Origin of the sequence: Pseudochrobactrum saccharolyticum, from assembly GCF_008801715.1 — a bacterium.
GTDB lineage: Bacteria > Pseudomonadota > Alphaproteobacteria > Rhizobiales > Rhizobiaceae > Pseudochrobactrum > Pseudochrobactrum saccharolyticum.
Window position 1 is genome coordinate 170,734 of the sequence record NZ_VZPG01000001.1, and the last position, 115,343, is coordinate 286,076.

The 115,343-nt window shown below is 51.6% G+C and carries 104 protein-coding genes and 1 tRNA gene (2 of these 105 only partly in view); 35 read left to right on the plus strand and 70 right to left on the minus strand.

Translation table 11 applies throughout. The features are described 5' to 3' along the window. The 7 genes from cydB to rpoZ all read right to left on the minus strand — a co-directional run. A protein-coding gene (gene cydB / locus F7P81_RS00935) for a cytochrome d ubiquinol oxidase subunit II (protein WP_183956660.1) crosses the window boundary here: on the minus strand, positions 1-1,064 show its 5' portion. 85 nt of this gene lie to the left of the window's left edge; only the first 1,064 of its 1,149 coding nucleotides appear in the window; it begins with the start codon at positions 1,062-1,064; its stop codon lies off the left edge, out of view. A 21-nt stretch (positions 1,065-1,085) separates the two neighbouring features. Next, complete coding sequence (locus F7P81_RS00940; protein ID WP_151158096.1) at positions 1,086-2,666, minus strand: cytochrome ubiquinol oxidase subunit I; 1,581 nt, start codon at positions 2,664-2,666, stop codon at positions 1,086-1,088. Positions 2,667-2,866: 200 nt separating this feature from the next. Next, positions 2,867-4,444 carry a peptide ABC transporter substrate-binding protein gene (locus F7P81_RS00945; protein ID WP_151158098.1) on the minus strand — a complete coding sequence of 526 codons (1,578 nt, stop codon included), beginning with the start codon at positions 4,442-4,444 and terminating at the stop codon, positions 2,867-2,869. Between the two features lie 153 nt (positions 4,445-4,597). Beyond that, a complete protein-coding gene (locus F7P81_RS00950) occupies positions 4,598-5,320 on the minus strand; it encodes a helix-turn-helix domain-containing protein (protein ID WP_028233878.1) in 723 nt (240 codons plus the stop codon). A gap of 367 nt (positions 5,321-5,687) precedes the next feature. Then, a complete protein-coding gene (pyrE, locus tag F7P81_RS00955; protein ID WP_022711962.1) occupies positions 5,688-6,266 on the minus strand; it encodes an orotate phosphoribosyltransferase in 579 nt (192 codons plus the stop codon). Between the two features lie 17 nt (positions 6,267-6,283). Continuing rightward, a complete protein-coding gene (locus tag F7P81_RS00960) occupies positions 6,284-8,518 on the minus strand; it encodes a RelA/SpoT family protein (protein WP_022711961.1) in 2,235 nt (744 codons plus the stop codon). Positions 8,519-8,932: 414 nt separating this feature from the next. Next, entirely contained in the window at positions 8,933-9,334 is a 402-nt protein-coding gene (gene rpoZ / locus F7P81_RS00965) for a DNA-directed RNA polymerase subunit omega (RefSeq protein ID WP_022711960.1), read from the minus strand. 486 nt (positions 9,335-9,820) lie between these two features. Between rpoZ and F7P81_RS00970 the strand changes: the two genes are divergently transcribed. Both F7P81_RS00970 and F7P81_RS00975 read left to right on the plus strand, forming a co-directional pair. Further along, positions 9,821-10,393, plus strand: a complete 573-nt coding sequence (locus tag F7P81_RS00970) for a LabA-like NYN domain-containing protein (protein ID WP_022711959.1) — start codon at positions 9,821-9,823, stop codon at positions 10,391-10,393. Positions 10,394-10,409: 16 nt separating this feature from the next. Continuing rightward, complete coding sequence (locus F7P81_RS00975) at positions 10,410-11,114, plus strand: uracil-DNA glycosylase (protein ID WP_151158100.1); 705 nt, start codon at positions 10,410-10,412, stop codon at positions 11,112-11,114. Positions 11,115-11,162: 48 nt separating this feature from the next. On the opposite strand, the gene smpB is transcribed toward F7P81_RS00975, so the two are convergent. Further along, positions 11,163-11,639, minus strand: a complete 477-nt coding sequence (gene smpB / locus F7P81_RS00980; RefSeq protein WP_121992884.1) for an SsrA-binding protein SmpB — start codon at positions 11,637-11,639, stop codon at positions 11,163-11,165. A gap of 234 nt (positions 11,640-11,873) precedes the next feature. Next, positions 11,874-12,758 carry a 4-hydroxy-tetrahydrodipicolinate synthase gene (gene dapA, locus F7P81_RS00985; protein ID WP_022711956.1) on the minus strand — a complete coding sequence of 295 codons (885 nt, stop codon included), beginning with the start codon at positions 12,756-12,758 and terminating at the stop codon, positions 11,874-11,876. Between the two features lie 937 nt (positions 12,759-13,695). Here dapA and F7P81_RS00990 point away from each other — a divergent pair. Beyond that, complete coding sequence (locus F7P81_RS00990) at positions 13,696-15,744, plus strand: lytic transglycosylase domain-containing protein (protein WP_151158102.1); 2,049 nt, start codon at positions 13,696-13,698, stop codon at positions 15,742-15,744. A gap of 134 nt (positions 15,745-15,878) precedes the next feature. On the opposite strand, the gene F7P81_RS00995 is transcribed toward F7P81_RS00990, so the two are convergent. Beyond that, positions 15,879-16,238, minus strand: coding sequence for a DUF423 domain-containing protein (locus F7P81_RS00995; RefSeq protein WP_245293560.1), 360 nt, complete (start codon positions 16,236-16,238; stop codon positions 15,879-15,881). A gap of 303 nt (positions 16,239-16,541) precedes the next feature. Then, entirely contained in the window at positions 16,542-17,468 is a 927-nt protein-coding gene (locus F7P81_RS01000; RefSeq protein ID WP_028233875.1) for a tyrosine-type recombinase/integrase, read from the minus strand. Between the two features lie 361 nt (positions 17,469-17,829). Here F7P81_RS01000 and F7P81_RS17310 point away from each other — a divergent pair, with 361 nt between their 5' ends. Both F7P81_RS17310 and F7P81_RS17315 read left to right on the plus strand, forming a co-directional pair. Then, positions 17,830-18,018, plus strand: a complete 189-nt coding sequence (locus tag F7P81_RS17310; RefSeq protein WP_445482791.1) for a hypothetical protein — start codon at positions 17,830-17,832, stop codon at positions 18,016-18,018. Positions 18,019-18,291: 273 nt separating this feature from the next. Next, complete coding sequence (locus F7P81_RS17315) at positions 18,292-18,912, plus strand: hypothetical protein (RefSeq protein WP_484573183.1); 621 nt, start codon at positions 18,292-18,294, stop codon at positions 18,910-18,912. A 193-nt stretch (positions 18,913-19,105) separates the two neighbouring features. On the opposite strand, the gene F7P81_RS01010 is transcribed toward F7P81_RS17315, so the two are convergent. Further along, positions 19,106-19,195 (minus strand) — tRNA-Ser (locus tag F7P81_RS01010). A gap of 638 nt (positions 19,196-19,833) precedes the next feature. Between F7P81_RS01010 and F7P81_RS01015 the strand changes: the two genes are divergently transcribed. Both F7P81_RS01015 and F7P81_RS01020 read left to right on the plus strand, forming a co-directional pair. Continuing rightward, positions 19,834-20,904 carry a porin gene (locus tag F7P81_RS01015; RefSeq protein ID WP_151158106.1) on the plus strand — a complete coding sequence of 357 codons (1,071 nt, stop codon included), beginning with the start codon at positions 19,834-19,836 and terminating at the stop codon, positions 20,902-20,904. Positions 20,905-21,258: 354 nt separating this feature from the next. Continuing rightward, the gene (locus F7P81_RS01020; RefSeq protein WP_151158108.1) at positions 21,259-22,002 is read left to right on the plus strand and encodes a hypothetical protein; all 744 of its coding nucleotides are present in this window, start codon (positions 21,259-21,261) and stop codon (positions 22,000-22,002) included. Positions 22,003-22,117: 115 nt separating this feature from the next. Here F7P81_RS01020 and F7P81_RS01025 read toward each other — a convergent pair whose 3' ends face one another. Continuing rightward, on the minus strand, positions 22,118-22,780 hold the full coding sequence (locus F7P81_RS01025) for an antifreeze protein (protein WP_151158110.1): 663 nt from the start codon (positions 22,778-22,780) through the stop codon (positions 22,118-22,120). A 519-nt stretch (positions 22,781-23,299) separates the two neighbouring features. On the opposite strand from F7P81_RS01025, the gene F7P81_RS01030 reads away from it, so the two are divergent. Next, positions 23,300-23,950, plus strand: a complete 651-nt coding sequence (locus F7P81_RS01030) for a YitT family protein (protein WP_151158112.1) — start codon at positions 23,300-23,302, stop codon at positions 23,948-23,950. A gap of 20 nt (positions 23,951-23,970) precedes the next feature. Here F7P81_RS01030 and F7P81_RS01035 read toward each other — a convergent pair whose 3' ends face one another. After that, positions 23,971-24,231, minus strand: a complete 261-nt coding sequence (locus F7P81_RS01035; RefSeq protein ID WP_022712257.1) for an SEL1-like repeat protein — start codon at positions 24,229-24,231, stop codon at positions 23,971-23,973. 400 nt (positions 24,232-24,631) lie between these two features. On the opposite strand from F7P81_RS01035, the gene F7P81_RS01040 reads away from it, so the two are divergent. After that, entirely contained in the window at positions 24,632-24,976 is a 345-nt protein-coding gene (locus F7P81_RS01040) for a DUF2147 domain-containing protein (protein WP_022712258.1), read from the plus strand. Positions 24,977-25,028: 52 nt separating this feature from the next. On the opposite strand, the gene F7P81_RS01045 is transcribed toward F7P81_RS01040, so the two are convergent. After that, positions 25,029-25,748: a glutathione S-transferase family protein gene (locus tag F7P81_RS01045; protein ID WP_151158114.1), complete on the minus strand. Its 720-nt coding sequence runs from the start codon at positions 25,746-25,748 to the stop codon at positions 25,029-25,031. A 407-nt stretch (positions 25,749-26,155) separates the two neighbouring features. Between F7P81_RS01045 and F7P81_RS01050 the strand changes: the two genes are divergently transcribed. The 4 genes from F7P81_RS01050 to F7P81_RS01060 all read left to right on the plus strand — a co-directional run bounded on the left by F7P81_RS01050 (position 26,156) and on the right by F7P81_RS01060 (position 29,299). Then, the gene (locus tag F7P81_RS01050; protein ID WP_151158116.1) at positions 26,156-26,359 is read left to right on the plus strand and encodes a hypothetical protein; all 204 of its coding nucleotides are present in this window, start codon (positions 26,156-26,158) and stop codon (positions 26,357-26,359) included. Continuing rightward, positions 26,356-26,532, plus strand: a complete 177-nt coding sequence (locus F7P81_RS17000; RefSeq protein WP_170265200.1) for a hypothetical protein — start codon at positions 26,356-26,358, stop codon at positions 26,530-26,532. The genes F7P81_RS01050 and F7P81_RS17000 overlap by 4 nt, the downstream gene beginning before the upstream one ends. An 85-nt stretch (positions 26,533-26,617) precedes the next feature. After that, positions 26,618-28,144, plus strand: a complete 1,527-nt coding sequence (locus F7P81_RS01055) for an AMP nucleosidase (protein WP_151158118.1) — start codon at positions 26,618-26,620, stop codon at positions 28,142-28,144. A 114-nt stretch (positions 28,145-28,258) separates the two neighbouring features. Next, the gene (locus tag F7P81_RS01060; protein WP_151158120.1) at positions 28,259-29,299 is read left to right on the plus strand and encodes an endonuclease/exonuclease/phosphatase family protein; all 1,041 of its coding nucleotides are present in this window, start codon (positions 28,259-28,261) and stop codon (positions 29,297-29,299) included. Positions 29,300-29,433: 134 nt separating this feature from the next. Here the strand turns inward: F7P81_RS01060 and F7P81_RS01065 are convergent, their stop codons facing one another. After that, complete coding sequence (locus F7P81_RS01065; RefSeq protein ID WP_151158122.1) at positions 29,434-31,098, minus strand: electron transfer flavoprotein-ubiquinone oxidoreductase; 1,665 nt, start codon at positions 31,096-31,098, stop codon at positions 29,434-29,436. A 358-nt stretch (positions 31,099-31,456) separates the two neighbouring features. Between F7P81_RS01065 and F7P81_RS01070 the strand changes: the two genes are divergently transcribed. Together F7P81_RS01070 and F7P81_RS01075 are read left to right on the plus strand one after the other, a co-directional pair. Further along, entirely contained in the window at positions 31,457-32,362 is a 906-nt protein-coding gene (locus F7P81_RS01070) for a uracil-DNA glycosylase (RefSeq protein WP_151158124.1), read from the plus strand. A 374-nt stretch (positions 32,363-32,736) separates the two neighbouring features. Further along, complete coding sequence (locus F7P81_RS01075; protein ID WP_151158126.1) at positions 32,737-34,035, plus strand: MFS transporter; 1,299 nt, start codon at positions 32,737-32,739, stop codon at positions 34,033-34,035. 108 nt (positions 34,036-34,143) lie between these two features. Here F7P81_RS01075 and F7P81_RS01080 read toward each other — a convergent pair whose 3' ends face one another. Next, complete coding sequence (locus F7P81_RS01080; protein WP_075654813.1) at positions 34,144-35,073, minus strand: DMT family transporter; 930 nt, start codon at positions 35,071-35,073, stop codon at positions 34,144-34,146. A 312-nt stretch (positions 35,074-35,385) separates the two neighbouring features. Here F7P81_RS01080 and pepN point away from each other — a divergent pair, with 312 nt between their 5' ends. Together pepN and F7P81_RS01090 are read left to right on the plus strand one after the other, a co-directional pair. Then, positions 35,386-38,025 carry an aminopeptidase N gene (gene pepN / locus F7P81_RS01085; RefSeq protein WP_151158129.1) on the plus strand — a complete coding sequence of 880 codons (2,640 nt, stop codon included), beginning with the start codon at positions 35,386-35,388 and terminating at the stop codon, positions 38,023-38,025. Positions 38,026-38,343: 318 nt separating this feature from the next. After that, complete coding sequence (locus F7P81_RS01090; protein WP_151158131.1) at positions 38,344-40,728, plus strand: PAS domain-containing sensor histidine kinase; 2,385 nt, start codon at positions 38,344-38,346, stop codon at positions 40,726-40,728. A gap of 2 nt (positions 40,729-40,730) precedes the next feature. On the opposite strand, the gene F7P81_RS01095 is transcribed toward F7P81_RS01090, so the two are convergent. The 30 genes from F7P81_RS01095 to F7P81_RS01235 form a co-directional block, all read right to left on the minus strand. Beyond that, positions 40,731-43,661, minus strand: a complete 2,931-nt coding sequence (locus F7P81_RS01095) for a bifunctional [glutamine synthetase] adenylyltransferase/[glutamine synthetase]-adenylyl-L-tyrosine phosphorylase (RefSeq protein ID WP_151158133.1) — start codon at positions 43,659-43,661, stop codon at positions 40,731-40,733. A 186-nt stretch (positions 43,662-43,847) separates the two neighbouring features. After that, positions 43,848-45,266 (minus strand): sensor histidine kinase, encoded by a 1,419-nt coding sequence (locus tag F7P81_RS01100; RefSeq protein WP_183956619.1) that lies wholly within the window; start codon positions 45,264-45,266, stop codon positions 43,848-43,850. Continuing rightward, positions 45,263-45,973 (minus strand): response regulator transcription factor, encoded by a 711-nt coding sequence (locus tag F7P81_RS01105; RefSeq protein WP_022709997.1) that lies wholly within the window; start codon positions 45,971-45,973, stop codon positions 45,263-45,265. The genes F7P81_RS01100 and F7P81_RS01105 overlap by 4 nt, the downstream gene beginning before the upstream one ends. Before the next feature lie 87 nt (positions 45,974-46,060). Continuing rightward, positions 46,061-47,593: a Do family serine endopeptidase gene (locus F7P81_RS01110; protein WP_151158135.1), complete on the minus strand. Its 1,533-nt coding sequence runs from the start codon at positions 47,591-47,593 to the stop codon at positions 46,061-46,063. A 127-nt stretch (positions 47,594-47,720) separates the two neighbouring features. Next, positions 47,721-48,233, minus strand: a complete 513-nt coding sequence (locus tag F7P81_RS01115; protein WP_246176009.1) for a cytochrome c-type biogenesis protein — start codon at positions 48,231-48,233, stop codon at positions 47,721-47,723. Beyond that, entirely contained in the window at positions 48,230-50,218 is a 1,989-nt protein-coding gene (locus F7P81_RS01120) for a heme lyase CcmF/NrfE family subunit (protein WP_151158137.1), read from the minus strand. The genes F7P81_RS01115 and F7P81_RS01120 overlap by 4 nt, the downstream gene beginning before the upstream one ends. 94 nt (positions 50,219-50,312) lie before the next feature. Further along, positions 50,313-50,750: a cytochrome c maturation protein CcmE gene (gene ccmE / locus F7P81_RS01125; protein ID WP_116089257.1), complete on the minus strand. Its 438-nt coding sequence runs from the start codon at positions 50,748-50,750 to the stop codon at positions 50,313-50,315. 62 nt (positions 50,751-50,812) lie between these two features. After that, the gene (gene ccmI / locus F7P81_RS01130) at positions 50,813-52,021 is read right to left on the minus strand and encodes a c-type cytochrome biogenesis protein CcmI (protein WP_151158139.1); all 1,209 of its coding nucleotides are present in this window, start codon (positions 52,019-52,021) and stop codon (positions 50,813-50,815) included. 143 nt (positions 52,022-52,164) lie between these two features. Further along, positions 52,165-52,611 (minus strand): hypothetical protein, encoded by a 447-nt coding sequence (locus tag F7P81_RS01135; RefSeq protein ID WP_116089259.1) that lies wholly within the window; start codon positions 52,609-52,611, stop codon positions 52,165-52,167. A gap of 157 nt (positions 52,612-52,768) precedes the next feature. Next, the gene (locus F7P81_RS01140; RefSeq protein ID WP_151158930.1) at positions 52,769-54,097 is read right to left on the minus strand and encodes an ATP-binding protein; all 1,329 of its coding nucleotides are present in this window, start codon (positions 54,095-54,097) and stop codon (positions 52,769-52,771) included. A gap of 88 nt (positions 54,098-54,185) precedes the next feature. Beyond that, complete coding sequence (locus F7P81_RS01145) at positions 54,186-54,866, minus strand: response regulator transcription factor (protein ID WP_022710005.1); 681 nt, start codon at positions 54,864-54,866, stop codon at positions 54,186-54,188. A gap of 154 nt (positions 54,867-55,020) precedes the next feature. Next, positions 55,021-55,356 carry a hypothetical protein gene (locus F7P81_RS17245; RefSeq protein WP_306401681.1) on the minus strand — a complete coding sequence of 112 codons (336 nt, stop codon included), beginning with the start codon at positions 55,354-55,356 and terminating at the stop codon, positions 55,021-55,023. 322 nt (positions 55,357-55,678) lie between these two features. Next, entirely contained in the window at positions 55,679-59,473 is a 3,795-nt protein-coding gene (locus F7P81_RS01155; RefSeq protein ID WP_151158141.1) for a baseplate multidomain protein megatron, read from the minus strand. A gap of 18 nt (positions 59,474-59,491) precedes the next feature. Next, the gene (locus F7P81_RS01160) at positions 59,492-59,935 is read right to left on the minus strand and encodes an NlpC/P60 family protein (RefSeq protein ID WP_151158143.1); all 444 of its coding nucleotides are present in this window, start codon (positions 59,933-59,935) and stop codon (positions 59,492-59,494) included. Next, positions 59,932-60,819: a DUF2163 domain-containing protein gene (locus tag F7P81_RS01165; protein ID WP_151158145.1), complete on the minus strand. Its 888-nt coding sequence runs from the start codon at positions 60,817-60,819 to the stop codon at positions 59,932-59,934. Before F7P81_RS01165 ends, F7P81_RS01160 begins: the two co-directional genes overlap by 4 nt. Beyond that, positions 60,819-61,451 (minus strand): DUF2460 domain-containing protein, encoded by a 633-nt coding sequence (locus tag F7P81_RS01170; protein ID WP_151158147.1) that lies wholly within the window; start codon positions 61,449-61,451, stop codon positions 60,819-60,821. The genes F7P81_RS01165 and F7P81_RS01170 overlap by 1 nt, the downstream gene beginning before the upstream one ends. Before the next feature lie 11 nt (positions 61,452-61,462). Continuing rightward, complete coding sequence (locus F7P81_RS01175; protein WP_075654560.1) at positions 61,463-62,032, minus strand: phage tail tape measure protein; 570 nt, start codon at positions 62,030-62,032, stop codon at positions 61,463-61,465. Continuing rightward, a complete protein-coding gene (locus F7P81_RS01180) occupies positions 62,029-62,217 on the minus strand; it encodes a phage tail assembly chaperone (RefSeq protein WP_075654559.1) in 189 nt (62 codons plus the stop codon). Before F7P81_RS01180 ends, F7P81_RS01175 begins: the two co-directional genes overlap by 4 nt. 17 nt (positions 62,218-62,234) lie before the next feature. Then, complete coding sequence (locus F7P81_RS01185) at positions 62,235-62,585, minus strand: gene transfer agent family protein (protein WP_246176010.1); 351 nt, start codon at positions 62,583-62,585, stop codon at positions 62,235-62,237. Then, the gene (locus F7P81_RS01190) at positions 62,582-62,995 is read right to left on the minus strand and encodes a phage major tail protein, TP901-1 family (protein ID WP_151158149.1); all 414 of its coding nucleotides are present in this window, start codon (positions 62,993-62,995) and stop codon (positions 62,582-62,584) included. The genes F7P81_RS01185 and F7P81_RS01190 overlap by 4 nt, the downstream gene beginning before the upstream one ends. A gap of 3 nt (positions 62,996-62,998) precedes the next feature. Then, on the minus strand, positions 62,999-63,430 hold the full coding sequence (locus tag F7P81_RS01195; RefSeq protein ID WP_151158151.1) for a DUF3168 domain-containing protein: 432 nt from the start codon (positions 63,428-63,430) through the stop codon (positions 62,999-63,001). Continuing rightward, positions 63,427-63,594, minus strand: coding sequence for a hypothetical protein (locus F7P81_RS17005; RefSeq protein WP_022710016.1), 168 nt, complete (start codon positions 63,592-63,594; stop codon positions 63,427-63,429). Before F7P81_RS17005 ends, F7P81_RS01195 begins: the two co-directional genes overlap by 4 nt. An 87-nt stretch (positions 63,595-63,681) precedes the next feature. Beyond that, complete coding sequence (locus tag F7P81_RS01200; RefSeq protein ID WP_151158153.1) at positions 63,682-64,029, minus strand: phage head closure protein; 348 nt, start codon at positions 64,027-64,029, stop codon at positions 63,682-63,684. After that, positions 64,026-64,589: a head-tail connector protein gene (locus tag F7P81_RS01205; protein ID WP_151158154.1), complete on the minus strand. Its 564-nt coding sequence runs from the start codon at positions 64,587-64,589 to the stop codon at positions 64,026-64,028. Before F7P81_RS01205 ends, F7P81_RS01200 begins: the two co-directional genes overlap by 4 nt. Before the next feature lie 105 nt (positions 64,590-64,694). Next, positions 64,695-65,966, minus strand: a complete 1,272-nt coding sequence (locus F7P81_RS01210; protein ID WP_151158932.1) for a phage major capsid protein — start codon at positions 65,964-65,966, stop codon at positions 64,695-64,697. A 63-nt stretch (positions 65,967-66,029) separates the two neighbouring features. Further along, a complete protein-coding gene (locus F7P81_RS01215) occupies positions 66,030-66,533 on the minus strand; it encodes an HK97 family phage prohead protease (RefSeq protein WP_151158156.1) in 504 nt (167 codons plus the stop codon). Then, entirely contained in the window at positions 66,523-66,894 is a 372-nt protein-coding gene (locus F7P81_RS01220; protein ID WP_151158158.1) for a DUF6107 family protein, read from the minus strand. The genes F7P81_RS01215 and F7P81_RS01220 overlap by 11 nt, the downstream gene beginning before the upstream one ends. Further along, positions 66,891-68,114 (minus strand): phage portal protein, encoded by a 1,224-nt coding sequence (locus tag F7P81_RS01225; protein WP_151158160.1) that lies wholly within the window; start codon positions 68,112-68,114, stop codon positions 66,891-66,893. The genes F7P81_RS01220 and F7P81_RS01225 overlap by 4 nt, the downstream gene beginning before the upstream one ends. A gap of 27 nt (positions 68,115-68,141) precedes the next feature. After that, positions 68,142-69,479, minus strand: coding sequence for a DNA-packaging protein (locus F7P81_RS01230; RefSeq protein WP_151158162.1), 1,338 nt, complete (start codon positions 69,477-69,479; stop codon positions 68,142-68,144). Continuing rightward, a complete protein-coding gene (locus F7P81_RS01235) occupies positions 69,421-69,885 on the minus strand; it encodes a hypothetical protein (RefSeq protein ID WP_151158164.1) in 465 nt (154 codons plus the stop codon). The genes F7P81_RS01230 and F7P81_RS01235 overlap by 59 nt, the downstream gene beginning before the upstream one ends. 435 nt (positions 69,886-70,320) lie before the next feature. On the opposite strand from F7P81_RS01235, the gene F7P81_RS01240 reads away from it, so the two are divergent. The 4 genes from F7P81_RS01240 to F7P81_RS01255 all read left to right on the plus strand — a co-directional run bounded on the left by F7P81_RS01240 (position 70,321) and on the right by F7P81_RS01255 (position 74,916). Beyond that, positions 70,321-72,423: a transglycosylase domain-containing protein gene (locus F7P81_RS01240; protein WP_370627123.1), complete on the plus strand. Its 2,103-nt coding sequence runs from the start codon at positions 70,321-70,323 to the stop codon at positions 72,421-72,423. Between the two features lie 82 nt (positions 72,424-72,505). Further along, entirely contained in the window at positions 72,506-73,111 is a 606-nt protein-coding gene (locus F7P81_RS01245) for a DUF1214 domain-containing protein (protein WP_151158166.1), read from the plus strand. Beyond that, positions 73,108-73,656 carry a DUF1254 domain-containing protein gene (locus F7P81_RS01250; RefSeq protein WP_151158168.1) on the plus strand — a complete coding sequence of 183 codons (549 nt, stop codon included), beginning with the start codon at positions 73,108-73,110 and terminating at the stop codon, positions 73,654-73,656. Before F7P81_RS01245 ends, F7P81_RS01250 begins: the two co-directional genes overlap by 4 nt. Positions 73,657-73,842: 186 nt before the next feature. Then, positions 73,843-74,916: a DUF2336 domain-containing protein gene (locus F7P81_RS01255; RefSeq protein ID WP_151158170.1), complete on the plus strand. Its 1,074-nt coding sequence runs from the start codon at positions 73,843-73,845 to the stop codon at positions 74,914-74,916. Positions 74,917-74,925: 9 nt separating this feature from the next. On the opposite strand, the gene F7P81_RS01260 is transcribed toward F7P81_RS01255, so the two are convergent. From F7P81_RS01260 to F7P81_RS01270, 3 genes are read right to left on the minus strand one after another with little or no spacing between them, the layout of a single operon-like run. Further along, positions 74,926-75,267, minus strand: coding sequence for a DUF1491 family protein (locus tag F7P81_RS01260; RefSeq protein WP_151158172.1), 342 nt, complete (start codon positions 75,265-75,267; stop codon positions 74,926-74,928). 31 nt (positions 75,268-75,298) lie between these two features. Beyond that, positions 75,299-76,333, minus strand: a complete 1,035-nt coding sequence (locus F7P81_RS01265; RefSeq protein ID WP_151158174.1) for a peptidoglycan-binding domain-containing protein — start codon at positions 76,331-76,333, stop codon at positions 75,299-75,301. Further along, complete coding sequence (locus tag F7P81_RS01270) at positions 76,308-78,365, minus strand: sensor histidine kinase (protein ID WP_151158176.1); 2,058 nt, start codon at positions 78,363-78,365, stop codon at positions 76,308-76,310. Before F7P81_RS01270 ends, F7P81_RS01265 begins: the two co-directional genes overlap by 26 nt. Before the next feature lie 428 nt (positions 78,366-78,793). Between F7P81_RS01270 and F7P81_RS01275 the strand changes: the two genes are divergently transcribed. Beyond that, entirely contained in the window at positions 78,794-79,210 is a 417-nt protein-coding gene (locus F7P81_RS01275) for a DUF5330 domain-containing protein (RefSeq protein WP_151158178.1), read from the plus strand. 143 nt (positions 79,211-79,353) lie between these two features. After that, a complete protein-coding gene (locus F7P81_RS01280) occupies positions 79,354-79,785 on the plus strand; it encodes a SufE family protein (RefSeq protein WP_151158180.1) in 432 nt (143 codons plus the stop codon). A gap of 81 nt (positions 79,786-79,866) precedes the next feature. On the opposite strand, the gene F7P81_RS01285 is transcribed toward F7P81_RS01280, so the two are convergent. Beyond that, entirely contained in the window at positions 79,867-80,673 is an 807-nt protein-coding gene (locus F7P81_RS01285; RefSeq protein WP_151158182.1) for a DUF6456 domain-containing protein, read from the minus strand. Then, positions 80,670-81,101 (minus strand): helix-turn-helix domain-containing protein, encoded by a 432-nt coding sequence (locus F7P81_RS01290; protein ID WP_028233416.1) that lies wholly within the window; start codon positions 81,099-81,101, stop codon positions 80,670-80,672. The genes F7P81_RS01285 and F7P81_RS01290 overlap by 4 nt, the downstream gene beginning before the upstream one ends. 398 nt (positions 81,102-81,499) lie before the next feature. On the opposite strand from F7P81_RS01290, the gene F7P81_RS01295 reads away from it, so the two are divergent. Next, the gene (locus tag F7P81_RS01295) at positions 81,500-81,778 is read left to right on the plus strand and encodes a cytoplasmic protein (RefSeq protein WP_246176011.1); all 279 of its coding nucleotides are present in this window, start codon (positions 81,500-81,502) and stop codon (positions 81,776-81,778) included. Between the two features lie 76 nt (positions 81,779-81,854). On the opposite strand, the gene F7P81_RS01300 is transcribed toward F7P81_RS01295, so the two are convergent. Then, the gene (locus F7P81_RS01300) at positions 81,855-82,283 is read right to left on the minus strand and encodes a Ros/MucR family transcriptional regulator (RefSeq protein WP_022710037.1); all 429 of its coding nucleotides are present in this window, start codon (positions 82,281-82,283) and stop codon (positions 81,855-81,857) included. A gap of 803 nt (positions 82,284-83,086) precedes the next feature. On the opposite strand from F7P81_RS01300, the gene msrB reads away from it, so the two are divergent. The 4 genes from msrB to F7P81_RS01320 all read left to right on the plus strand — a co-directional run bounded on the left by msrB (position 83,087) and on the right by F7P81_RS01320 (position 87,193). Continuing rightward, the gene (gene msrB, locus F7P81_RS01305) at positions 83,087-83,506 is read left to right on the plus strand and encodes a peptide-methionine (R)-S-oxide reductase MsrB (protein ID WP_022710039.1); all 420 of its coding nucleotides are present in this window, start codon (positions 83,087-83,089) and stop codon (positions 83,504-83,506) included. Between the two features lie 47 nt (positions 83,507-83,553). After that, complete coding sequence (locus tag F7P81_RS01310) at positions 83,554-85,650, plus strand: S9 family peptidase (RefSeq protein ID WP_151158184.1); 2,097 nt, start codon at positions 83,554-83,556, stop codon at positions 85,648-85,650. Between the two features lie 79 nt (positions 85,651-85,729). Beyond that, positions 85,730-86,083 (plus strand): hypothetical protein, encoded by a 354-nt coding sequence (locus F7P81_RS01315; RefSeq protein ID WP_225687327.1) that lies wholly within the window; start codon positions 85,730-85,732, stop codon positions 86,081-86,083. Positions 86,084-86,278: 195 nt separating this feature from the next. Next, the gene (locus F7P81_RS01320; protein WP_151158186.1) at positions 86,279-87,193 is read left to right on the plus strand and encodes an MBL fold metallo-hydrolase; all 915 of its coding nucleotides are present in this window, start codon (positions 86,279-86,281) and stop codon (positions 87,191-87,193) included. 76 nt (positions 87,194-87,269) lie between these two features. Here F7P81_RS01320 and F7P81_RS01325 read toward each other — a convergent pair whose 3' ends face one another. From F7P81_RS01325 to F7P81_RS01340, 4 genes are all read right to left on the minus strand, one after another. After that, positions 87,270-88,598, minus strand: coding sequence for an acetamidase/formamidase family protein (locus tag F7P81_RS01325; protein ID WP_151158188.1), 1,329 nt, complete (start codon positions 88,596-88,598; stop codon positions 87,270-87,272). A 173-nt stretch (positions 88,599-88,771) separates the two neighbouring features. Beyond that, complete coding sequence (locus F7P81_RS01330; RefSeq protein WP_151158190.1) at positions 88,772-89,710, minus strand: cytochrome c; 939 nt, start codon at positions 89,708-89,710, stop codon at positions 88,772-88,774. A 147-nt stretch (positions 89,711-89,857) separates the two neighbouring features. After that, positions 89,858-90,292 (minus strand): c-type cytochrome, encoded by a 435-nt coding sequence (locus F7P81_RS01335; protein WP_022710045.1) that lies wholly within the window; start codon positions 90,290-90,292, stop codon positions 89,858-89,860. Positions 90,293-90,469: 177 nt separating this feature from the next. After that, complete coding sequence (locus F7P81_RS01340; RefSeq protein ID WP_151158192.1) at positions 90,470-91,066, minus strand: superoxide dismutase; 597 nt, start codon at positions 91,064-91,066, stop codon at positions 90,470-90,472. A gap of 626 nt (positions 91,067-91,692) precedes the next feature. On the opposite strand from F7P81_RS01340, the gene F7P81_RS01345 reads away from it, so the two are divergent. After that, positions 91,693-92,403, plus strand: a complete 711-nt coding sequence (locus tag F7P81_RS01345; protein ID WP_116089284.1) for a L,D-transpeptidase — start codon at positions 91,693-91,695, stop codon at positions 92,401-92,403. Positions 92,404-92,460: 57 nt separating this feature from the next. Here F7P81_RS01345 and F7P81_RS01350 read toward each other — a convergent pair whose 3' ends face one another. Continuing rightward, a complete protein-coding gene (locus F7P81_RS01350) occupies positions 92,461-94,026 on the minus strand; it encodes a helicase HerA-like C-terminal domain-containing protein (RefSeq protein WP_419776023.1) in 1,566 nt (521 codons plus the stop codon). Positions 94,027-94,192: 166 nt separating this feature from the next. Between F7P81_RS01350 and F7P81_RS01355 the strand changes: the two genes are divergently transcribed. Beyond that, positions 94,193-94,555, plus strand: a complete 363-nt coding sequence (locus tag F7P81_RS01355; RefSeq protein WP_022710049.1) for a hypothetical protein — start codon at positions 94,193-94,195, stop codon at positions 94,553-94,555. 46 nt (positions 94,556-94,601) lie between these two features. On the opposite strand, the gene F7P81_RS01360 is transcribed toward F7P81_RS01355, so the two are convergent. Continuing rightward, complete coding sequence (locus F7P81_RS01360) at positions 94,602-95,888, minus strand: CynX/NimT family MFS transporter (protein ID WP_225687319.1); 1,287 nt, start codon at positions 95,886-95,888, stop codon at positions 94,602-94,604. Between the two features lie 278 nt (positions 95,889-96,166). Between F7P81_RS01360 and corA the strand changes: the two genes are divergently transcribed. Next, a complete protein-coding gene (corA, locus tag F7P81_RS01365; protein ID WP_022710051.1) occupies positions 96,167-97,165 on the plus strand; it encodes a magnesium/cobalt transporter CorA in 999 nt (332 codons plus the stop codon). Positions 97,166-97,183: 18 nt separating this feature from the next. Here the strand turns inward: corA and F7P81_RS01370 are convergent, their stop codons facing one another. Both F7P81_RS01370 and F7P81_RS01375 read right to left on the minus strand, forming a co-directional pair. Continuing rightward, positions 97,184-97,654: a GreA/GreB family elongation factor gene (locus F7P81_RS01370; RefSeq protein ID WP_151158194.1), complete on the minus strand. Its 471-nt coding sequence runs from the start codon at positions 97,652-97,654 to the stop codon at positions 97,184-97,186. A gap of 114 nt (positions 97,655-97,768) precedes the next feature. Next, positions 97,769-98,797 (minus strand): asparaginase, encoded by a 1,029-nt coding sequence (locus F7P81_RS01375; protein ID WP_246176012.1) that lies wholly within the window; start codon positions 98,795-98,797, stop codon positions 97,769-97,771. A gap of 203 nt (positions 98,798-99,000) precedes the next feature. Here F7P81_RS01375 and betI point away from each other — a divergent pair, with 203 nt between their 5' ends. From betI to betB, 3 genes are read left to right on the plus strand one after another with little or no spacing between them, the layout of a single operon-like run. Next, on the plus strand, positions 99,001-99,609 hold the full coding sequence (gene betI / locus F7P81_RS01380; RefSeq protein WP_151158197.1) for a transcriptional regulator BetI: 609 nt from the start codon (positions 99,001-99,003) through the stop codon (positions 99,607-99,609). Between the two features lie 10 nt (positions 99,610-99,619). Then, positions 99,620-101,269: a choline dehydrogenase gene (gene betA / locus F7P81_RS01385; protein ID WP_151158199.1), complete on the plus strand. Its 1,650-nt coding sequence runs from the start codon at positions 99,620-99,622 to the stop codon at positions 101,267-101,269. 35 nt (positions 101,270-101,304) lie between these two features. Further along, the gene (gene betB / locus F7P81_RS01390) at positions 101,305-102,768 is read left to right on the plus strand and encodes a betaine-aldehyde dehydrogenase (protein WP_151158201.1); all 1,464 of its coding nucleotides are present in this window, start codon (positions 101,305-101,307) and stop codon (positions 102,766-102,768) included. Between the two features lie 61 nt (positions 102,769-102,829). On the opposite strand, the gene F7P81_RS01395 is transcribed toward betB, so the two are convergent. Continuing rightward, complete coding sequence (locus F7P81_RS01395) at positions 102,830-105,196, minus strand: heavy metal translocating P-type ATPase (RefSeq protein ID WP_151158203.1); 2,367 nt, start codon at positions 105,194-105,196, stop codon at positions 102,830-102,832. Positions 105,197-105,254: 58 nt separating this feature from the next. After that, positions 105,255-106,919: an FGGY-family carbohydrate kinase gene (locus F7P81_RS01400; protein ID WP_151158205.1), complete on the minus strand. Its 1,665-nt coding sequence runs from the start codon at positions 106,917-106,919 to the stop codon at positions 105,255-105,257. Positions 106,920-107,012: 93 nt separating this feature from the next. Here F7P81_RS01400 and rpoN point away from each other — a divergent pair, with 93 nt between their 5' ends. Beyond that, positions 107,013-108,323, plus strand: a complete 1,311-nt coding sequence (gene rpoN / locus F7P81_RS01405) for an RNA polymerase factor sigma-54 (protein WP_151158207.1) — start codon at positions 107,013-107,015, stop codon at positions 108,321-108,323. A gap of 51 nt (positions 108,324-108,374) precedes the next feature. Here the strand turns inward: rpoN and ycaC are convergent, their stop codons facing one another. From ycaC to F7P81_RS01440, 7 genes are all read right to left on the minus strand, one after another. Beyond that, positions 108,375-109,001 (minus strand): isochorismate family cysteine hydrolase YcaC, encoded by a 627-nt coding sequence (gene ycaC / locus F7P81_RS01410; RefSeq protein WP_022710061.1) that lies wholly within the window; start codon positions 108,999-109,001, stop codon positions 108,375-108,377. 161 nt (positions 109,002-109,162) lie between these two features. Continuing rightward, entirely contained in the window at positions 109,163-110,188 is a 1,026-nt protein-coding gene (locus tag F7P81_RS01415; RefSeq protein ID WP_343031673.1) for an endonuclease/exonuclease/phosphatase family protein, read from the minus strand. Positions 110,189-110,214: 26 nt separating this feature from the next. Then, on the minus strand, positions 110,215-111,318 hold the full coding sequence (locus tag F7P81_RS01420; RefSeq protein ID WP_151158209.1) for a sn-glycerol-3-phosphate import ATP-binding protein UgpC: 1,104 nt from the start codon (positions 111,316-111,318) through the stop codon (positions 110,215-110,217). A gap of 19 nt (positions 111,319-111,337) precedes the next feature. Next, positions 111,338-112,180, minus strand: a complete 843-nt coding sequence (gene ugpE / locus F7P81_RS01425) for a sn-glycerol-3-phosphate ABC transporter permease UgpE (RefSeq protein ID WP_151158211.1) — start codon at positions 112,178-112,180, stop codon at positions 111,338-111,340. A 12-nt stretch (positions 112,181-112,192) separates the two neighbouring features. Then, on the minus strand, positions 112,193-113,164 hold the full coding sequence (locus F7P81_RS01430) for a carbohydrate ABC transporter permease (RefSeq protein ID WP_374828052.1): 972 nt from the start codon (positions 113,162-113,164) through the stop codon (positions 112,193-112,195). Positions 113,165-113,261: 97 nt separating this feature from the next. Next, positions 113,262-114,560: an extracellular solute-binding protein gene (locus F7P81_RS01435; RefSeq protein WP_151158215.1), complete on the minus strand. Its 1,299-nt coding sequence runs from the start codon at positions 114,558-114,560 to the stop codon at positions 113,262-113,264. 256 nt (positions 114,561-114,816) lie between these two features. After that, positions 114,817-115,343, minus strand: partial view of a hypothetical protein gene (locus F7P81_RS01440; RefSeq protein ID WP_075654520.1) — the 3' portion only. The gene runs 61 nt beyond the window's last position; the window shows 527 of its 588 coding nt (coding positions 62-588); its start codon lies off the right edge, out of view; it ends in the stop codon at positions 114,817-114,819.

The window sequence follows — 115,343 nt, forward strand, 5'->3', positions numbered from 1 at the left end:
ATGAGCGGCAGAAAGATCACTGTCGCGATGAGCATGATGAACAAAGTCAGATGGCTGGACGATGCGTCCCACACTGTCAGGCTTGCATTTGGCATGACCGAGCTTGGCAGCAGGAACGGAAACAGTGACACGCCCGCTGTGCTGATGATCCCGAAAATACCGGCACTGCTGCACAAGAAAGCCAGCGTACCTTTGCGGCAATGCAGCGCGATAAAGCTCAGAGCCATACCGGCAAAGCCGAGCACAGGCGCAATCAGCATCCAGCTATGTTTGGTATAGTTTTCCAGCCAGACACCGGAACCGGTTGTTACGGTTTTCAGCATCGGATTGGACGGCCCCGCAACATCCTGAACAGATGTCACGACATAACCATTGATACCAAAGGCCAGCCACACACCGGCAAGCGCAAACAGAACCACGCTGAGCAGCGCTGCGATTTTGCCGAAGCTGCGTGCACGCTCCCCAACTACACCCGGAACACGGGCAACAATCACTGTCGCACCATGAGCTACCAGCATGGTCAGGCTGACCAGACCGCATAGCAGTGCAAAAGGTGTCAGCAGGCCGAAGAAATTGCCGTCATAATAAATGCGCATCGCATTATCGAAACGGAACGGCACACCGAGCAGAACATTACCAACAGCAACACCGAAGATCAGCGCCGGTACGAAACCACCGATAAACAGTGCCCAGTCCCAAGTTGAACGCCATGCGGTATTTTCTACCTTGCTGCGGAATTTGAAACCAACAGGACGCAGGATCAGCGCCAGCAAAATGGCAATCATCGCCAGATAAAAGCCAGAGAAGGACACCGCATAAAGTGCAGGCCATGCAGCGAAAATCGCGCCGCCGCCGAGGATCAGCCAAACCTGATTGCCCTCCCATGTCGGGCCGATCAGATTGACCAGCATACGGCGCTCTTCATCGGTTTTAGCCGCGAAAGGCAGCAGAGTGCCTATGCCAAGATCAAAACCGTCCATGATCGCGAAACCGATCAGCAGAACACCGAGCAGCAACCACCAGATCAGGCGCATTGTTTCATAATCTAAAGGAATATTTGTCATTATCTTGCTCCTTTCGCCTGATTAACCGTTGTTCTGCATATTCAGGATGGTCGCATCTTGTGCCATATCGACATCAGGGCGTACCGGTTCTTTTGGTCCGGCTTTAACGGTACGAACCATCAGCCAGATCATGATGCATAACAAAGTGGTGTAGACGGTCAGGAAGAAACCAAGACTGATGACCAGATCAGTCATAGTGAGATTGGAAGCCGCATAGAATGTCGGCAGCACGCCCTCAATCGCCCAAGGTTGACGGCCATATTCCGCAACGATCCAGCCTGCTTCAATCGCAATCCACGGCAAAGGCAGTGAGAACACAGCGATTTTAAGCAGCGCATGATTGGTATGTTCATTGATGCGATGTCTGCTCGCCAGAACAAAGGCAATTGCAAAAAAGGCGATGAAATAGAAGCCCAGCGCCACCATGACACGGAACGACCAGAACAAAGTGCCGACACTCGGAATTGTATCTTCCGCAGCCTTACGGATTTCTTCAGGTGTGGCGTTCTGAATATCATCGCGATAGCGCTTCAGCAGCAGGCCATAGCCGAGATCATGCCAGTTGGCCTTAAAAGCTTCACGGGCTTCAGCATCATTCGGATTGGTACGGATATGATCCAGCTCAACAAAAGCCTTGATACCATTCTCAATACGCTTTTCAGCCATATCCACCAGATCGTGAATGCCCGGCAATTCCGTTGTCAGGCTGCGGGTGGTAATGAGGCCGAGAACATAAGGAATGTGCACTTCGTAGCTGTTTTTGCCGTCACCCGGAATGGCGAACAGGTTAAAACCGGCCGGTGCAGGTTCTGTTTCCCACATGGCTTCCATCGCAGCGATTTTCATCTTCTGCTGTTCGGTGGCCACATAGCCGCTTTCGTCACCCAGCACGACGACCGAGAGAGCAGCAGCCAGACCGAAAGAAGCGGCAACGGTCACAGAACGCTTTGCCAGTTCCACATGCTTACCGCGCAGCAGATAGATACTGCTGATTGCGATGATGAACATGGCACCGGTCACATAACCGGCACTCACCGTGTGCACGAATTTTGCCTGTGCAACCGGATTGAACAGCACAGCCATAAAATCTGTGACTTCCATACGCATTGTATCAGGATTGAAAACCGCGCCGACCGGATTTTGCATCCAGCCATTGGCAATCAGAATCCACAATGCGGAGAAATTGGCGCCAAGCGCCATCAGCCATGTGACGGTGAGATGCGCCACGCGCGACAGACGCGCCCAGCCAAAAAAGAACAGGCCGATAAATGTGGCTTCAAGGAAGAAGGCCATCAAGCCTTCAATAGCCAGCGGCGCACCAAAAATATCGCCGACATAATGGCTGTAATAGCTCCAGTTCATACCGAACTGAAACTCCATCACGATCCCTGTGGCGACGCCCATGGCAAAGTTAATGCCGAACAAAACACCCCAGAACATGGTCATGCGACGCCAGATGTCGCGACCGGTCATGACGTAAACGCTCTCCATAATCGCCATCAATAATGAGAGGCCGAGCGTCAGGGGGACAAAAATAAAATGATACATCGCCGTTGCAGCGAACTGCAATCGCGACAGATCAACGACAGTAAAGTCAATCATACTTCCAGCCTTTTATCATTCGGATAACCGCCGCTCCGCAACGGGAAAGCAGCTTGCCGGATCCGTTTTCTGCAAACGGATCGTCCTCCCTTATCGCTGGTGTAACAAAGGTGTGAAAAAGCGCATTGATCTGGATCAATGGCTGTAAAACAAAAAAGGGCGGGGAAATGCCCCGCCCTTTGCTCAAAATTTATCTGTGCCTATGGCTTCAGCGACAGCCATTGTGTGGCGTGGACATTCCTCAGATTATCGTGCCAGCCTTCCAGCTGATCTGAAACCAGCGCCCGTGACGCATAGGTAAACAGCGGAATGACAACCTGCTCCTGAAGCAACAGGCGCTCAGCATCGGCCAGCATCACCGCACGCGCTCTGAGATCGGTTGTCACCGAGGCCTTCTCCAGCAAAGCGTCATAGGTTTTATTGAACCATTTTCCATAATTGAAACTACTGTCACTTTTATAGAGAAACAAAAAGCTTTGCGGATCACTGTAATCCCCGACCCAGCCATCCCTTGCCAGATCAAATTTTCCGCCTTCGCGCAGATAATTGAAATAGGTCGTGCCTTCCATTTCATTCAGCTTTGCCCTGATGCCGATATTTTTCAGCATATCCGCAATGGCAGCCAGGACATTTTTATGGTTCTCGGATGTATTATAAAGCAGCTCAACCGTCAGACTGTCCGGCTTGATACCTGCCTCTTTCAGGAGTTCTTTCGCTTTATCTTCACGGTCGAGAATATCCTGATTGGCATAATCCTGACTTACCCCGCCGCTGATATAATTATCAATTTCCGGCGGCACTAAAGAATAGGATGGCAGCATTGTCCCGCGCCAGACTTCTCTGGCCATAAAATCGCGGTCGATCACCATCGAAATAGCGCGGCGCACACGGGCATCTTTCAGCGGGCTGCCGTCTTCCCCCTTTATATCGAGAAAATAGCTGCCCAATTGCGGGGCAATGCGCAACTGAGTGCCAAATCTCTTGCGCACATAATCCATCTGCTCGGCAGGCACATCGGCACAGACCTGTACCTCTTTCGCTTCAAACCGGCGCATACAACTGGAGCGGTCTTCAAAAGGCAACCAGTTCACCACATCAATTTTGACCTTATCCGCATCATAATAATAGGGATTTTTCTTCATGATGATTTTGTCATTCGGCACAAAACTGGCCAGTTGATAGGCACCATTGCTCACCAGATTTCCGGGAGCGGTGAATTTTTCGCCGTATTTTTCAACGCTTTTGCGATGTAAAGGCAGTGCCGTGTGATGTGCCATCAATTGCAGAAAATAGGGCGTCGGCGCTTTCAGTGTGAACTTCACCGTATAATCATCCGGTGCTTCCACGCCCAATTGCTCAGGCGGCAACTGTCCGCGGGAGATTGCTTCGGCATTTTTGATCGGAAACAGCACATTGGCATAGGGTGCGGCTGTTAGCGGGTTCATAATACGGCGGAAAGAATAGACAAAATCCTGCGCGGTAACCGGATCACCATTCGACCATTTTGCATTATCGCGCAGGTGGAAAATATAGCCCACGCCATCCGGTGACATTTCCCATGATTGTGCAACACCGGCGATGATTGCGCCTTTGACATCTTCCATCACCAGCCCCTGATAAAGATCGGCGAGAAGCGCCGCCTCATCGACCGTTGATGTCAGTTGCTGATTGAGCGAGGATGGATCACCATTATTGCCACGATTTAAAATGATTTCGGCATTGGCAGATGTAGTGAACACAGAGATCAGCAGACCAGAAATCAATAATGACCGGCGCATATAGCCCCTCCTCAATCAATAAAATAAAGACATGAATAAAAATCCCGCACCGATATTACGCAAGCGCGGGTTCAGGAAAATCCCAATAAAATACAAAAAGCTGCGTCTGCCTTAGGGGGCAAACGCAGGACACATTCTTAAAATTGTCAGAGATCAGCTTTTGAATTCAGTACCGGCAACGGCTGAAAGCGAACGATGCGAAAGAATGCTCACCGTATTGGCATCCGGCAGATGAATCAGGCCCTGAGTGCGCAATTTTGTGAAGCAACGGCTGACAGTTTCAATGGTCAGGCCGAGATAATCTGCAATATCCGTGCGGTTCATCGACAAATGTACCGGATTGTCCGGATGGCCGACACGTTTCGCCTGTGCTGAGAGCACCAGCAGGAAAGAGGCGAGTTTCTCAACAGGTGCAAGACGCCCGAGCACCAGCTGATTATCCCGCGACTGGCGCAAAGCCTCACGCGTCATCACATAGAGCCGGTCTTTCAATGCCGGATGCTGATCCATCAGCTCGTCCATCTCATTTACGGAAAAGCAGCATAATGTGGATGGCACAACAGCTTCTGCCGTCTGGGAATAAGTCCCGTCATCGGCGAGACCGAGATAATCGCCCGGATAGAGAAAACCGGAAATCTGACGGCGGCCGTCCGGCAGCAATGTAAACAAACGTAGCAGACCGGAAGTCAGGCTGAAAACCTTCAGCTTCGGCGCGCCCTCTTCCACCAGCATTTCACCGGTTTCAAGCTTGCGTGAAGACATGATTGCCTCCAGCGCATGCAGCGCATCATCCTGCAAAGCGGCACAGATCGCCATTTTACGCACTTCACAATCAACGCAGGCTCCGCACGGGTCACGGTGACGCTGGCTATGCATTGTCTGAGCTGTAAGAACTGAAACCACGATGATGCCTTGTTTTTACACTTGTCGTTATCGGAAAACCGGTGCCCGCTTTTCCGCGACACGCTCTAACTCTTTATTTTAACGCGTATCTTATCCGAAAACCGCTTCGCACTTTTCGGGACACGCTCTGGTTTTTTAATTCGTCGTATTATCGCGGACGCTAAATGCTCTGGCACCCCGACGGGTTTTATGTGCAACAATAATTTAATGAGGCAAGCCGATAGCTGTTCATGCCACGAAGACTATGTTCCTCATGGCATGAATGTTCGCAAATTTCCATATCCCGCCTCGCCCTGCGTCAAAAAACGCTTTGAAAATCAGCAGAGCGTCATGGTTCAGCTCAGATATTACGGCTTCCCGGCTTGATGGCTGGAAGCGCTGCCAGTTCCGGCGGCAGATTATCCTTATCATAGGACGGCACTTCATATTCAGCCAGTGCGATCAGCTTGGTGCCGACATCGGCTTTACCTGCCGAGCGATCAACGATACAGGCAGCAGCCACAACTTCCGCCTTCAAATCGCGCAGCGTGTCAATTGTCTCGCGGATCGAAAGGCCGGTGGTCACAATATCTTCCACGATCACAACGCGGGAGCCTTCCGGCAGTTCAAAACGGCGCAGTTTGAAAACACCATTTTCACGCTCGACCCAGATCGACGGCACGCCGAGATGGCGCGAGGTTTCATAAGACGGGATCAGACCGCCGATTGCAGGGCCGACCACATAGTCAATCGGGCCAAGATCAGCGGCTTTGATCTTTTCAGCCAGCGCTTTGCACAGTTTTTCCGTCTTGTCGGCATGCATGAACACCCGCGCTTTTTGCAGGAAAACAGGGCTGCGGCGACCGGAAGTCAGAATAAAATGCCCTTCAAGAATGGCACCTGCCTCACGAAACACACCCAGCACATCTTCAGTATTCATGAGCTACCTCTTACCTCTTATCCGTTAACGCGCTGTGCATCGCTCACACAGGCGCTTTCTTTTAATTGCGTAATAATGCGGTTGAGATGTTTGAGATCCCAAACCTCAAGATCCATAATCATTTCTGTAAAGTCAGGCGCTGTTCGCACCATGGAAAGATTGTGGATATTCGTATCATTGACCGAAATAACCTGTGCAATCTCTGCCAGTGAGCCCGGTGAATTAATGGCGGAGACGGAGATACGGGCAGGAAAACGCTCATGCATTTCGCCGTCGATATCCCAGCGCACATCAATCCAGCGCTCCGGCTGGTCATCATAGGCGGTCAGTGCAGAAGACTGGATCGGATAGATCGTGATGCCGACACCCGGCTGCAAAATCCCGACAATACGATCGCCCGGAACAGCGCCTTCCGGTGCAAAACGCACTGGCAAATCCGAATTCGCACCGCGGATCGGCACAGCATGATTTTGCGCTGCCGCCTGCTTCTGCACATCCTCAGTGCTACCACCCTCCGGTACCTTAAAGATCATACCGGCAGCATTTTGCAGGTTAAACCAGCCCTTCTCGCCGGTTTTCGCAGGACTTCCCGTTGTCACGCGTGTGTCCTGATAATCCGGATAAACCGCTTTCAGCACATCGCCGGAAGCCAGCTCACCGCGACCAACCGCGGCAAATACATCTTCAATATCTTTGCGTGCCAGCCGTGCCAGTGCAGGCTTGAGCAAATCCTTGCTGAACGGCTTGTTACCGCGTTCGAATGCCCGTTCCAGAATACGCATACCCAGACCGGAATATTGCTTGCGCACGGCAGCACGGGTTGCACGACGAATTGCCGAGCGCGCTTTACCGGTAACCACAATGGATTCCCATGCCGCAGGCGGAACCTGCGATTTGGAGCGGATAATATCCACCTCGTCGCCGTTTTTAAGCTCGGTCATCAGCGGCATCATGCGGCCATTGATCTTCACGCCAACGGTGGAGTCGCCAATATCCGTATGCACCGCATAGGCAAAATCAATCGGTGTTGCCCCGCGCGGCAATGCAATCAGGCGGCCTTTCGGCGTGAAGCAGAAGACCTGATCCTGAAACAGTTCCAGCTTGGTATGTTCGAGAAATTCTTCCGGATTATCACCTTCGGACAGCGCCTCAATCGTACGGCGCAGCCATGCATAAGCATTAGATTCCGTTGAAATCGCGGTTGGCACCGTATTGCTGCGGCCGTCTTTATAAATCGAATGGGCAGCCACACCATATTCCGCCACATCATCCATGGCACGGGTGCGGATTTGCAGCTCTACGCGCTGACGGGACGGCCCGATAATTGTGGTGTGGATCGAACGGTAATCATTCTGCTTCGGCGTTGAAATATAATCTTTGAAACGCCCCGGCACCATCGACCATGTTCGGTGAATAATCCCCAGTGCCTTGTAACAATCATCAACATTATCAACGATGACACGGAAACCGAAAATATCGGAAAGCTGCTCGAAAGACAGGCCTTTGGTTTCCATTTTACGGAAAACCGACCACGGCTTTTTCTGCCGGCTGGAAACATCAGAATGCAGGCCTTTTTCGGCAAATAGCGTTGCCAGATCTGTCTCAATCTTGCTGAGTAGACCACGGTTCTTTTCCATCAGTTCCGCAAGGCGGTCAGTCACCGCACGCCATGCTTCCGGATTGATATAACGGAAGGCCAGTTCTTCCAGCTCTTCGCGCATGTCCTGCATACCCATGCGGCCAGCCAGCGGCGCATAAATATCCATGGTTTCTTCAGCAATGCGCAGACGTTTGTCTTCGCGCATCACGCCAAGGGTGCGCATATTGTGCAGACGGTCAGCCAGCTTCACCAGCAACACGCGCACATCGTCGGAAATCGCCAGCAGAAGTTTGCGCAGATTTTCCGCCTGTACGGCTTTTTTGGAAACCAGATCGAGTTTTTTAAGCTTGGTCAGACCTTCAACCAGCTTGCCGATTTCAGGGCCGAAAAGCTGGTCAATCTCAGCGCGGGTCGCGTCAGTATCTTCAATTGTGTCATGCAGCAGCGCAATGGCAATGGTTGCCTCATCAAGACGCATGTCTGTGAGGATTGCCGCAACTTCCAGCGGATGGGAAAAATAAGGATCGCCGGACGCACGTTTCTGACTGCCATGTTTCTGCATCGCATAAACATAAGCCTTATTCAGCAGCGCCTCATTCACATCAGGCTTATAGTGCTGCACCCGCTCAACCAGCTCATATTGGCGCATCATCAGCCTGCACTCCTCTTACCCGCGCATCAAACAAATCATACATAACGACACCGGCGTCACGACTCCGGAATTTACTGTAAAACGCAACCGGCACAAAGCACTACAGGTTTTAAAGCATATAATAATCCGGCATCTACCGGCATTTTTCATGCGGCATTTTAACGGCCAGAGCATAATTTCTTAAACTTGAAGCAGTTTAAGTTAAAATTATGCTCTTAATTTTAAGTGTTAGAGCGACCATTGTGCGCCCAATGGGGCGCACGGCGCTCTAGCCTAACGAATAGCCTGATGCGCACAAAATAAAGCGCCGCAGAATAATCTGCAGCGCTTTAATAATCCGGTCTTTACTGACACCGGCAGTCTGAAAACAATGCCGGATATCTGTTGAAACAGCTTAAAGCGCCTCAACAAAAATCAGTAATCGTCGCTCTTTTCCGGTGCAACCAGACCTTCGATACCAGCAAGCAGATCTTCTTCGCTCATGCTGTCGAATGTCACGATGTCTTCTGCGCCGACAACAACTTCGCCGCCCAACTCGTCCAGAGCGCCGCTGATCTGCAATGGTGCCGGTGCTTCCGGTTCGTCAATTTCCACATGCTTCTGCAGCGAGTGGATCAGGTCTTCTTTCAGATCGCCCGGTGACAGGGTCTCGTCAGCGATTTCACGCAACGCAACAACCGGGTTTTTATCGTTGTCGCGATCAATGGTAATCTGACCGCCCTGAGAGATCTGACGTGCACGATGGCTGGCAAGCAGAACCAGCTCAAAGCGGTTGTCTACCTTGTCAACGCAATCCTCAACGGTAACGCGGGCCATAGATCGCCCCTTTCATATCTCAAAATTAATTCAGGAATTCTCGATTTCCATAACGCCACTTGACACAAAAAACAAGCAAAAGCGCACATAGAGCGGTTTTGATTTTCCATATCTGTGCGCAAACACAGCTCTCATAGCCTTGAGACTTCATTTTTCCGTCATAAAACCCCACAGAATCGCTCCCGATCTTTTAAAATCCGCGCTGTTCTGCGGGCTTTGAAAAAGCTGCAATAAAGTCCTCTAAATCGTTTATACTCTTGCTCCCAAATGAATAGATTTCATTTATATGATATTTGTGATATCTTAATCACACATTTTCCCTGTCTTTTCCAAATACGGCAATAAAAACAACCTGTGATTGCTTGCCTTTCTGTAGATGCGCCTTAGAACGCAAACTAGGAGAGGCTTTTTTCAAAACTAAAAATTGAAAAGTGCGGACAATTAATCAGCAAAATATTATTTGCTGAAGAATGGATAATTATCAAAATGTTTGATTCACGCGAAAAAATCGCGCTTTTTATCGATGGCGCCAATCTTTACGCTGCATCCAAGACACTTGGCTTTGATATTGATTACCGCAAATTGTTGAAAGCTTTTCAGAAGCGCGGTTACTTGCTGCGTGCTTATTACTATACTGCACTTGTTGAAGATCAGGAATATTCATCCATCCGCCCCCTGATCGACTGGCTTGATTATAATGGCTACAAGGTCATTACCAAAGCTGCCAAAGAATTTACTGATGCAACCGGCCGCCGCAAGGTAAAAGGCAATATGGATATCGAACTTGCTGTCGATGCCATGCAACTGACTGAAACCGTCGATCATTTTGTAATCTTCTCCGGCGACGGCGATTTCCGCTGCCTCGTGGAAGCATTGCAGCGTCGCGGCCGCAAAGTGAGCGTTGTTTCAACCCTCACAACACAGCCGCCAATGATTTCCGATGAGCTGCGCCGTCAGGCAGACCATTTCCTTGATCTGGTGACCCTGAAGTCTGAAATCAGCCGCGAAGCCAGTGAACGTCCGGCTCGCCGTTTTGAAGAGGAAGAAGAGCTGTACTAAGCTCTTCTGACTTGTTTTGCAGTATCCGGAACCATCCCGCGATTGCGCATTCTGCCCCCGCCTTCACGACTTTATTCAAGTCTGGCGGGGCAATGAACCCTCATGGCATAATGCTCCGGTTCCTGCATTTCTGCCGACAGATCCGCAGAACAGTGCAACAGCGGTTTGCACCACCACCCTGCCCGCCTTTACCGAACGGGCACGCCTGCTGATTATCGGCCTTGCACCGGGCTTACGCGGCGCCAACCGTACCGGCCGTCCCTTTACCGGTGATTATGCGGGTGACCTGCTTTATTCCACATTGAAAGATTATGGTTTCGCTCAGGGCAATTTTGAAGCGCGGCCTGATGATACATTGACGCTCAATAATTGCGCTATCGTCAATGCTGTTCGCTGCGTGCCGCCGGAGAACAAACCGACCGGCGCCGAGATCAATACCTGCCGCCAGTTTTTGACGCCGTTCATTACCGGCCTGCCTAACTTGCAGGCGATCGTCACGCTTGGCACTATAGCCCATCAATCGACAATCCGCGCCCTTGGCCAGCCGGTCTCAAAACATAAATTCGGCCACGGCGCGCAAACTGATATCGGACAGTTGCGCATTTTCTCCAGCTATCATTGCTCGCGCTACAACACGAATACCGGTGTTCTCACGGAAGCCATGTTCCGTAATGTATTCAGCAATGTGCGCGATTATCTGAACGATAATCCCCAGAAGTGAGCTCATAAAAAAAGCCCTGTCTGAGACAGGGCTTTAATATTTCGGGTATTACCCGCGATCACGGAGCAATCGTGATTTTTCACGATTCCAGTCACGGTTCTTTTCCGTCTCGCGCTTGTCATGCAGTTTCTTACCGCGTGCCAGAGCGATTTCGAGCTTCGCACGGCCACGCTCGTTGAAATAGAGTTTCAACGGCACAACTGTCATCCCGTCGCGGGCGATGGAATTGGCCAGACGCACAATCTCTCTCTCGCTGAGCAGTAATTTGCGCAACCGCCGCGGATCATGATTGAAACGATTGCCTTGCGTATATTCAGGAATATAGGAATTAATCAGCCAGAACGCATCATTCTCAAAGCTGGCATAGCTTTCAGCGATATTTGCCTGATTGGAGCGCAAAGATTTAACCTCGGTTCCCGAGAGAACGAGGCCCGCTTCAATCACTTCAAGTATCTCGAAATTATAACGCGCTTTGCGGTTATCTGCGATGACTTTGCGTGCAGGTGCATTTTTTTTCGTATTCATGGCAGCAATATATATCTGATCCGCAACTTTACTAGAGCATTTCACAGTCAAGTTGGATGAACTTGACGACCGTGATAATGCGACCACTTTAGAATCCAGAGATTTTCCGGCTTAAACTGCAACAAGCTGAATATAAAAAAGCCTGCCGGTTCAATATTCATGTACCGGCAGGCGATAGATGATTTGCAGCAAAATAAACAGCGTAAACTGTTTAGTTGTGCCGATTGCGCAGAATTACTGATTGAGCAGACCTGCATGACGCAGCGCTGCATCGATTTTCTCTGCGGTTTCAGCCTCAACAGGCATCAAAGGCAGGCGCAAATGATTGGTAATGCGTCCGGTACGTGCCAGCGCATACTTAACGCCTGAAGGGTTCGGCTCCATAAACAAAGCTTTATGCAGCGGCATCAGACGATCCTGAATTGTCAGTGCTGTTGCATAATCACCGGCCAGACAGGCTTCCTGAAACTGCGCGCAAAGACGCGGTGCAATATTGGATGTTACGGAAATACAGCCGCGACCGCCATGAGCGTTGAAACCCAGAGCCGTGGCATCTTCGCCGGACAGCTGAATGAAGTCTGTACCGCAAGTTGCGCGCTGTTCGGAAACACGTTCAATTTTGCCGGTTGCATCTTTCACGCCGACAATATTTTTGTGGTCGCGCACAAGAGCGCCCATTGTTTCCGGTGTCATATCAATGATCGAGCGTCCCGGAATATTATAGATCACCAGCGGAATTGAAATCGCTTTGGCAACAGCGGAAAAATGCGCATAAAGCCCGCGCTGATTTGGCTTATTATAATAAGGTGTCACAACCAGAACAGCATCAGCACCAGCACCTTGCGCATGCTGGGCAAGTTCAATGGCTTCAACAGTATTATTAGAACCGGCGCCGGCTATAACCTGCGCACGGCCTTTCGCTTCTTCAACGCAAACCTCGATTACCCGTTTATGCTCATCATGGGACAGTGTCGGAGTTTCGCCAGTTGTACCAACCGGTACAAAGCCATGCGTCCCCTCCTCGATCTGCCAGTTTACAAGGCCACGGAACGCTTTTTCGTCAAAACCACCCTGCTCTGTAAAAGGTGTGACGATAGCCGTGATTGAGCCCTTAAGCATCGGGTACTCCCAAAAGTTTGCCTGTGTTTTAATATGAATTACATATCAGCGAAAAATCGACCGATAATGCAGTTTATTACGCCGGATTTGCAATCCCGGAATAGTATGCTCTAATTTTAAAGTGTTAGAGCGAATTTTGTGCACCCGATCGGGCACACGCGCTCTAATATTGAAGATCAGGTGACGCAGAGGAAAATCCGGACTGATAATATCAGCCCCGCATCTCCGGCAATTTTTGATTTTGCAAAATCAAAAAAGCCCTGCGCTGCCTGTATGCAATTTCAAACCGCATATATGATGGTTTCTAATATACAGCCTATAAGAATGTTATTATATTCACTACAAATGCCATAGAACGACCATCCATACAGGCCTCGCAGCCGCGTACAGAATGATGGCACCACCACCTGTTCGTGAAAAGTGCTGCACCATAGTCCTGCAAAACTGCTGCATCAAGCAAATTTACGCATATTCATAGGCATTTCATCGCTATGATAAAAATAAACGCGTATTTCGTCAGTCCGACGAAATATTTTATACATAATGACGAAAACCTGTCAGCAAGTGATTTGCAATTCATCCCCGTTCTTCTGAGAAACAACAGTCAATACCGGCAAAATTGGGGCGCAAATCACGATGAATTTATGATTAAAAACGATATCAACCCGTCTTTCAGGTAAGGCTTCATTAACATTGCCTTCACAGGTCTGACCTATAATTGGAAGTACAGAAGACCGGCAGCATTCAACAGCATATTCAGAACCTCTGACCACTGAGAGCGACATTTCTATAACTCTCAGTTTTCACTCGGATATCTTAATAATCTGCCTTAAATTTGCTTCAACACGGTTATAACGGATTTGTAATGCGTAAATTTGCACTTTTCGGACAGCGACCAGATCAGTTTTTTTTAGCCCTTACACTTTTAAGTGCAAGCATGGCAGGAAATGTGCTGACAGCCGGTGCGCAGGAAGCTGAAAATGTGCCAACGCCTTTACTGCGCCCTTTTGCACCAACAGCGATGCGCAATATGCCCGCGCCGATGATGCGGCCGGATCCGACAACCACCGCCACGATACCACGTGCGCAGGCACCGGCCGCCATGAGCGGCAGCCTGAAAACCGCACTGGATGCCCTGTCTTCAAAAGATGCACGCCGTGCTCTGGCAATCCGCAATGGTATGTCCGCCAGTGATCTCGACCGCCATATCCTGACATGGGCTCTGGCCCTGTCCGGTGCTGACGGCTTGTCGAGTGCTGACTATGTTGCTGCCGCCGCGGAACTGCGTGACTGGCCTGGTATGACCACAGTTCAGCGCAACACAGAACGGGCACTTTACCGTGAAAATGCCACTGCCGGCACCGTGATTTCCTATCTCGGAAACCGCAAACCGCAGACCACCGAAGGTATGATCCTGCTGGGTCGCGCTTATCTTGCCAGCGGAAACCGCGCACAGGCACGCCAGTTGCTTGCGCCGTGGTGGGCACGCGCCAAGCTTGACACAAAAGATGAAACGCTGATTTTGCGTGAATTTTCTGGCGTTCTGATCAAAGAAGATCATCAGACACGTTTTCTGCGCATGTTGTATGATAACCGTCTGTCATCAGCATCGCGTTTAGCCGCATCAGCCAATGCGGAATCGCTTTATGCCGCCTTTGCTGCCGTGAACAAACGTGCACCGGATGCCGCACAAAAGCTTAATGCTGTTCATAGTTCATGGCAGTCAAATCCTGCGTTCTTATTTGCAAAAATCCAGTATCTGCGCCGCTCCGAGCGCTATACGGAAGCTGCCAATCTGATGCTGAAGGCACCGCGTGATGCCAGATCACTGGTTGATCCGGATGCTTGGTGGATTGAGCGCCGCGTTTTATCCCGTGAATTACTGGATATCGGTAAGCCGCAAATTGCATATCGCTTAGCCGCCGCTCACAGTGCTGAAACACCGACTATGGCTGCAGATGCAGAATTCCATGCAGGCTGGTATGCTCTGCGTGCTTTGAATGACGCCTCTACCGCACAAAAACATTTTAGCCGTATTGCTGAAATTTCCTCGCGTCCGATGTCTGCATCCCGCGCCTATTACTGGATGGGTCGTGCCGCAGAATCCGGTGGTGGCGGCAATGCAAAGCAAATGTATCAGCGTGCATCCTATTACGGTACATCGTTCTACGGTCAGCTGGCAGCAGCCAAACTTGGCAATAATGTTCTGCAGCTGCCTTATCCGAAACCAAGCGCCGCAGATCGTGAACGTTTTGACAGCCGCGAACCGGTTCGTGCAATCCGCCGTCTCGAATCCATCGGCTATGGTAATCGCGCGCAGAGCCTGTACATCAATATGGCGCAGGAACTGAGCAGCACAGGTGAACTGGCGCTTCTCGCTGTCATGGCTGAACGCAACAGCAATCATTACCTGTCACTGCGCGTCGGCAAGATCGCTGCCGGTCGCGGTCTCGATGTCGGGGCATTGTCGCATCCGACAGGTGCCATTCCGGCCAATGCGAATATTAAAGGCTCCGGCGCCGCCCTCGCCTATGCGATTGCCCGTCAGGAAAGTGAATTCAATATTTCAGCAGTTTCCAGCGCCGGTGCGCGTGGCCTGCTGCAATTGTTACCGGGCACGGCAAAAGGCGTTGCCCAGCGTGCAGGTCTTGCTTATTCCGACAAGCGCCTAACCACTGATGCCGCTTATAATGCCACTTTGGGTGCGCATTATCTCGGCGAACAGATTGAGCGTTTCAACGGCTCCTATATCCTGACTTTTGCCGGATATAATGCAGGCCCGAGACGCGCCAGTGAATGGATTGCCAAATATGGTGATCCGCGCGGGCAGAATCTCGATCAGGTTGTCGATTGGATTGAGCGTATTCCATACACAGAAACCCGCAACTATGTGCAGCGGGTGATGGAGAATTACGCCGTCTATAAATCCCGTCTCTATGGCAATGCCAATATTCAGCAGGATTTGATAAGTGGTCGGCGCGGATAAAATTTCCGGCTATAACAATCAAAAAAGCCGCGCAGTCAGCTGACAGCGCGGCTTTTTGTATGGAAAATCCAGTCTTTCTCCCGTCCGAGATATCTTATTTTCCAAGGTTTTCGGGAAAAATGACTGTGATGATATTATTTTTTTGAAGGAATGAATGCGCACAGAGCCGTCATCAGCCATCCGCCAATCATCAATGTGCCCCCTGTCGGCGCGGCCATGGCAAATAATCTGTTGCCTGTCAGATCACGCAAGATCAAATCACCCGCGAATAAAACAAGACCGAGCAGCACCAGAATGCCTGCCCAGTAAATGGCGCGACTGCGTGCACTTAAAAAAGAAAAACCCAAAAAAGCAGCTGCATGCCCCAACAGAATCGGCGCTACAACTCCTAAAAACGCATGATTGCCGTGTGCAGATGCTGCATAGCTTGTCATTGCAGCAGCACCGGATAAACCGGAGAAAAACAGAAACAGACGTTCAACGCCAGCAGTCATCTTCATAAATCCTGTAAATTGATTATCTGCCCGCCATCAATGCAGATAAGCACAGCTTTAATCAATGGCTGCTGTCAAAAAGTCCGCACCAAAACGCGTTCTTACTCAAGAAAGCAAGCTTCTATAACAGTTTAGAGCAAATCATGCAGTGCGCACGATTACCGGATACGAACCCTCCTCAAAGCCGCTATACATATTCTGTCAAATCCGGACACCGCACCGGATTTCTGAACACTTCACACTGCTGTTGCCCCAATCAGCAACACCGAGACTACAGGAAGCAGCGTGAATTCGTTGAAATCTTTAGCGAACTTCCAGCACCTTTACGCAGCTATCCAGATCATTGGTGGCAAGATGGGCATAACGCATTGTCATCTGCAATGTCTGGTGACCAAGCCACATCTGCACACGGCGAATATCAATACCGCCGCGAACCAAACGTGATGCACAAGTATGGCGCAGAATATGCGGAACAACCTGTGTATCTGTACCAAGGCCGACTTCATATTTGGCATCATTCCACACTGCGCGGAATTCGACCTGCGTCAGCATAGAAAACGGCCCTTTATGGCGTTCAACCGGTATTTTACAGGTTTTTCTGGCACGTTTGGTCAAGGGAACAGTACGGCTCCGGTTCGACTTGGTTAGCCAGAAAGTGACACGCGGATCGTGTAAATCATTCCACGTCAGGCCGATTGCCTCACCAAGACGGCAACCGGTATCAACCAGAAACACGGCCAGCCGATAGCTGTTTTCGCAACGTGCTTTAATCGCAGCGAAAAGACGTGCCTCTTCTTCAAGTTCAAGAAAACGAATTCGCCCTGCCCGCTCTTTCTGACGAATGAATTCCGGCAGGCTAAAGATGTCCCCCATCTTATACGCCTTTCGCAACAACTTGCTGAGTGCAGCCATTTTTCTATTAATGGTTGCATTGCTGTTATTGCGTTCACGCAGGGAACCGATAATTCTGTCGAGCATTTCCTGACTAAAGCCGCTGAAACGCTCCCCCTTCAGAATCTCATTAATTTCACCGAGAAATAATCTCACATTATATTTATGAGACCCGTCGTCCCATAAAATATTGAGATAGCGCTCGGATAAATCAGTAACTGAATACTGATTCACAATGCGATGTGTTTTTGTATTGGATGACGTAAAACTGAGATTATAACCCATTACAGGCGTAAAATTCTCAGAATTTTCGAAAGAAATGTCCCGATTCAGCTCCATCATAAGGCCCCCCAGCCGTTTGATCGACTTGGAGCTTTATAGGCAGAAACTTTATAAAACAAGTCTGAGTAACATTTTTGTGAGGTCAGCATGATAAAACCACTCTGGTTGAGTTTCTGATATGCCCCCTCGAAAAGTCTTAGTCCGCCCCATCAATACAAAAATTTACATCTGGTATTTGTATAAGCGCATCTCGTTAAAGATGGTCCCCGCTTGAACGCCCCATTTGAGACGAAAATACCAGCGGCATAACCGCTGGTATCTTTTTTCGAACTAAACCAATGGCTTAGAAAGAACGCTGGAAGCGGATTGTACCACCGAAAGCGTCTTTGTTAGGAACAACGCCTGCTTCACGCAGAGGGTGACCATTTTTCCAAGAAGTATAGGTAAGTTCTGGAGTAATGGTGAAACCTGGAACCAGCTGGTAAGATACGTTTGCAGCAATAGCTGTTTTGCCCCAATCTTCGTAAGCAGCCTGCAGGTTAAAGGTAGCTTTTTCAGTTGCTTTGAACTTCGCACCACCCCAGACAGCCCAATCGCCGCCCCATGAACCGTACATACCGATGTTTTCTTCATAAGAAGAATAACCGCCCTGTACCCATACGGAGAACTGGTCTGTTACGTTTACATCGAGGCGAACCTTACCGGCCCACTCTTCGAGGTTGGAGTCATAGCCAACAGCACCGGCGATCGAACCCCAAGCCTGTTCAAACTTCAGACCACCAACAACGTGTGGCATATAGCTGTCGATACGGTTGCTGTAGTTGAATACTGAAACACCGCCAGTTGGATCAACATATGCAACAGTCTCAGTACCGCCACCCTGCTCAAGCGATACGATCGCCGAGAAGCCGTTACCACCAGCGAAGGTGTAGCTGATCAGGTTTGTACGGTATTTACCGGCATCAACCACGTCATCGTTAATTACGTCGCCGAGGTAACCTGTGAAGGTGTGGAATGCGGATTCATCGAGACCGATACGCAGGCCACCGAGCTGCATGTATGCAAAATTCAGAGTATGGCTACCCTGGCCACCGTTCGAGAAGTTGAAACGGTTTTCAGTGAAGGTTTTCAGAGTACCGAGTTCAGTTTCAGTCGCTGTGTGTGTACGCAGTGTGAAACGGGAATAGATATCATAGGTATCCTGATGTCTGTTTTCCCAATCACCGGTCTGGTCATTCCACTCTTTAGCGTCATAACCGAATTTTTCACCGGAATAAGCGTCGCGGCCTGCAGCAGCCTGCATACGAACATAACCGGAGATGCGCAGGCAGGTTTCTGTGCCTGGAATGTAGAAGTAGCCAGCGCCGTAAGCGTCGCAAACGCGTACATATTCTACTGCTTCTGGTTCTGGTGCAACGATGGCGTCGGCAGCCTGAGCGCCGGATACTGCAACGAGAGCTGCAGCGGAGCCGAGAAGAAGGCTCTTAATGTTCATTTCTGACCTCCAGTCAGAAACATACGCAATCATAAAAATTCAAATATTTTCAATGTGTTACAAAAACTAATGGAATCTTTTATTTTTAAAGCCCTAAAATTGGTTATCAAAACCGCGGGATAAAAAGCGCGTAAAATACAAAAAAACCGGCAAGAATGAATTCTGCCAGCTGCGTGAAAATCGGTTTTATATGAAACAATGGCGGAGAGGATGGGATTCGAACCCACGATACCCTTCCGGGTATACTCCCTTAGCAGGGGAGCGCCTTCGACCACTCGGCCACCTCTCCGGTAAAGGCGCAATAGCCGGTAATAATCATGAGTTCAAGCACTTTACGCATCCGGAGCCAAAAAATCTTATCCATCAACAGGATGATTTCAAAAAAGGCATTAAATTCCGATAGTTTTCCGCAGTTTATGCCCCTCTATAAAGAGAAGCCTGCTTTTAGACACCTAAAACGGAATCAAAATCACAGAATCAAAGCACTTGATGTGCCACAACTGATTCACGGGCACGAACAGGGCAAATCACCTGCCAATATTACGTCTATAAGAGGATGAAACCGGGCGGCTCAATTCAGGTCTTCTCTGGCGCGCAACACTGTTTCAGCCTGTGGAAACATCTGAAAACCCCGCAAAAGCGGCAATTTTTCGTTAATTTATTTTAATAAATATAAACAAAACATAAATAAAATCCGGTACCTAGGGGGTGTTTCGTGTCTTTTCTGCAACACGATATGTCGATAGCAACATCTTACCCCCTAGTTATGCGTTTTCAGTGTTGCAACGAAACTGAGCACGAGTATCTTGAGGGCAGAAGAAGGAGCGCTTCGGTAGCGACTTTTTCATCCAAGGGGATGGGGACAGGTTGTCCTTCAGCCAAAACAAAATGCCCAGACCCATTTAAAACTTTGACTGGAGGTCAGAAATGAACATTAAGAGCCTTCTTCTCGGCTCCGCTGCCGCTCTCGTTGCAGCAACCGGCGCTCAGGCTGCCGACGCCATCGTTGCACCAGAACCAGAAGCTGTTGAATATGTACGCGTTTGCGACGCTTACGGCGCTGGCTACTTCTACATTCCAGGCACAGAAACCTGCCTGCGTATTTCCGGTTATGTTCGCGCTGACTTCAAAGGCGGCGACGATGTGTATTCCGGTCGTGACCGTAAGACATGGTCCACCAACACCCGTTTCACACTGCGTACACACACAGCGACTGAAACCGAACTCGGCACACTGAAGACCTTCACCGAAAACCGTTTTGAATTCGGCGACGGCGACTTCAAACAGGACAAGCTGAAATACGCTTACATCGAACTGGGCGGTCTGCGCATCGGTAAAGATGAATCCGCATTCCACACCTTCACAGGTTACCTCGGCGACGTAATCAACGATGACGTTGTATCGCCAGGTGCATATGACACAAACCTGATCAGCTACACCTTCACCGGTGGTAACGGCTTCTCGGCAATCATCTCCGCCGAACAGGGCGAACGCGTTGACGCATTCACCGACATCAACGGCAACGTTTATGACGGCGTAATCGACGACTACATGCCACACGTTGTTGGTGGTCTGAAGTTCGAACAGGCTTGGGGTTCGATCGCTGGTGTTGCAGCTTACGACTCTGAAATCGAAGAGTGGGCTGGTAAAGTTCGCCTCGACGTAAACGTAACTGACGTATTCTCCGTATGGGTACAGGGCGGTTACGCTTCTTACGAAGAAGCTGTTGGCATGTACGGCAACTGGGGCGGCGATTGGGCTGTCTGGGGTGGTCTGAAGTACAAGGCAACCGACAAAGCTACTTTCAACCTGCAGGCTGCTTACGAAGATTTCGGCAAACAGGCTTACACTGCAAACGTAGCTTACCAGCTGGTTCCAGGCTTCACAATTACTCCTGAAGTTTCCTACACCAAGTGGAAAGACACCGACAAGTATGCTACAGCTGTTCGCGGCGAAGATGCTTGGGGTGGTATGATCCGCTTCCAGCGTTCTTTCTAAGTTTTACGACTTAGAACAGACCGTAAGGTTACAGAGACCCGGCAGCTCACGCTGCCGGGTTTTCTGTTTTGTGCATTCCAGTGCGTATCACTATCGGAAAACCGGCATCCGCTTTTGCGCAACATGCTCTAAAACTGACTTTAAATAACAAGCGGTATTTATATGTCTGGTCTTTATCCCCACGCTTTATAATGCGTGGCATTTTGCAGACGGCGGCGATCTGCTATATTTTACAGCACACTTATCCTCTGCCCTGCTTTAAAACAGCCAATGATAATCAGCAGGCTGATCAGGATGAGTCAGAATGCATCGCATTCACCTGCCCTGCCCGACACGTTTCACAAGGAGAATTATATGGATTTTTTACTCTGGATCGCCCTGATCGGTGTAATCGTATTTCTCCTCGGCTTAATTTACAGCAAGCTTACGACGGCAAAGGCAAAGCAACCGGCAGCAAGCATTATCCCGCCTGCAACAGCAGTGACGCCCAAAAGCAAAGAGCCTGAGAAAAAACCGGCTCCCGCAGCACCGGTGAAGGCAAGCCCATCCAAACATGAGCGTGCGGCACAGCCAGTCATTAAAACACCGGCTGCAACAGAAACCACAAAAGCCACGCAAAAGATTGTACCGGATGCGGAGCCGGTCGGCCCTGCTCATAGCCCTGTTATTCATATTGCGTCTAAAGCTGCGGAAACAAACCCTGCCGAAGCAGTTGCAGCGCCCTCACCGGCAGCAGAAACGCCGGCACCGCCAGCCCCTTCCGAACCGGAGCGCCTGAAAAAACCGCGACAGGATAAAGCTGATGATTTGACCCAGATTACCGGTATAGGTAACGCAATTCAGGCTAAATTATATAATGCCGGTATTTTCCATTACGACCAGCTTACCGATCTGAATGCGGATCAGATCACATGGCTGAACCGCACCACCGGTTTTGCCGGACGTGCTGAACGGGAAAACTGGACTGCTCAAGCTAAGAAACTGATGAGCAAAGCTGCGGCCGCGACAGAAGCGCCAAAGCGCGCGGTTAAAAAAGCAACAAAACCCGCCGTGGCAAAAGCCAAAGCCAAACCCACAAAGAAAACTGAAAAAGCCTGAAGCAGGTTTTGGCAGGTGCATTGAATTCAGCACAGATCACAATCTTAAAATAAAAGGCCCGCCTCAAAACTGAGGCGGGCCTTTTTATTTTCATAGTCTAGGCCTGATAAATAGATCAGGAATTGCCCTTCAGACGTGCATTGCAAAGGCTGTAATAACCGCCGCCCTTCTGGATCCAACGCAGACCATTCAGAGAATTCGCGCTCTTATTGGCGTAATACTGATCCAGACAGGTTTTCATACGCTGCTTGCCTTCAGTTTCATTCGCATATTTTGCAGAAACTGCAGACGGGAATTTAACACCGCTTGGCGCAGCAACAGTCGGAGCTGCCGGCTCTTTTGTTGATACGGATGTTACTTTTTCAGGATCAGCACCCGGACCACATTCAACTTTACGGAAAGCATTCCATTTCAGATCGGTCGCCAAACCTGTTTCCTGAGCTGCTTTATATTTTGCAGAACACTGCTGCATTGTCAGACCTTTGGTAGCATCTGCGCTGTCAGCAGCAGGCGCCGCCTGTTTGGCAGGCTTTGCAGCAGTTGTTGCCGGTTTGGCCGGAGCCGCAGGTGCCGGAGTTGCAGCTGCGTCAGTACCGCACTGTGCTTTACGGAAATCATTCCATTTCATAGTACCGAGCGTGCCGGCATCTTTTGCAGCCTGATATTTCGTGCTGCATTCTGCCATTGTCAGCGCACTTGCCGGTGAAGACAGCACAAAGACGGCCATTCCTGTCAGCAATGCTGCGCCGCCAAGGCGGCTGAGAGTTTGAATTTTCATCTCTGTTCTCCTGATTAGGTTTTAAAACACTGTGCCTAAAGCGTTTTTCTGTCAATATCGTATAATATTCCGCACGCAAAACCTTTTCACAAATTCTGAAAAGAGTTGACGCGCTGTGAGACAACATCGTGATTGTTTATATTATAGCTCTCAAACATAGCATTTTTATAATATCCTGAGGTGCAATATTTTATAAGTCAGATGCATTTCAGGGCAGTAAAACGCTGTAGATCAGCCTTTTTAACTTGGCTTATACATATTCCCCTTCGCCACCCCACCAGCGCTCAAGCAAAATTTTCGCGCAATTATTGGCATATAAAAAGCCGGATTTTGCTCATAAATCGCTATTGCCACGCTTAAAATAACAATTTTCTCACCGCTGATTTTATGCCGGTTATCGGCTAAATAATGCCAGTGGCAGAGATCAATGAAGGTTCTGCTGCTTTTCAGTTTTCTTTTAAACAATATCCTGTCCGACGTTTAAATTACGCCGCAGCAGCATGTTGCAGGGTCTTTTTCATGGTTGAAGTCACAACTCCGGATGCGATTCCGGCTCTATCACCAATATCTGTGACCGAGAGACACCGCTTCTATGAAGATGTTGTGGCGATGCTGATCGGCACCAGCTTTGTAAGCCTCGGACTTACCCTTTATGCGCAAGCCAAACTAATGACCGGCAGCACAGCCGGTGTGGCTCTTCTCGTGCATTATGCAACCAACTGGCAGTTTGCTCTGGTATTTTTCCTGATCAACCTGCCTTTTTATTATCTGGCTATCAAGCGCATGGGCTGGCGGTTTACAATTCGCACCTTTGTGGCGGTGGCGCTGATGTCGCTCTTTACCCGCCTGTTCCCGATGTGGGTGGATTTCTCCAACCTGCAGCCGGTTTTTGCAGCTTTTATGGGCGGCACTTTGATGGGAATGGGCGTGCTTGCCCTGTTCCGCCACCGTGCCGGTGTCGGCGGCATCAATATTCTGGCTCTCTATCTGCAGGATAATTACAATATCCGCGCCGGCTGGTCGCAGCTTACTCTGGATCTGGTTCTGATGGCTGTATCGCTGTTTTACCTGTCCCCGCAACAGGTTGCAATTTCGCTGATCGGCGCTGTGGTTATGAATGTTATTATTGCAATCAACCACAAGCCCGGCCGGTATCTGGCCACAAGTTAAAGAGAAGTCGGATGGCGGGATCAGTGACGCGCCATCCATTCGCGTGCCTCACGCAGGGCACGCACCAGCTCCGGCTTGCTCATCATTTCTGACAATTTACTGCGCATCGGCAGAGCGCGGTCATCACCGCGGATGGCTGCAATATTGAACCATTTATAGGCTTCGATACGGTCTGCCACGCAATCACGCCCTGCATAATACATCATGCCGGTTTCAAACAGCATTTCGGCTTGCATGGCATTAATATTATTCTCTGACTTCGCGCTGAAACGTGCAAACATTGTTCTCATCCTGTCCTGTTAAACTGCGGTCCGCTTAGAGCCGGAAAGCCCGTGCAGATCTCTGCTGTTGTTATGAACAAGATGACGGAAAGAGTTGAAACCGCCGTTAAATACCATCCTTAACGGCCAATCAACAAAATCCCAACAATGGGTAAATATCAGAATTCATTAAGAATAACTCTGCCGGTTTTGCGGGACTTCTGCAAAAATCACGGTTTTTATGCGCAAGAAAATTTAAACCTGCCGCTAACCAATAATCACATCAGCTGGTTACGATGTGTAAAAGCGGTGCGATTGCCACAACACAAAATCGGCTCTTTTCAAGTGTCATTCTTTGGATTACGTTTACGTGAGCGTAAACAATATGCCATCACATATTACGCATCTTCGGGAGGAACTGATGAAGAAAATCTTGTTTGCAATGACAGCCCTGACACTATCATTCGGCCCTGCTCTGGCAGCGGAACCGATTGTCGGTACGTGGAAACGTACATCCGGCACTATCATTGAATATAAAAGCTGCGGCGGTGAGGATTATTGCGGCACCGTGCTCAACGGTGAATATAAAGGCAAATCCATCGGCAAAATGAGCGGTAAAGACGGCAGCTATAAAGGCACCGTCAATAAGCTTGACGAAGGCAAGACCTATTCCGGTAAAGCCAGTGTCAGCGGCAGTACATTATCGCTGGCCGGTTGTGTGGCAGGCGGACTGATCTGCAAGACCGAAAAACTGGCTCGCCAGTAAGACAAATGAAAAAGCGTTGCGGATGATGATCGCGCAACGCTTTGTTTTATAGTCAGCGCGCTTTCTGATTAAACAAAACGCTCTGCGCTGATTTATCCGTCGCAAGATTGCTCTTCTCACGCTCAAGCTTGCCCAACTCCATACCGCGCTGCACCGCAGCACGGGCTGTGACAGCCTCATACCAGCGCTTCAGATTCGGAAAATCTTCCAGTTTCTGATCGTAGTTTTTATAGGCACTGATCCAGCCCACACAGGCCATATCCGCAATGGAATAATCACCGGCAATGTAATCGCGACCTTCAAGCTGGCGGTTCAGTACGCCGTAAAGCCGGTTCACTTCATTCGTATAACGGTTGATACCATATTCGACTTTTTCCGGTGCATAGACGCGGAAATGTCCTGCCTGACCGGACATTGGTCCAAGCCCGCCCATCTGCCACATCAGCCATTCGTCAACGGCGACGCGCTTGCGTTCATCCGCCGGATAGAATTTACCGAATTTACGCCCCAGATATTGCAGAATAGCGCCGGATTCAAAAACCGAAATCGGCTGGCCATCCGGCCCCTCCGGATCAATAATCGCAGGCATACGGTTATTCGGTGCGATTTTCAGAAATGACGGCTCGAACTGATCGCCTTTACCGATATTCACATATTTCACTTCATAAGGAACACCCAGTTCCTCCAGCATGATGCTGATCTTCCAGCCGTTCGGTGTCGGCCAGTAATAAAGTTCAATCGGCTTCGTCTGGGTTTTAGGCTCGGCACTCATAGAGATCAGCTCCTGACTAGAGCGCCGTACACCCATCGGCGTACAAAACGCGCTCCAACACTTTAAAATGAGAGCATAATTTCAAGTTAAACTGTTTCAGGTTTAAGAAATTATACTCCGGTGAAACCGGTAAGGACAAACATCATGATTATATGCGTGATTGTCCGGCTGCAAACAATATATAGTCATGACTACAGATTAGGCAATCCATAAAACCAAATTTCGTTTCACGTTGAAAAATATATGCTTAATGCAATTTCAGGAATTTGAACGCCCGATGAACGCCTCTCTCAGAAAGAGTTCAGCCCGCCGCCGTTAGATTACGGATAACAGGATCATTCCTGACCAGATCGTGTCGCACATCATCATATCCGCAGCGACATGTTCGACCAAAAGGGGGCCAAGCGATGTTGTATCACCGGTTTACCATTATCAGCCTGTTCGCACTCGGCACGGTATTTCTCAGCCTGCTGCTGATGAATGAAAATCATGCAAACCGCGCCGGTCATATGGCTCAGGCATTGTCATATTCTTTCCTGCAAACAGAAACCTCCCGCCCTGCACAGGCAGCAACAATCACAAAATCACAGGACAAGGAGATGCTGCCATGATGCCCGCGAATTTTCTCAGCAATCTGACCGACACATGTTATCTCGCCATGCGCATTGCGGTGTTCAGCTTATTCTTTGTAGCGCCGGTTGCTGCTTTTACCGGCATTGCAGCGAATACCGGCGGAAAAGTTACCGCAACCGGTCTGGTTCTTGTGGTCAGCTTGCAGAAATAATGCCCCGTTTAACCATTCTGCAAAACCGGAGGCGCAGCGCAAAGCTTGCCATATAAACTGTAAGAATTCCGGCTTATAGTAGCGCATGAGCAAAAGAATCGACACTTTTTCCGGCAATCCTGTTTCAGATCTGATTTCTGCGGGCATAGCCACACCGGAGCCAGTCGCTCCTCAATCATTTACGGATGCCCGCGCTGCGGTTGACGCATTGCGTGCTCTCTATGACCGGAATACTGCCTTTCTGCGCGATGCCTTTCATAAGGTTGCCAAAGGCGAAATTGCGCCGCAGCGTTTCCGCGCGTTCTACCCTGAGCTTTGCTTTTCAACAGCCAGTTTCGCCCATGTGGATACGCGTCTGGCCTATGGCCACGTCAGCCTGCCGGGTGAATATGCCACCACGCTGACCCGTCCTGATCTTTTTGACAGTTACCTGATGGAACAAATCCGTCTGCTGATTAAAAATCACGGTGTTCCGGTGACTGTTCAGGAATCCACCACGCCGATCCCGCTGCATTTTGCCTTTCTGGAAGGCACTTATGTAGAATCATCTGTATCCGATGCTTTCAAATATCCGCTGCGTGATATGTTTGATGTGCCGGATCTCGGCAATACCGATGACAGTATTGCTAATGGTGATACCGAGTTCCAGACTTTGGAAATCATGCCGCTGGCACCATTTACCGGTCAGCGCGTGGATTATTCTTTGCAGCGCCTGTCGCATTACACCGCGACCAGCCCGTCGCATTTCCAGAACTATGTGCTTTTCACAAACTACCAGTTCTATATGGACGAGTTCTGCACCTATGCCCGTAAATTGATGGCAGAGGGCGGCGGCGGGTTCACCAAATTTGTTGAACCAGGCAATCTTGTCACTTTTGCCGGTAACAGCTCGCCTTCACAGGGGGCAGAGCCTGCGCGTCTGCCGCAAATGCCGGCCTATCATCTGGTCAAGCCGGATGGTTCGGGCATTACCATGGTCAATATCGGTGTCGGCCCTTCCAATGCCAAAACCATTACCGATCATATTGCTGTACTGCGCCCGCATGCATGGCTGATGCTTGGCCACTGCGCCGGTTTGCGCAACAGCCAGCAGCTCGGCGATTATGTGCTTGCCCATGCCTATGTGCGTGAGGATCACGTTCTTGATGATGATCTGCCGATCTGGGTGCCGATCCCTGCTCTGGCCGAAATTCAGGTGGCTCTCGAAGATGCGGTTGAGGAAATCACCGGTCTTGAGGGCTATGAGCTGAAACGCATCATGCGTACCGGCACCGTTGCCACGATTGACAACCGCAACTGGGAATTGCGTGACCAGCGCGGTCCTGTACAGCGGCTTTCCCAATCCCGTGCTGTGGCTCTGGATATGGAATCGGCCACGATTGCGGCCAATGGTTTCCGCTTCCGCGTGCCATACGGTACTTTGCTCTGCGTGTCTGACAAGCCTTTGCATGGCGAGCTGAAATTGCCGGGCATGGCGACCGACTTCTACAAGAAACAGGTAGCCCAGCATTTGCAGATCGGCATCCGCGCCATGGAAAAAATTGCCGCTATGCCGCAAGACCGGCTGCATTCACGCAAATTACGCAGCTTCTTCGAGACTGCATTCCAGTAAACGCTTCAATCAACACTGCTCTGCAAGACTATTTGCAGAGCAGTGCGCCTTGATAAAGCTGCTTTTCACAGCCAACAGTGCTGTCATACTTGTTTCTCTTGCTCTGTGGTCTCTATGTCCCGCGAAAAACCAACTCCTGCTTCAAAACGCACATCTCCCCTGCTCTTTGCACTGCTGATCTTCTTAGTTCTGCTCTCGGTTCCGCTGGTGCTGGGTTTCTTTGGCCGCGTGCATCCGGCGCTGGACAGTTTTGCGCATTTTCGCGCTCATATTGCAGCAATCATGGCTCTTGGCGGGATTTTTCTGCTTTTCACCAGCCTGCGCCGTGAAGCGGCAATGGTGACACTGCTCGGCCTCAGCGCTTTTTCAACAACCGTAAACTGGGCAGGCTCGTCACAACCGGCAACAGCACAAGACGGAAATGTTACCTACAGGCTGATGCAGATTAATCTGCTGCAAAACAATGATGATCCGAAAGCCCTGTTGCAAGCTGTGGCGCGTTACAAGCCGGATATTATCACCTATCAGGAAGGTTCTGAGCAGTGGCAGGCATGGCTTAAAATACTGGAAGGCAACTATCCTTACCGCCACCAATGCGGCACATTGCCGAAAAGATGGGGCGTCGGTATTCTCTCGCGCCGTCCTTTCGCTGATTTCGGCTCTCCGGTCTGCACCGGTGACGGCGTATTGGCCACAGCTCTTGTTAATCTTGGCGGCACCAATGTACTTGTCTCGTCACTGCATCAGTCTTGGCCGTGGCCTTTTAAACAGGTACAGCAGTTTGAAATGCTGCGCCCTGCATTGGAGCCGATGGCCAATCCTCACGGTATTCCGGTGATTATCGCCGGTGATTTCAATGCTGCCCCGTGGAGTTACAATCTGCGCCAGTACGAAATGCTCACCGAGACCAAACGCATTGCCGGTGCAGGTGCAACATGGCTGACAACCCGCCTGCCGGATAGTCTGCGCCACTGGATCGGCTTGCCGATCGACCATATTCTCATCAATGAGACTGTGACACTGCATAATATCCGCACCGGTGAATCGCTCGGCTCAGATCATTTTCCGTTACTGCTGGAGTTTTCAGTTCCGACTTCAGTTTCCGAACCGACGGAAGACAATCCGCAAACGGCACCGGAAGCCGTCAGCATCTGACGCTGATTTCTCAATAAAAAACGGCGCCCCGAATGGCGCCGTTTTTTATTAATATTACATATTTGCGTAAACCGGTCCCTCTCCGACATCTTTACTGACGGCGGTCGAGACGGACACGGCCTCAAATGCCAACATTACATGTTGGCATAGACCGGTCCTTCGCCGCCTTGTGGCGTAACCCAGTTGATATTCTGGTTCGGGTCTTTGATGTCACAGGTTTTGCAATGCACGCAGTTCTGCGCATTGATGACGTAAGTTTCCTTACCGTCCTTCTCAACCCATTCATAAACACCCGCAGGGCAATAGCGTGTTGAAGGTCCTGCAAAAACATCATGTTCGGATTTCAGCTGCAGTTCCAGATTTTTGACCTGCAAGTGAACCGGCTGATCTTCTTCATGGTTGGTGCTCGACAGAAACACCGATGACAGACGGTCAAAGCTCACCACACCATCAGGCTTCGGATAGCTGATAGGCTTGTGTTTAGCCGCCGGTTCCAGCGCCGCCGCATCGGTCTTGCCGTGCTTGAGCGTGCCAAAGAAAGAGAAGCCAAACAGCTGGTTTGTCCACATGTCCAGACCGCCCAGCGCCACACCGATAATGGTACCGAATTTCGACCACAGCGGTTTGACATTGCGAACGCGTTTCAGATCTTTGCCGATAGCGCTGTCGCGCCATTCATTTTCGATGCCGACAACTTCGTCATTCGCACGACCGGCAGCAATCGCTTCCGCAACCTTATCCGCTGCGAGAATGCCCGACAGCACCGCATTATGCGAGCCTTTGATACGCGGCACGTTCACAAAACCGGCCGCACAACCGATCAGCGCACCGCCGGGGAAAGTCAGCTTCGGCACGGACTGCCAGCCGCCTTCGGTAATCGCGCGCGCGCCATAGGAGATGCGCTTGGCACCTTCAAAGGTCGGACGGATCGTCGGATGTGTCTTGTAACGCTGAAATTCTTCAAACGGTGACAGATACGGGTTCTTGTAGTTGAGATGCACCACAAAACCGACAGCCACCAGATTGTCTTCCAGATGGTAAAGGAAGGAACCGCCACCGGTTTTCAGATCCAACGGCCAGCCGAAAGAGTGCTGCACCAGACCCGGCCTGCTCTTCGACGGGTCAATCTGCCAAAGTTCTTTCAGGCCGATACCGAATTTGGCCGGTTCACGGCCTTCATCCAGCTTGTATTTTGCAATCACCTGTTTGGAGAGTGAGCCGCGTGCACCTTCTGCAAACAGCACATATTTACCGTGCAGTTCCATGCCGCGTGTGTAGTTCGGCCCCGGCTCGCCATTGCGTTCCACGCCCATATCACCGGTCGCGACACCGGTTACAGCACCGGCATCATTATAAAGCACTTCGGCAGCAGCAAAGCCCGGATAGATTTCAACGCCGAGATTTTCCGCATGGGTACCCAGCCAACGCGCCACATTGCCCAGCGACACAATATAATTACCGTGATTATTCATCAGCGGCGGCATTGCGAAATTCGGCAATCTTACAGAGCCCGCAGGCCCGAGCACCAGAAACTGGTCATCCGTTACCGGAGTTTTGAAAGGATGATCGCTTTCCTCGCGCCAGTCAGGCAGCAGCTTGTCGATACCAACCGGATCAACAACAGCGCCGGACAGAATATGCGCACCGACTTCCCCGCCCTTTTCCAAAACCACGACGGAGAGTTCCGGATTATTCTGTTTCAAACGGATCGCCGCAGCAAGACCGGCAGGGCCTGCGCCGACGATCACAACGTCGAACTCCATACTTTCCCGTTCAGGAAGTTCGTGTTCGTTGTTCATTTATACCTCCATAGCATCGGGCGCAGCTTGGGTTCCCGTTTTTTTATAACCAGAGCGTATCGTGTTCATCACATCCGCTGCGCTCGTTCTATTCTTTTAATTGCCGCATTATCGTGCTGATCAAAGGACGATGAAATGCTTCATCCCCACCTGATACAGAGTTGTAACACAGTTCAAATGCGTCCTATTGTCCAAAATCGCCTCAGATCATGACGTTTGTTCACTAACAGATCACCATAATATTGACGTTTACGTCAATGTAAATGGTTTTTAAACAGGCATGCCCGAAAGCCCTTGCCAAAGCTTCTGCAATTTGCGACCTCAGAACTGTAAACAAGCCTAAAACCGGAACAATCGTGTGTCAGACACTGCAATCACAGCCAATTGGGAAGATCTGATTCGCTTCTATGCGGAAGCCGGCGTGGATTCCGCGCTGAGTGATGCACCAATTGATCGTTTTGCAGAGGCTGCAACACTGGCAGCCGCACAGCCGAAACGCACAGCCCAGCCTGATAACTCTATGCGCAATGCCACACCTGCACAGGCAGGTGGCATGCAGTCTCAGGCACGCAGTGATGCACCGCAAGCAAACCGCACGCAGCAAAAGCCGCAGGCCGCAGCATCTGTGCCTGCACAGGCTGCTATTGCACCGGAAGTTTTGCTGGAAGATGCCCGCAAGCTTGCCCGCAGCGCCGCCAGCCTTGATGACCTGCAACAGGCAATGGCCGGTTTTGACGGCTGTCGCCTGAAATTCACCGCCAAGAATATCTGCTTTGCAGACGGTACGGCAGATGCAGAGCTGATGGTGATCGGTGACACGCCGGGGCGTGATGATGATCTGGAAGGTATTCCCTTCTCCGGCCCTGCAGGGCAGATGCTCAACCGCATCCTTGCCGCTATTAATCTGACGCGCGAACAAGCCTATCTGGCCAATACATTGCCATGGCGTCCGCCGGGTAATCGCCCTGCGACACCGCTGGAACTGGACTTATGCCGTCCGTTTCTTGACCGGCAGATTGAACTGGTTGCACCTAAAGTTATTGTTGCACTGGGTGACCCTGCTGCCAAAGCTCTGACGGGCTCCCGAGAGCCGATCTATAAATTGCGCGGCAACTGGCACAGTCTCACAACTGCCGGAGAGCAGAGTGTTGCGATTATGCCGAGCCTGCATCCGGATTATTTGCTGCGCACACCTGCTCAAAAACGCTTTGCATGGGAAGACTGGCTGATGGTCAAAATGCGTCTGGCCGAGAATGCCGTCTGACCAGAGCATAATTCCTTAAACTTGGATCAGTTTGAGGTAAAATTATGCTCTCATTTTAAAGTGTTAGAGCGACCTTTGTGTGCCAAGTCTGGCACACGGCGCTCTAGAGCATTTCACAGTCAAGCTGGATCAACTTGACGCCCGTGATAATGCGACCAAATAAAGAATCTAGAGCGAGCGCTATAATCCAGTCTGGACGCAAACCGCTCTAACTGCATCACCAGTTTAAATGCGACATAAACATCCGTGAAAAAGAATTTCATTCCCGACTAAAAATGCCAGTATCCCTGCATTGTTTTTTACAATAAAGCGTCGCTGAATATTTTCGCATTTACGATAGCCTGCTCTTGCAGGTTCAGTGTCCGGATAAATCCATGCCAGCTCAGTTGTTGCCGATTACAGCGCTTCTTTTCAGTACGCTTCTGATGCTTATGGCCGGTGGTCTGGCAGGTCTGCTGCTGCCGATCCGCGCCGGTATGGAAGGCTGGTCAACCATTACAATCGGCTGGATGGGGACATTCTATTCCCTCGCCTTTACAGCAGGCTGTCTGGTGGTGCCGATCTTCGTGCGCAATGTCGGCCATGTTCGCGTCTTTACAGTTTTGCTGACCATTCTCGGCATGTCGCTTCTGCTGCACTCGCTGATTATTGACCCGATCGCATGGATGGCCTTTCGCGGGCTGGCCGGTTTCTCTCTGGCAGGCGGCTATATGGTGGTGGAAAGCTGGCTGAATGAGCGTGTCAATAATGACAGCCGCGGCATGATCTTCTCAGTCTATATGATCACCACCATGGTCGGCACCATGTCCGGCCAATATATTCTGCCTTTTGGTGATCCTTCCACGCAGACCCTGTTTATCATCTGCACCCTGATTTACAGCTTCGCTCTGATCCCGACCGCCTTGTCGCGCGCGGAATCGCCGAAGCCGCTGACACAGGTTTCTCTGGATATTAAAGGCCTGTATAAGCGCTCTCCCGCAGCTGTTGTCGGCTCCCTCGTGTCCGGCATTATTGCCGGTGCGTGGAATATTCTGGCGCCGATTTACGGCCAGATGAATGGTCTCGATAATTTAAGCATCGCGACAATGCTGGTTACAGCGATGATCGGCGGTGCTATTTTTCAGTATCCGCTGGGGCGTTTTTCGGATTTTGTCGACCGCCGTTATGTCATGGTGCTGAGCGGTATTATCGGCGTTATTCTGTCTCTGGTACTGATGCTGTTTTCACCGGCAGACGGCCTGAGCGGCTATATGGTCATTTTCCTGATGGGGGCGGTGCTGTTTCCGATTTACAGCCTCAATGTCGCTCATGCCAATGACTATGCGGAGGCCAATGAATTCGTTAAAATTTCCGGCGGTTTGCTGATTGTCTACGGCATCGGCAATGTGATCGGCCCGCAGATTGCCGCGCGGATGATGGAGAGCTTCGGCAAAACCGGTATGCCGGTAACGCTGATTATCTGTTTTGCAGCCTATGGCCTGCATGCTTTGTGGCGTATCAGCCTGCACGAACGCCCTGCTATCAGCGATCAGAAAACCGAATTCAAATATCAGGCGACCAAAAATATCAATACGCCTGAAAGCTATCAGATGGATCCGCGCAGCGATGTGCCGGAGGAAGAAACAGAAGAAACCCCGACAGAAGACAGTTCAACTGAAAACATCAAGGACTAGAGCGTCGGGCGCCCCGCTGGGCGCACAAAGGTCGCTCTAACACTTTAAAAGTAGAGCATAATTTTACCTTAAACTGATCCAAATTTAAGGAATTATGCTCTAAGTTTTTCAGTTCCTTCTCAATTTTCTGCCTGACAATTTATGCTCGCGGAAAATGATGAAAATACCCGCGCCAATCACAATTGTGCTGCCGATCAGCATCGGCAGTGTCGGCACATCGCCAAAAACCACATAGCCGATACCAAGACCGAGCAACATGGATGTATATTCAAACGGAGCGATGGTGGACATATCCGCGTGACGGTAACATTCAGTCAAGAAAATCTGCGCAATGCCGCCTGCAAAGCCCGCTGCAATCAGCAGCGCCAGCTGCCACCATTGCGGCACGACCCAGCCGAAAGGCATTGTAAATAATGCAATTACCGTTGAGGTGATCGAGAAATAGATCACAATCGTTGCGGTACGCTCACGCTTCACCAGTTTGCGCACCAGCATCATGGCAACGGCCGATGACAAAGCCCCGATCAGCGCAAAGACCGCACCGACTGCCTCGCCATGGCTCACACCACCGCCGGAAAACAGGCTGAGACGCGGCCAGACAATAATCAGCACGCCGACAAAGCCGATCAGCACCGCGCTCCAGCGATAAATACGCACCTGTTCCTTCAGGAAGATTGCACTCAGCACCACGATCATCAGCGGGGATGCGTAATTGATGGCAATGCTTTCCGGCAGAGGCAGCAAGGTCAGCGCATAGAACCCGCTGAGCATGGACATAACTCCGACAAGCCCGCGCCAGATATGGCCGAAGATATCCGAGGTCTGCATCGCGCCCTGCAGCTGATGCGTATAGGCCAGATAAATCACAACCGGAAAAATCGCAAAGAACGAGCGGAAGAATACCAGTTCTCCCGCAGGTATGCCTTCTGCAGATTTCAGCAGTGTCGACATCAGCACAAAAATGAAGACAGATGTAACTTTGCAGGCAATACCAAGCAATGGTCTTGGTTCATCTGCAGCGGCGGGTGTATCTGCCAAAGGCAGATGGCGCTCAGGGGCATTCACAATGAAAATTCCTTAACTGCCGCCAATATAGTGCGGCAGACTCCCTCTTTTATATGCAAACACCATAGCTGGTTGAGGCCGGTTTTCCAGCACTATTTGCAGGAATTCAGGGAAATACCAAAAACTTTATCAGCCCTGAAAACCATACTGATCGTGCTGGCGAAACGGGCGCTTCATATTATCATTTGAAACAATCAGAGGAATTTCTCGTCACAGGCGGTTTCACCCGTCCACGAAATGTTTTAGCTTCATATCCATATGTTTTAAGTCAGTTCAGGAGCAGTTATGCGTACCGATACAGGTCATGTCTTTCGCCTCGAAGATTACCGCCCGTCAGATTACCTGATACGCAAAACCGAGCTGGATTTTCAGCTTGATCCGGAAAAAACCATTATCACAGCCCGCCTGACGATTGAGCGCCGCGACGGTGTTTCTCTCACCGCGCCGCTGATACTGGACGGCGATGAGCTGGAACTGGTGAGCCTGCAGATCAATGACAAGCCGGTCAGTGATTATACCGCAACGCCGGAACTGCTCACCATCCGCTCCCTGCCGCAACAGAGCGCGTTTACGCTGGAGATTGTCACAAGGATCAACCCGACAACCAACCGGCAGCTGATGGGGCTTTATCGTTCCAGCAATGTCTATACGACCCAATGTGAAGCGGAAGGGTTTCGCCGCATAACCTATTTCCCCGACCGGCCGGATGTTCTCTCGGTTTATACGGTTCGTCTTGAGGCGGACAAACAGGCTGCACCAATTCTGCTCTCCAACGGCAATCTTGAAGCAAGCGGCGATCTCGCCAATGGCCGCCATTATGCGCTGTGGCATGACCCTCATCCCAAGCCGTCATATCTTTTTGCGTTGGTTGCCGGTGATCTCGGTTCGATCAGCGATCAGTTCACCACGCTTAACGGCAGGCAAGTCGCGCTGAATATCTATGTCGAGCACGGCAATGAAGACCGCGCGACCTATGCAATGGATGCACTGAAACGCTCCATGCGCTGGGATGAAGAAGTCTATGGCCGCGAATATGATCTCGATATTTTCAACATTGTTGCCGTCTCCGATTTCAATATGGGCGCGATGGAGAATAAAGGCCTGAACATCTTTAACGATAAATATGTTCTCGCTGATCCGCAGACGGCCACTGATACGGATTATGCCGGTATCGAAGCGGTGATTGCTCATGAATATTTCCACAACTGGACGGGCAACCGCATTACCTGCCGTGACTGGTTTCAGCTTTGCCTGAAAGAAGGCCTGACCGTTTATCGCGACCACGAATTTTCCAGCGATATGCGTTCGCGCGCTGTGCATCGTATTGACGAGGTGAAAATCCTCAAAGCACAGCAATTTCCGGAAGACGGCGGCCCGCTGGCGCATCCGGTTCGGCCGAAAGAATATCGCGAGATCAATAATTTCTACACGGCAACCGTTTATGAAAAAGGCAGCGAGCTGATCCGTATGCTGCGCACCATTATCGGTGATGAATCTTTCTATAAAGGTCTTGATCTCTATTTCAGCCGCCATGATGGTGAAGCCGCGACGATTGAGGATTTCATCAAATGTTTTGAGGATGTGACCGGCCGCTCCCTCACCCATTTTGCGCTGTGGTACGATCAGGCAGGTACACCGCTTGTGACTGTCAGCAGTGACTATGATGCCGCAAGCCGGAGCCTGCGCCTCACATTGGGGCAAAAGACAGATCCGACACCGGGTCAGAGCCATAAGCAGCCTATGCATATTCCGGTCAAATTCGGGCTGATCGGTGCCGATGGCAAAGATATTGCTGTTACTTCCCATGAGGGTGCAGGGCTTGAAGGCGATATCCTGCATCTGCGGGAAGCATCACAAAGCTGGACATTCCACAATATTGCGGAAAAGCCGGTTCTCTCGCTGTTGCGTGGTTTCTCCGCGCCGGTGCATCTCAGCCAGCAACTGAGCCGTGAAGAACAGCTGTTTCTTGCCCGTCATGACAGTGATGCTTTTGGCCGCTGGCAGGTCATTCATCAGCTGATGAGCACTGCCATTATGAGCAATGTTGAAAAACTGCGGCTGCAGGAGCCGGTCGCATTTGATCCGGCACTAGCAGAATTATTGGCTGAACTGGTGCAGGATGAGACACTGGATCACGCTTTCCGTGCGCTATGCCTCTCTCTGCCGGAAGAAGCGGATATTGCCCGCGAGCTTGGTAGCAATATTGATCCTGACCTGATCCGCAGCAGCAGAGAAGCACTGCTCTCCGTGATTGCCGCGCAGAATGCTGCGCTGTTCGCCAAAACCTATGCGAGCCTGCAAGACAACGCAGCTTTCACACCGGATGCGGAAGGTGCAGGAAAACGCGCGCTTAAAGCAGTCTTGCTGAGCTATCTTGCAGCCTCGGATAACGACCCTGCACGGGTCTATGCCCAGTTCAATGACGCTGACAATATGACAGACAAGATTGCAGCTCTGACCTTGCTGGTGCATCGCTTTTACGGTCATGACAATGCGACACAGGCCTTGGCACAGTTTGAAAAAGACTATGGCAATGTACCGCTGGCAATGGACAAGTGGTTTGGTGTGCAGGCGCGCCGCCCTGCTCCTGATGCGCTGGAAACTGTGCAGCAACTGATGCAGCATCCGCTGTTCTCGCTCGACAATCCTAACAGAACACGCGCTTTGCTTGGTGCTTTTGCAGCAGGCAATCCGACCGGCTTCAACCGGCCGGACGGCAAAACCTATGCGTTTTTCACCAATCTGATTCTGACAATTGACCGCGAAAATCCGCAATTGGCATCGCGCCTGCTGACCAGCCTGCGCTCATGGAAAACGCTGGAACCGGCACGCCGCGATCATCTGAAAACAGCACTGGAAACCATCGCTCAGGCTGAAAACCTCTCAGCTGATGTTCGCGATATTACAGAACGCATGCTGGCCTGATAAAATAAGAGTGCGGAAGCTCATCAGAACTTCCGCACTCGTCTTCTGCATTTCGGGAAACGCTTTAAAAAGAACACAATGTTTTACGATAAAGACTGAACAGCAGTGTATTTCTGAATCAAATCAGAATCATGCAGCACTGACCTCACGTGTCACCTTCCGAAAACTGATCGAATCACCTTCGAATCGGCGCAGGTTTTTTATTAATTATTAATTAAAAGCACTGGACACAGCGAATCACATTTGATTCATTAGGGTTATTCGGATTTCTCACCCCGAATCACTTCAAAAGCAACCACTCAGATGAGGGGCCACAGGATGGCAAATACCGACGCGTACCGCGCGCCGAATGGTGTCCGTTACACCTCAGAAAGACAAAGCCAGCGCAAGCGTTTCAAGCTTTCCGGCTATGTTTATCTGTTGTCGGGCCCTGCCTACCGCAAGCTCCTTTCCCTTGAGCCGTTGCTGCGCCGCGTCGTGCCGGTGCTGATTATTGCTTTTCTGATTATTCTCGCCGGTGCGCGCATGTTGTCGCTGCTCAATCAGCGTGACGAGATCGAAAGCGATGCCCGCCACCAAATGGCGCTGACTGCCGCGCATGTCGCTTCGAAGCTGCAAAAACAGATTGAATCTGTACCGCCTGCGGACAGCGACGGTGACTATAGTTCCATCCAGAATTTACTGGTTGAACTGCGTTCGCAGGGCTTGATTAATGCAGATCTTGAACTTGCCATTCTCGATGAAAACTCAAAGATCGTTGCCGCTCTGAGCGGCCGTCAATTGCTCGGCATTCAGGCCGAGACGCTGTTCACCGAAGCACAGCCGCTCTTGATGTTTGGCAGCCGCGCCGGTGTATTGCCTGTCAAATATCGCAGTGAAGCTGCTTTTGCAGCCGCTGAAAAAGTTGAACCGCAGAATGTGCAGGCTGCTGCGGCCGGTGCCTTTTCTGTTCTGACTTTCAACACTGAAAAAGCAATTTTTAAAGACTGGCGACAGGTTCTCTCGCTGAATATTACGCTGTTTGCTGCGACTGCCGGCGTGTTGCTGGCTATTCTTTACGCTTATTTCTCTCAGGCAGCGCGTGCCCGCGATGCCGATGATTTCTCCCATCAGATTCAAAAGCGGATTGATCTGGCACTGGCTCGCGGACGCTGCGGTCTCTGGGACTGGGATATGGCGCGCGGACGCATGTACTGGTCGCGCTCAATGTATGAAATGCTCGGCTATGAAGCGGTAGACAGTGTGCTGTCCTTTGGCGATGTAGCCGCGATTGTTAATCCGGTGGATGGTGATCTCTACGAAATCGCCACGCAGGTTATGTCCGGCGAATTGCGTCAGGTCGATAAAGTGCTGCGTATGCGCCATGCCGACGGCTATTGGGTGTGGATGCGCGTACGTGCGGAAATCGCCAATGAAGGTGATGTGCATCTGGTTGGTATTGCTTTTGACGTCAGCGAACAGCACCGCTTTGCGCAGGCGACAGCAGAAGCCGATCTGCGTATCCGTGAAGCGATTGAAAGCATTTCCGAGGCTTTCGTTCTCTGGGATGCCGAGAGTCGTCTGGTTATGTCCAACGGCAAGTATAATGAATATGCAGGCCTGCCTGCCACAGCACTGAAAGCCGGTGTAACGCGCGAAGATATTCAGCCGCTGCTGCGTCCTGCCGCTTTTGAACGCCGCATGGCCAATGAAAATGACCGCAGTGGTGCGCAGACTTTCGAGCGCCAGCTTGGCGACGGCCGCTGGCTGCAGGTCAACGAACGCCGCACACAGGACGGTGGTCTGGTATCGGTTGGTACAGACATTACCCAGCTGAAGCTGCATCAGGAACGTCTGGTGGATAGTGAGCGCCGTCTGATGGCGACCATTCAGGATCTGAGCCTTGCCCGTAAAGCGGAGAAAGACCGCGTGCGCGAGCTGTCAGAACTGGCCTCCAAATATGCGACGGAAAAGGAGCGCGCGGAAAGCGCGAACCGTGCCAAGTCCGAATTCCTTGCCAATATGTCCCATGAATTGCGTACGCCGCTCAATGCGATTATCGGCTTCTCTGAAATGATCTCGGCAGGCACATTCGGCCCGCTTGGCTCCGAACGTTATGCGGAATATATTCACGACATTCATACCAGTGGCAATTATCTGCTCAATGTTATCAATGACATTCTCGATATGTCGAAGATTGAAGCCGGTCATTTCTCTCTGGATCGCGAAGAGATTGATCTTTATCCGCTGATTGAAGAGACCGTGCGCGTGATCTCTCTGCAGGCAGAGCAGAAGCATATTGCGGTTGAAACCAGCATTGCCGACACGATCACCGCCAGCGCTGACCGCCGTGCGATCAAGCAGGTGCTGATTAATCTTCTGTCCAATGCAGTGAAGTTCACCGGTGACGGCGGCCGCATTCTGGTGCGCGCCCGCAAGACCAATGGTGCGCTGATCCTCACCATTAAAGATACCGGCTGCGGTATTCCGCGTGATGCGCTGAAGAAGCTCGGCCATCCGTTTGAACAGGTAGAAAACCAATTCACCAAGACCCATACAGGCTCCGGCCTTGGTCTTGCTATCTCACGCTCATTGGCTGAGTTGCATAATGGTGCCCTGCGCATCTGCTCGACAGAAGGTGTGGGCACCATTGTTTCTGTACGCATTCCTGACCGCGTTGTGCCTGCCGGTACAAACCAGATCAGCAATGATGTTGCCGCGTGAGATCAGCCTTTAAGCAATTGTTTAAAGGCTTTGGCCACGGTATCTGTCGTCTGATCCAGCTGATGCTCGACATGCGCAATATCCGGTAATTCAGCAGCGCGGCACAGCAATTCCAGCAAGCCCGGCAGATAATCCTTCCGCCCCGTATTATCATACACACACAGTCGAATGATCTGCGTGAGATTGCTGTAGAAATGATGGGCTGTGGCCAGTTCCTCGGCCAGTGCAGGACTGGAAAAATCCGGCTTCAGATGCCGCAAGTTTAGCTCTGTGGAAGTGTGACGGATATCAGTTGCCACCTGCCCTGTGAGTACTGCAAACTGCGCGATAAATTCCAGATCAATCAAACCGCCGGAACGCAGTTTCAAATCCCAATTGTCACGGGGTGGTTTTTCACTGGCAATCAGCGCGCGCATATCGGTCATTTCCTTCGCGGTCTTTTTCACCTCTGAAGGAATAGCGAGAATAGCATCGACCTCCGCATCAATCTTGTCGCGGAAGGACTGGTCACCGGCAATGGCGCGGGCGCGGGTCAGCGCCATATGCTCCCATACCCATGCATCATTGCGCTGATATTTACCGAAAGCCTCAATATGGGTTGCCACCGGCCCTTTATTGCCGCTTGGGCGCAGGCGCATATCCACTTCATAAAGCACGCCTTCCGCCATAGGTGCGGACAATGCCGCGATCAGGCGCTGTGTCAGGCGGATATAATATTGCGATGCGGCAAGCTGCTTCTCGCCGTCTGAATAATCAGCATCCGCATCGTGGTCATAGAGCAGGATGATATCAATATCGGAACCGGCGGTGAGTTCGCGGCTTCCCAGTTTTCCCATCGCCAGCACTGCAATACGCCCACCGGCAATCTGGCCATGACGGATGGTGAATTCCTTCATCACCGCACTCAGCGCACGATCGATCATCAGCTCGGCCAGATCAGAGAAAGCCCTGCCCGCACGCACACCGTCAATCGCGCCGGTCAGCAAGCGAATGCCGATCAGAAACCGCTGTTCGGCCGCAAAAATACGCAAACGGTCGAGCGTTTCTTCATAAGGTTCATCATGAGTGAGGAACGTATCCAACCGCTCTTCGAGATAGCTGCGCGTTGGCAGTTCCGAGAAAATGCGCGGATCGAGCATACCGTCAAAGACATGCGGCTTACGGGTAATGATTTCGGCCAGACGCGGTGCTGCGCTCATCACGAGAACCAGCAGATTGAGCAGCGCCGGATTGGACTGCAACAGGCTGAAAAGCTGGATACCGGATGGCAGGCCTTGCAGAAATCCGTCAAAACGCAGCAGTGCATCATCGGCACGCTCGGTTGCTGCAAAGGCATTCAACAAGGCTGGTGTGAGTTCCGTTAAGCGTTCACGCGCCTCGGCCGTTTGCGTTGCGCGGTAACGGCCAAAATGCCATGTGCGGATGATCCGGCAAATATCACTCGGGCGCTCAAAGCCAAGCTGTGACAGGGTTTGCAGCGTATCAGGGTCATCCGTTTCACCGGTAAAGACCAGATTGCCGCCGCTGCTGCCAAGTTCCGGCGCTTGCTCAAACAATGCTGCATAATGTTTTTCAACAGTGCGCAGAACGGCCAAAAACTCCGCTGTGAAGCTTTCATTATCCGGATAGCCCATCATTGAAGCGATGCGGCTGAAACCTTCATCATCCTCCGGCAGAATATGCGTCTGTTCATCGGCCACCATCTGAATCCGGTGTTCAACATTGCGCAGAAACTGATAATTGCGGCTCAGCTGATCGCGGGCATTTTCACCCACCCAGCCACGCTCGTAGAGCTTGGTCAGCATCGCCAGTGTCTGCGAGCCGCGCAATTCAGGAAAACGCCCGCCTGCAATCAGCTGCTGGGTCTGCACGAAAAATTCGATCTCGCGGATACCGCCACGCCCGAGTTTCACATTATGGCCGCGCACAGCAATATCACCATGGCCGCGATGCGCATGGATTTGACGTTTGATCGAATGGATATCGGCAATCGCCGCATAATCGAGATATTTGCGCCAGACATAGGGTGCAAGTTCTTTGATAAATTGCTCACCTGAGGCAATATCACCGGCAACAGGACGCGCTTTAATCATCGCCGCGCGTTCCCAGTTCTGGCCGCGCCCCTCATAATAATGCAGTGCTGCACTCACCGGAATAGCCAGCGGCGTTGCCCCCGGATCAGGACGCAGACGCAAATCAACACGGAAGACATAGCCGTCCGCCGTTCTGTCCTGCAAAATCTTGACCAGCCGCCGCGCCATGCGTGAGAACAGATCAACACATTCGTAAGGGTCGGTAATGGCCGGACGATCACTGTCGATAAAAATAATCAAATCAATATCGGAAGAATAATTCAGTTCTCTTGCGCCGAACTTACCCATACCGAGCACAATCAGCCCACTGTCTTTTTCAGGGTCGTTACGATCAGGCAAAGCCAGCTTGCCTTTTGCATCACTTTCAAGCAGCAGGAATTGTACGGCAGCGCGCAGGCTGGCCTCTGCGAGATCACTCAGGCGATTGGTGGTCTGCATCACATCGGCAAAGCCTGCCAGATCATCGAGCGCAATCAGCACATGGGCAGTTTTCTTGAGACGGCGCAGTTCCGTCATCAAGCGATTTTCCGTCATTTCCGGATCAATACCCAGAGCAGCAATCTGCTCCAATGCCTGTGCCAGCAGTACATCAAGTGGTGCAGCAAACAGGCTTTCCAGAATTTCAGGACAGGTTTCTGTCACTTCCCTCAAGAAGGATGAGCAATCGAGAATTGCTGCCAAAAATCCGGTTTCATCTGCGGTTTTCAGATAGCGGCTCAGAGCACTGCATCCGCGCTCCGCCGCCGCTCTTGTTAAATTTTGCAGGTAAATCTTTGCCTGTTGCTGATCGGGAACTGTCAGAGATTTCAGCGAACTATCAAAAAACAAAACACCGGTCATGCTGCAATTCCACCCCCAGAGCATTTCTCGTTTCAATTAAAACAGAAGAAATGCTCTGTCCCTTTGTTGCCGCGCATCTTATCCGAAAACCGCTACACACTTTTCGGGATGCGTTCCTGTTTCCACGCGCATCTTATCCGAAAACCGCTACGCACTTTTCGGGATGCGCTACAGATTCCTACCTGATTACTGTTTTGTCTCAGGCAGGGCAGGAAAAGCAAGAACAACCCGCAATCCCGGTGAATTATCTTCCAGCATCAAACTACCGCCATGCAGTTTCATCACCGCTTTTGCCAGGCTGAGTCCAAGACCGGAGCCCGGTTGCGTGCGGCTTTCCTCAAGGCGCACAAAACGCTCGGTCGCCTGCTCGCGCATCGCCTCCGGAATACCCGCGCCCTGATCGGCAACGCTGATTAATATCTGATCGCCTTCTTGCTTCATCGCCACGGTGATTTTTGTCCGGTTTTCACCGCCCTCATCCGCGACTGGTGAATATTTGATCGCATTATCAATCAGATTAGAAATGGTCTGGCCAACCAGCTCACGATTGATCCGCAGGCTGATATCCGCACCGGCTTCAACCACAAGCTCCAGTCCCGCATCTTCCGCAACCGGCTCATAAAGCTCTGCCACATCATGCAGGATCGGATTGACCGGCAGCACTTCCATATTCTCGGATGAGTAACCGGCCTCAAGGCGCGAGATCATCAGGATCGCATTAAACGTGCGGATCAGCTGATCGGATTCGGCAATAATATCTTCCAGAGCCGCGCGATATTCCGTGTTGTCCTTCTGGCCTGAAAGTGTGGCTTCCGCCTTATTACGCAGTCTCGTCAGCGGCGTTTTCAGATCATGGGCGATATTGTCCGAGACATGTTTCAGCCCGTCATTCAGTTCTTCAATCCGCCCCAACATGGCGTTCAGATTGATCGACAGCCGATCGAACTCATCGCCTGAACCGCTAACCGGCAGACGTTCACCCAGATCACCAGCCATAATGCGTTGTGAGGAACTCGACACCTGTTTGAGACGTAACAACGCCCTGCGACCGACAAAATACCAGATCAGGAAAGCGCCAATTCCCATGATACCCAGCGCCAACACCAAAGCACGGCGCATAATATCGCGGAACAGTTCCGGCTCGCTCAGATCGCGGCCGATCAGAACACGCATACCATTCGGGATAGCGAAGACAATGGCAATTGCCTTGTGCTTCTCGGCATTGCCCTGTTCGCCATAGCGCATATAGGTGAATGGCCGGTCTGACATGCCGCTAATATCCAGCACGCCCGGTTCAAGGCTCTCCACATTGCCGGAGAGAATACGCCCTGTAGGATCAGAAATCAGATAAAGAAAAGCACCGGGCTGGCGGGAGCGCCGGTCAATCGTGCGCACCAGCAGCGGAATACCACCGCGCTCATAAGACTGCGTGACGCTTGTCACTTCATCGAGCAATGCTTTTTGTGTTTGCGCAGTCAGAAAATTGACCGACAGGTTGGTCATGTAGAAAAACAGCGCCATTGCACTGAGCAGAAACAGCAACAAATATAAAGCCGACAGCCGGACGGCTGTCGTGCTCAGCAAGGCGCTCAGCCGGTTCATCATTGGCTGTCCGCCACTTTGGATTTGGCTGCGGATGTTCCCGCCTTCAGCATATAACCGGCTCCGCGCACGGTATGCAGTAAAGGCTCGTCAAAATCTTTTTCGATTTTGGAGCGCAGGCGCGAAATATGAACATCAATCACATTGGTCTGCGGATCGAAGTGATAATCCCAGACATTTTCGAGCAACATGGTACGGGTTACCACCTGCCCCGCATGGCGCATCAGATATTCCAGCAGGCGGAATTCGCGCGGCTGTAAATTAATCTCGGTACCGGCACGGCGTGCCGTATGGGAAAGACGGTCGAGTTCCAGATCACCAACACGGTAAACTGTATCTGCCTCTTTCGGGCTGACACGGCGCTGCAAAACCTCAACCCGCGCCAGCAACTCCGAAAATGCATAAGGCTTGGTGAGATAATCATCACCGCCTGCACGCAAGCCTGTCACACGGTCATCCACCTGCCCCAGAGCTGAAAGAATGAGCGCCGGTGTGGTTTGCCCCTGTGCGCGCAATCCGGCGATGACAGAAAGCCCGTCACGCTTCGGCAGCATTCGGTCAATTATCAGCACGTCATAATGATTATTCTCTGCCAGCGTATAGCCGGTTTCGCCATCACCGGCGACATCAGCAATATGTCCGGCTTCAGCAAAAGCTTTTTCCAGATACCGTGCCGCTTCGCGGTCATCTTCAATAATCAAAATACGCATCAGCAACCCTCAAAGCAGAGTGTAAATGTTTGAAAAGGCGGCACTGTTCAAGCACCGCCTTTTCTTATTTCAACCTATCAGAACAGATCAGCCCTGATCAACCGGCAGAGCAACAAAGCTGTTCTGGCCATTACGCTGAACCTGCAGCAGAACTGCCTTGCGTCCGTTCTTCACAGCATCTTTAATCGCTGCGTTAATGTCAGATGCGGATTTCACATCCTTATTATTCACGGTCACAATTGTATCACCTGCGCGCATACCCTTGTCAGCAGCATCGCTGTCAGGATCAACATCGGTTACAACAACGCCTTTACCGCTGTCATCCGGTGTGACTGTGAGGCCGTAATCATCAAGGGTTTCACTCTCGCCCGATGATGTAGCAGCGCTCTTGTCACCCTGTTTCTGATCATCCGGATAGGCTTTGATTTCAATACTGACAGTCTCAGCCTTGCCCTTGCGCCAGATCGTCAGGCTGGCTTTTTCGCCCGGATTGATCGCAGCAACTTTCTTAGCCAGATCACGCGGATCTTTCACGGTCTCATCATTCACTGCCGTAATCACATCACCGGCAACGATACCCGCTTTAGCGGCAGGACCATCAGCTTGTGGTTCGGCAACGATTGCGCCTTTATCTTCTGCAAGACCGAGCGAATCTGCGATTTCCTTGGTCACCGGTTGAATTTGCACACCGATCCAGCCGCGCTCAACCGAACCCTTCTTAATCAGCTGATCAACAACCTTGCTTGCAGTGGATGCCGGAATTGCAAAGGCAATACCAACACTGCCGCCCGATGGCGAGAAGATCGCGGTGTTAATACCGACAACCTTACCGGTCAGATCAAAAGCAGGGCCGCCGGAGTTACCCTTGTTTACCGCCGCATCAATCTGGATGAAGTCATCGTAAGGACCTGCACCGATATCACGGCCACGGGCAGAAACAATACCGGCAGTCACAGTGCCGCCAAGGCCGAACGGATTACCTACGGCGACAACCCAGTCCCCGACTTTGACAGTGCTGTCATCATCAAAAGCAACGTAAGTGAATTTGCGCTTATCATCGACTTTCAGCACGGCAAGGTCTGTACGGGCATCAGTGCCGATCAGCTTGGCATCAAGTTCAGTACCGTCATCCATCACAACGGAGAATGAATCACCGTCTGTCACAACGTGGTTATTGGTGACGACATAGCCGTCTTCAGAAATGAAAAAGCCTGAGCCCTGAGCAAATGGACGGGCATGACCGCGGTCACCGCGCTTCTGGCGCTTATTCGGGCGCGCCTGTTCGCCATCAGGACCATAAGGATTGCCGAATTCTTTGAAGAAGCGCTTTAAAGGATGGCCGTCCGGCAACTGGTCAAGACCATTACCGCCAAAATACTGGGTGCGATCATTGCGTGTGTTCTGCACATCGCTTTTCACGCGCACACTCACAACGGCAGGGCGAACTTTTTCAACCAGTTCAGAAAAACCAGGCTGAGCCTGAGCAGTCACGCTGACCGGAGCTGCCTGCGCAGACGAGATCAATGCCAGAGGGCCAGTCGCCAGAATTGTACCGGCCAGAGCGGCGGACAAGAAAATGCGGGTCAGCGGACGACGGGAAGATGACTTAATATCAGACATAAAATATCTCCTGAGAGGGCAGATAACCAGCTAAAGATTATCAACTATTCCTCACAAGAGATAGCTTACCGAACATTACCGGATAATTTCTGAAACATGAATTTTTCGTAAGGTTACGAAATTCCGGTTATTTGCCGTCCAGAAGATTTTGAAGACGTTGTTTTTCCTCGTCATTCAGCGGAACAATCTGTGGCTCCGTGCTGCCGGCCTTACGACGTGAAAACCAGATAGTGCTGATACCAATAATCAGAATAATGACAGGGAAGCTCCACAAGATGATTGTCTGCTTGTCGAGACGCGGTTTGAGAAGCACGAACTCGCCATAACGCGACACCAGAAAATCAATAACCTGTTCGTCGCTGTCGCCCTGTACCAGACGCTCACGCACCAGCAAACGCAGATCACGCGCCAGATCGGCATCGGAATCATCAATCGACTGGTTCTGGCACACCATGCACCGCAAACCGGCAGACAGATCACGCGCACGTTTTTCCAGCACAGGATCAGCCAGAACTTCATCCGGATTAACCGCCCATGCTTTCTGAACATTTGCAGTCAGAATACTACCGGCGGCGATGCTCACAGCAATAAGCAAGATGCAGAAGGAACGGCTGCACAGATTTTTCAACAGGCTCATCATGCCACCCCGCTTACTGCTTTCACCGTCTTTTTAGCTCTGGCCGGAGCACCGACACGCAGACGTCTATCCATCAGAGACAAGAGCCCGCCAAGAACCATAGCAACCGTACCAAGCCAGATCAGCGTGACCGATGGCTTCCACCAGAGGCGCACGACCATGCCGCCATTTTCCAGAGCATCGCCCAGCGCAACATAATATTGATTAACGCCACGAGTCAGAATACCGGCTTCCGTCGTCGGCATATTACGCGCCGGATAAAAACGCTTTGCAGCCATGACATTGCCGATTGTATTGCCGCTGCTGTCGAGCAGAGAGAACAGCCCCTGATCTTCCGTATAGTTTGAACCGGAAAAAGGCTGCTGCGCATCATAGCGCAACTGATAACCGGAGAAAGCAACCGTTTCTCCCTGTTTCATAGTGACAACCTGTTCCGTACCGAAACTGGACACAATCACGATACCCAGCAAGGTAATGCCAAGCCCCATATGCGCCAATGCAGTACCAAATACCGAACGCGGCAGTCCCAACAAACGCGGGAATGCCCGCGAAAGCTCAACCTTGCCAAAACCGGCTTTGGCCACGATATCCATCAGGCTGCCAAGAATAACCCACAGACCCAGACCAATACCGAAAGCAGCCCAGACAGCGCGCGGATCAATCAGAATAAGCACCAGTCCCACGCTCAGGAGACACAGGCCAAAAACCCACATCAGACGCTGTGCCACCGCATAGAGATCGCCGCGTTTCCATGCCAGCAGCGGGCCGAATGGTACGGCGGCCAGCAGCGGAATCATCAGCGGGCCGAAAGTCATATTGAAAAACGGAGCGCCGACGGAAATCTTGGTTCCGGTCATTGCCTCAAGCAAAAGCGGATAAAGCGTACCGATCAGCACAGTTGCCGTGGCCGTGCTCAGGAACAGATTGTTGAGCACCAGTGCGCCTTCACGCGAAACCGGCTGGAACATGGTTCCGGTCGTCAATGTCTGTGCGCGCAAGGCAAATAGCGCCAGTGAACCGCCGATGAAGAACACCAGAATAGCGAGAATGAACAAGCCGCGTCCCGGATCGGTGGCAAAGCTGTGTACCGAAGTCAGCACGCCTGAGCGGACAAGGAATGCACCAAGCAATGACAGCGAGAATGTCAGCAGAGCCAGCAAAATCGTCCAGATTTTCAAAGCGCCGCGTTTTTCCATCACAATCGCGGAATGCAGAAGCGCAGTACCGATCAGCCATGGCATGAAAGATGCGTTTTCAACCGGATCCCAGAACCACCAGCCGCCCCAGCCCAGTTCATAATAAGCCCAGTAAGAGCCCATTGAGATACCGCCGGTCAGAAAAATCCACGCGGTCAGCGTCCAAGGCCGTACCCAGCGTGCCCATGCGGCATCAATGCGACCGTCAATCAGCGCAGCAACAGCAAAGGAAAAACAAACTGAAAAGCCGACATAGCCGAGATAAAGCATTGGCGGATGAATGGCGAGGCCGATATCCTGCAGGATAGGATTGAGATCCTGTCCTTCAATCGGTGCCGGAATAATCCGGATAAACGGATTGGATGTGAAAAGAATGAAGCTTAAGAATGCCGTCGCAATCCATCCCTGCACAGCCAGAACATTTGCCCGCAATGTGTTCGGAAGATTACTGCCAAAGACTGCAACCAGCGCACTGAAAAATGTCAGGATCAGCACCCAGAGCATCATCGAGCCTTCGTGATTGCCCCAAACACCGGTAATTTTAAACAGTAAAGGCTTCAGCGAGTGGGAGTTTTCAACCACATTAAGCACTGAGAAATCAGAAGTAACATAGGCATGGACCAGCATTGCTGACGATAACAGAACCAGTGCAAACACGGCCGCAGAACAAGGTTCTGCAACGCTCATCAATCGGGAATCATTCCGTTTTGCTCCGATGATCGGCAAAAAGGACTGCACCAAGGCCAAAGCCAGTGCCAGTACCAGTGCGAAATGTCCGATTTCAACGCTCATTCTATTTATCCTGCCTGTTGAATATTGCGCATCCGAAACACGCAATATTCAGCTTTTGGAATGGGGTTTCAAACAAAGCCTGCTTAAGAGCAGCTTAGTTCCCTTCCCAGACACCTTTTTCTTTCAGACTGTCTGCAACATCTTTCGGCATGTAATTTTCGTCATGCTTTGCCAGAACATTATCTGCGATAAAAACACCATCGGGCGTAAAACGGCCTTCTGCGACAACGCCCTGCCCCTCACGGAACAGATCAGGTAAAATACCTTCATAGGTGACTGTCACCTGTTTCAGCGTGTCTGTGACGGCAAATTGCACATGCTTATCCGCGCCGCGTACTACCGTACCGGCCTCAACCAGACCACCAAGACGAAAACGCGCACCCGATGCAATATCTTCTGCTGTCACATCATCAGGCGTACGGAAATAGCGAATATCCTGACTGAAAGCGATCAGAACCAGACCAATAGCCAGCGCCAAAACGGCCATGGCACCGGAGATCAAAATCAGGCGCTTGCGTTTGCGGTTGCGCATAACCTGTGAAACCCGCGGCGTGTGGTTTTCTGCAGAGGGTGATGCCGATAACTGACTATGGGTCACTTCTGAACTCCCGTCGTATCCAGTCCTAACCGGGAGGCGACCTGTGTAAGACGCTTCCCGTCATTTTCCGGCAGAACTTTAACAGCTTTTCGCAAAGCTTCGGCAGCATTATCACGCTCACCAAGCACGACATATGCGCGCAGCAAACGCTCCCAGCCATCAATATCCGTCGGGTTATCTTGTAGTTTTGCAGCCAGACCATCCACCATGGAACGGATCATATCTTTCCGCCCCTGCTCACTCAGGGCGGCAGCAGCCTCTACATCTTCAGCTGTCGGACCTGGTGCCTGAACTGCCGGTGTCTGCGTAGCCTGCGACGGTGCAGTTGAAGGAGCCGCGCCGCCTGATTTCAGATTGGCAATCGTCTGCTCAATATCAGCGCGCCATTGTGCATCTTCAGGTGATGTATTGAGAATGATCTGCAAGACATTGATTGCATCATCCCGCTTACCGGCCTGCAGCAATGCCCGTGCTTTCATCAAAGGCGGACGCATATCGGACGGTTCGATTGTTCCGGCTTTTTCGAAGAGAGCAAGAGCCTCTTCAGTGACCTGCCCGTTGGCTTTAATCGTCAGAGCTTCCCCGAGACCGATCAGACGATCAACATCATCACCAAGCAGTTCCAGAGCCTTGCGGTAGGCATTAATGGCATCGTCAACGCGGCCAATGCGCAAATATATCGGCGCAAGTATCGCCCAGCCACGACCATCATCCGGCGTCTTTGCCAGATGTGCTTCGGCCTGTGCGATCAGTTCGGCTGCGCTTTTATCCTGAATCATTGTGTTTTTGCGTTCAGCCAGCGGCTGCGCAGGCAGATCGGGCGTACCGATTGCTGCATAGACACCCCAACTGACTGCTGGAATGAACAATAAGACAAGAATAATCGCCCAACGGTCGCTTGCACTGAACAGATATTTCTTTTCAGCAGCGCCCGTAGCTTTGCCTTCAGCACCTGCAGCCGCATCCGTCATACGACGGTCATTCTTAAGAATACGACGGGATATTTCGAGTCGGGCTTGTTCAGCCGACTGCTCATCCAGCAGACCACGCGCCAGATCGGAATCAATCTCTTTCAGCTGCTGAATATAAACCGAGCGGTCTTCCTCGCCCTCAGCCACGGACACGGTATCTTTTCGTGTCAGAGGCAACATGACGATAAGAATTGCAGCGAAAGTTAAAAGTGCAGAAACAAGCCAGAAATCCATGACCGGAGACTTAATCTACCTGCCCGACAAAACCAACTGCCTGTTGGCAAATTATCAGGGTATAGGTCATTTGGCCGCAAAGCTGTCCGGCAGTTCAGTTCTGTGCAAAACCTGCCTTATTTAAGTTTTGCACAGAGGCTAAATCAGGTCAGCGGTGTCCAGCTACCATCATCATTACGGCAGGCAGTGCCACGCACCAGCTGAGGTGCTCCGTCAACGGTAAAACTATGGCTATATTGTCTGCAATTCTGGGAACCGACCTGATAAGGCTGCGCAGCAGTTACCTCGCCGGACGCTTTGCCAGAACGCCCTTTCCATGAAACCGCTTCACCTTTCGGCGCATATTCCAGTGCTTTATATTCCGCTTCGATTGCCGACCTGCGGTCAGACGCTGCGAGCTGCGAACCGGCAGAGCCCAGAATACCATTTCCCATTGGCGCCAGCACTGCATTGCTGACCGATCCTCCGGCCAGCGGATTTCGGGATGGCGAACCTGATGTTGAAGCGTTCAATGTGGAGCAGGCTGTCAGAGCAAACAGCGGAAGAATAAAAGTAAGTTTACGCAATGTACCTACGGAAGACGACTTCATGAGCAATTTAACATCCTGTCAGCAACGCTTTGCAGAGCATTATGACTGCTGAAAGCACACTCTGCAATCATTCCCTTGACATCTCAACACAAAACAAAATCAGGAATATCGCGCCTGACTGCGGTCATTTATACCTGAAACCGGCTAAAAGCAAAGCTCAGCTTAAAACTGCAGGCAAAGTAATCTGCACGGCAAGACCACCCAAAGATGCCTTACTCAGCCCCAAAGTCCCGCCATATTCCCTGACCGTATCCTGAACAATTGCCAGTCCCAAACCTGTACCGGGCTTGCTTTCATCAATGCGCTTCCCGCGTTTCAGGGCTTCAGCCATTTTATCCGCAGGTAGACCTTCTCCGTCATCCTCGATCAGGATTTCAAACTGATTGCTTGCCCCTTCACCTGCATCCGGTTTCTGAGCGGCTCGCAGCGACAGATGAATTTTTGAACGCCCCCATTTGGCCGCGTTTTCCATAATATTTCCGACGATTTCTTCGAGATCTTCTTTTTCACCAGCAAAGATTGCAGCGGGAAACTGATTGGAAAAAGTAACCTTCAAATGCGGATTAAGCTTAGCCGTCACACGAATCATGCGCTCAAGCACCGGTGTGACCGGAGCCCTGAACACAACACTGTCCCGCTGGGCTGCAACGCGTGCACGCTGTAAATAATGCTGGATCTGCACCTGCATTGCGTCACTCTGCTCGATCACCAGCTGTCCCTGACGGCCGCCAATATTGCGACCTTCATTCATCAGCACAGAAAGCGGCGTTTTCAGAGAATGTGCAAGATTTCCCACCTGCGTCCGCGACCGTTCTACAATACGGTGGTTATTTTCTATCAGGGCATTCATTTCCTGCGCGAGCGGTGCGATCTCCAAAGGCAAGTCCGCATCAACACGATTGCTTCTTCCCTCACGGATATCCGCCAGCGTGCGACGCACATGATCCAGCGGCCGTAAACCGAACAGAATAATCGCCGCATTAATCAGAATACTGCCAAGGCCGAACAATCCCAGATAAATATAAAGCCGGTTGCGGAAATCGCTGATTTCTTCTTTCACCTCATTCAGATTACCCATCACGCGGAAACGGGCAATTTTATCCGTACTGTCGAGAACAACCTCTGTTTCAACGACAGAAAGATCCTCGCCGGTGCTGGTTTGCACGACATAACTGCGCATGAATGACTGGTCGAAAGGTGCTTCAGAAACCGACTTTACAGGAATTATTTTTGAGCCCAATGAAACCGAACCCAGATGCCCGCGCACACTTGCAGACACAGGATCAACCGACCAATACCAGCCTGAATCAGCGCTGGCATAGCGTATTTCACCAAGCTCTGGCTTACCGTAAAGCTCACCTTCCGGCGTCAGACTGACCGCACCGACGAGACTATAAAGATGCGCGGATAAAAGGCTTTGAAAACTGCGCTCAGCCGCATCCCGATAGAGCGACTGAATAAGTGTGGCAACGACAACAAGGGCAATGATGACCCATAATGTTGACAGCGTTACCACACGCAATGCCAGCGAGCGCAAACCGAGAGCAAAGACTTTCCCGGAAAACAGCGGCATCTTAATCTTTACTGCCATCATTATTGTCAGAGCGGATGCGATATCCCATGCCGCGAACGGTCTCGATCATATCCACGCCCATCTTCTTGCGCAGGCGTCCGACAAAAACCTCGATCGTATTGGAATCACGGTCGAAATCCTGATCGTATAAATGCTCCACCAGTTCTGTACGGGAAATCACTTCATCCATATGGTGCATGAGATAAGACAACAGCCGGAACTCATGAGAGGTCAGCTTCAAAGCTGCACCGTCAACCGTTGCTTTTGAAGCCTTTGTATCCAGCACAAGTTTACCGCTGACAATTTCCGATGAAGCATGGCCAGCCGCACGGCGGATCAAAGCGCGCAACCGCGCCAGAACTTCTTCAATGTGAAATGGTTTCGCCACGTAATCATCGGCACCGGCATCAATACCGGCAACCTTGTCACTCCAGCGGTCACGCGCTGTCAGCATCAGCACCGGCATGGAACGGCCTTCACGACGCCAGCGCTCTACAACACTGATCCCATCCATTTGCGGCAGGCCGATATCCAGTATCACCGCATCATAAGGTTCAGTATCGCCGAGAAAATGACCTTCTTCGCCGTCAAAAGCACAATCGACAACATAGTCTGCATCACGGAGAGCTTCAGCCAGCTGACGGTTAAGATCCTTATCATCTTCAACAATCAGAATTCTCATCAGCAAACCTTTTCAGTCTTTCGGAGCGATAATACAGCGTGCCGTCTGCCATGCAGACAGCATCTGTTTTTACAGCACATTACAAGAATGAGCAAACGGGAGAATTACAAGTCAGTGTCCGGTAAGTTACAGGCGAAACTTTATAGCTCCCGCTTTATTTGGCCGGTACTGCAACTTCCACGCGGCGCGGACGTTCACCATCACGTCCGGGAACCAGCACAACCACAATACAGACCGGCGCGCCGTTCTGAACAGCAGCTGTTGCTTTGGTCAGCGTACCGCCCTGCTGTGCAGCAACCTGCTGCCCGATGGCAGCACAATCACCGGCAACGCGGATGATATGCGGCTGCGCCTGTTGCAAACCGGCAGGTACGTGCCGTTGCAAGCCTGCGGCGCCCGCAGATGGAACAATGCTTGTAAAAACTGCTGCGGTCATACCGGTGAGCAGAGTAAAAGCAGCGAAAAATGTGCGAACTGGTTTCTGTGTCATCATAACGCTCACTTTAACGCCTCTTACCTGAATGTTGAATGAACAATCTTGTGTCTCAAACAAACGGTACTCATCCGGAGCGTTTCCATTAACGACAGGTTCACGGGAACCGCTCACATCGTTTCACCCTATTTCCGGACGGTCATTCTGTTGTACTGCCGGAAATGCTTAGATTTTTTCTTTCGTTAACATTAGTTCCCTAAAAACGAAAGTCTTCATAACTGCGGCAAAGCTGCCAAATTCATTAAAAACTGTCAATTACGAAGGATCAGCCCGTTTTCAATTCAACGTGTGTGCTGGAAAATATTTGTCGCAACTGGTTTTAGTAACGAAACGATAGTGAAGCCGCCTCTCCTGCGCCGGAACTCTGACTGATCTGAGCGACTTCCAAACGCAAATGCACACCGTGTTGCACCTGACCGGAATAAACATAATGCGGTCGGGTTACTTCCGCTTTTTCCAACAGCACCCCATCCTGCCACAGCTGCACCTGATATTTTTCTGCCGCCTCTCCGAGAGGAATATCCTCCCCCATCCAGCTATCCGCATCAATGCGTCCGCGCCGGATCCACTGAAAATGCATATCCCCGTTTAGCTGTGGTCTGTATCTGACATGAACCGGACTCAGAGGCTTTAAGGCCTTCATGCCACCGGCAGCGGATTGGGTACTGAAATAATCATCCGAAAAGTCCCGACCGGATGGCCCCGCACGCCAGTTCAGCATCAAACCGTTTTCAGTCTTCTGCAACCCTGCCGGAACAACCCGATCATCCAGCAAAATAAAAGACGCACCTGCGGGTTTGACAATACCGGCCTCCGGTTCTGTTCCCGATTGTCCGCGCAGCAAAGACTTTAACCGCCAGTGACCGGCAGCAATTTCTTCTGCCTCCTGATACTGCAGAATCTCCCATCCGCCCGCGCTATTTTGCACCAGAGCGGTATTTGCGGCATTCAGCACTTGCAACACAGACTGAGAATGTAATTCCCCGTGATATAGACGAATATCGAAACTCTGCTGATGCATGAAACGACCGCTGGCGGCACCTGCAAGTTCTGTAGTCAGCTCCCCCATGATTGCGGCATAGGGGATCACTGTGCGCAATTGATAGCCACCCGCTTCTGGCGAGGCAAAAAGCGCCACATCCCGCCACGGCTTGGCGTAACAAGCGATGCGAAACTGACTGCTCTCATTTTCAATTCCGGGCCACATCGGCAAATCCAGCATATGAAACAGCGGCGGGCCAGCAGTCACACTACCGGAATCAGATACCGCTGGCATACGGGTGCGGTCAGGGCGACGTAAAGCCGGTGCAAGCGCTACGGCTTTAGCCCGCCTTGCCGCTCCGTCCTCAAAGCTCACAATGACATAATCACGACTTCCGGCCAGTTCCGGCACACGTACCCTGTCACCAACCGTCAAACCTGCTTGCGACCACGGCACAGAAAAAGCAACGGTGCGGCGTTCAGCCCGTTTTCTTTCAAGCCAGCTTTCGGCCAGCGCCTGTGCCTGCCCACTTTCCATCGCAGCAGATAGAGACAGACTTTCGTGACCGGCACGCTGCCAGCCGGATTTTTGCGCCAAGGCACTGCCGGACTGATAATCCCGCAAAGCATCGCTGAAATAAATCTCTGCGCTTGCAGGCAATTCTTCCACATCATCCAGAATACGCACCGGCAATGACTGATCGCCTTCCAGTGCATAATCCTGAATGGCAACGGGATTCTGGCGTTGTGTGAGACTGCGGAATACCAGTCTCTGATTTCCCTTCACCTGCTCAAAAGCCACCACGCCGAATATATCCATCAGCGGTTCAAGCAATGCTCTGCCACTTGCCGGATTATCGGCAATATAACCGGACAAATAGCCTTCAGTGCCACGGCAATCAGCCAGCCCTTCGAGCCCAAAATCCTTTAGCAAAGCCAGTAGCAATTCATCCAGCGCCACACCACTGAGGCGGCCATTGAGCCAATGCCCCGTTGCCCAATTGGCGGCATCGCCCCATATATCTGCCTTCAGCGGATATTCCGGAAACGGGCGTGTATCCCAAGCCCAGACATAAATCTGTTCCGTATCAAGCATTGCACCGCCATAGAGCGGCGACACAGGATTATGCTCTCCCGCAACATTCCAATAGGCAAAATGCGCGCGCAAAAAACGATCCGGCGCAATATCACTACGCGAACCGTCGGAGAAATATGGCACAGCATTTTCCGAGGATTTCGGATCAGGGAAAACATTTGGCTGGTTCGGCCCTTTATCAACGGCCGCACAGCCAAGCTCGGTAAACCAGAATGGCTTGGACATGGGTTGCCATGCGGTAGGTTGTGTCTGCTCCACACCATTGATGCGGTTGAAATGCTGGTTCTGCCACCATGAGCGCAAATCCTTATAACGGAATACCCACGGCTTTCCCGTCAGGCCATCCGTTATTGCTGTGCGCTTGCGGGCGCGCCTGTCTGCATCCGAGGCATAATACCAGTCATAGCCCTCACCTCCGGCAATGGCGTTTTGCAAGGCACTTTCATCATAGGCAGAAGCGGGAAAAGCCGGATCAATGCTGCGTTCATCCCCGTCACGCCAGTCACTCAGCGGCATATAATTATCAATACCGATGGCATTGATTGCCGGATGCGCCCAGAGCGGATCAAGGTGAAAGAACACATTGCCGCTGCCGTCCTGCGGGTGATAGCCAAAATATTCTGACCAATCCGCACCATAAGTGATTTTACAACCAGCCCCTAAAGATATGCGTGCATTATCAGCCAGTTCACACAAAGTGCTGACAAACGGAAAATCATTCTGTTCATTGCGGATTTGTGTCAGGCCACGCAATTCCGAGCCGATCAGAAAAGCATCAACACCACCGGCAGCATGCGCCAGCTCCAGATAATGGCGGATGAAATTCTTATAGCCGTTCATGCCATTGGAAAAACGGATAAGCTGAAGCGCTGCATCCGCTGTTTTATCCACTCCCATCGGCACGCCAATTCTGCCGCGCCACGGATAGGCTGGCTGAAAGCCCTCACCATCCAGCGCAGGCAACTGATTATCGGCAGGAATATCCATCATAATAAACGGATAAAGCGTGACCTTCAGTCCACGCTGTCGGGCATATTTGATTGCAGCGATGACCGAGAAATCACTCGGTGTCCCGCCATAGGCTTTCTCAGTGCCATTATCAGAAATCAGATGGGCAGATGCACGGTCAACAGTACCGACACGCCAGTGATGGCTCGGTTTTCTCGCTTCCCGCGCTGTAACAGCGGGCAAAATCCGGCATTCTCCCGCGCGCAAATCGGTGCCGAACCACGGCACAATCAGAGCAACTGTTTTCAGGTTGGGACACAGCGCCTGCAACTCATCCAGTGATGCTGACCAGTCACTTTGCGCCCGCAGAGTATTACGGTTCAACGCGCGTGTTTCACCGGGGCGCGGTTCATCGCGCACCATCTGCGGTGACAAACCAAATTCCGTTGCACCGGGGATCAGTGCAACGGCCTGAATATCCCGTGTCAGCCTGCCGACACTACGCATGACCTCGAATTGCAAAAGTGGCAGACGGTTGCCATAGGCATCAATCGGCAGGTGTTCGAAAACCACATAGGCAGTGCCGCGATAGGCAGGTGCTTTCCCCGCCCCCTGCCGCGCTTCAATCAGCGGATCGGGCTGCTGCGTCTCAGTCCCCTTATAGACACGAACAGTGACCTGCGTCTGATCCAGCTCCTTGCCATCTGCCCAAATGCGCCGGATGCCGGAAATCTCGCCCTGCGCCACCGCAAAAGCGGCATTGACATAATAGCTGTAAGTGGTGGTTTTCGGGCCACCTTTCGCCCCTTGACGGGTGGTGGTTTTCTCTTCCTCGAAACGGGTCGCCCAGATCAGTGTACTGCCGACGCGCATAGTGCCATAAACGGCAGGCAAAACAGCCCCTTCTTCCGCCTGCATCGGACGTGTACCGGAGAGACGCGGCCCTTCGATACGCCGCGTTGAATTAATCAGCGCATTGTCGATCATATAGCCGCCCATAGCGCCGATCGCACTACCGATTGCCGCGCCAACGGGGCCGAACAGCCCGCCGATCATACTACCTGCCGCCTGAAGAACCACTGTACTCATGCGAGAAATGACCTGTCTTCAAACCGAAGGATTTGGAAAGGAGAAAACTGCTGCAATACGCTGCCGCCATTGCGGAACCAGCGCAGAAAGCGTCACACTATGCCCCTCATAGGCATGGATGAAGCGGTTATTCTCCGCCATGATTCCTAAATGCTTGGCCGCCACACCATCCCGCCAGCGAAAGATCAGAATATCACCGGCCTGTATCTCTGATTGCGGTTTTAAATGCATATGCCGACGCGCCGCATCAATCAGCGGCTCATCTTGGGCAAGCTCTGCCCAGTCGCGGGAATAGGTGCCGGCATCCTCCGGCTCTGTACCATAAAGCTCGCGCCAGATACCGCGTATCAGCCCCAGACAATCGCACCCCACCTGCAAACGGCTGGCACCGTGACGATAAGGTGTGCCAAGCCATTTTTCAGCAATCGCCAGCACTTTGTCATTCAACGGGGCAGCGGTCATGGCACGAGCACCCCGCCGTCAAAATTTCCCTCACCACCGGCAAAACCATAGGCAGCATCATTGCCGGGAATATGTGGAAAGCCGCGAAAATTCTCATGATTGGCAAAACGGTCACGGCATTGCTGAAAGCTCTTGTCGCAACCCGCCAATACACGAAAACGATCACCGATCTGAACGTCATAGACCGGCAGTTCCTGAAGGATCAGACTTGCCGCATCACCCTGTTTAAGGTGCGAGACAATATTATTCACGCTGCCCTGATTTTGCCCGCTCAGCCAGTGCAGGCTCCCGCGCTCAAACCAGTGCGAGGTAAAACCACTCAGATTTACGACCACCAGATCCTGTCCGCTGACAAGCTCCACCGCACCCTCACCCGCATAGCGCGGATCGGCCGGATTGATGCCGCAACGCTTATCTGCAAATTCCGCATCGCAACCCCGCTTGGCACGCCGTCCGAAAACACGATCCAGCAGAGCCGCACTGCTTTTCAGTTCAGCGGTAAAATTCATGCCGCTGCGTGTAATTTTGCCGATTACGCTGCTGCGCAATAATACCGCTTGCTCCGGCTGCGCCCAGTTGACCAGATAAGTCTCAACAGTCGCACCGTCATAAAGCCCGCACTCAATATCCGCATCAGTCAAAGCGTCACTGGTCAGCGCCCCTTCAATCTCGGAACTGTCCACTGCGAGCCCAAGCTGACTTCCTGCCTCAGAACCATTCATGCCGCTTTGCGGAAAGCACTTTATCCCATGCACGGATAATGTTCTGTCATGGTCACAAAAGCCAAAAACCTCACCGTCCTTACGTCGCAAAACCCATGCAAAACAATGCGTTGTCACATCGCCTTGCAAATGTGATTCAAGTGCCGGATCGAGTGTCAGCATCACTTCACCTCAACAATCGGAATAGACGGAATTTCACCCGCTTTGAAACTGGCAATACTGGCGCTCAGCCTGTCCGTATCAAAGCGCACCGGCACATCGAACAGGAAACCCGCAGTCACTTTTGCCTGTGGCGGCGGCACATAATCCTCGTGAATTTCCACTATGCCTGTCAGCCAATTCACGCTGAATGCATCACCCGCAAGCACCTCCCCCTCCACTGCCAACTGCACAGTGCTCAACACAGGCTTGGTAATGATGCGCTGATAATCACCATAATGTTTCGCCAGCTGAAATTGCCGTGTCGTGCCGTCTCCCCGCCCCAGAAACTGATCTGTTGGTTGCGGCGGTGCATCCTGTTCCGATGAGAGATGATCAAACGGATCACGAAACCGGAACGCATAAAGTGAACCACGCCGCGCCTCGAAAAAACGTAACACATCGCGCAGATCGTTGAGCGAACGCAACCCTGTTCCGGCATCATAAAACCGCCGCGACATCGACCAGCGCGCATTACGCTTTTCGTGTCCCGAGGTCAGGCTGACAATCTCATTGCGCCATTCCGGCCCGCCGGTTGCCCCGAAGGAAACACCGAGCGGAAAAGGTACATCATGAAATGAAGATAAATCCTGCATAATGCGCCCTTTCACATACGTCTGGTGCCATGGCGCACGGCACGCGCCAGCATGGCACTGACCTGCGCTTCCGAGCGGCTGAAGGAAGCAGCATCAGGCGATGACATATTGAAATTGATCTGCATGGATCGCCCTCCGCCACCACTGCCCATAGCCACGCCAAGACTGCCGTCACTGCCGCGTGCCAATGGCAAAATCGCCTCAGCTCCCGCCTCACCAGCCACGCCGAAACCACTGCCGAGCCCGAAATATGTCGGGCTGGAAACCACACCGCCTTTGGCAAAAGGCTTAACCCCGCCCAAGCCGCCAAGCCCGCCCATCAGGCCGGAGAACATCGAGGAGAATAATCCCTGCAATGGCTTCATTCCCGCATCCAGCGCCATGGAAGCCATATTGGAAGCCAGCCCGCGCAGCACATCATCCAGACCTTTGCCGGACGTGACCGCGCTTTTGAAAGCCGAGGTCAGGCTTTGCCCGAATGAGCCGGAACGCTTCTGCAAGTTATCCAGCGCACGGTCAAAGCCGCTGGTATCCGCCTCAACCGAAACCGTGACTGATTGTTGTGTGCCTGTATCATTCATGATCCACCATCCGGAAAAGCCCGCATCAGCGTGTTTAAAACATCACGCGGCGGCGCTTTCCTGCCACCGCGCATGGACTGGCTCAGCGCCCTGATCTCGGGCAGGCTGAGCTGCCAGAAATCCCGTGACGACAGCCGCAATTGTCCCATCCCGAAATGCATCAGCGCATCCCAGGGGAAAGACATTGATTCAATTACGGCTTCTAATTTTTTGATTGAGCTGCGTTTTCCGAATTTTCAGCAGTCATGCCAAAAGTCACTTCCAGTAGTTGCGTTACCAGCAGCGCAAAGCCGGTAGCACCGCCGTCAATACGCATATCCGCCACATCATCCTCGGCCACATCATGACCGCCACCGCGCAAACCTGCGGTGACAATGCGGATCATATCTTCTGATTTTAACCGCCCTGTTGAGAAACGGGCGATCAGAGCGGACAAGTCTTCAGTCTCATAGGCAGCCTCAAGACCGGCCAAGGCACCAAGTGTCAGGCATAAAACCCAATCCCTGTCATTTAAAACGGCTGCAATTTCACCGCGTCTGGCATTGACCATCATGGCTGCGCTCCGAAACTGATAAGGCCGGCAGATTCCAGTGCGATTTCAAACGTCACTTCGCCATCATGCGCGCCGCCATATTCCAGCGCGGTGATCTGAAACAAACCGCTGACAATGCCAAAATCCGGCACAATAATCTGCCAGTTGAGAATATCACCATTGAAGAACGCCGTGCGAATCAGAGCATCCGATGCCGCATCTTTGAAGATACCCGCACCGCTGACCGATGCACGCTGCACACCGCTGCCAGCCAGCAATTGCCGCCAACGCCCTGTAGCATCAGCATCCGTCACATCAACCGTCTCTGCATTGAACGCAATGCGCTTGCTGCGCAAACCCGCACAGGTTTGAAATGTGTCACCTGCCGCAGCAATTTTCAGCAACAGGTCTTTGCCTCTCTGAGCTGCCATTAATTACGCTCCTTCAATTTTTTCAGTCACCGCACGGTAGCGCAACTGGCCATTGTAACCGTCACGCAAGTCGTCATTGCGGGTCTGTGAGGATTGCAAAGTCAAATTGACCAGATGATAACCACCGATATCCGGCTTTTGCTGGCTGCTTGCCAAAGCCTCCATCAGCCCTTCCACCAGCATCATCAGTTCCAGCACCTGCCTGCGACCATTGGAACGCGCCCAGATATGCAGCACCAGATTGTGCTCTTCGCCGGTGCCGCTATCGGTATCCCAGGCGTAAATCTGACTTTGGCCAAAGCTGATATAAGGAAACGCCGCATGAGGCGGCACATTATCGTAAATGCCCTGCCCGTGCAGTTTCTCCATCAGCAAAGGCGCGGCTTGCAACCACGCCAATATTGCCTTTTGTAAAACAAGCGCCGCGCCGTTCATCCCTTGTTGTCCTGTTCGGTTTGAGCAGGCGGTGCTTTAGGCTCAGGGCTTTTCAAAAACAGCCCATCGCGTTTATTGGAGAGTGCCTGTTCACAAGCCTGCAAGCCGACAAGACGCAAAGTGCGCAACAAGGCTTCAAAAATAAAACGCATAGAAAAATTCATCGGATTTCCTCTCTATAGCGTATCCCGAAAAGTGTGAAACGGTTTTCGGATCAAGATACGCGTAAAAACAAACAGTTAGAGCATTTCCTATGTTTCAAGATAATCTGGAAATGCTCTAACTGAACAAATGAGATAGCGCTGGCTTTCATCGGGATCGTGCAGCCCTAAAACGGTAAAATGCCGCCCCACGCGCGTGAGACGCATGGAGACCGCAATATCGCTGCGATAACGGGTTGTGATGAGATGAGTGACATGGGGAATGGCCTGTCCGGCAAAGTTCTGACTGCCGGTTTTCTTCGGCTCAATCCTGCCCCAGAGCGTGGCAATTTCCGTCCATTGCTCCTGATAGCCGCCGGTCTCATCAAAGAGCGGACGGTTTTCTTCCAAAGTCAGCAGGGTTTTAAACTGTCCCGCATCAATGAATTGCAGGTTCATAGCCGCCCCCGCCTCAGCCAGGGTGACACGAGCTGTGCAACCATATCCGGCAGGCTGTGCATCACCGCCTCATAAGAATTGCGGTTGTCATAGAGATGTCCCGCCAGCACCAGGCAGGCATGACGCAATGTTTCGGGCAGGTCTTCAGGCTCATTCGCCAGACCGGCAGTCAGCTCAATTTCCAACCCGCGGGCAATGGTAATATGTTGTGGTCGCCGCAGATAAAGTCGCTGCGGACGACTATCCGTATCCAGTCGCCAATCATCCGCATTGAACAGCACTACAGCACCGTCGGCATCAAAACCTTGCACCTTATCAATGGAAATGACCGGCGCTTTATAGAGTGCAATTCTGCCCGATTGCGGCCAGTTTGCGAGCTGCAACAGCCAGCGCTGCGGCAGCATCACCAGATTGCAATGCTGCTCGATTACTTCCCGCGCAGTGCGGATCAGCCGTTCCAGCAAGTCCTCTTCCTGATCCGGTGATAAACGTAAAAAATCACGCAGCATTGCTGTCGTCACCGGCTCTTTTACCGGCGGCGCTATAAGTTGGAGAACCATGCTATCTCCTGTAATTTATAATAGATTCAGTAAGATAAAATCACTCTCTGACAGAATGATTCATGCGCTTTGCAAAGGCCAAGCAAAACCGCCTCGCCAGCAAAATCAGGCTGCAAATTTCAGCAGTTTGATCGCGTCAAAATCCTGCACACCACCGCCGACACGCTTGGTGGTGTAGAACAACACGTACGGCTTGGCAGAATACGGATCACGCAGAACACGGATACCGATGCGATCGACAATCAGATAACCACGGGCAAAATCACCAAAGGCAATCGGTGTACTGTCCGTGGCAATATCCGGCATGTCTTCCGCTTCCACCAGACCAAACCCCATGAAGGAAGCCTTCTGCCCAAGAGACGCCGGAGGCTGCCAGAGGTAATTGCCGTTGCTGTCTTTGAGCTTGCGCAGCGCCGACTGGGTTTTACGGTTCATCATCCAATGGGCATTCTGGCGGTAGCCGGATTTCAGCGCATAGACGAGATCAATCAGCAAATCGGACGGGCTGGAAGCAGGTAAGGCACCGGCAACGCCCGTCTTCAGGCAACCAAGTTTACCCCATGCCCATGACGCTTCATCAACCGTATCATAGGCCAGAAAACCATGCGGCTTGTTCACACCATCACCATTGATGAAGGCAGCGCTTTCCTGCTCGGCAAAAGCTGTTTCAACCTCTGCGGCAATCCATTGCTCCACATCCACCGCAGCATCATCCAGCAGGCTGGCTGTTGCCGCAGGCATGGCGTAAATTTCCATGGTCGGGAATTGCAGCTCAGCCAGCTTGGCATTGGTGGTCTGCGGGCGTGCGCCCTCTTCACCAACCCAGCCGGTACCAGGACCACTAATGGAAAACGGCTTTTTGAGTACAGCGCCGGAAACCTGCCGCACAGCTGCAAGTCCACGCACCGGCGAAAGCGCGGCCAGACGTGTACCGATGGCAGTTTCCAGTTCAGACGGCACAAGATAACCGCCGTCCGGCCCCGAACCATAGGAATGCGCTTTCTGCTCAAGCCCGCGCAAAGCCTGCTCATCACCACGGCGGGCATAAGTATCAAAAGCCTGTTTATGCTCCTGCACAACACCACCGAGCGGTGAACGTGTCTCGCCACCAAGTGCAGGACGCGCCTGCTTCAGCACATATTGATCCAGAGCCGCCTTCTGCTCATCCATTGCACGGTTGAGACGTTCTACCTTTTCAACAGTGAGAACATCCGCACCAACATGTTTTTCAATCTGGGTCAGGCGCTCATCATTGGCCTGTTTAAATCCTTCAAAGGCCTGCATAAACTCACCAAAAGCCTGCCCGACTTCATGCTGGCTGTTCAGCGCCTTAATCTCCAGCACCTGCGGTTGAGCGGCTGTTGCTTTATGTTTGATTGTCATTTCCTGTCCCTTCGGGCTTGGTGTAAAAAGACGGTACAAACCGACCGGACGGAGGTTTCAAAAAGAAGTTTGCGCTTTCAGACTAGCCGCCGCATGGCGGATAATCTGCGCGGAACTCATGTCATCGTGATTTTTACTCTGCACCGGATGAACACGCGCCTGCGGCAACATCGGAAAAGTCACCAGCGAAATTTCCCAAAGCTCGGCTTCCAGAATATGCCGCTTTCCGGTTGAGGCTGACTTCTTACTGCGAATAGCGCGAAAGCCAATCGACAAACCGTCCAGCGCCCCTTCGGATATCAACTGCCAAGCTTCATCGGCACGCGTCACGCCTTGCGTTAACTGCCCCTCAACATAAAGACCGCGCTGATCCTCGGTGATTTTCGTCCAGATGCCGATGGGATTATCGGCCTGATGCTGCCAGAGCATCGGCACCGCGGCACCCCGTCGCAGAGACTTGGCGAAAGCACCGCGCTCAATGATATCGCCGCTCAGATCAGAGAGCGAAAACAGGCTGGCATAACCGCTGAAACATAGAGGCCGATTTGCCTTAACCTTCATCGCGCTCCCCCTCCTGCCGGACGGAACCACCAACCTGATTTTTCAGCCGGTCGGTAAAGCGTTTGAAAAAACCAAGCGCTGTCCATGCAGCAAAGCTGGCAGCGGCAGAGCCCATCAACATCAGTTCCGCCTGTCCGAGACTATTACTCAAAGTCAGTTGTTCTGCGATTTTAACACCGGCTGCCCCGCCAAAAATCATGCCGCAAATCAGTCCCACGGCAAAACGTACTGCCGCCTCGCGTTTTCCTTTGGGCAGCATATAAGCCAGAGATACGGCCGAGCCACTCACCGCGCCGGTGATTTTGGCAAGCCAGATCCATTGTTCCTGAGTGAGTGCATCCGGCTGGTTGAACGGGTTCATAGCGCTCCTCCTTCCGGCTCAGGAGAATAGCCAACCGCCTGCCGTTTTTCCGCATCGCTCAGGAAATCCGCCGCACCAATGCGCCGCCACAAGGCTTCCCGCTCCTCGGCTAACCCGTCAATGCGGTCATGGTCATGTTCAAGTCGCAGGCCAGCACCAAAAGAAGGACAGAGCCAATTACTCAGTGCCTGCGCGGTGCGGGTCAGTAGCGGCAGAATGGTCAGGCGATAGAAAGCGCGATTGGCCTCGGCATAATTGGCATAGGTGTTATCACCGGGAATGCCAAGCAGCATCGACGGCACACCAAAAGCCAGCGCAATTTCACGGCTCGCCACATGTTTGGCCTCAATGAAATCCATATCTTTGGGCGACAGTCCCATGGCTTTCCAATCCAACCCGCCTTCCAGAAGCAGCGGCTTACCTGCACCACCGGCACCGGTATAGCCTTCCTCCAGCTCAGTTTTCAGCCGGTCAAACTGCTCTTCGCTTAAATTGCCACCATCCTTCGGCGCATAGACCAGCGCACCGGAAGGCCGTGCGGAGTTATCGAGCAAAGCCTTGTTCCATGCTGCTGTGGCATTGTGAATATCCAGTGCCATAGAAGCCGCTTCCAAAGGCGGAAAACCGTAATGATCGTCCAGCGGATGAAACAGCCGCAAATGCAATGCCCGTGCAGACAATCCGGACTCAAAACCTGAATTCAGGCTGATGCGGCGGCTGGTAGTATTATTGCGATAGAGCAACGTCTGCGGCCAGCCATTACTGTCGCTCTCAATGGTCACCCGCTCAGGACGCAACAAGTGTAATTCTTTCGGCTGTCCGTCATAATCCAGCCGCTCGATATAGGCATTGCCGGATAACAACAAATGCCCGTAAAGCTGTTCAAAAAAGCCGGAACCGCTCGCCCCTTCATGAGGCGCACGCAGCAATTTCAGCAGCGGATGATCTTCAAGCTCCGTCTCTCCCTGATAGAGCAACAGCGGCACATTGGCTGCTGCATCGCTGATCATTTTAACGCAACGATGTACAATCGGATTGCGCATAAATCCCTGTTGCGACAGCGCCATATAATTGCGGCTTGTCCAGCGTGCCTGCGCATCCATATGCAGTGCGACAAAACCCTGCTGCATTTTTACAGAAGGCGGCTGTGCGCTTTTCTGCTCCTGCGTTTGGGCAGCACTATGCCGCCACGGCCATGGCCAAGCCCATGATCGAACCATATTCACCTCACGAGGTTGTAATGTAATTTATCGAAGCTGTCGGATTCTCGGCTTATGTGTGTCCTGAAGCAAAAGCGTATGCAGCGCCCAGACCAGCGCATCCATCCTGTCCGGTGAGCGGCCGGAGGACAGCCCATTCACGGCAAAGTCACACATCTCATCTTCCAGTTCCGGAAAGCGGCGTGCATGACGAATACGCCCTTGCTCATAAAGTGCTGCCACCGGCTCGGCGCGCAGATATTTCCCCCTCTGTGCCCGTACTGCTTTTACCGCGACTGATGCATCCTGCGCATGAATCACCGCCATCACCATGTCGCCGCCCTGATTGACCTCCGCCACCACTAGATCGGCCTGATAGCGATGATAGAACTGCACAATCTGCGCAGCCCACTGATGGGGCTTCACGCCTTGCACAGTGGCATCATCCAGCACCCAAGCCAAACCATCGGCATCCAGTCCGGCGACAATAATCCCGCAGGCATCGGAATTTTTGGTTGAAGTCGCAGGCGGGTCAACCGCAATAACAATGCGCTGTAATTCCGGAGCTTGCGGATCATGTAACGCCTCTAATTGCTCCCGCGACCACAGCGCATCCTCACGATCAGCAATCAGAACACCATCCAGCTCCTGCCGCCCCAAAGCCGTGCCCGCATAGCGCTGCTGCATGGCTAACAAAAAGGCCGGTGCCAGATGCGCAGAATTTTCATCGGTGCGCATCTGGGTCATGATCGTTGCCGGATCGCTCAAAAGATCACGCAACAGTGCCTGCATTTTCGGTGTAGTCGTCACCACTTGTCGCGGTTTGTCTCCCAACCGCAGGCCAAATTGCAGCATATCCCATGTCTGTTGCGGGTTTTTCCATTTCGCCAGCTCATCACACCATGCAGCAGAAAATTGCGGCCCGCGCAAACTGTCCGGATCTTCTGACGAATAGAACGAAGCCACCGCCCCGCTTTCCCAAACCAGTCTGCGACGGGTACTTTCCAGACGCGGGCGCTGCAAACGAGAAACCGAGAGAATACCGGAAGGCCCTTCAACCATCACCTCGCGCACATCGGCCAGTGTTTCCCCCACCAAAGCAATATTACCGCAAGCTCTGTCACAGAAAGGCGCCAGCCCCTGCGCCATGCCGCTGATCCACTCGGCACCGGCACGGGTTTTGCCCGAACCGCGCCCACCCATTATCACCCAGCTGCGCCAATCCTGCTTCTGAAATACCGGCAATTGCGCCAGCCGCCCCTGAAACAACCATTCTTTACTGGCTGCAACAATGGCCTGCTCATCGACACCCGCGTCAGACAGAAATTTAAACAGCTCTGAGTTCGGTAATTCTGGCGCTGATGATGCTGAGAGCTTCACGCACATCCTCCGGCGTCACACCGCGATCATCATTTCCGTTGTCATGCTTATCATTCAGCGGTTCAACACGCGTTTCTCTGGAAAGCTCGCTGATGCTTTTCACCGCTTTTGCCAATGCTGCCAGCGCCTCTACAGCACTCTTTTCCGGCAACCCCTCCGCTTTGGAGAAATTCTGCAATTCCGCATTAATTTTAATCAGCAGATCTTCAATATCCAGCACCGGCAAGCTGACAGAAGAGCAATCCAGCCCTGCCCGTTTCAAACGCCTGCTATAAATCTCCGGCTTCACACTCAAGAGAAAAGCCATGTCCGGCACAGTTATCTGATAACGCCGCTGCAAACGATATACCGCCTGCAAACGCTCCAACGAAGCCTTTGGTAGCGCTTGTATTTCTTCCGAGTTTTCCGGCATGGTTTGACCGGCTCCGTTCTCTGTGAAACGCATAACCGGTTACAAATGGCACAAATAAAAAAAGCGCAGCACCACATGCCACGCCTTGTCATTTTTGTCAGCCACACTTCTCTGACTGTATATAAAACCTACTTCAACACCGTCACGCCGTCAAGGATAAAATTCCTATTTTTCTGCTTTCTCAGGCGATTTCTTCACATTCAATTTTACCGAAATATTTATCGCATTGAGATAATAGGTTTATTCGTTAAGCATAATTTTAAACCCTTCATTGGCACTTCTGCTTTATTGGCCATTCATAAGGATGTGCTAGAATGGGACATTATCGCCCCTCTTTAAGCGAGCAAAACGGGTTATTTTTCGGTTATGAGCAAACAGGCTGACAAAAATGACCAGACCAGAAAAACGCGCCGCCTGACCCGCAGCCCGTTTCTGATGGCTATTGATGCCTGGCTGGACAGCAGCCTGTATAAATTACGTTCACATTTTTCCGCGTTCTGGGAAAGCGCCACTATATTTTCCCGCAAATTCCGCGTGCGCGGCTGGAAACGTCTGTTTGTAGAAATCGCCGATGAGGGTTTCACGCTTGGCGTTCTCGGCAGTGTTGTTCTGCTTGCTCTGGCTATGCCTGCTTTCGAGGAAACCAAGAAAGACTGGCGTGCGCAGGATGATTATGCGGTCACTTTCCTTGACCGTTACGGCAATGAAATCGGCCAGCGCGGCATCATGCATCGCGATGCGGTGCCGATCGCTGAATTGCCGGATCATGTGATTAAAGCGGTTCTTGCGACCGAAGACCGCCGTTTTTATGAACATATCGGCATTGATTTCTGGGGCTTAAGCCGCGCGCTTACCCAGAATATGCGTGCCAATGGTGTGGTTCAGGGCGGCTCCACCCTGTCTCAGCAGCTGGCAAAAAACCTGTTTCTGTCCAATGAAAGAACCCTGAAACGCAAAATCAATGAGGCCTTTCTTGCGCTCTGGCTGGAAGCCAATTTAAGCAAAACGGAAATTCTGCAGCTCTATCTCGACCGCGCTTATATGGGCGGCGGAACCTTTGGTATCGCTGCGGCTTCCGAATTTTACTTTGGCAAAAATGTCAAAGATGTTTCTCTGGCGGAAGCGGCAATGCTGGCCGGCCTGTTCAAAGCACCGGCGAAATATGCGCCGCATGTCAATCTGCCGGCTGCCCGTGCGCGCGCTAATGTTGTGCTGTCCAATCTCGCTGATGCAGGCTTTATGAGCGAAGGCCAACTGGCTTATGCGCGGCGTAATCCTGCCAGTGTTGTTGACCGCGCCAAAGGTGAAAACCCCGACTATTTTCTGGACTGGGCTTTTGACGAGGTGAAGAAAATCACCCGCACCATCCCGCAGCATAATCTGGTGGTGCGTACCACGCTTGACCGGAATATCCAGAAAGCTGCGGAAGATGCGATTGAATTTCACCTGCGCCAATATGGTGCCGAATATAAAGTGACAGAAGCAGCCACCGTGGTGATTGCCGATGACGGCTCGGTGCGGGCAATTGTCGGCGGGCGCGATTATGGTGAAAGCCAGTTCAACCGCGCAACCAAAGCGCTCCGTCAGGCCGGTTCATCATTCAAACCCTATGTCTATGCCGTTGCTATGGAAAAGGGTCTGACACCGAATACCATTGTCTCCGATGCACCGATTGCATGGGGTAACTGGATGCCGCGCAATTACGGCCGCTCTTTTGCAGGCCGTGTCGATCTCGCAACCGCTCTGGTCAAGTCTTACAACACGGTGCCGGTGCGCCTTGCCAAAGACTATCTGACAACAAAGCCTATTGTAGCCCTCACCAAAGCCATGGGCATTGAATCGGAAATTTCCGACCATAAAACCATGGTGCTTGGCACCTCCGGCATGACAGTGATGGATCAGGCCACCGGCTTCAGTGTTTTTGCCAATGGCGGCTTTGCAGGCATGCGCCATGGTATTGTGCAGATTTCCGATCCTGCGGGTAAAATTCTCTGGGACTTTAAACGCGATACACCGGAACCAAAGCGCGTATTGTCTGAAAAGGCCGCCTCGGAAATGAACTCCATGCTGGTTCAGGTGCCTGAACGCGGCACGGCGCGGCGTGCGGCTTTGCCTATGACACGGGTTGCAGGCAAAACCGGCACCACCCAGAGCTATCGTGATGCATGGTTTGTCGGTTATACCGGCAATTATACGGCGGCGGTCTGGTTCGGTAATGACAGTTATGCACCGATGAATAATCTGACCGGCGGCATCATCCCTGCTATGACATGGCAGATGATGATGATGCAGGCGCATCAGAATATTGACCTGAAACCAATTCCGGGCATCAGCAATCCGTTCCCGAAACCTGCACAGCCAGCGGATCCGAAACTGGTAGCACAGAGCAGCGGCACCGGTGAAAAACTGCCAAACACAGTTCCGGATTATCCGCGTGTTCTGTCCTCAGAAACAACGCGCTTTATGCGCAGTCTGAATGAGAAATTCCGCACCTATGAAACACCGCAGCGGATTCGCACGACTTTATCGTCACTCTGATTCCTTGAAATGAACCGGCCATTTGATCCGGTCACCTGATAATGACAGGCAATTTTAACCGGACGTGTTTTATAGATTCTCCATGAGCAATTTAAGAACCATATTGCTGACAGTATTAACCTGCCTGATTGCTCTGGCGGGCGGCGCAGCCAGTGCGCTTTATGCTCTCAATAATTTTGAAGGTTTCAATCAGCTCACAATCGGACAATGGCATGCCTCGCCGCTCTATGGCAGTGCGGATGCTGACCCCTATGCGCGTGCGCAACGCAGCCGCGCCGCATTGCTGCCGCTGGGTGCTGCCGAAGGCCAACGCTTTGTTCTGAGGCATGATGTGAACGGCGCAAAACTTGATCCGCGTTGCACCTATCATTTACAGGGCAAAGCCCCCGCCTCCCGTTTCTGGACGCTTTATGCCAGCGATTTGCACGATCTGCCGCTCGCACAAAAGCAAGGGCTTCCGCAGGAACTGCATAGCCAGATGATCTGGTATCAGCATGATTCAAGTTTTCTCATCGCTGTTTCTCCCTCGGCACAATCAGGAAACTGGCTGGCGATCAATGCATCGCGCCCCTATCAACTGGTGATGACCCTGTATGATACCGATCTGGGCACATCTATCGGCTTTGAAAATCCGCAAATGCCGGCACTCACTTTGGCAGAAGGCAGCTGCAAAGGAGCCGAACGATGAGACATTCGCTGTTGCAGTTTCTCTATGCCATTACTCTCGGTCTCATTGGCGCAGCCATCGTTCATATTGCGATTATACTGCTCGTGCCTGATGATGCTTCGGAAACCCTGTGGAAACGCGTGGAAGCACTCGGCCCTGCAGAAAGTTTTCACAGGCTGGAAGGCGCGAACTGGGCAAAGCGCCGCGATCCGCTGATGCGCAGTGCCGCATGCCGTTTTGACCTGACCAACGGGCCGGTTCATATCAGCGCTGTCGGCAAGGTACCGTTCTGGTCGCTGGCGATTTACAATCATACAGGCGATATAACTTTCAGCCTTAATGATCAGGTGTCACCAGCCACCGATCTGCTGCTTGTCTCACCTTTGCAGAAAATCCTGCTCGAACAAAGCATTCCGCAGCAACTGGAACAATCAGTGCTTATCACCCAGTCTGTTAATGAAGCGATTGCGGTTTTGCGGGTCTTCGAGCCCGATGCGACATGGCGGGATGAGGTCGGTGAATTTCTTAAATCTGCAGAATGTATGAGCGTTTCAATAGAGAATTAAAATCTCCTGCGATGCACCATCTTCCGAAAAATATTTGATTTACAGGTCAGTAAATTACCATCAACGCGCCGATGGTTAATTCATTGCTAAGTGTTCTCCCTTAAAGTGCAGAAAGCTCTCCTTATGTTTTCAGCGAGGAGAGGTGTATTTTTGTCTGTGTTGTGTAGGCGTAAGGGGTAAATACGCGTGACCACCGATCAATTCCGCGCTTTGGAAATATTATCCGGAAGTGGTCATTCCGCACACCACAAGACCGATGATCTGCTGGCTGCTGCCGTCGCAGGTTTTACGTCCCTCACCCGTCCCGGACGCTATGAAAGCCAGCAATTTGAAGATCTGGCTTTGCCGTTGCTGGAAACAGCCACGCCGCGTGCCCGCCGTCAGGTCTCAGCTATTCTTGCTCAGCATGATGTTGCACCGCGCAAGCTGGTTCTGGCTCTTGCCAATGACAGTATTGAAGTCGCTGCACCGCTATTGCTGCGCTCCCCTGTCCTTACAACTGCCGATCTCATTGACATTACCGGCCAGCACGGCCTGTCCCATGCCCGTATCATTGCGCGCCGTCAGCCGGTTGATCCGCTGCTATTGCCAATCCTTGAGGGCTTTGATGATCCGCTCATCAGCCAGACACTGACTGCTGAACCGGTTATCAACACTGCACCTGCCGCTGTAGAGAACAGCATAGCGGAGGTGCAGGAAGCGCATTATGTTTCAGAAGCCCCTGTAAACAAACGCGTTGAGAGCAAACCGGCTGCACCAATCCGCACAGCCCCTGCTGCAACGCAATCATTGCCTGCGCATAATCTCAGTGCACTGTCACTGTCCTCCTGTTTGCAACCGGCACGGGCCGAATATCTCATTGATATGGCGCTGCTGATTGACGGCAATATGTTCCGCACCGCACTGGCCGATGCGCTGGATGTCAGCTATGCGCGTGCTGAAACAATTATCGGCTCATGGCCGAACTCCCAGCTGCCGCTGGCGTTGAAAGCCATAGGGCTTACCGCACAGGATACCTATCTGATCCTGACTGCTGTTCTCGGTACAATTCATGGCGAACGTGAACAATTACGGGAATTTGTCCATATTTACCGCTCTATCAGCCCTGAACAGGCAGCTGCAGCTGTCAGACGCTGGAAAGCGGATGATATGAATGAGCGTCTGCGCAACCAGTTGCGCGATCTGGCGGACAATGCATCGGAAAACTTTACCAGTGCCGCGAATAATGACGGCACGATCCCGCATAGAAAAGCACAATAATCCGGATAGTTACATGCCTGTGGTCAGCAGTTCCGCAGCCTGAGTACAATCTTCAACCTCGACAAGCCAGAGATCAGGATCAAAGCGCAACTCTTTTTCAAGCTGCGTATTAATCAGCTGCTCGTCTTCACTCTGCTGATATAAAACAAAACGACGTTCATCCGCCCGCTGCGGATCATATTCGCTTTGCGGCGCAGGCATATATAAATCAAAATTGCCGTCACGATTACGGATCTTGATAAAGATTGCACCGGCCTCGGCCGCACCGCGCCTGACCAGATAAGCGAAACCGTCAGCCATGCGCACGCGGCGCATGAATGCGGAAACCCAGAATTCACTTGTCAGACGCATAGGCTGAAATACCTGCTCATTGCATATCAAATCAGCTGATCAGGCCGATTTCACGCATTTTCCCGATCAGCTCAGAATCAGGCTTGCCGCTGACATTGAGACGGAACAGTTTCTGAAACTCGCGGATGGCATCTTCTGTGGTTTTACCCGGAACACCGTCCACGACAACCATATCATTGCCGAATGCTTTGAGCCCCGCCTGAATACGCACCAGTTCCTCGGCACTGATCGCCTGACCGGATGGTGTTCGTGCGGATACCGGTTGAACAGAAGCCGTTGTTTCCGTTGCATTCTGCGACGCAGAATTACTCCGCACAGCCTGTACCGGTGTTCTTTCTTCTGCCCTGACGGCAATCGGCGCAGGCCGTCTTTCCGCAACCGGCACTGCACGCGCACTGTTTTCAGGCTGAATGTCAGGCCGAGCCTCAGGTCTGGCAGCAGGCACAGCCACAGCAATGGCTTCCTCAATGCTCAGTTGTTTCTCTGCGGGTTTAGCCGCATTATTCTGATCCGATGCCAGCTTGGCCTGCACATTCTGCCATTGCTCAAGCGCTGCACGGGTTTGCGGCCCTGTCAGACCATCCACATTGCCACTATAGAAGCCAAGCTGCTTCAGATTATATTGCATGATCGCAACCTGCTTGTCGCCATTCGGCGCCAGAGCCGGCAGATCACCGCCATCAACAGTTGTTTCGGGCAAAGTCGCAACGGCTTGCGGTTTATCAGTTACCGGCACAACCTCATTACCGGTAATCTGGCGCACGGGTTCCTGCGCAGTCACATTGCCTGTCAGCTTGCGGGCTGCTTCGCTATTGTCTTTTGCCACAGCACGGAAAACCTGCTCCGGCCGTGTTTTAAAGAAAACACCGTCATGCGCCTGCGGTTGATACCAGATCGCATTGCTGGCAACAAAACCTAGCGTCACCAGAAATGCGGTTGCACCACCGGCTACCACAGGATTACGCGCGACTATATCACCGGCAGCCAATGCCATGCGTGACACGCCGGTCAGGCATGCATCAAAAAAACGTCTGCCAAAACTACGCCGTTTTGCGTTTTTGCGCATGGAAGTCCCCTTGCGTTTCGTACCGCTGCGGCTCTGTCTTTCCGTCATAACTACTTTCTGCCTGACTATATTCAGTCTGTTCGGCCTGAAGATTAATAATTGCTGTTTTCACCTGCTCAAGAGCGCTGCGAATATCGGTTGAAACTGTATTTGTCTGCATCCGGTCAGCCTGCTGCATAGGCTGCGATAATGCCTGATTTGCGGCCGTGCCTGCAACCAATCCGGTTTTATCCACAACCTGCTGTGCTGTTTGCGGCAACCTGATTGAAACTGTCGTGCCATGGCCCTTGCGGCTGTGAATATTCATCTCACCCTGATGAAGACTGACTAGACCTTTAACCAGATAAAGACCGAGGCCTGAACCTTCCTGCATACGGGTCTGTGCATTATTGATCTGGGTAAATGGCTGGCACAGACGTTCAATCTCATGCGCTTCCAGCCCGACGCCTGTATCAGACACGGAGATGACCAGACTGCGCTCTGCACCCGCATAGCTGCGCTTTGTTTCATCAGGCATCACATCAATGGTTACGCAACCGCCGCGATCCGTGAATTTAATAGCGTTGGACACCAGATTAATCAGAATCTGACGGATTGCACGGCGATCAGCAATCATATCCGTCACATCCGGATGAATGCGGTCACAGAGAATAACGCCCTTTTTCTCGGCCATCGGCATCAGCATGGAACTGCACATTGTAACGCTGTCCTGCACGGAAAAGCGTTCATGCTGAACCGGATACTGACCGGCCTCAAGACGGGAGGTTTCCAGAATACCGTTGACAACTTCCAGCAGATGATTGCCGGATTTGCGGATCAGATCAATATATTCGCGCTGCTTGTCGCTCTGCAAAGGCCCTGCCACATCATGCAACAGCAAATCAGAGAAACCGATGATTGAATTCAACGGCGTGCGCAACTCATGGCTGACGGCACCGAGCAAACGTCCGCGCGAGGTTTCCAGATTCTCAATCGTCGTATTCTGCTGAACAATATGCTGCTGCGTATCCTGCATCTGTGCAAGATTGCGCGCAACAATCAGGAAACCGGCTTCCTGCTCATTCTGAGCCGTGCCTTTTGCCTGCCCTTCCATTTCAAATATATTGAAATAGATTTTAGGCTGTTCGTTTTTATTGCCTTGAGCAGCTTCCACGCAACGCAGACGAATCTCTGTCTTGCCACCGAGTTTCATCGGTGAATTACCGTGCTTCAGGCCATTCAGAAATGCGAGATATTGAACGCGGTCAGCCACATGCACGCGGTCAAGAAGCAATGTGCCGGTCAGGACTGCACGATCAACACCAAATTGTTCAATACAACGATCAGACAAAGTACGGATATGACCATCCTGATCGAGACGGATAACCAGAGCATCCAATGCTGTTTCCAGATCGCTGTCGGCAGTATGAGCAGATGTTGTATTCTGCAGGACTGTTGCAACTGGCAGTGCCAAACGCATTACCCGCAGCAAAATGGCGCCGACATAGATAAACAGGAAAGTTGTTGAGACACCGGCCGGAAGCATCAACTGTGTGTTGATACCTTTGGTCAGCGATGTTGCCATCAGGGCAACAGTGATCAGACCACCGGCAACAGCCGCCGCACGATGGCGGGTTACCAGCCAGATCTCAAGCGGCAATGCCAGAACCATCGCCCAGACCAGACCATTTTCCGCACCTGCAAACAGGGCCGTGAAAGCCAGTACTGCGCTATAGAATGACAATGCGACAAGACCTGTCAGGCTGTTGCGGATACCAAATGCCTGCGCTGCCAGCAAAAGAACGGATATGCCGGTAAAGGACAGGCCGGTAAACAGCAATGCATTGACCGAAGCGGTCGGGAAAATACTGTAAAAAGCCATTGCCAGAAACAGCGGAAACAGCAGCAATGCGCAGCGCAAATCAAACGCTGAAAAATGGTCGGACTTACAGGATTGAGCAGCGGTAACAGAAGCATGGAATCCTGCATTTTCCTGCGCCAACAGGTGATGATCCGCAACGGCATTATGCATACCGCCTTTAATCATTTTCATTGTTTTCGCATAAATGCCGTACACGCAGCATACTCACTCTGACACAATCTCACTTCAACTGTTTCCTTTCACCGGAGTGAAAAGACAGTCACCGAACAATGACAGAATGGACGCCCAGACTTTAAGGAATAGATAAAACCGCGATCTATGATGCCCGTGAAAGTCTTTTTTCCGCGAAAAAGGGGTAGCTTTTGGCTCTATGGTAAACGGAATATTTCCGGCTCCGCCCCATGGCAAGACAATCTTAAAAACATTTTATCAGAATCTTCAGAAATATGTCTCATGCTTTAACCATTGTGTCTCAACAACCGGAAAGCCTTGAAAAGAAACCGGTGAAACAACTGATAACTATATGAATAATTTAAACTTATATATTTATCACGCTCAGCAACCCGACAGGACAGTGCAAACAGGCAGGAATAAAGATCATGAGATTTCTGCTTAAATGCATTTTCTGGCTGGGAGGGGTTTTTCTGCTGATGCCCGGACTGACCGGCAAGTCTACAGACACACAGCCATCACGAGCGCCACAGGCACAAACACAGCAAAATCATCTGTCTTCAGAAAAACAGCAACAGGCTCCATCCACGGCCAGCCCCGATCTGGTTGAGCAATGGTTGCAGGCCGGTAAAACCCTGCAGGAAATCAGCACATTTTGTGAGCGCAATCCCGCTCTCTGTATTGCCGGAAAGGCAGCGATTCAGCAAAGTGGTGAACAGGCTTTGATCCGTGCGAAAGAGGTTCTATCCGGTAGCGCGCCACAAAACAAAGAGCCATCCGCCCCACCTGCAACAGAGCAGGCACCTGCGTTCAAAATTCCTGTTCCTGCGCAGCGTCCCGGATAGTTACTGTAATCATCAGAACCGGAACTTTCCAATTGCTATAAAAATGGTCTATAAGCCGCGCCATATGTATATTTATCTGTATGCCTCGAACGGAACGAATTTTCGTTCTTGCGCGGCATGCTTCAGTTAATGCGGAGAGACCTATGACAAATTCAAAGATCAGCACGATTGCGTCGGACTTTGAGTTTCTTGACGACTGGGAAGACCGCTATCGCTATGTGATCGAACTGGCGCGTGACTTGCAACCCTATCCGGAAGAAGCCCGCGATGCGGATCATAAGGTTCCGGGCTGTGTCAGTCAGGTCTGGCTGCTGACCAAAAAAGGTCAGGGTGCTGATCCGGTTATGGAATTCCTGGGCGATTCCGATGCGCATATTGTCCGCGGTCTGGTTGCGATCCTGCTTGCCCTTTATTCCGGCGAAACCGCATCTTCCATTCTGAAAATTGATGCAGAAGGCGTTCTGAAAAGCCTTGGCCTCGATGAGCATCTGACACCACAGCGTTCCAACGGCTTGCGCTCCATGGTGCAGCGTGTACGCAATGACGCACAAAACGCCCTGCAAAACGCTGCCTGATATTTCTCATCTATAACATATCAAAACATGCGCACTGATCTCATCACTGCGCATGTTTTGTTTTCAGCTTGTGACACGGCATCACAGTGAAGGCCGGTAATCCGGTGCTCCCCAGTGATAGGCAGCCGGTGACGTGATCCCTTCCGGCATCCGCCCTGCATTATAATGGCGGTGCAAAATACTGAGCGCTGTTTTCAGCATCATCTTTGCCGAGCGCGCAGGCCATGAACGCTCACGCTCCACCAATTCCAAACCTTTGAGAAAACAGCATATATCCAGCAATATACCGGATAATTCCGGCCCTACAGCGATGAGTGCCTTATTCACCCGATCCCGGCAATCCAATGCATAATCGCTCAATTCGGCCGCACCGCCCCGCTCTCCTCTGACACGTCCGGCAACACTGGCATCCCAATTGGCCGAAATCCGTGGCATCATATTCCCGCGTGTGAAATCAGCCCTCAACCGCTCTCCGGCATGAAACTCGTCATCACTCAGAAAACGCCGCCCCGTCTGCTTGTTTTTCCGGTAAAGCAAAGTCAGCGGGGATTCAGCATTATTAACGGTACGGTTCCGGGTGCTTTCGCCGGTTCTCTGCATAACAGGTTCCTGTGGCTGTTCCGTCTCAGCAGGCTTCTTTAACGTCTTCAGCATATCGCGTCCTGCAAGTTCCAAGGTGATTTTGTCCTGCTCAGCTTTCACCAATCCGGCCTCCAGCAAATGCTGCAATACCGGCTCGTCACAGGCAATCGTGCCGCCCTCATCACTGGTCAAAAACCAACGCCCTTCTTCACCTTCGAACCTTGCCGGTGACCGCAGCAGAAATCTGAGCACCCGCAAAGCTGGTTGCTGATCTTTCGGGGAAAATGCAGTGACGGTTTTGCTCATTCCCCTGCACTCCCGCACGGATAAAGCGCCCGAATGAGATATTCAAACGAGCTGACACTGCGGTCAAATTTTTCATTCTCCCGCATGTCCTCAATCAAATGACAGGCATGTTTAACCGTGGTTCTTTCACGGCAAAATGCATAGGCCACTTCTGACATTGACAGGCCGAACATGGTATGAGCGATATACATGCCGAATTGCCGGATTCTGGCGATATGGCAATTGCCGCGTTGGGGACTGCGCAAATCGTGTAAGGATACCTGAAAGAAAACAGACAACAGCGCCATTAAAGCCCCGCACAGTTTCCAGGCACGCAATTGCCGCTCCCTGCTTGTCAGCTGGCTTTTTACACTGCTGTTTCTTTGCATCAGATCAGCCAGATACAGCGCATTCTCTGTCATGCGTTTATTGCCGACATCATTCTGCATGGAATGCATATCCTGCCCGCCAGATAAACAATGCAGGCGCGATGACTCCGGCAAATTATGCAAGACAACAAGTGAATCCGTGCGACCGGATAAAAAATCTGGAAAATTGTTCAACATATGCCCTCCGCAGACGACATATCCTTAATATAAAAACCTTATACGGGGATAAACTTGAGTTTCCAGATATAAATATACAATTAAATTCAAATAACAAACATTAAAAAAGAATCTATACATAGAGACAAGTCATTCAATAAAAACATTTTATCAAACAATCAAATTTAATCATAATAAAAATACTCAAACAACCAATACTACATTTAAAAATTAAGAATATCTGCTTATCCCCCGCCAGCAGCAAAACATCATAATCCCCTGCATGATGAAGGGGATTAACAATGTCAGCCATTCTGCAACAGGAAAAACAGCTATTTCTGGAAAACCGTAAAGAAGATGCACTTCAGGCAGCGCAATCCGTCGCCATACAGCTGAGCTGCGGCATCGACTTGCAACAGGCCTTAAATGCACCGGCCGAAAAGAGAGCAAGTATTGCAGCGAAACTAACGCGGCTTATCAAAAGAGAACGTCTGAAAGGTCTGAATAAACACTGGAGTTACGATATCAACCGGCACATTGCGCTGAAACAAGCGCAGACACGCCTGCTGCAACTGCTTTGATAATACATAAAAAAACAACGGCACTTTCGCGCCGTTGTTTATCTCTTGATATCTCGTTGAAGAGATACAGGCCGGATCAGGCAGCTTTACGCTTACGACCAAGACCCATCTTCTTAGCAAGCTGCGAGCGGGCTGCAGCATAGTTCGGAGCAACCATCGGATAGTTAGGATCCAGATCCCACTTCTCGCGATATTGTTCCGGCGTCAGATTATAATGGGTCATCAGGTGGCGCTTCAGCGATTTAAATTTCTTACCGTCTTCCAGGCAGATAATATAATCGTCGTGAACTGATTTTTTCGGGCTGATTGCCGGTTTAGGCTTTTCAACCACAGCAACCACTTCTTCACGAACACCTGAACGGGCAAATGCTGCATGAACATCAGCGATCAATGCAGGCACTTCACCGGCACGTATTGAGTTATTGCTGACATAAGCGGCAACAACATCGGCTGTAAGACTGAGCAGCAGTTCGTCAGCAGAAACCACAGTCTCTGGATGTTCCATTATACTTCCTTTACCTATAAATATTGCTGACTGGAAACCCTCTGAAAATACATGAGAAGTCTATCCATTCACCAATCAACCAGTTTAACCTTAGCTTGCCACCCGCAATCATCTTCTCATATCTGTAAAATTTGTAAAATGTCAATTTATTTCACGATTTTGTTAAGTGATGCTGTAATTTTTGACTAAACAATTAAATTTCAACACTCAAGATCACGAGAATTAATATCTGCGAACCTGCCGAAAACAGAAAACTATTTCTCTTCTCATCTGAAGATTATCAATCGGAGCCTGTTATACACATAGTACAATGTAAAAACATGCTTCTGAAACTATCTTCAGCAAACAAATTCACCAAAAACGTGAAATTTCGCCTCTTGAAACAAACTACAGTAAAACTCAGCAAACACTGCGATATGAAGCAATTTTGCGGATATTTGCTATTCTATCAAAAAATCCTGTATTTCTATATTAAGTCATTTTTCTGGCAATTCATGGCCCCGGATATTTTATACAAGGATTTTTGCAAAAAAACCTGCTTTCATAAGATTATCCGCCACACGGGCAGATCAAACGCCTGCGTATGTTCATATTATGCCTTTGAAAATACACGGTTGTATATTCACCTTTTAAAAAGCGGTTAATATCCCCATATATTGGAAAAATGACTATTCTGAACACAGGCAGGCCTGACTAAACCAGATCAGTCCTGCTCTTTTTGACCTGCCTTTATGAATAACGCACATTCGGCTTGAAAACGCCTTATACTTTCCGAATGTATGCTGAACCGCCGGAGAACCACCATGTCCGAGAAAAACATGCCCCAACGCCCGCTTAAAGTTCAGAAAACCGATGCCGAATGGCGTGAACAGCTCACACCGGAGCAATATAAGATCACGCGCCAGCATGGCACAGAGCGTGCATTTTCCAGCCCTGATTTTGATCTCAAACTCCACGGCACATATCACTGTATCTGCTGTGACCGTCTGCTCTACAATTCCGAAGATAAATTCAATTCCGGAACAGGCTGGCCGAGCTTTACACGTCCGGCTGAACCGGAAGCTGTCAGTGCTTTTGAGGATCATTCCTATGGTATGAACCGTACAGAAATACGCTGCGCCGATTGTGATGCGCATCTCGGCCATGTGTTTCCTGACGGCCCAGCACCAACCGGACTGCGTTTCTGCATGAACGGCACAGCATTATATTTTACTGAAGCCTGACAGCCTCAAATTTTACATCTCATCTTGGCAACAATACCGGAAACAGTATGAACCAGCATTCATTCCCTAAGCACAACGCCCCAGCAACTGAGAAGAAGGCGTTCAGCGACACGCGCCACGGTATTGTCCGCCATGATGAATATCACTGGTTGCGTGCTGCCAACTGGCAGGATGTTCTGCGTGACCCCTCCCTGCTGGATGCACAAATCCGTTTGCATCTTGAGGCTGAAAACACCTATCAGTCAGCCTTGATGGCAGATACACAAGAGCTGCAAAAACAACTGTTTTCGGAAATGAAAGGCCGTATCAAGGAAGATGACTCCAGTGTGCCGGTCAAAGACGGTGCCTATGCCTATGGTATTTCCTATGTCACCGGCGGGCAGCATCCGCAATATTTCAGAACACCGCGGGATGGCGGCGAGAAAACCATTCTGATCGACGGCGACAAGGAAGCTGCTTCCCTTGCCTATTTCAGCCTTGGCGGACTGGACTATTCGCCTGACCATAAAGCACTGGCATGGTCTGCGGACACTAAAGGCTCCGAATTTTATGACATCAAAATCCGCGATCTCTCCACACTGGAAGACAGCGCGGATCTGCTGACATCCACCGCAGGCGGAACTGTATGGGATGCAGCAAGTCAGGGTGTTTTCTATGTGCAGATGGATGATAATCATCGCCCTGCCAAATTATTCTATCACCGTACCGGCACAAAGCAGGATCAGGATGCGCTGATCTATGAAGAAAAAGACGCCGGTTTCTTCATGAATGTTTCCGGCAGTTCACTGAATGACTTTGTTTTCATCAATATTCAGGATCATGAAACTTCTGAAGTCTGGCTGATACCGGCCAATAATCCGCAGGCAAAACCACAGCTCGTGGCAGCGCGCGAAACCGGCATTGAATACAGCCTCACAGAAGGCGGAGACGTTTTCTATATTCTCACCAATATTGACGGTGCGAAGGACTTCAAGATTATGTCCGCACCGGTCAGCGCCCCGCAAAAACAAAACTGGACGGAAGTCGTTGCCGAGAAATCCGGCACAATTATTCTGGATGTTGGGGCGTATAAAAATCATCTGGTCTGGCTTGAGCGTAATAATGGCCTGCCGCGTATTGTTATCCGTGAGCGCAGCAGCGGGACAGAGCATGCCATTGCTTTTGACGAGGAAGCCTACTCGCTTGGTCTGCATGGCAGCGCTGAATATGACACGGATGTGATCCGTTTTTCCTATTCATCCATGACCACGCCGAGCCAGCTCTTTGATTATAATATGGTCACACGCGAACGCGTGCTGCTGAAAACGCAGGAAGTGCCAAGCGGCCATGTGATTGAAAATTATGTCACCCGCAGGCTCCTTGCACCGGCGGCGGATGGTGAACTGGTACCGGTTTCCATTCTCGCCCATAAAGACACGCCGCTGGACGGCTCGGCTCCATGTCTTCTCTATGGTTATGGCGCTTATGGCAGCTCCATTCCGGCAAGTTTCTCGACCACACGCCTCTCTCTGGTTGACCGTGGTTTTATCTATGCCATTGCCCATATTCGCGGCGGCAAGGACAAAGGCTTCGCCTGGTATGAAAACGGCAAACGGGAACATAAGGTCAATACATTCACTGACTTCATCGCTGCAGCAAAACATCTTGTGGCAGAGAATTTCACCCGTCATGACCGGATTATCGCCCATGGCGGTTCGGCAGGCGGTATGCTGATGGGCGCTATCACCAATATGGCACCGGAAGCCTTTGGCGGGATAATTGCCGATGTGCCGTTTGTGGATGTGCTGAATACTATGCTGGATGACAGCCTGCCGCTGACCCCGCCGGAATGGCCGGAATGGGGCAATCCGATTGCATCGGAAACGGACTACCGCACCATTGCGTCCTACTCCCCTTATGACAATGTATCGGCACAAAATTATCCACCGATACTGGCAACAGCAGGCCTGACCGATCCGCGTGTTACCTATTGGGAAGCAGCAAAATGGGTTGCTAAACTGCGCGATCAGTCCACCAGCGGCAATCCTGTGCTTTTCAAAATCAATATGGAAGCAGGCCATGGCGGTGTTTCAGGGCGTTTCTCGCAGCTGGAAGAGGTCGCCTATAATTATGCTTTCGCGCTTAAGGTTGCAGACAGACTGTAACAGGCGCATAAAGATATGAAGCCGCAGAGCAGAAAATTCTGCTCTGCCGTGCCTTCCGAAAACGGGAAAGGATTAAGCCATGCCATTCATGTCTCTGAATTTCCTCAGCAAAAGCGGACTACGGCTTTGCGTGTCCGCTTTTAGCATTCTGGCGCTGACCACCATCTCAACACCGCAGGCGGAAGCCGCGGTTCGTAAAAATGTCAGCGAATATGCAGGGCAGCGCTGCAATCCGCCTCCGCGTGGCAGCGGTGTTATTGTCGGCATTTTTCAGGGACTTGGCGAAAGCGCCTTTGTCAGCAGCGACTATCCGGAAGTGATCAGCCGCTATCGCTGTTTTCCCTCGCTGGAAGAATGCAAAGGCTGGCTTTACACAATGCAAAGTCTCTATAGCGCAGGCCTGCCCCGCGCAGCCAAATGCCTGAAACGCTAAAAGCAGCACTATATACACTGTGTTCACTGTGATGAAACAAAGCGGAATTACCTGAAAACCCTTGAAATTCCGCTTTTTGCCCGCAGCCGGTTACTTTGCTGTAACCTGCGGATTTCTACATGCCTTCTTGTCAGCGGCGCTTTGCTCCTTAATTTCCGTAACACCGATATCATCCCTCCGGTGAAGGAAAAGACCATGACATTCTTTAAAACAGCAACACAGTTTCTGAGCAAAGCAGCTTTTGCGGCAACACTTGCAACCTCCGCCCTCTCCGTAACCTCTGCCCATGCGCAGGAAAATAAAGCACTGAACTGGCAATTCTTTCAGGCAGATGAAAACGGTTTTCTCCGCACCCCCGTTCTGCTGACCGGCGAAAAAGAAGCGATTCTGCTGGATGGCGGCTTTACGCTTTCAGACGGCAAAGCCCTCGCAGAAAAAATCAAGGAAAACGGCAAAGCACTGACAACAATCTATGTGAGCCAGAGCGACCCTGATTATTATTTCAGCCTCGGCCCCGTCAAAGCCGCGTTTCCTGATGCGAAAGTGATTGCCGCACCGGCTACGGTTGAAGCCATTAAAGGCAATGTAGAAGGCAAGCTGAAAGTCTGGGGTCCGCAGCTGAAAGAAAACGGCCCGCAGACGCTGGCTGATGTGGTGATACCTGAAGCTTCAGATATCAAAGAGCTGGATCTGGAAGGCAAGAAAATCGAGATCATTGATGCAGAGAATATGCCGAACCGCCGTTATCTCTGGGTACCATCTCTGAAAGCTGTTTTCGGTGGTGTTCTGGTCACTGCCGGTGAACATGTATGGCTTGCCGACACACCAAAAGCAGAGCAACGTCAGGCATGGATCAAAACCCTGGATGCCATTGCGGTGCGCAATCCTGAAATTGTTGTACCTGCCCATATGAGCGCCGGTTCAAAAACCGATATTTCTGCGGTTACTTTCACCAAAGACTATCTTGTGGCCTTTGAAGAAGAGCAGGCCAAAGCCAAAAACAGTGAAGAACTGATTGCCGCTATGAAAAAGCGCTATCCTGATCTGGGCGGTGTATCCAGCCTTGAGCTAGGCGCCAAAGTCATTAAAGGCGAAATGGAGTGGGAATAACCGTCTCCCACCTCTGAAATAAAAAAGCACCGGAAATTCCGGTGCTTTTCTTTTTAACCCATTCTGCAAAAACAGATCAGGCAAGATCATAGAGTGAGCGGGCAAAACCGGCCAGCCCCTTTTCTTCCAGCTTTTTCAGCGGCATCCGGAAGGTAACGCGCACAATCCCCGGATGACGGCCGATTTCAATCGCACCAAGCATTGTTGCACGGTTCATAATCTCGGGAACCGTAACATCAAAAAGATCCGCCGCACGTTTCAGACCGTTCTCTGTCGCTTCATTCAGCGTAGCCCCGCTACCGATTACTGTAACCGGTGCATCGCGCTCAATTGCTGTCACACCATTGGCCTTGCCAAGTGCCTCAGCACGCTGGCGCTCAATGGTACTTAAAGGACGCGCCAGATAAGGCACATCTTCAGCAACAGGAAACAGCAGCGGCCCGTCAATCGCCAATCCCTTGATAACATGCACTTCGAGCGTAACCACGCCTGCAACATCGCAGGTATGACCGGCAATTTCACCGTCCCCCTGCAATGCGTGCATATCGCCCAGATAGACACCGCCGCCCGGCACTTTCACCGGACAGATCAGTATCGCGCCCTGCCGAACAGAATTTACATCAAGATGACCGTCGGTTTTGTTGCGCGCCAATTCATCCGGTGTCAGTGCGTATTTATGCGGCGCATTGAGCAAAAACGAGCCGAAATCACCGGCATTATGGGAATCCGGCATCGCTTTTGAAGGTGTCGTACCCAATTGCCCGAGGAAAGGCCGCAGACGTGTGGCCACACCGACCAGATCAGCGGGAGCAAAAGTCATAACCGGATTTTGAATGGATGTATCCGGCAGCGCCATAATCTTTGCGGCATCCGGCGCCATAGCTTCAGCTCTGGCTTTTCCGACAGTTACACCAATACTGCGCTCGTCATCAAAGACAATTGTATAGCCGTTTTCAATCTTAAACGGTGTGGCATCGGCTCCGCATTTGTCACAACGGATAGCGCTCTGGCCGATACCTTCAATATGGGTGGCAGGCCATTCCGTACCGCATTCCGCGCAGACAGCAGCGCAGAACGGATCACCATTATTACGGCCTGTCACCACACTGTCCGAACCGGAAGCCGTAGCAGCAGATGTTACAACAATGGAGCGGATGCGAATGGCAATCGCATCACCGATTTCAGCGCCCTCAACAGCGACCGGTCGCGTGACCTCATGGCCGCCGCGAATGGCGGGGGTAATCATTGGCCCCCAGCAACCGGGCGCGGTATTAGCGATAATCGTACCGCCATCAGCCACAGGCCCGAGCATAGCGCGCTCAGGGTCAAGAATACCATCGGTGAGTTCGGTTACATAGACTGTGCGACAGGCAGTGCTTTTCTGCCGGCTTTTATCATTTTGCATTCCTGCATCCTCCAGAAACGATGCGCTGTTCAGGCGAACAGACAGGCTTCACACTCTTCCGGATGCGGCAATTCCATTCTGTCCGACAGAAATATGCCGACCGGCACGATCATGCTAATGGACAATAACCAGTTTAAATAATGACAAAGCCGTGAGGCAGAAACACGGTTAACCTATTGAGAAACATAGCCATCTTTATGGGCAGGAATGGCTTTGAGATAAGCGGCAATTGCCTCGCGGTCAGAAGCCTGAAGCTTTGAAGTATTGGCAATAACATCGGTCATTGACCCGCCCATCGAGTCAAAATCCGGTGTAAATCCGCTTTCCAGACCATAGGCAATGTCACCAGCACTCCAGCCGGAAATACCGCCCTCACCGCCTGTGATATTCGGCACGATGCCGCGTTTTCCCTGACTGTCCGTTTCTGCCGAAACCGCACCGGCCAACCATTGCGCTGTATCAGAACCACCAAATGCATTACGCGGCGTATGGCATTCGCCGCAATGCCCCATGGCTTCTACAAGATATTGTCCGCGCTGCAGCTGCGCATCCGGATTATTCAGCTGAACGGCAGGCGCATCATTCAGATAAAGCATTTTCCAGAGGCCAAGCCCGCGGCGCATATTGAACGGAAAGCCAAGCTCATGCGGTTTCGATGCTTCATCAGAAGCCGGCAGGGTTTTCATGAAGGCATAAAGATCCGCCATATCCTGCAATTTCATGCGAGTATAGGATGTATAAGGAAAAGACGGATAAAGGTGTTCTCCGTTGCGCCCAGTACCTTCCAGCATGGCATCGGCAAATTCGGCCAATGTCCAGTCTTTGATACCGGCGGCAGACGGCGAAATATTCGGTGCAATGAAGGTCCCGAAATCGGTTTTCAGCTCATGCCCGCCGGATAAAACCAGCTTGGCATCGCCTGTTGCTCCCGGAGCCGCATGGCATGAGGCACAACCGCCTGCATAGAAAATCTGTTCGCCGTTTTTGATATCCCCTGCCGCCAGCTTGTCCAGCGCAGCGCGGTCAACATGCACAGGCTGTGTCAGAAACCAGAAAACACCGGCACCTGTTACAGCACAAAGCAAAGCTGCGGATATCAATTTACGTTTCATATCAAATTCTTACCCTGTTAAAGCGCAAGGAATAATCTGCGCAGCGCCTGTAACATTTCCAATATGATTTCAGACTGAAAATATTGATCGCTTTAAATCAACGCACATCCCGAAACAATTTTCGGGATGTGCTTCAGGCTAAGCCTGTTATTTCTTGATGCGGTAAGCCTGATGGCATGTGCCGCAGCTTGCGCCAACATCTTTCATGCTCACACGCAGTGCATCAACATCCTGCGGTTTGGCATCCGCAGCGGCTGCAGTCGCTGTACGGAATTTTTCAATTTCAACTTTAAAACCGGCTTCATCTTCCCAGATTTTAGGCGCAGCAGCAGTATCACCGCTTTCTGAACCCTTAGGGAACAGCTTTTCTGCATCCATCTTGATGGCATCTGCTTTCAACTGCTCAAGCGCAGCCTGAACGGCTTCTGCTTCAAACGGCTTTTCGCCTTTCATAATTGGTCCCAGCACGCCCATTGAGCGGCCGACATCTTTCATCAGCGCCTGACGGTCAGTCACCGGTGACGCTGAAGCCGCACTTGTCAGCATGAATAAAGCAGAGAAGATTGCCAAAGATTTTTGCATGAACAGCGTCCTTTAATCGCGAATATGAGTTTCTTTGAATATTGCAAGCACAATACTCAATTTAGAATGATTATAGTAATGCGATTTAGAATATCTATAAAAACGTCAGTTCATCAGATTAATTTTTTGTAACAATAAAAAAGCCTCCCGAAGGAGGCTTTTCATCAGGCCGAATTATTAAGCTTTTTCGTAAAGCTCAAGCACATAATCCCAGTTGATCATGCTGTCGACGAAAGCTTCCAGATATTTCGGACGCGCATTGCGGTAGTCGATATAGTAGGAATGTTCCCATACGTCGACGCCGAGAATTGGTGTCGCGCCATGTACCAGCGGGTTTTCGCCGTTTGGTGTTTTGGAAATTTCCAGCTTGCCGTCTTTAACCGACAGCCATGCCCAGCCCGAACCGAACTGACCGGCGCCAGCCGCGATAAAATCTTCACGGAACTTGTCGTAACCGCCGAGATCAGATTTGATTGCAGCTTCCAGCTTAGCAGGCAGCTTGTTGCCGCCGCCGTTTTTCTTCATCCATTTCCAGAAGTGGATATGGTTGTAATGCTGGCCGGCATTGTTGAAGAGTGCCTGATTTTTGCCGTAGCTTTCTTTAACTACGTCTTCAAGGCTCTTGCCTTCCAGACCCGAACCTTCAAGCAGCTTGTTGCCGTTGGTTACATAGGCCTGATGATGCTTGTCATGGTGAAACTCAAGGGTTTCACGGGACATATAAGGGCTAAGCGCATCATAGTCGTAAGGCAGAGCAGGCAATTCAAAAGCCATGGTGTTTCTCCTCTTGGTGTGGGCGGCTTCAAGTTTCCGCCACCCAAATTCTTCATGCCTGTATTACATAGGCCGACACAGGCACGCGGGCAATGCAGAGAACGACAGTTCTGCGAAAAATCACGGAAATTTTAAATTATTATCACATCAGACTGTGGGTAAGCGCCCTGTCAAAGCTGCAATAAAACCAAACAATTACATCACAACCGGTTTTCATAAGAGCGACAATGGCTTAAGCGACCATCAGTGAATGTCAGCGCATTGTATAAACCCTAAACTGTGCAGTAATAACATAACACTTCCTGTTGCAAGACAGCAACAGATATATAAGCATCCGTGTAATCTTAAAAATTCATAAGTTCTTAGCCATATTGTGGCAATTTTTGACCAGCTTTATGCAGGGATGTTCTGCCGGAATCCTAATCATATTTTCATCAGCGTAATTCTCGGCAGATCCATCTTTCCGGCCGTCAGGCCATTATACCGTTCCGTCCCTCGCCCTTACGGCGCTGATTGAACGGCTCTGTCGGGTCGTGTCTGAATATGTTGTTTACGCAGTCTTATGCGCTGCATGTATCAGACACACACTCATAATTTAAAAACGTTCTGAAAAGACTGGTTTAAATATGGAAAACTCTTTCTCCCGCCGCTCTTTCATGTCGGCGCTGTCGGTCACAGCCGCTGCCGGACTGGCAGGCTGTACGCAGATCAGCCGTAATATTCCGGTGATCGACATGACCGGCGGTCCGGCTCCGGTCGCCCCGCCGATCAATAATGGCGGCGCAACCGGCCCTTATGCCAGCATGTATGCGGCGGTTGAAGATGAAGGCTATTCGATTCCTGCTGTACCGTTTCAGAAAATTGATCCGAAATATTACCGCCAGCTCGTTCAGGACCCGACCGGTGAAATGCCGGGCACCGTGGTTGTCGATACCGCGAACCGCTTTCTCTATCTGGTGATGCAGGATGGTCAGGCATTGCGCTACGGCGTGGGTATCGGCCGTGCAGGCTTTTCATGGTCAGGCCGCGCTCTTATTCAGTGGAAGCGCAAATGGCCGCGCTGGACACCGCCGGATGATATGATCGGCCGTCAGCCGGAACTGGAAAAATACAGCGCCCGCAATGGCGGTATGGCACCGGGACTGACCAATCCGCTTGGCGCACGCGCTCTGTATATCTTTAAGGACGGTGTTGATACGCTTTATCGTATCCACGGCAATCCGGAATGGTGGTCGATCGGTAAAGCCGTTTCGTCCGGCTGTGTCCGCATGGTCAATCAGGACGTGATCGACCTCTATGACCGCGTACCGAATAAAACACCAATTCTGGTTATGTAATTGATATCAATTAAAAAGGCGGGTTGCACAGCAGCCCGCCTTTTTCTTATAGTTCAATCAGCGTTTGAAACCGCCCAGAATGCCACGCACGATGGCACGGCCGAGCGAATTACTCACAGTTCGCACCACGCTTTTCACTGCGGTTTCCGCAACAGTCTGACGGCTGCCGCGTTTGCCGCCGCCAAGGGTGGATGACAGATAATCTGTCCAGCTGCCGCTATCCTGCTCCGCCTGTTGCTGCTCGACTGTAGCGACTTTTTCCTGCGCGCGTTTCTGCAGAATTTCAAAGGCAGATTCACGGTCAATTGCGCGGTCATACTGACCGGATACCGGACTGGTTGCGATCAGCTTCGCCCGCTCATCCGCTGTCAAAGGCCCGATCCGCGATGCAGGCGGACGCATCAAAGTGCGCTGCACCATCGAAGGAATGCCTTTTGCCTGCAAGGTTGAGACCAGCGTCTCACCGGTTGACAATAACGTAATCGCTTTGAATGTATCGAAATCCGGATTTGGACGGAATGTATCCGCAGCTGTTTTAACCGCCGCTGTCTCGCGCGGCGTATAGGCACGCAACGCATGTTGCACGCGGTTACCGAGCTGCGCCAGCACCACTTCCGGCACGTCCAGCGGATTCTGCGTCACGAAATAAACACCAACGCCCTTGGAGCGGATCAGGCGCACAACCTGCTGAATACGATCCAGCAGAGCCTTTGGCGCCTCATCAAACAGCAAATGCGCTTCATCAAAGAAGAACACCAGACGCGGCTTTTCCGGATCCCCAACCTCCGGCAATTGTTCAAACAGCTCCGACATCAGCCAGAGCAAAAATGTGGAGTACAGCCGCGGGTTCATCATCAGCTTATCAGCGGCCAACACACTGACAAGGCCGCGCCCGTCTGTTGTTGTACGCATCAGATCAGAAATGCTCAGCGCAGGCTCACCGAAAAAGAACGTACCGCCCTGTTGCTCCAGCACCAGCAGCGAGCGCTGAATTGCACCGACAGATGCCTTGTTGATATTACCATATTGGATGGAGAGTTCAGGCGCGCGCTCGGCCACATGAGTCAGCAGAGACTGCAAATCTTTCATATCAAGGAGCAGAAGCCCCTCTTCATCCGCCACACGGAAAGCAATATTCAGCACGCCTTCCTGCGCATCCGTCAAATTCATCAGGCGAGCCAGCAGCAAAGGCCCCATTTCCGAAATCGTGGCGCGGATCGGATGTCCCTGCTCGCCGAAAATATCCCAGAAGATTACCGGTGTCGCATGCATGTCATAAGGATCAAGGTGAATCTCCTCGGCACGCTTTACCGAGAAATCATTTTTCTCGCCGATAGCGGCGATACCGGACAAATCACCTTTAATATCCGCGCAGAAAACCGGTACACCGGCAGCGGAAAAAGCCTCAGCCATAACCTGAAGACTCACAGTTTTACCCGTACCGGTAGCGCCGGTCACTAGCCCGTGCCGGTTGGCATATTTCAGCGCCAGTTCTTCCGGTTGCTGGTAACTATTATCCGGTTTACGGCTGGCACCCAGAAAAATGCTTCCTTCAGCAGGCATAGACATACTCCTCATCCGTTCATTCTCACGCCGAATAATCTGAGCCACGGCACAAATCATTATAATCTATAATCGTCCTGTAACATCAGAACAATATTCTACGGCCTGTTCACCGGTTATTTCCCGCCTGTTCATTGCATTTTATGATACACCGGCATCAGAGCAGGCTTGATTTCATCACGGCAGAGTGCTTATTACGTAAACGTCAATTTTTTGGGAGACTATCATGGAAGAGCTGATTTCACGTATTACCAATAATGTTGGTGTTGATAGCGCCACAGCAGAAAAAGCTGTCGGCCTGATCCTTGCCTTTCTCGAAAAAGAAGGCCCGCAGGATAAAGTCGGCGCGCTGATCGCCGGTATTCCGGGCGCACAGGAACTGATTGCCTCGGCAGATAAAGGCGGCTTCCTCTCCAATATGATGGGCGGCGTTATGGGTCTTGGTTCCAAGCTGATGGGCGCAGGCCTCGGCATGGGTGAAATCACCGGCGTGGCGAAAGAAACCATTGCTTTCGCAAAAGAAAAAGCCGGTGCGCAGACCGTTGATGATGTTGTGAATTCTATTCCGGGTCTCGGCCAGTTTATCTGAGGTCAGCACCTCAGCAAAAAGCCCCTCTCGCGAGGGGCTTTTTTATTTACTCACTGTCGGCCTGCACATGCAGTGCCCGCCCCGCTCCCCAGCCATTCCATGCCGCCACAAGCCCGATCGCCACGAACAGCATGGCACTGGCCGTGTAAGTTCCGGTCAGATCATGGATAATGCCGATCAGCAGCGGCACAACCGATGCAATCATATAACCGACAAATTGCACCATGCCGGACAGATGCGAAGCCACGCGCGGATTTGGTGAGCGCAGCACGATTTCGGTCATAGCCGCAGCAATCAGTCCGCCAAGACCGATGCCTTGCAGAACCGCCCAATACCAGACCGACCAGAGCGGCATAAACAGCATCGCCAGCATGGCGATGGTCGCAAAAGCGATCAGTATCACATTCAAAAGACTCTGATTGCGTGAACGCACCGCAATTGTCGGCACTACCAGACAGGCAATCAGTTGCATACCGATGGAGACGGAAACCACCGCACCAGCCGTAATGCCGTCCAGTCCGCGCTCACGCAGGATCGGCGACAGCCAGCCAAACACGGTGAAAGCCAGCGATGACTGCAAGCCCATGAAGAAGGTCAGCTGCCATGCGATTTTATCACGCCATAATCCGGTGACTTTGCTTTTATTGGCCGCACGCTGATGTTTCACACGCCATGTCAGCACACCCCAGAGTATACCGACGATCAGCGCCGGAACCGCCCACAGGCTCAGCGCCTGCTGCCATGAATTATCAAGCGCCCTGTAAACGGGCAAAGTCACAGCAGCGGCAATTGCCGCGCCGCCGCTCAGCGCCATAGTATAAAAACCGGTCAGCAAAGCTGCTTTGTCCGGAAAGTCACGCTTCACAATGCCGGGAAGCAACACATTGCAGGTTGCAATACAGGCTCCTGCCAGCACAGTACCGGCAAACATCAGCGTAACCGGTCCGGTGCCGCGCAGGAATGTGCCGAAGGCCAGCAGCAAAACCGCCAGCAACAATGTACGCTCCATGCCGATACGCTCACCAAATTTAGGAGCCAGAGGCGCGAAAAAGCCCAGACAAAAAACCGGTAAAGTCGTCAGCAGCCCTGCAGTCAAAGAGCTGATACCTGTAGAGGCAATAATTTCAGGCAGAAGCGCTGAAAAACTGGAGAATAACGGACGCAGGTTCAGGGCAATCAGTACCAGACACAGGCCTGCAAGCAGACGATAGACCGGTGTCATGCCGTGATGCGCAGATGATGCCGGTTTAGACTGAACGGGTTGTGAAACTGCTGTTTCAGTTATCGTGTGCAGATTACCTTCAGCCAGCAGCGGCTCGCCCGTGACAGACATGAAATTACTATTCCTGTTTTTCTTCAGAGCATCATGCATCCGTTCGGACACAGAAAGGACACTCTGAATTATTGAAACTATGCACCGCGCCTTGCGAAAACCGGTTCCGGTTTATGCGCCGGTGCTATAGTCCGTTATTTGAACTCTGATTGATATATCTTTAACCGTGGGATGTGTCCACAGCAGGCGGATATATGTCACCGGCATCGACATGCCTTATTTACATATATACGGCTATAGTGCTGTTTCATTTTATTGACAGGGATTTTTGAGCAAAGATGCTGACTGTATATTATCGCAACGGCGACCTTCTCATTCCGGTTGAACCTGCAACGCAGATTACAGACGATCTTCTGCAAAAATCACTCTGGATCGATCTGGTCAATCCGACTGCCGAAGAGGAAAGTCAGGTTGAAAAATGGGCGAATATCCCCATCCCGACACGGGAAGATATGGGAGAGATTGAAGAATCCAGTCGGTTTTACAGTGAAAACGGCGCGCAATATCTGACAGCGCCATTCCTGCATCTTGCAGAAGATGACCACCGGATTGTCAGCCCTGTCACTTTCATTCTGACGGATAAACTGCTCATCAGCGTGCGCTATGCGCAGCCAAAATCCTTTGTGCTTTATGTCGCACGCACAGCTAAAAGCGGCAACGGCCTGATTAACAGCCGCACCAACAGCCTTTGCGTTTTGCTTGGTATTATCGAGACCAATACCAACCGGCTGGCGGATTTCATTGAAGGGGTGAGCGAAAAAATCGACAATGCGTCACACCGCATTTATCGCCGTCCTGATAACAAACGCCCGATGTCGACCCAGAATTTCCGCGAAATCCTCAATGAAATCGGTGCCCATGGTACTTTTCTCTCAAGGATGCGTGAAAGCCTGTCAGGCATTCGCCGGTTGCTGGTCTATATTACCGCCAACAGTTCTCCCAAGACACAGGCCAAAGATACCCGTGCATGGCTGAAAACACTGGAGCGGGATACGCAGTCGCTTGAGAATTACGTTGATTTTCTCAACAACAAGATCAACTTCCTGCTCGATACGATTGTCGGGCTGATCTCGGTTGAACAAAACGCGATTATCAAAATCTTCTCAGTGGCAGCCGTAGGCTTCATGCCGCCGACACTGATCGCTTCGATCTATGGCATGAATTTCAGTTTCATGCCGGAACTCTCAGAAAAATGGGGCTATCCCGCAGCACTGGGGCTAATGGTTATCTCTGCGCTGATCCCGCTCTACTTCTTCCGCAGAAAAGGCTGGCTCTGAACAGAGCCGGCAACTTATCTATTTGATGGCTTTAAAGCTGATAATCTCCAGCTCACGACCATTCACAGTAACCAGATCACCGTTACCCTTGCCAAATAGTGCAACAGCAAGCGGTGAGATGTGAGAAATCGTACACTTGGACGGGTCAGCCTCATCCTCGCCGACAATCATCCAGCTCTGTTGACGGCCGTCTTCATTCTCTACAGTGACCTGCATACCAAAGCGGATTACATCGCCGTCTTTATCGGCCAGTGTCAGTTCTGCATTCTCCCGCCGCGCTGTCCAATAGCGCAAATCGCGGGAGACATGAGCAATTGCGGCCTTGTCCCCGCTGGCTGTCGCCTGTCCCAGTTCGGTTTGCAGGCGTGACAGTTCAGCCTCAATCAGCTTGAGGCCGTTTTGAGTAACCAGATTGCGGTGGTGACTGACCGGACGTTCCACCAAACCGGAAGGAACATCGTCCTGTTCTTTTGTAAAAGCTCTGCTCATAATTTAAAGGTAGGAAGTAACCACAACAAAAGCAAGCTGTACGAAAAAACAATTAAGCCGCACATCTTTATGATGCACGGCTTAATTATTAAATACTTATAGTATTTTTCAACATCAAAAAGAAACAGCTTTCAGTCCATCAACCAGAGCGGACGATGGTGCAATATAGCCGAAATCAATACCGTTCCAGTTGCTCATACGGCGCGTTGCACGCGCTTCAAGTTTACCGGACAGCTCTGCATCTTTTGCAAAAAGCTGTGCCAGCAAACGTGTCACCATAACTTCTGCCGCACGGGTGGCACCATCATCGCATTTCATGGCAAAGCCTACACCCAGTTCAGGCACGGCACCGCAGAACACACCTTCCGCACCGGTTTTCACAAAAATACGGCCAGGTGCGAGTTCCATCAGCTCAGTACAGGCACGACGGCTACCGGCCACGTAAAATGGCGCAGCCATGCAGGCATCCAGCAAACGTTTGGCGGCTTGCGCACGAACAGGTGCCAGACCTGTGCCGGTTGCCATGCGGGCAAAGCCACGCGCCATAGCATCAAGGCCAATCGCATAAGTCGGAATAGAGCAACCATCCGTGCCATATTCATCGGCATTGTGCACCGCGCCGGTCACTTCCTGCATGGTTTCACGCACAATGGTCTGAATTTGCGACGTGGCCTGCACATAGCCTTTGGTCTTCAACTCCATATGCGCGCAGGTGCAGAGAAAACCGGCATGTTTACCGGAGCAGTTATTATTGAGTGCTGTCGGCTCCTTGCCGCTGCGCGCAACTTCGATCAGCACTTTCTGGTCAGACGGCCAATGGGCACCGCATTCCAGATCATCACAGGACAAACCGGCCTTCGCCAGCATCGAAGCGGCGCGCGCCACATGCTCCGGCTCACCGGAATGGGAAGCGCAGGCCATTGCCAGTTCTTCATTGCCAAAACCATAGGCATCAGCCGCACCGCTCTCCACGAATGGCAGTGCCTGAATAGCCTTGATTGCCGAGCGCGGATAGGTCGGGCGTGTTACATCACCGATGTTCAGAACGGTCTTACCGTCACCATCGAATAGCGCCAATGCACCGCTATGGCGGCTTTCCACCACGCACCCACGCACAACCTCAACCAAAACCGGATTTGCCATTTTAAAACTCCGCATCATTCACTGCCGATGCTCTAGCAAAATAGTCTTATGCCGTCAAAACGCACCTGTCTCACAAAGCAACGGATTTTATCACTTTAAAATCACGTCATATTATTGAAATAAAATGATAATAAACTCTTGATTGACTGATCAATCAATAAAAACGATAATCAGCACAATCCAAACAATTTTGTGAGACAAACATGCCTAAAGTGGGAATGGAGGAGCTGCGCCGGAAAGATCTGATCTCGGCCGCTATTCAGACAATCGGCGAGCGCGGCTCGCTTGATGTGACTGTTGCGCAAATCGCTCGCAAGGCCGGTGTGTCTGCAGCGCTCGCGCATCACTATTTCGGCGGTAAAGACCAGTTGCTGTTAGCCACTATGCGCCATTTGCTGAGCGAACTCGGCTCTGATCTGCGCCTCGCCTTACAGGCAGCAGACAGCCCGCGTACAAGACTTTCCGCAATTATCAGCGTGAATTTCTCTGCCTCACAGTTTGCCCATGAAACGATTGCGGCATGGCTCACCTTCTATGCCCATGCACAACAGTCACTGGAAATGCGCCGTCTGCTGCGGGTCTATGCCCGTCGCCTGCATTCCAACCTGTGTTTTGCGCTGGAGCAGCTCACAGACAAACAGACCGCGCAGCATATTGCTGAAGGTACCGGCGCTCTGATCGACGGCCTTTATATCCGCCACGCGTTGGGAGCCGATGCGCCGGAAGCGCCAAAAGCCATTGCACTGGTTGAGGATTATATCACCGTGCAACTGGCGCGCGCGCCATCCAAGCCATCCCGTAACCGGCATTAAGGAAACCACTATGGAAGCAGATTTCGTTATTATCGGCTCCGGTTCTGCCGGTTCTGCCATGGCCTACCGCCTGTCGGAAGACGGCAAACATTCTGTTATCGTTATCGAATTTGGCGGCACCGATATGGGGCCGCTGATCCAGATGCCTGCCGCCCTATCCTTTCCGATGAATATGTCCACCTATGACTGGGGTTTTAATACCGAGCCGGAACCGCATCTGAACGGCCGCCGTCTGGTGACTCCGCGCGGCAAGGTTATCGGCGGCTCCTCATCCGTCAATGGCATGGTCTATGTACGCGGACACGCCAAGGATTTTGATCATTGGGCTGAGAGCGGCGCCAGTGGCTGGTCCTATGCGGATGTGCTGCCTTACTTCAAGCGGATGGAGCACTCCCATGGTGGCGAGGAAGGCTGGCGCGGCACCAATGGTCCTATGCATGTGCAGCGCGGCAAGCGCAGTAACCCGCTGTTCAAAGCTTTCAACGACGCCGGAAAACAAGCCGGTTTTGAAACAACAGATGACTATAACGGCTCGAAACAGGAGGGTTTCGGCCCGATGGAACAAACCATCCATCACGGCCGCCGCTGGTCAACCGCCAATGCCTATCTGCGCCCTGCCCTCAAACGCCGCAATGTGACTCTGGTCAATGCTTTTGCCCGCAAGGTTGTGATCGAGAATAGCCGCGCGACCGGCGTTGAGATTGAAAAATCCGGCACAGTCAGTGTTATCAAAGCCAAGCGTGAAGTGATTATCGCTGCTTCCAGCATCAATTCGCCAAAACTGCTGATGCTTTCCGGCATTGGTCCTGCGGAGCATCTGCGCGAACACGGCATTGAAGTCGTAGCAGACCGTGTCGGTGTCGGTGCGAATTTGCAGGATCACATGGAAGTCTATGTGCAACAGGAATGCCTGCAGCCGATTACGCTCTATTCCAGTCTCAACCTGTTTTCCAAAGCCCGTATCGGTGCGGAGTGGCTGTTCTTCAAATCAGGTCTCGGAGCGACCAACCATTTTGAAGGCGCGGCTTTTGTGCGCTCGGCTGCCGGTGTGGAATATCCGGATATTCAGTTCCACTTCCTGCCGGTTGCGATCCGCTATGACGGAAAAGCTGCCGCAGGCGGCCACGGTTTTCAGGCGCATGTGGGGCCGATGCGCTCCAAGTCGCGCGGTTCGGTCACGCTGCGCTCAAATGATCCGAAAGAGAAGCCGAAAATCCTGTTTAATTATATGTCGCATCCGGATGACTGGCGCGACTTCCGCCATTGCATCCGCCTGACCCGTGAGATCTTTGGCCAGCAGGCTTTTGACCCGTATCGCGGACGGGAAATTCAGCCGGGTGATGATCAGGTAACGGATGAGCAGCTGGATAATTTTATCCGCGACCATGCGGAGAGTGCCTTCCATCCGTGCGGTACCTGTAAAATGGGTTCAGTCAATGATCCTATGGCCGTGGTTGATCCGGAATGCCGTGTGATTGGCGTCGAAGGTCTGCGTGTGGCTGACAGCTCGATCTTCCCGCGCGTGCCTTACGGCAACCTCAACGGCCCGTCGATCATGACCGGTGAAAAAGCCTCAGATCATATCTTGGGCAAAACACCGCTGCCACGCTCAAACCAAGAACCTTGGATTAATCCGCGCTGGCAAGTCTCCGATCGCTAATTTATAAAGCTCATAGAATTTTGAAGGAATTTCCCATGCGTGCACAGCCGCAAGCCTCACATTTTATCAATGGTCAGTTTGTTGAAGACACGGCAGGACGTGCTTTTGATGTGATCTATCCTGCCACCGGCGAAGTCATTGCCCGCCTGCATGGTGCAACACAGGCCATTGTCGATCAGGCCGTGGAAGCTGCTGCTAAAGCGCAGGTTGAATGGGCAAAACTCAAGCCCGTTGAGCGTGGCCGCATCCTGCGCCGTGCCGCAGACCTGATGCGCGAGCGCAATCAGGAATTGTCGGAACTGGAAACTCTGGATACCGGCAAGGCCATTCAGGAAACACTGGTAGCCGATGCAGCTTCCGGTGCCGATGCGATGGAATATTTCGGCAGTGTAATCTCCGGTTTCAATGGCGAGTTTGTCGAACTTGGCGGGCCTTTTGCCTATACACGCCGCGAGGCATTGGGCGTTTGCGTTGGTATCGGCGCATGGAATTACCCGATCCAGATCGCCTCGTGGAAATCAGCCCCTGCTCTGGCAATGGGCAATGCGGTGGTGTTCAAGCCATCGGAAAATACACCGCTGTCAGCTCTGGCACTCGCACAGCTTTACAAGGATGCCGGTCTGCCGGACGGGCTTTTCAACGTGGTTCAGGGCTTTGGCGATGCTGGCGCGGCACTGATCAGCCACCCTAAGGTTGCCAAGGTTTCGCTCACCGGCTCCGTTCCGACTGGCAAGAAAATCATGGCGCAGGCCGGTAGCGAGATGAAACAGGTCACCATGGAACTCGGCGGCAAATCCCCGCTGATCGTATTCGATGATGCCGATCTGGAAAATGCCATTGGCGGCGCGATGCTCGGCAATTTTTACTCCACCGGTCAGGTCTGCTCCAACGGCACCCGCGTTTTCGTGCATGAGGCTGTTGCGACAAGTTTTGTGAGCCGTCTGGTTGAGCGCACCCGCGCTATTCAGATCGGCGATCCGCTTGATCCGAGCACGCAGATGGGGCCAATGGTGAGCCTTTCCCAGCGCGACAAGGTTTTGTCCTATATTGAGAAGGGCAAAACTGAAGGCGCCGATCTGGTTTGCGGCGGTGGCGTGCCTGCCTTGCAGGGTCTGGAAAACGGCTTCTATATCGAACCGACGATTTTCACCAATGTCAGCGATGATATGACCATTGCACGGGAAGAAATCTTCGGCCCTGTGATGAGCATTCTGACCTTTAAGGATGAAGATGAAGTCATTGCCCGCGCCAATGATACAGAATTCGGCCTTGCCGCCGGTGTATTCACCGCAGACAGCGCCCGCGGTCATCGTGTGATTGCAGCACTCAAAGCCGGTACATGCTGGATCAATGCCTATAATCTGACACCGGTGGAAGTGCCTTTCGGTGGCTATAAAAACTCCGGTATCGGTCGTGAGAACGGCCTTGCCGCCCTCTCACATTACAGCCAGATCAAGACAGTCTATGTAGAAACCGGTAAGGTCGACAGCCCTTATTGATTTCCATTTCGAGCCAAATAAAAAGCGGGCAAAATGCCCGCTTTTTTTAAATTTGTTTTAGTCAAAGCTTCAACGCTCTCAACCGCAATGAGTTCGCAATCACCGAGACCGAAGACAGGCTCATCGCCGCCGCTGCAATCATCGGTGACAATAAAGTGCCAGTGAACGGATAGAGCAGCCCTGCTGCCACCGGAATACCCAGCGCATTATAGACAAAGGCAAAGAACAAGTTTTCCTTGATATTGCGGATTGTCGCCTCTGCCAGATGATGCGCGCGGGCTATGCCGGTGAGATCGCCTTTGAGCAGCGTGATACCCGCACTTTCCACGGCCACATCAGCACCCGTGCCCATAGCAATACCAACATCAGCGGCGGCCAGTGCCGGTGCATCATTCACACCATCCCCCGCCATTGCAACTTTTTTGCCCTGTTTGTGCAACTCGTCAACCAGAGCTTTTTTATCTTCCGGCAGTACATCGGCACGCACATCATCAAGACCAAGTTTAGCCGCCACAGCTCGCGCCGTGCGCTCATTATCACCGGTTGCCATAATGATCTTCAAGCCACGCGCATGGAGTGTGCGAATAGCTTCTGCCGCTGTTTCCTTAATCGGATCAGCCACAGCGACCAGACCTACCAGCTTGTTATCAACGGCGACAAACATCGCGGTCTTACCTTCTGCCCGCAACGTATCAGCCTGTACCTGAATGGCAGCAATATCCAACCCCATATCCTGCATCATTGCAGGATTGCCAAGCGCAACTGCCAGTCCTTTTACCGTACCGGCAACACCTTTACCCGTAATCGCTTCAAAAGCATCCACATTATCTGTCTTCAACCCTTTTGCTTCGGCTCCGGCAACAATGGCTTCCGCCAGCGGATGTTCTGAGCCTTTCTCAAGGCTCGCGGCCAGTTGCAACAGGGTGTTGTCGTCGATGCCGGAAACCGCCACCACATCCGTCAGCTTCGGACGACCTTCTGTGAGTGTGCCTGTTTTATCAACGATCAGCGTATCAACCTTCGCCATACGCTCCAGCGCCTCGGCATCCTTAATCAGCACACCAGCCTGCGCACCGCGTCCTGTTGCCGTCATGATAGACATTGGCGTTGCCAGTCCCAGCGCACAGGGACAGGCAATAATCAGCACCGAGACCGCCGCCACAATGGCATAGATCATGCTCGGCTCCGGCCCCCACAGCGCCCAGCCGATAAAGGACAGGAGTGCAACGACAATAACCATCGGTACAAAATAGAATGAAATCCGGTCAGCCAGTCCCTGAATAGGCGCACGGGAACGCTGGGCTTTGGCCACCATGTCCACAATCTGCGACAGCATGGTTTCTGCGCCGATTTTCTCCGCCTGCATGACCAGCGAACCGTTTTTATTCACGGTGCCACCGATCACTTTATCGCCCTCGGTCTTTTCAACCGGCACCGGTTCACCGGTAATCATAGCCTCATCTACGGAGGAGCGGCCCTCCACCACAATCCCGTCTACCGGCACACTATCACCTGGGCGGATACGTAACTTGTCACCGGCCTGCACCTCATCCAGTGGCACATCGGCTTCACTGCCATCAGCAGCAATACGGCGTGCAGTTTTCGGCGCCAGATCAAGCAGAGCGCGGATAGCCGAGCCGGTGCGTTCGCGGGCACGCAGTTCCAGCACCTGTCCAAGAAAGACCAGCGTGACAATAACAGCTGCGGCCTCGAAATAAACCGGAACCGAACCGCCATGACCACGGAAGGAATGCGGGAACATATCCGGAAACAGAATTGCAACCACGCTGTAAAGATAGGCGGCACCAACACCGATCATAATCAGCGTCCACATATTCGGGCTGCGGTTTTTAAACGAGTCGACCCCGCGCTTGAAAAACGGCAACGCCGCCCAGAGCACCACCGGTGTCGCCAGTATAAACTCCAGCCAGACCGTTCTTTGCTCCCCGATCCATTCACGGATCGGCAGACCAAGCATCGGCCCCATCGTGACTATCAGCAATGGTATGGAACAGATCGCGCTTACCCAGAAGCGGCGTGTAAAATCCACTAATTCAGGGTTAGGTCCGTCATCAAGCGACGGCATAACCGGTTCCAGCGCCATCCCGCAAATCGGGCATGAGCCCGGTTCATCACGGATAACTTCCGGATGCATCGGACAAGTATATTGCGCCCCTTTGATTGCAGGCGCGGCGGCAGATTGTGCAGTGAGATATTTCTCGGGATCAGCTTTGAATTTACCGTGGCAACTATCCGAGCAGAAATGATATTCATGCCCTTTATAGGCCATATGAGGCTTGCCTGCGGCAGGATCGACCATCATCCCGCAGACGGGATCTTTCACTTTATTGCCACTCTCATGGTCGCCGTGATGATGCCCGTGATGTGCATCATGTGCATGAATTGTATGCGATGCAGTCTGTGCCATAAAAACCTCTCCTGCTTATCAACTGACAAGCAGGATAAAGGTTCCCACAATGGCAAGGTCAAGCTATAGATTCAGCTTCGTCCTCATCGTCAGCGACCGGATTTTCATCCATCAGTTCTACGTAATCAGCGTAATCCATCTGCATACGCCGATAGACCAGATATTTCGCATCATGATAGCCAGCGATTGCACCGGTGCGTGGCTCCAGCACTTCACCCTTGCCGCTCATTGCCGCCATTGCCTGCGGCAGGTCCGCAAAGTCACCGCTGGCGACTGCACCAAGCATGGCAGAACCCAGCAGCACCGGCTCGGCCTGTTCCGGCACCAGCACGCGGCAACCGGTGGCATCCGCATGTTCACGCAAATAAAGCTGATTGCGAGCCAGACCGCCGGAGACCACCAGCGTATCAATCTCCATACCTTCATGGCGCATTTCTTCAAGAATATGCCTTGTGCCATAGGCCAGAGCCTGAATAGTGGCGAGATAATCCAATGCCAGATCATCAAGCTCGTGATCCAGTGTCAGGCCGACAATCGCGCCTTTGCGCCAGCTTTCTGCCAGCGGTGAGCGGTTGCCGTGAAAATCCGGCTGCACATGCCGGTGACGGGTCAGGGTTGCGGTTTCTTCAGCCATTTTGGCCAGATGCGCATCCAGCAGATCAGCAATGCGCTTATCCGGATTTTCTGCGGCCAGTTTAACCGACACCGCATGACGTGCAATCACAGCATCAATCAAAGCGCCTGCTGCCGACTGTCCGCCTTCATTCGCCCAGAGATCAGGCAGCAGAGCAGAATAATAAGGCCCCCAGACACCGGAAACGAAAACCGGCTCTTTGCTCAGAGCGATATGGCAGGTGGATGTACCGGCGATCAGTGCCAGACGCTGTTCTGTTGCACTCACACCGGCATTGTCCTCAACGGCCAGCGTGCCGAGCGCACCGGAATAGGCATCGATCAGACCGGTGGAAACCGCTATACCGGCTTTAAGACCAAGCTCCGTTGCGGCCTGTTCAGACAATTGTCCGGCCAGTTCACCAGCCGCACCAAAACGATTGCCGATAGCTGCAAAATTGTCATCGCCCAGTTCTTCAAGGCCGATATTCTCAAGGAACGCACTGTCCCAGCCCTCTCCGGCTTTGCCCCGATCACCGAGATAAGTCCATTTGCACACCGGCGAGCAAAGCGAGCGCATATCGGTGCCGGTCGCGCGATGCACCAGCCAGTCCGGCAAATCCCAAAAAGCGGCTGTCTGTGTCCAGCTCTGCGGCAGTTCACGCTTGAACCAGCGGATTTTCGGCAGCTCCATTTCCGGCGACATACGACCGCCGACATGGTTCAGCACCTTGCCGCCAATTTCGGTGATCTCCTCGGCATCATTAATCGCGCGGTGATCCATCCACAGGATAACATCCTGATCCGGCTCGCCCTTCGGGCTGACGGTGACCGGCTTGCCTTCCGCATCAGCAACAACCAGCGAACAAGTGGCATCAAAGCCGATACCGGCAACACTGTCTGCTGCGATTGCGGCTTCGGCCATTGCGTTTTTCACAGCCTTGCAGATCGATCCCCAGATATGCGCCGAGCTTTGCTGTGCAAAATCCGTCTGCGGGCGAAAGGTTTCAATGGCGCAGGCTGCAGTGCCCAGTAACCGGCCTTTGCTGTCAAAAATACCTGCTCTGGCGCTGCCGGTTCCGACATCCATTCCAATATAGTGGCGCATCATCAATCCTCATGCACAGAAGAAAACTTTGATTCCGTGCTTACAACAATTTCATGACGTATCAATAGCACTGAAAAGAGTGCTATAAACAGATCAATGGCTCTCTCTTCCAAGCCCGTTTTGCGGCAGACCCAATCACTGACCATGACACCGCAAATGCAGCAATCGCTCAAAGTGCTGCAAATGAGCCGTGCTGAGCTGGAAGACTTTGTACAAAGTGAAATAGAAGCCAATCCGCTTTTGCAAAGAGCGCCGTCCGGTACGTTGCCCTCTTCCAGCACTTCGGATTATTCTGTTGAAGATTTCGGCACTGTACAGCATTCCCTGCAAGATCATGTGGCCGAGCAGATCAATCTGAGTATCAGAGATAGAACCGAACGGCATATTGCCGAGCTGCTTGCCGAGACTTTGGACGAATCCGGGTATCTTCATGCAGACTTGGCGCAGATCGCCAAGCGCCTGAATGTGACACCGGAACAGGTTATGCGTGTTCTGCGCCAATGTCAGGCTTTTGAACCGGCTGGGCTTTTCGCCCGTAATCTGGCGGAATGTCTGCGTCTGCAGCTCATTGCCGATGATCGCCTGACTGCAGAAATGGCCATACTGCTTAAGCATCTTGATCTGGTAGCGAAGCGTGATTTCAGTGCGCTTAAAAAGCTCTGCGACGCCGATGATGAAGAACTGGCAGAACTACTGGGTGAACTCCGCGGCCTGAACCCCAAACCCGGCCTGATCTTTGACAGCACGCCAGCGCTGACCATCATTCCCGACTTATTGGTCACCAAAACACCGAATGGCGAATGGAACATCACTCTCAATCCGCAGGCTCTGCCCCGTGTGCTGATGAATAAGGATTATAGCCGAAGGCTCAGTGACAACAGCCTTTCCAAGGAAGAGAAGCAGTTTCTGCGTGCCTGCAAACAAAAGGCAAGCTGGCTGACGCGTATTCTCGATCAACGTGCGCAGACCGTGCTCAATGTCGGTGAGCAAATTATCACTCATCAGCAAGGTTTTCTGGAAAGCGGTGCGGTTGCGCTCAAACCGCTGACAATGCAAATGGTGGCCGATGCGATTGAGATGCATGAAAGCACCATTAGCCGCGTTGCCAATCAGAAATATATGCTGACCCCGCAAGGTCTGTTTGAATATCGCTATTTTTTCAACTCGGCGATCAGGGGCAAAACCGGCGATGATATTGCCTCTGAAGCCGTGCGCAGCAAAATCCGCACGCTGATTGCGCAAGAAAATATCGACAGCGTCTTGTCTGATGAAGCCATTGTGCAAAAGCTTGATGCAGAAGGTATTGTGATCGCCCGCCGGACAGTTGCCAAATATCGAGAGGAACTCGGCATTCCTTCCTCCGCAAAACGACGGCGGGAAATGAAACTGCACGCCCAAAAAAGATAAGGCCGCGCAATCAAACACACGGCCTTATCCTTAAGCTATAGGCTCAGAAGATTATTTTGATGCTTTAACAGTGTTGTAGCTGTTAATCAGGTTGCGGTAATCCGGAATGTGGTTTGCGAACAGAGTGCCCAGACCTTCCACATCGTTACGCCAGTCGCGGTGCAACTCACAGGCAAGACCGAACCATGTCATCAGCTGTGCGCCGTTAGCACTCATACGATCCCATGCGGAATGACGGGTGATTTCGTTGAATGTGCCGGACGCATCGGTCACCACGAAGACTTCGAAATCTTCAGCCAGAGCCGACAGCGCAGGGAAAGCCACACAAACTTCGGTCACAACACCAGCAATAATCAGCTGTTTCTTGCCGGTTGCTTTAACTGCTTTCACGAAATCTTCGTTATCCCACGCGTTGATCTGACCAGGACGGGCAATATAAGGCGCATTCGGGAAAAGCTCTTTCAGCTCAGGTACGAGCGGACCGTTCGGGCCATCTTCGAAAGATGTGGTGAGAATGGTTGGCAGGTTGAAATATTTTGCCAGATCAGCAAGTGCCAGCACATTGTTTTTGAATTTATCTGGATCAATATCACGAACCAGCGACAGCAGACCTGTCTGATGGTCTACGAGAAGAACGGCTGCATTGTCTTTATCGAGGCGGTTATAAGGCTTGGACATTTTCAAAACTCCATGGTTTCAAGTTGATGAAATGAACCTACCCGCAAGACGAAAACTCCAAAAGATAGTTATTTGGAACCACAACGTCCCATAAAAGAGACAATCAAGCTCTTTACAAAACCGGAAGGAAGACAGGCTTCCCTCCGGCATATCAACACGATTTATGCAGCGCTGAAACCATCAACACGGCAAACAATCAGATCATGATCGGAAAGCGGACGCTGATTATCATCCAGCGATGAGATGATACGGCTTTCAGTAATATTCAGACCGCGGCTCAGGAACCAGTCCAGTTTCATAGCGCGATCAGGCCAGCGAGTGATCAGGCTCGGACGGGTTGTCATCTGATCCAATGCACCGCTGTGACGGGTAAAGCCGCGTTCAGCAGCAACGCGGAACAGACCTTCCGCCTCGAAGTCACCTTCCGCATGATTACCTGTATTAAAATCGCCGCCAATCAGCATCGGCATAGTGCCAAACTCTGCTTCCAGTGCATTAATCAGCTGTGCCACCTGCTTTTCGCGATAGGCTGCCGGAGATGCGCTTTCCAGATGCACGGACACCGCGAGAAACGGCCCGTCAACGGTTTCAATCACCGCACCGATCGCATTGCGCTCACCTAGTCGTGGCTGATCACCGCCATTGAAAAACCACAGGCGCTCACCGGCCAGACGCTGCACAAAGATACGCTGCATCGGCACGGAAGACATCAGCGCATTGCCGTGGAAACCTTTTTCGTTGAAATCATCCTGACAGAAGGAATGCTCGATTTCCGAACCAAGTCCAAGCTCGATAAACTCCACGCCATAGGCATATTCCATAGCCATATGGCGGGCGACTTCCGCTGTCATATTCTTCTGCGCGGTGCGCGCCATGCCATTGTCCATCTCGGTCAGCAGAGCCACAGCCGGTTTTTCTGCCAGCATTTTCGCAGCGCTTTCCTCAGGGAACAGACAACGCTCCAGATTCCATGCAGTCACGTTGAACGGAAACGCCAGCGGTACGGTTGAAGCAGCCTGACCACCGGTTTCAACATGGGTCATACATTCCATCGCAACCAGCTTGGCATCATGGGCAGCCATGGTTTTATCCAGCTGGGTGATGCTCTGACGCTCTTCATGAGACGGCACATCCAGAACTGCAACTTGTGTGCGGATCATGGTTTCAACAGTCATTACTTCAGTCATGTCATTTCTCAGTCTTGTGCAATATTTCAGGCAGAAACAGCTTGGGTTGCTTTTACAGCAGTTGCGGCTGCTTGCGATAATTCAATGCGTTTGCCGCTCTGTTTATCGAAGAAGTGCAGTTTTTCAGGCGTCACAGCCAGACGCATCTGATCGCGGATTTCAGCTTTTGGGGGCAGTGCGGCGACCAGCTTCTGATTGCCCGCATAACCATGCACGATGCGTTGTGCGCCCAGTTCCTCCACATAATCGGTGCGGAACTGCAAGCCCTGCTCATGCGCTTCAGCGATATGCAAATCTTCCGCACGAATCCCGATTGTCACCTCGCCCTGCACAGATGGCTCTGTGCCGAGTTTCAGAATATCTTCGCCCAGCATCAGTTGCGCCTGATGCACAGTGCCGTCAGCAAGGTTCATTGCCGGAGAACCGATAAAGCTCGCAACAAAGGTCGATGCAGGCTTGTGATAAATCTCCAACGGTGCGCCGATCTGCTCAATCTCGCCGCCGTTCAGCACCACCAGACGATCAGCCAGTGTCATCGCTTCCAGCTGATCATGTGTCACATAGATTGAAGTCGTACCAAGACGACGCTGCAACTGCCGGATTTCTCCGCGCATGGAAACACGCAATTTGGCATCAAGATTGGACAGCGGCTCGTCAAACAGAAACACCGCAGGCTTGCGCACAATCGCACGCCCCATCGCCACACGCTGGCGCTGACCACCGGAAAGCGCACGCGGCTTGCGTTGCAGATAAGGTTCCAGCTCCAGCATCCGTGCAGCCTCTGCCACACGCGCCTCGATCTCGGCTTTCGGCGTTTTACGGTTCCGCAAACCATAAGCCATATTATCATAGACGCTCATATGCGGATAAAGCGCATAATTCTGAAACACCATGGCAATGTCACGATCTACCGGCTCCACCTCATTCACGGTACGGTTGCCGATTGCCACCTCACCTTCCGAGATGGTTTCCAGCCCTGCCACCATACGCAGCAGCGTGGACTTTCCGCAGCCGGAAGGGCCGACCAGAACAATAAATTCACCGTCTTTAATATCGATATTCACTGCGCTGACAGCTTTAGTGCCGCCCGCATAGATTTTCGATACATTTTCAATTTTAACCTGTGCCATTGAAGGCTCCTAAAATCTCTTACTTGTCGCTCTCGGTCAGGCCTTTGATGAACCAGCGCTGGAACACCACAACCACCAGCACCGGCGGCACCATGGCCAGCACGGCAAGTGCAAAAGCCTCGTTATAATCCGGAATTTGCGCCCCGACCCACACCTGCAAAATCTGCTTGATACCGCGCATCAGCGTGAAGAAGCTCTCATCGGTCGTCACCAGCATCGGCCAGAGATATTGGTTCCAGCCATAGACAAACATGATGATGAACATCGCGGCGATCATGGTGCGCGACAGCGGCAGCAGAATATCGATGAAGAATTTCACCGGCCCTGCCCCGTCAATGCGGGAAGCTTCCAGCAATTCATCCGGCACGGACTTGAAGAATTGCCGGAAGTAAAAAGTACCCGTGGCCGAGGCCAGCAGCGGCACAATCAGTCCGGAATAACTGTTGAGCATACCGAAGGACGACACCACCTGATAGGAAGGCACGATACGTACTTCCAGCGGCAGTAACAGCGTGGTGAAAATCAGCCAGAATGCCAGCGTGGCAAAGCGAAAGCGGAAATAGACAATCGCATAAGCCGCCAGCATCGACAGCACAATCTTACCGATTGCAAAACCGAGGCCGAGGATCAGCGAATTCAGCAACATCCGCGATCCGGTGATCTGGCCGGTGAAACCGCCCTCACGGGTCAGCACATTGCTATAGGTTTCCGTGAAGTTGCCGCCCCAGCTCAGAGACAGACCGTTGGAGTGAATATCCGCTGCCGTATGGCTGGAGGTGGTGAAAGCCACCACCACCGGCAAGATCAGAAACAGTGCTCCGACAAGCAGGATCAGATGATCGGTAATCTTAACTTTATGCATCTCGTCCCCTGCTTAATTGTAATGAATGCGCCGCTCAACGAAGCGGAACTGCACGATGGTCAGCGTGAATACCACCACCATCAGAATGACGGATTGTGCGGAAGAACTGCCGATGTCATTGCCGCGGAAGCCATCCATGAACACTTTATAGACCAGCGTAATCGGATTATTGGCGGCTTTATCCTTCACCATTACGTCGATCACACCGAAAGTGTCGAACAGCGAATAAGTGATATTGATAATCAGCAGAAAGAACACGGTCGGTGCCAGCAAAGGCAGAATAACCGTGCGAAAACGGCGTGCGCCGGAACGGCAATCCATCACCGCAGCCTCACGTACCGAGGCCGGAACCGCCTGCAAGCCGGACAGGATGAAAATGAAATTATAAGGGATCTGCTTCCAGACCGAGACGACGATCATCGCAAAAGCAGTGTCGAAATAGTTCAGCCCGACTTTCATATCCCAGCCAAACCATGCAGCCATTTTCACAAACGGGCCGATATGCTGGTCGAAGATCATCATTCCAATGAGACCGGCAACCGGCGGCGCGATGGCATAGACCGAAATCAACACAGTTTTATAGGCAGCATTGCCACGGATCACAGCATCGGCTTTTACCGCCAGCAACATGCCAATGCCCAGCGACAAGGCTGTCACAATAATCGTAAAAATCGCCGTAAAACCGGCAATGCCGCGATATTCAGGGCTGACCAGCACATCCGTATAGTTTTCCAATCCGACAAAAGTCGCACCGAAACCGAACGGGTCTTCAATATAGAAGGACGACTGGATGGCCTGAACAGATGGCCAATAAAAGAAAATTAAAACAACAGCCAGCTGTGGTGCCAGCAAAAGATAAGGCAGCAGGCGTGAATTAAACTGCACGCGCTTGGCTGCTTCTGGCTGTTTTGCATTGCCGAACAGTGGCAAGCGCGAGAAGAACGCAGCGAGCTTTGAAGGTTGAGAAGTCTGGATATATGCCACGCGGCAAATCCCCGTCTTTTTGAGAAGCATCTATTAAAAACGGGGTCAGGCATGGTTTGCTCCGACCCCGTTCATCACATTGAGAAAATCTCAGTTGTTAGTTCGCGGTCTTTGCGAAACGGGTCAGCAAGTCATTGCCTTCTTTTTCGATGGTCTCGAAAGCTTGGCTTACAGAGGTTTCACCAGCGAAAATACGGTTATATTCGCGTTCCATGATGGTACGGATCTGCGGGTAGAAACCGAGGCGGTAGCCCTTCGACCAGTCACCGGACTGCAGCATCAGCTGCTTGATGCCAACTTCGGCAACAGGTGTCTTTTCGTAATAGCCTTCAGATTTTGCCAGTTCATAAGCAGCTTTGGTGATCGCCACATAGCCGGTTGCCTGATGGTAATATTTCTGCACTTCCGGCGAAGTCAGGAACTGGAAGAAGTCAGCCACGCATTTGTTTTCTGCGTCCGGCTTACCGGCCATGGCGAACAGAGCCGCACCACCGATAAAGCTGTTGGTGCCTGCACCGTCAACGGCTTTCCAATAAGGCAGGAAGTCAGCGGAGAATTCCATTTTTGCAGTTTTCTGCAGGCCACCGAAAGAACCGGAAGAACCGATCCAGAAAGCAACTTTACCTTCATCAAAAGGCTTCTGATTATCTGCCCAGCCCGCGCCGTAGAAGCCGAAATAGCCTTTATCAGCCCAATCTTTCAGCTTTTCGAACATCATGATGAGGTTCGGATCAGTCACATTCAGCTTGGTATCCTGAACGCTGTCATAACCGTTATTATTGGTGGCGAACTGGATGTTCTGACGGGAGAAGAAGTTCTCGGTGAACTGCCATGTCAGCTGCGAAGCGGTAAGCGGAATATAACCGGCTTCTTTAAGCTTCGGTGCAATGGCTTCAAATTCTTCCCAGGTCTTCGGGGCTTCAACACCAGCCTTTTTCAGCGCTTCGGTATTGATATACATGATCGGTGCGGAGGAGTTGAATGGCATGCCAACAAATTTGCCATCCGGTGCCGCATAGAAATAACGCACACCTTCGATAAAGGCTTCACGGTCGAATTTGTAACCGGCATTGTTGATCAGGTCTTCAGCAGGCACTGTTGCGCCTTTTGCATTGATGATGGTGGCTGCACCGGCATCAAAAACCTGAAGAATATTCGGCTGTTCGCCAGAGCGGAATGCAGCAATACCGGAGGCCAGCGCTTCTTCATAAGAGCCTTTGGATACCGGTGTCAGCGCGCAGGACTGCTGGGATTCATTGAAGCGCTTGGAGATCTCATTGATCACGTCAGCATTCGCGCCGCCCATGCCGTGCCACCAGCTGATATTGGTTGCAGCCATTGACGATGTTGCAGAGACGGTGAGTGTCAAAGCGGCGATAGAAAGTTTTCTGAACATTGCAGATCCCGTTTGTTGAAAAACTGGTTCCGCAATAGAGGGTGGATATGACACCGAATTAACAGGAATGAATCAGATTTATGAAACACACCGAAACCGGCAAGTTGCATAAATCTGCCACTGCCTGCCCTGTATCAGAGCATTTCCAGTTTAGGCTGAATCATTGGAAATGCTCTATCTTTTTGTTTTTACGCGTATTTTATCCGAAAACCGTTTCACACTTTTCGGGATGCGCTCTAACCTAAACAGGCCGACCTCACGACAGGAAAATGAAATCCAGAATGATCGTGGAAAATAACAGGCCAATCATCACATATTGAAATCGCCTGCGCTTAATATTCATCGCAATCAGAATAACGATGGTTTCCAGCACCATGACAACCGGCAGAACGACCATATTATCGGTGTCGTTTTTAATGAAGGATGTTCTGATCTGTTCGAAAGACTGCATGCTGTTGATGAAAATAAAGAGGGCAAAAAGCCATTTCTTTCTCGAAAAGAAATAGGTCTCGTAATCCCCGTATTCTTTAATGTCATCCGGCGTCAGGGTAACGCAGATGAAAAACAGACCAAAGACATAAAACAGCTCTAAGATATAAGTAACAATATCATAGGTTTTGCTGTTGCTCTCGATGAGATAATCCCACCAGAACTGAATAATCCATAAAAATACAACCAGTATCCAGCCGATATGGATATAGGATATTTTGTTCTTCGAAGGGTGCTGAATAAATTTGGACGCGAAGACCAGCAAGCGCGACAGGCACAGGCTTATGCCCATGC

Excerpts from the sequence above, each read along its gene's own strand:
- F7P81_RS00940 (WP_151158096.1), bottom strand. The coding sequence starts at position 2,666 with ATGATTGACTTTACTGTCGTTGATCTGTCGCGATTGCAGTTCGCTGCA.
- F7P81_RS00945 (WP_151158098.1), bottom strand. The coding sequence starts at position 4,444 with ATGCGCCGGTCATTATTGATTTCTGGTCTGCTGATCTCTGTGTTCACT.
- F7P81_RS00950 (WP_028233878.1), bottom strand. The coding sequence starts at position 5,320 with ATGCATAGCCAGCGTCACCGTGACCCGTGCGGAGCCTGCGTTGATTGT.
- pyrE (WP_022711962.1), bottom strand. The coding sequence starts at position 6,266 with ATGAATACTGAAGATGTGCTGGGTGTGTTTCGTGAGGCAGGTGCCATT.
- F7P81_RS00960 (WP_022711961.1), bottom strand. The coding sequence starts at position 8,518 with ATGATGCGCCAATATGAGCTGGTTGAGCGGGTGCAGCACTATAAGCCT.
- rpoZ (WP_022711960.1), bottom strand. The coding sequence starts at position 9,334 with ATGGCCCGCGTTACCGTTGAGGATTGCGTTGACAAGGTAGACAACCGC.
- F7P81_RS00970 (WP_022711959.1), top strand. The coding sequence starts at position 9,821 with ATGTTTGATTCACGCGAAAAAATCGCGCTTTTTATCGATGGCGCCAAT.
- smpB (WP_121992884.1), bottom strand. The coding sequence starts at position 11,639 with ATGAATACGAAAAAAAATGCACCTGCACGCAAAGTCATCGCAGATAAC.
- dapA (WP_022711956.1), bottom strand. The coding sequence starts at position 12,758 with ATGCTTAAGGGCTCAATCACGGCTATCGTCACACCTTTTACAGAGCAG.
- F7P81_RS00990 (WP_151158102.1), top strand. The coding sequence starts at position 13,696 with ATGGCAGGAAATGTGCTGACAGCCGGTGCGCAGGAAGCTGAAAATGTG.
- F7P81_RS00995 (WP_245293560.1), bottom strand. The coding sequence starts at position 16,238 with ATGACTGCTGGCGTTGAACGTCTGTTTCTGTTTTTCTCCGGTTTATCC.
- F7P81_RS01000 (WP_028233875.1), bottom strand. The coding sequence starts at position 17,468 with ATGGAGCTGAATCGGGACATTTCTTTCGAAAATTCTGAGAATTTTACG.
- F7P81_RS01015 (WP_151158106.1), top strand. The coding sequence starts at position 19,834 with ATGAACATTAAGAGCCTTCTTCTCGGCTCCGCTGCCGCTCTCGTTGCA.
- F7P81_RS01020 (WP_151158108.1), top strand. The coding sequence starts at position 21,259 with ATGGATTTTTTACTCTGGATCGCCCTGATCGGTGTAATCGTATTTCTC.
- F7P81_RS01025 (WP_151158110.1), bottom strand. The coding sequence starts at position 22,780 with ATGAAAATTCAAACTCTCAGCCGCCTTGGCGGCGCAGCATTGCTGACA.
- F7P81_RS01030 (WP_151158112.1), top strand. The coding sequence starts at position 23,300 with ATGGTTGAAGTCACAACTCCGGATGCGATTCCGGCTCTATCACCAATA.
- F7P81_RS01035 (WP_022712257.1), bottom strand. The coding sequence starts at position 24,231 with ATGTTTGCACGTTTCAGCGCGAAGTCAGAGAATAATATTAATGCCATG.
- F7P81_RS01040 (WP_022712258.1), top strand. The coding sequence starts at position 24,632 with ATGAAGAAAATCTTGTTTGCAATGACAGCCCTGACACTATCATTCGGC.
- F7P81_RS01045 (WP_151158114.1), bottom strand. The coding sequence starts at position 25,748 with ATGAGTGCCGAGCCTAAAACCCAGACGAAGCCGATTGAACTTTATTAC.
- F7P81_RS01050 (WP_151158116.1), top strand. The coding sequence starts at position 26,156 with ATGTTGTATCACCGGTTTACCATTATCAGCCTGTTCGCACTCGGCACG.
- F7P81_RS17000 (WP_170265200.1), top strand. The coding sequence starts at position 26,356 with ATGATGCCCGCGAATTTTCTCAGCAATCTGACCGACACATGTTATCTC.
- F7P81_RS01055 (WP_151158118.1), top strand. The coding sequence starts at position 26,618 with ATGAGCAAAAGAATCGACACTTTTTCCGGCAATCCTGTTTCAGATCTG.
- F7P81_RS01060 (WP_151158120.1), top strand. The coding sequence starts at position 28,259 with ATGTCCCGCGAAAAACCAACTCCTGCTTCAAAACGCACATCTCCCCTG.
- F7P81_RS01065 (WP_151158122.1), bottom strand. The coding sequence starts at position 31,098 with ATGAACAACGAACACGAACTTCCTGAACGGGAAAGTATGGAGTTCGAC.
- F7P81_RS01075 (WP_151158126.1), top strand. The coding sequence starts at position 32,737 with ATGCCAGCTCAGTTGTTGCCGATTACAGCGCTTCTTTTCAGTACGCTT.
- pepN (WP_151158129.1), top strand. The coding sequence starts at position 35,386 with ATGCGTACCGATACAGGTCATGTCTTTCGCCTCGAAGATTACCGCCCG.
- F7P81_RS01090 (WP_151158131.1), top strand. The coding sequence starts at position 38,344 with ATGGCAAATACCGACGCGTACCGCGCGCCGAATGGTGTCCGTTACACC.
- F7P81_RS01095 (WP_151158133.1), bottom strand. The coding sequence starts at position 43,661 with ATGACCGGTGTTTTGTTTTTTGATAGTTCGCTGAAATCTCTGACAGTT.
- F7P81_RS01100 (WP_183956619.1), bottom strand. The coding sequence starts at position 45,266 with ATGATGAACCGGCTGAGCGCCTTGCTGAGCACGACAGCCGTCCGGCTG.
- F7P81_RS01105 (WP_022709997.1), bottom strand. The coding sequence starts at position 45,973 with ATGCGTATTTTGATTATTGAAGATGACCGCGAAGCGGCACGGTATCTG.
- F7P81_RS01110 (WP_151158135.1), bottom strand. The coding sequence starts at position 47,593 with ATGTCTGATATTAAGTCATCTTCCCGTCGTCCGCTGACCCGCATTTTC.
- F7P81_RS01115 (WP_246176009.1), bottom strand. The coding sequence starts at position 48,233 with ATGATGAGCCTGTTGAAAAATCTGTGCAGCCGTTCCTTCTGCATCTTG.
- F7P81_RS01120 (WP_151158137.1), bottom strand. The coding sequence starts at position 50,218 with ATGAGCGTTGAAATCGGACATTTCGCACTGGTACTGGCACTGGCTTTG.
- ccmE (WP_116089257.1), bottom strand. The coding sequence starts at position 50,750 with ATGCGCAACCGCAAACGCAAGCGCCTGATTTTGATCTCCGGTGCCATG.
- ccmI (WP_151158139.1), bottom strand. The coding sequence starts at position 52,021 with ATGGATTTCTGGCTTGTTTCTGCACTTTTAACTTTCGCTGCAATTCTT.
- F7P81_RS01135 (WP_116089259.1), bottom strand. The coding sequence starts at position 52,611 with ATGAAGTCGTCTTCCGTAGGTACATTGCGTAAACTTACTTTTATTCTT.
- F7P81_RS01145 (WP_022710005.1), bottom strand. The coding sequence starts at position 54,866 with ATGAGAATTCTGATTGTTGAAGATGATAAGGATCTTAACCGTCAGCTG.
- F7P81_RS17245 (WP_306401681.1), bottom strand. The coding sequence starts at position 55,356 with ATGACACAGAAACCAGTTCGCACATTTTTCGCTGCTTTTACTCTGCTC.
- F7P81_RS01155 (WP_151158141.1), bottom strand. The coding sequence starts at position 59,473 with ATGAGTACAGTGGTTCTTCAGGCGGCAGGTAGTATGATCGGCGGGCTG.
- F7P81_RS01160 (WP_151158143.1), bottom strand. The coding sequence starts at position 59,935 with ATGACCGCTGCCCCGTTGAATGACAAAGTGCTGGCGATTGCTGAAAAA.
- F7P81_RS01165 (WP_151158145.1), bottom strand. The coding sequence starts at position 60,819 with ATGCTGACACTCGATCCGGCACTTGAATCACATTTGCAAGGCGATGTG.
- F7P81_RS01170 (WP_151158147.1), bottom strand. The coding sequence starts at position 61,451 with ATGCAGGATTTATCTTCATTTCATGATGTACCTTTTCCGCTCGGTGTT.
- F7P81_RS01175 (WP_075654560.1), bottom strand. The coding sequence starts at position 62,032 with ATGAATGATACAGGCACACAACAATCAGTCACGGTTTCGGTTGAGGCG.
- F7P81_RS01180 (WP_075654559.1), bottom strand. The coding sequence starts at position 62,217 with ATGTCTTTCCCCTGGGATGCGCTGATGCATTTCGGGATGGGACAATTG.
- F7P81_RS01185 (WP_246176010.1), bottom strand. The coding sequence starts at position 62,585 with ATGATGGTCAATGCCAGACGCGGTGAAATTGCAGCCGTTTTAAATGAC.
- F7P81_RS01190 (WP_151158149.1), bottom strand. The coding sequence starts at position 62,995 with ATGGCAGCTCAGAGAGGCAAAGACCTGTTGCTGAAAATTGCTGCGGCA.
- F7P81_RS01195 (WP_151158151.1), bottom strand. The coding sequence starts at position 63,430 with ATGAACGGCGCGGCGCTTGTTTTACAAAAGGCAATATTGGCGTGGTTG.
- F7P81_RS17005 (WP_022710016.1), bottom strand. The coding sequence starts at position 63,594 with ATGAATTTTTCTATGCGTTTTATTTTTGAAGCCTTGTTGCGCACTTTG.
- F7P81_RS01200 (WP_151158153.1), bottom strand. The coding sequence starts at position 64,029 with ATGAACCTGCAATTCATTGATGCGGGACAGTTTAAAACCCTGCTGACT.
- F7P81_RS01205 (WP_151158154.1), bottom strand. The coding sequence starts at position 64,589 with ATGGTTCTCCAACTTATAGCGCCGCCGGTAAAAGAGCCGGTGACGACA.
- F7P81_RS01215 (WP_151158156.1), bottom strand. The coding sequence starts at position 66,533 with ATGAAGGTTAAGGCAAATCGGCCTCTATGTTTCAGCGGTTATGCCAGC.
- F7P81_RS01220 (WP_151158158.1), bottom strand. The coding sequence starts at position 66,894 with ATGAACCCGTTCAACCAGCCGGATGCACTCACTCAGGAACAATGGATC.
- F7P81_RS01225 (WP_151158160.1), bottom strand. The coding sequence starts at position 68,114 with ATGGTTCGATCATGGGCTTGGCCATGGCCGTGGCGGCATAGTGCTGCC.
- F7P81_RS01230 (WP_151158162.1), bottom strand. The coding sequence starts at position 69,479 with ATGTGCGTGAAGCTCTCAGCATCATCAGCGCCAGAATTACCGAACTCA.
- F7P81_RS01235 (WP_151158164.1), bottom strand. The coding sequence starts at position 69,885 with ATGCCGGAAAACTCGGAAGAAATACAAGCGCTACCAAAGGCTTCGTTG.
- F7P81_RS01240 (WP_370627123.1), top strand. The coding sequence starts at position 70,321 with ATGGCTATTGATGCCTGGCTGGACAGCAGCCTGTATAAATTACGTTCA.
- F7P81_RS01245 (WP_151158166.1), top strand. The coding sequence starts at position 72,506 with ATGAGCAATTTAAGAACCATATTGCTGACAGTATTAACCTGCCTGATT.
- F7P81_RS01250 (WP_151158168.1), top strand. The coding sequence starts at position 73,108 with ATGAGACATTCGCTGTTGCAGTTTCTCTATGCCATTACTCTCGGTCTC.
- F7P81_RS01260 (WP_151158172.1), bottom strand. The coding sequence starts at position 75,267 with ATGCGTCTGACAAGTGAATTCTGGGTTTCCGCATTCATGCGCCGCGTG.
- F7P81_RS01265 (WP_151158174.1), bottom strand. The coding sequence starts at position 76,333 with ATGCGCAAAAACGCAAAACGGCGTAGTTTTGGCAGACGTTTTTTTGAT.
- F7P81_RS01270 (WP_151158176.1), bottom strand. The coding sequence starts at position 78,365 with ATGAAAATGATTAAAGGCGGTATGCATAATGCCGTTGCGGATCATCAC.
- F7P81_RS01275 (WP_151158178.1), top strand. The coding sequence starts at position 78,794 with ATGAGATTTCTGCTTAAATGCATTTTCTGGCTGGGAGGGGTTTTTCTG.
- F7P81_RS01280 (WP_151158180.1), top strand. The coding sequence starts at position 79,354 with ATGACAAATTCAAAGATCAGCACGATTGCGTCGGACTTTGAGTTTCTT.
- F7P81_RS01285 (WP_151158182.1), bottom strand. The coding sequence starts at position 80,673 with ATGAGCAAAACCGTCACTGCATTTTCCCCGAAAGATCAGCAACCAGCT.
- F7P81_RS01290 (WP_028233416.1), bottom strand. The coding sequence starts at position 81,101 with ATGCAGAATGATGTCGGCAATAAACGCATGACAGAGAATGCGCTGTAT.
- F7P81_RS01295 (WP_246176011.1), top strand. The coding sequence starts at position 81,500 with ATGTCAGCCATTCTGCAACAGGAAAAACAGCTATTTCTGGAAAACCGT.
- F7P81_RS01300 (WP_022710037.1), bottom strand. The coding sequence starts at position 82,283 with ATGGAACATCCAGAGACTGTGGTTTCTGCTGACGAACTGCTGCTCAGT.
- msrB (WP_022710039.1), top strand. The coding sequence starts at position 83,087 with ATGTCCGAGAAAAACATGCCCCAACGCCCGCTTAAAGTTCAGAAAACC.
- F7P81_RS01310 (WP_151158184.1), top strand. The coding sequence starts at position 83,554 with ATGAACCAGCATTCATTCCCTAAGCACAACGCCCCAGCAACTGAGAAG.
- F7P81_RS01315 (WP_225687327.1), top strand. The coding sequence starts at position 85,730 with ATGCCATTCATGTCTCTGAATTTCCTCAGCAAAAGCGGACTACGGCTT.
- F7P81_RS01320 (WP_151158186.1), top strand. The coding sequence starts at position 86,279 with ATGACATTCTTTAAAACAGCAACACAGTTTCTGAGCAAAGCAGCTTTT.
- F7P81_RS01325 (WP_151158188.1), bottom strand. The coding sequence starts at position 88,598 with ATGCAAAATGATAAAAGCCGGCAGAAAAGCACTGCCTGTCGCACAGTC.
- F7P81_RS01330 (WP_151158190.1), bottom strand. The coding sequence starts at position 89,710 with ATGAAACGTAAATTGATATCCGCAGCTTTGCTTTGTGCTGTAACAGGT.
- F7P81_RS01335 (WP_022710045.1), bottom strand. The coding sequence starts at position 90,292 with ATGCAAAAATCTTTGGCAATCTTCTCTGCTTTATTCATGCTGACAAGT.
- F7P81_RS01340 (WP_151158192.1), bottom strand. The coding sequence starts at position 91,066 with ATGGCTTTTGAATTGCCTGCTCTGCCTTACGACTATGATGCGCTTAGC.
- F7P81_RS01345 (WP_116089284.1), top strand. The coding sequence starts at position 91,693 with ATGGAAAACTCTTTCTCCCGCCGCTCTTTCATGTCGGCGCTGTCGGTC.
- F7P81_RS01350 (WP_419776023.1), bottom strand. The coding sequence starts at position 94,026 with ATGATTTGTGCCGTGGCTCAGATTATTCGGCGTGAGAATGAACGGATG.
- F7P81_RS01355 (WP_022710049.1), top strand. The coding sequence starts at position 94,193 with ATGGAAGAGCTGATTTCACGTATTACCAATAATGTTGGTGTTGATAGC.
- F7P81_RS01360 (WP_225687319.1), bottom strand. The coding sequence starts at position 95,888 with ATGTCTGTCACGGGCGAGCCGCTGCTGGCTGAAGGTAATCTGCACACG.
- corA (WP_022710051.1), top strand. The coding sequence starts at position 96,167 with ATGCTGACTGTATATTATCGCAACGGCGACCTTCTCATTCCGGTTGAA.
- F7P81_RS01370 (WP_151158194.1), bottom strand. The coding sequence starts at position 97,654 with ATGAGCAGAGCTTTTACAAAAGAACAGGACGATGTTCCTTCCGGTTTG.
- F7P81_RS01375 (WP_246176012.1), bottom strand. The coding sequence starts at position 98,797 with ATGGCAAATCCGGTTTTGGTTGAGGTTGTGCGTGGGTGCGTGGTGGAA.
- betI (WP_151158197.1), top strand. The coding sequence starts at position 99,001 with ATGCCTAAAGTGGGAATGGAGGAGCTGCGCCGGAAAGATCTGATCTCG.
- betA (WP_151158199.1), top strand. The coding sequence starts at position 99,620 with ATGGAAGCAGATTTCGTTATTATCGGCTCCGGTTCTGCCGGTTCTGCC.
- betB (WP_151158201.1), top strand. The coding sequence starts at position 101,305 with ATGCGTGCACAGCCGCAAGCCTCACATTTTATCAATGGTCAGTTTGTT.
- F7P81_RS01395 (WP_151158203.1), bottom strand. The coding sequence starts at position 105,196 with ATGGCACAGACTGCATCGCATACAATTCATGCACATGATGCACATCAC.
- F7P81_RS01400 (WP_151158205.1), bottom strand. The coding sequence starts at position 106,919 with ATGATGCGCCACTATATTGGAATGGATGTCGGAACCGGCAGCGCCAGA.
- rpoN (WP_151158207.1), top strand. The coding sequence starts at position 107,013 with ATGGCTCTCTCTTCCAAGCCCGTTTTGCGGCAGACCCAATCACTGACC.
- ycaC (WP_022710061.1), bottom strand. The coding sequence starts at position 109,001 with ATGTCCAAGCCTTATAACCGCCTCGATAAAGACAATGCAGCCGTTCTT.
- F7P81_RS01415 (WP_343031673.1), bottom strand. The coding sequence starts at position 110,188 with ATGACTGAAGTAATGACTGTTGAAACCATGATCCGCACACAAGTTGCA.
- F7P81_RS01420 (WP_151158209.1), bottom strand. The coding sequence starts at position 111,318 with ATGGCACAGGTTAAAATTGAAAATGTATCGAAAATCTATGCGGGCGGC.
- ugpE (WP_151158211.1), bottom strand. The coding sequence starts at position 112,180 with ATGCATAAAGTTAAGATTACCGATCATCTGATCCTGCTTGTCGGAGCA.
- F7P81_RS01435 (WP_151158215.1), bottom strand. The coding sequence starts at position 114,560 with ATGTTCAGAAAACTTTCTATCGCCGCTTTGACACTCACCGTCTCTGCA.